This window comes from Citrifermentans bremense (assembly GCF_014218275.1).
Lineage (GTDB): Bacteria > Desulfobacterota > Desulfuromonadia > Geobacterales > Geobacteraceae > Geomonas > Geomonas pelophila.
The window spans coordinates 3,145,963-3,260,621 of sequence record NZ_AP023213.1 but is presented as its reverse complement, the minus strand read 5'-3'; the positions used below and the strand labels follow the sequence as shown (position 1 = coordinate 3,260,621).

General features: G+C 60.7%; 98 protein-coding genes and 1 riboswitch (1 of these 99 running past the window's edge). Of the genes, 55 read left to right on the top strand and 43 right to left on the bottom strand.

Annotated elements, in window-relative coordinates; all coding sequences use genetic code 11:
* Positions 1-16: 16 nt before the first annotated feature.
* The 8 genes from GEOBRER4_RS14240 (at position 17) to GEOBRER4_RS14205 (ending at position 7,969) form a co-directional block, all read left to right on the top strand.
* The gene (locus GEOBRER4_RS14240; protein WP_085812034.1) at positions 17-625 is read left to right on the top strand and encodes an L-threonylcarbamoyladenylate synthase; all 609 of its coding nucleotides are present in this window, start codon (positions 17-19) and stop codon (positions 623-625) included.
* A gap of 30 nt (positions 626-655) precedes the next feature.
* A complete protein-coding gene (locus GEOBRER4_RS14235) occupies positions 656-1,009 on the top strand; it encodes a hypothetical protein (protein ID WP_185242870.1) in 354 nt (117 codons plus the stop codon).
* Between the two features lie 138 nt (positions 1,010-1,147).
* Positions 1,148-1,516 (top strand): 6-carboxytetrahydropterin synthase QueD, encoded by a 369-nt coding sequence (gene queD / locus GEOBRER4_RS14230; protein WP_185242869.1) that lies wholly within the window; start codon positions 1,148-1,150, stop codon positions 1,514-1,516.
* Positions 1,509-2,264 (top strand): 7-carboxy-7-deazaguanine synthase QueE, encoded by a 756-nt coding sequence (locus GEOBRER4_RS14225; protein WP_185242868.1) that lies wholly within the window; start codon positions 1,509-1,511, stop codon positions 2,262-2,264. The genes queD and GEOBRER4_RS14225 overlap by 8 nt, the downstream gene beginning before the upstream one ends.
* A gap of 151 nt (positions 2,265-2,415) precedes the next feature.
* Positions 2,416-3,333, top strand: a complete 918-nt coding sequence (locus GEOBRER4_RS14220) for an AAA family ATPase (RefSeq protein ID WP_185245338.1) — start codon at positions 2,416-2,418, stop codon at positions 3,331-3,333.
* Between the two features lie 101 nt (positions 3,334-3,434).
* Positions 3,435-4,205, top strand: coding sequence for a DUF58 domain-containing protein (locus tag GEOBRER4_RS14215; protein ID WP_226377791.1), 771 nt, complete (start codon positions 3,435-3,437; stop codon positions 4,203-4,205).
* Entirely contained in the window at positions 4,186-6,084 is a 1,899-nt protein-coding gene (locus GEOBRER4_RS14210) for a transglutaminase family protein (protein WP_185242867.1), read from the top strand. The genes GEOBRER4_RS14215 and GEOBRER4_RS14210 overlap by 20 nt, the downstream gene beginning before the upstream one ends.
* A 61-nt stretch (positions 6,085-6,145) precedes the next feature.
* The gene (locus GEOBRER4_RS14205; protein ID WP_185242866.1) at positions 6,146-7,969 is read left to right on the top strand and encodes a tetratricopeptide repeat protein; all 1,824 of its coding nucleotides are present in this window, start codon (positions 6,146-6,148) and stop codon (positions 7,967-7,969) included.
* Between the two features lie 6 nt (positions 7,970-7,975).
* On the opposite strand, the gene GEOBRER4_RS14200 is transcribed toward GEOBRER4_RS14205, so the two are convergent.
* Positions 7,976-8,713, bottom strand: a complete 738-nt coding sequence (locus GEOBRER4_RS14200; protein WP_185242865.1) for an energy transducer TonB — start codon at positions 8,711-8,713, stop codon at positions 7,976-7,978.
* A gap of 188 nt (positions 8,714-8,901) precedes the next feature.
* Complete coding sequence (locus tag GEOBRER4_RS14195) at positions 8,902-11,151, bottom strand: NADP-dependent malic enzyme (protein WP_185242864.1); 2,250 nt, start codon at positions 11,149-11,151, stop codon at positions 8,902-8,904.
* Between the two features lie 320 nt (positions 11,152-11,471).
* Between GEOBRER4_RS14195 and GEOBRER4_RS14190 the strand changes: the two genes are divergently transcribed.
* The 3 genes from GEOBRER4_RS14190 to GEOBRER4_RS14180 all read left to right on the top strand — a co-directional run bounded on the left by GEOBRER4_RS14190 (position 11,472) and on the right by GEOBRER4_RS14180 (position 13,668).
* Positions 11,472-11,954 carry an HIT family protein gene (locus GEOBRER4_RS14190; RefSeq protein WP_085812044.1) on the top strand — a complete coding sequence of 161 codons (483 nt, stop codon included), beginning with the start codon at positions 11,472-11,474 and terminating at the stop codon, positions 11,952-11,954.
* Positions 11,954-12,874, top strand: a complete 921-nt coding sequence (locus GEOBRER4_RS14185; RefSeq protein WP_185242863.1) for an ROK family protein — start codon at positions 11,954-11,956, stop codon at positions 12,872-12,874. The genes GEOBRER4_RS14190 and GEOBRER4_RS14185 overlap by 1 nt, the downstream gene beginning before the upstream one ends.
* 65 nt (positions 12,875-12,939) lie before the next feature.
* The gene (locus GEOBRER4_RS14180) at positions 12,940-13,668 is read left to right on the top strand and encodes a DsbC family protein (RefSeq protein WP_185242862.1); all 729 of its coding nucleotides are present in this window, start codon (positions 12,940-12,942) and stop codon (positions 13,666-13,668) included.
* Between the two features lie 2 nt (positions 13,669-13,670).
* Here the strand turns inward: GEOBRER4_RS14180 and GEOBRER4_RS14175 are convergent, their stop codons facing one another.
* Together GEOBRER4_RS14175 and GEOBRER4_RS14170 are read right to left on the bottom strand one after the other, a co-directional pair.
* Complete coding sequence (locus GEOBRER4_RS14175) at positions 13,671-14,900, bottom strand: endonuclease Q family protein (protein WP_185242861.1); 1,230 nt, start codon at positions 14,898-14,900, stop codon at positions 13,671-13,673.
* Between the two features lie 124 nt (positions 14,901-15,024).
* Complete coding sequence (locus tag GEOBRER4_RS14170; RefSeq protein ID WP_185242860.1) at positions 15,025-15,453, bottom strand: MerR family transcriptional regulator; 429 nt, start codon at positions 15,451-15,453, stop codon at positions 15,025-15,027.
* A gap of 609 nt (positions 15,454-16,062) precedes the next feature.
* Between GEOBRER4_RS14170 and GEOBRER4_RS14165 the strand changes: the two genes are divergently transcribed.
* The 8 genes from GEOBRER4_RS14165 (at position 16,063) to GEOBRER4_RS14130 (ending at position 21,539) form a co-directional block, all read left to right on the top strand.
* Positions 16,063-16,944: a pseudouridine synthase gene (locus tag GEOBRER4_RS14165; RefSeq protein ID WP_185242859.1), complete on the top strand. Its 882-nt coding sequence runs from the start codon at positions 16,063-16,065 to the stop codon at positions 16,942-16,944.
* 53 nt (positions 16,945-16,997) lie between these two features.
* On the top strand, positions 16,998-17,273 hold the full coding sequence (locus GEOBRER4_RS14160; protein WP_085812050.1) for a hypothetical protein: 276 nt from the start codon (positions 16,998-17,000) through the stop codon (positions 17,271-17,273).
* 82 nt (positions 17,274-17,355) lie between these two features.
* Positions 17,356-17,514, top strand: a complete 159-nt coding sequence (locus tag GEOBRER4_RS14155) for a hypothetical protein (protein ID WP_162843111.1) — start codon at positions 17,356-17,358, stop codon at positions 17,512-17,514.
* A gap of 128 nt (positions 17,515-17,642) precedes the next feature.
* A complete protein-coding gene (locus tag GEOBRER4_RS14150; protein WP_185242858.1) occupies positions 17,643-18,563 on the top strand; it encodes a diguanylate cyclase in 921 nt (306 codons plus the stop codon).
* 112 nt (positions 18,564-18,675) lie between these two features.
* Positions 18,676-18,882 carry a hypothetical protein gene (locus GEOBRER4_RS14145; RefSeq protein ID WP_085812052.1) on the top strand — a complete coding sequence of 69 codons (207 nt, stop codon included), beginning with the start codon at positions 18,676-18,678 and terminating at the stop codon, positions 18,880-18,882.
* A 254-nt stretch (positions 18,883-19,136) separates the two neighbouring features.
* Complete coding sequence (locus GEOBRER4_RS14140) at positions 19,137-19,913, top strand: electron transfer flavoprotein subunit beta/FixA family protein (RefSeq protein ID WP_185242857.1); 777 nt, start codon at positions 19,137-19,139, stop codon at positions 19,911-19,913.
* A 9-nt stretch (positions 19,914-19,922) separates the two neighbouring features.
* Positions 19,923-20,834, top strand: a complete 912-nt coding sequence (locus GEOBRER4_RS14135) for an electron transfer flavoprotein subunit alpha/FixB family protein (RefSeq protein ID WP_185242856.1) — start codon at positions 19,923-19,925, stop codon at positions 20,832-20,834.
* A gap of 21 nt (positions 20,835-20,855) precedes the next feature.
* The gene (locus GEOBRER4_RS14130) at positions 20,856-21,539 is read left to right on the top strand and encodes a four helix bundle suffix domain-containing protein (protein ID WP_185242855.1); all 684 of its coding nucleotides are present in this window, start codon (positions 20,856-20,858) and stop codon (positions 21,537-21,539) included.
* Positions 21,540-21,543: 4 nt separating this feature from the next.
* Here GEOBRER4_RS14130 and ligA read toward each other — a convergent pair whose 3' ends face one another.
* Positions 21,544-23,550, bottom strand: coding sequence for an NAD-dependent DNA ligase LigA (gene ligA / locus GEOBRER4_RS14125; RefSeq protein WP_185242854.1), 2,007 nt, complete (start codon positions 23,548-23,550; stop codon positions 21,544-21,546).
* A gap of 281 nt (positions 23,551-23,831) precedes the next feature.
* Between ligA and GEOBRER4_RS14120 the strand changes: the two genes are divergently transcribed.
* On the top strand, positions 23,832-25,868 hold the full coding sequence (locus GEOBRER4_RS14120) for an ATP-dependent helicase (protein ID WP_185242853.1): 2,037 nt from the start codon (positions 23,832-23,834) through the stop codon (positions 25,866-25,868).
* 115 nt (positions 25,869-25,983) lie between these two features.
* Here GEOBRER4_RS14120 and GEOBRER4_RS14115 read toward each other — a convergent pair whose 3' ends face one another.
* Positions 25,984-26,616 (bottom strand): peroxiredoxin, encoded by a 633-nt coding sequence (locus GEOBRER4_RS14115; protein WP_185242852.1) that lies wholly within the window; start codon positions 26,614-26,616, stop codon positions 25,984-25,986.
* Between the two features lie 194 nt (positions 26,617-26,810).
* Here GEOBRER4_RS14115 and GEOBRER4_RS14110 point away from each other — a divergent pair, with 194 nt between their 5' ends.
* Entirely contained in the window at positions 26,811-27,329 is a 519-nt protein-coding gene (locus GEOBRER4_RS14110) for a peptidylprolyl isomerase (RefSeq protein WP_185242851.1), read from the top strand.
* Between the two features lie 63 nt (positions 27,330-27,392).
* Here the strand turns inward: GEOBRER4_RS14110 and GEOBRER4_RS14105 are convergent, their stop codons facing one another.
* Positions 27,393-27,899 (bottom strand): hypothetical protein, encoded by a 507-nt coding sequence (locus GEOBRER4_RS14105; RefSeq protein WP_185242850.1) that lies wholly within the window; start codon positions 27,897-27,899, stop codon positions 27,393-27,395.
* Between the two features lie 297 nt (positions 27,900-28,196).
* On the opposite strand from GEOBRER4_RS14105, the gene metK reads away from it, so the two are divergent.
* Positions 28,197-29,366, top strand: a complete 1,170-nt coding sequence (gene metK / locus GEOBRER4_RS14100) for a methionine adenosyltransferase (RefSeq protein ID WP_085812058.1) — start codon at positions 28,197-28,199, stop codon at positions 29,364-29,366.
* A gap of 166 nt (positions 29,367-29,532) precedes the next feature.
* On the opposite strand, the gene GEOBRER4_RS14095 is transcribed toward metK, so the two are convergent.
* Both GEOBRER4_RS14095 and GEOBRER4_RS14090 read right to left on the bottom strand, forming a co-directional pair.
* A complete protein-coding gene (locus GEOBRER4_RS14095; RefSeq protein ID WP_185242849.1) occupies positions 29,533-30,237 on the bottom strand; it encodes a response regulator transcription factor in 705 nt (234 codons plus the stop codon).
* A 4-nt stretch (positions 30,238-30,241) separates the two neighbouring features.
* The gene (locus tag GEOBRER4_RS14090; RefSeq protein ID WP_185242848.1) at positions 30,242-31,198 is read right to left on the bottom strand and encodes a sensor histidine kinase; all 957 of its coding nucleotides are present in this window, start codon (positions 31,196-31,198) and stop codon (positions 30,242-30,244) included.
* Positions 31,199-31,342: 144 nt separating this feature from the next.
* Here GEOBRER4_RS14090 and GEOBRER4_RS14085 point away from each other — a divergent pair, with 144 nt between their 5' ends.
* The 3 genes from GEOBRER4_RS14085 to ahcY all read left to right on the top strand — a co-directional run bounded on the left by GEOBRER4_RS14085 (position 31,343) and on the right by ahcY (position 35,150).
* Positions 31,343-32,434 carry an NAD(P)H-dependent flavin oxidoreductase gene (locus GEOBRER4_RS14085; RefSeq protein ID WP_185242847.1) on the top strand — a complete coding sequence of 364 codons (1,092 nt, stop codon included), beginning with the start codon at positions 31,343-31,345 and terminating at the stop codon, positions 32,432-32,434.
* A 230-nt stretch (positions 32,435-32,664) separates the two neighbouring features.
* Positions 32,665-33,594 carry an ArsR/SmtB family transcription factor gene (locus GEOBRER4_RS14080; RefSeq protein WP_185242846.1) on the top strand — a complete coding sequence of 310 codons (930 nt, stop codon included), beginning with the start codon at positions 32,665-32,667 and terminating at the stop codon, positions 33,592-33,594.
* Between the two features lie 158 nt (positions 33,595-33,752).
* Positions 33,753-35,150, top strand: coding sequence for an adenosylhomocysteinase (gene ahcY, locus GEOBRER4_RS14075; protein ID WP_185242845.1), 1,398 nt, complete (start codon positions 33,753-33,755; stop codon positions 35,148-35,150).
* Between the two features lie 367 nt (positions 35,151-35,517).
* Here ahcY and moaC read toward each other — a convergent pair whose 3' ends face one another.
* The 6 genes from moaC to GEOBRER4_RS14045 form a co-directional block, all read right to left on the bottom strand.
* Positions 35,518-35,994, bottom strand: a complete 477-nt coding sequence (moaC, locus tag GEOBRER4_RS14070) for a cyclic pyranopterin monophosphate synthase MoaC (RefSeq protein WP_185242844.1) — start codon at positions 35,992-35,994, stop codon at positions 35,518-35,520.
* A gap of 23 nt (positions 35,995-36,017) precedes the next feature.
* A complete protein-coding gene (locus GEOBRER4_RS14065; RefSeq protein ID WP_185242843.1) occupies positions 36,018-37,241 on the bottom strand; it encodes a molybdopterin molybdotransferase MoeA in 1,224 nt (407 codons plus the stop codon).
* Between the two features lie 77 nt (positions 37,242-37,318).
* Positions 37,319-38,173, bottom strand: a complete 855-nt coding sequence (locus tag GEOBRER4_RS14060; protein WP_185242842.1) for a HesA/MoeB/ThiF family protein — start codon at positions 38,171-38,173, stop codon at positions 37,319-37,321.
* Between the two features lies 1 nt (position 38,174).
* Complete coding sequence (locus GEOBRER4_RS14055) at positions 38,175-38,399, bottom strand: MoaD/ThiS family protein (RefSeq protein WP_185242841.1); 225 nt, start codon at positions 38,397-38,399, stop codon at positions 38,175-38,177.
* A 76-nt stretch (positions 38,400-38,475) separates the two neighbouring features.
* Positions 38,476-40,206, bottom strand: a complete 1,731-nt coding sequence (locus GEOBRER4_RS14050; protein ID WP_185242840.1) for an aldehyde ferredoxin oxidoreductase family protein — start codon at positions 40,204-40,206, stop codon at positions 38,476-38,478.
* A 30-nt stretch (positions 40,207-40,236) separates the two neighbouring features.
* Positions 40,237-40,358: riboswitch (molybdenum cofactor riboswitch) on the bottom strand.
* 45 nt (positions 40,359-40,403) lie between these two features.
* On the bottom strand, positions 40,404-41,567 hold the full coding sequence (locus GEOBRER4_RS14045; protein ID WP_185242839.1) for an iron-containing alcohol dehydrogenase: 1,164 nt from the start codon (positions 41,565-41,567) through the stop codon (positions 40,404-40,406).
* A gap of 554 nt (positions 41,568-42,121) precedes the next feature.
* On the opposite strand from GEOBRER4_RS14045, the gene moaA reads away from it, so the two are divergent.
* The 7 genes from moaA to GEOBRER4_RS14010 all read left to right on the top strand — a co-directional run bounded on the left by moaA (position 42,122) and on the right by GEOBRER4_RS14010 (position 49,589).
* Positions 42,122-43,102, top strand: a complete 981-nt coding sequence (moaA, locus tag GEOBRER4_RS14040) for a GTP 3',8-cyclase MoaA (RefSeq protein ID WP_185242838.1) — start codon at positions 42,122-42,124, stop codon at positions 43,100-43,102.
* Between the two features lie 91 nt (positions 43,103-43,193).
* Positions 43,194-43,625, top strand: coding sequence for an MOSC domain-containing protein (locus GEOBRER4_RS14035; RefSeq protein WP_185242837.1), 432 nt, complete (start codon positions 43,194-43,196; stop codon positions 43,623-43,625).
* A 46-nt stretch (positions 43,626-43,671) separates the two neighbouring features.
* Positions 43,672-43,860 carry a hypothetical protein gene (locus tag GEOBRER4_RS14030; RefSeq protein ID WP_185242836.1) on the top strand — a complete coding sequence of 63 codons (189 nt, stop codon included), beginning with the start codon at positions 43,672-43,674 and terminating at the stop codon, positions 43,858-43,860.
* 50 nt (positions 43,861-43,910) lie between these two features.
* On the top strand, positions 43,911-44,723 hold the full coding sequence (locus tag GEOBRER4_RS14025; RefSeq protein WP_085812072.1) for an electron transfer flavoprotein subunit beta/FixA family protein: 813 nt from the start codon (positions 43,911-43,913) through the stop codon (positions 44,721-44,723).
* 80 nt (positions 44,724-44,803) lie between these two features.
* Positions 44,804-46,162, top strand: a complete 1,359-nt coding sequence (locus GEOBRER4_RS14020) for an electron transfer flavoprotein subunit alpha (RefSeq protein ID WP_185242835.1) — start codon at positions 44,804-44,806, stop codon at positions 46,160-46,162.
* A 74-nt stretch (positions 46,163-46,236) separates the two neighbouring features.
* Positions 46,237-48,213, top strand: coding sequence for a (Fe-S)-binding protein (locus GEOBRER4_RS14015; protein WP_185242834.1), 1,977 nt, complete (start codon positions 46,237-46,239; stop codon positions 48,211-48,213).
* A gap of 38 nt (positions 48,214-48,251) precedes the next feature.
* Positions 48,252-49,589, top strand: coding sequence for a radical SAM/SPASM family putative metalloenzyme maturase (locus tag GEOBRER4_RS14010; RefSeq protein ID WP_185245336.1), 1,338 nt, complete (start codon positions 48,252-48,254; stop codon positions 49,587-49,589).
* A gap of 79 nt (positions 49,590-49,668) precedes the next feature.
* Here GEOBRER4_RS14010 and GEOBRER4_RS14005 read toward each other — a convergent pair whose 3' ends face one another.
* Genes GEOBRER4_RS14005 through GEOBRER4_RS13995 form a run of 3 tightly spaced genes read right to left on the bottom strand, consistent with a single transcriptional unit; the run spans position 49,669 to position 52,318 of the window.
* The gene (locus GEOBRER4_RS14005) at positions 49,669-50,076 is read right to left on the bottom strand and encodes a hypothetical protein (RefSeq protein ID WP_185242833.1); all 408 of its coding nucleotides are present in this window, start codon (positions 50,074-50,076) and stop codon (positions 49,669-49,671) included.
* 3 nt (positions 50,077-50,079) lie between these two features.
* Complete coding sequence (locus tag GEOBRER4_RS14000) at positions 50,080-51,252, bottom strand: vWA domain-containing protein (RefSeq protein ID WP_185242832.1); 1,173 nt, start codon at positions 51,250-51,252, stop codon at positions 50,080-50,082.
* Between the two features lie 4 nt (positions 51,253-51,256).
* Positions 51,257-52,318, bottom strand: coding sequence for a hypothetical protein (locus GEOBRER4_RS13995; protein ID WP_185242831.1), 1,062 nt, complete (start codon positions 52,316-52,318; stop codon positions 51,257-51,259).
* A gap of 351 nt (positions 52,319-52,669) precedes the next feature.
* On the opposite strand from GEOBRER4_RS13995, the gene GEOBRER4_RS13990 reads away from it, so the two are divergent.
* The 3 genes from GEOBRER4_RS13990 to GEOBRER4_RS13980 all read left to right on the top strand — a co-directional run bounded on the left by GEOBRER4_RS13990 (position 52,670) and on the right by GEOBRER4_RS13980 (position 53,506).
* Positions 52,670-53,014, top strand: a complete 345-nt coding sequence (locus tag GEOBRER4_RS13990; protein WP_185242830.1) for a YtxH domain-containing protein — start codon at positions 52,670-52,672, stop codon at positions 53,012-53,014.
* A 42-nt stretch (positions 53,015-53,056) separates the two neighbouring features.
* Complete coding sequence (locus GEOBRER4_RS13985) at positions 53,057-53,248, top strand: ferredoxin (protein ID WP_185242829.1); 192 nt, start codon at positions 53,057-53,059, stop codon at positions 53,246-53,248.
* Between the two features lie 63 nt (positions 53,249-53,311).
* Positions 53,312-53,506 carry a hypothetical protein gene (locus GEOBRER4_RS13980; RefSeq protein WP_185242828.1) on the top strand — a complete coding sequence of 65 codons (195 nt, stop codon included), beginning with the start codon at positions 53,312-53,314 and terminating at the stop codon, positions 53,504-53,506.
* Positions 53,507-53,630: 124 nt separating this feature from the next.
* Here GEOBRER4_RS13980 and GEOBRER4_RS13975 read toward each other — a convergent pair whose 3' ends face one another.
* The 3 genes from GEOBRER4_RS13975 to GEOBRER4_RS13965 all read right to left on the bottom strand — a co-directional run bounded on the left by GEOBRER4_RS13975 (position 53,631) and on the right by GEOBRER4_RS13965 (position 57,869).
* Positions 53,631-54,803, bottom strand: a complete 1,173-nt coding sequence (locus GEOBRER4_RS13975) for a cytochrome b/b6 domain-containing protein (RefSeq protein ID WP_185242827.1) — start codon at positions 54,801-54,803, stop codon at positions 53,631-53,633.
* Positions 54,800-56,515: a nickel-dependent hydrogenase large subunit gene (locus GEOBRER4_RS13970; RefSeq protein ID WP_185242826.1), complete on the bottom strand. Its 1,716-nt coding sequence runs from the start codon at positions 56,513-56,515 to the stop codon at positions 54,800-54,802. The genes GEOBRER4_RS13975 and GEOBRER4_RS13970 overlap by 4 nt, the downstream gene beginning before the upstream one ends.
* A 163-nt stretch (positions 56,516-56,678) precedes the next feature.
* Positions 56,679-57,869 (bottom strand): hydrogenase small subunit, encoded by a 1,191-nt coding sequence (locus GEOBRER4_RS13965; protein ID WP_185242825.1) that lies wholly within the window; start codon positions 57,867-57,869, stop codon positions 56,679-56,681.
* 262 nt (positions 57,870-58,131) lie between these two features.
* Between GEOBRER4_RS13965 and GEOBRER4_RS13960 the strand changes: the two genes are divergently transcribed.
* From GEOBRER4_RS13960 to GEOBRER4_RS13940, 5 genes are all read left to right on the top strand, one after another.
* Positions 58,132-62,634 carry a pilus assembly protein gene (locus tag GEOBRER4_RS13960; RefSeq protein ID WP_185242824.1) on the top strand — a complete coding sequence of 1,501 codons (4,503 nt, stop codon included), beginning with the start codon at positions 58,132-58,134 and terminating at the stop codon, positions 62,632-62,634.
* A gap of 24 nt (positions 62,635-62,658) precedes the next feature.
* A complete protein-coding gene (locus GEOBRER4_RS13955) occupies positions 62,659-67,941 on the top strand; it encodes an MBG domain-containing protein (protein ID WP_185242823.1) in 5,283 nt (1,760 codons plus the stop codon).
* A 96-nt stretch (positions 67,942-68,037) separates the two neighbouring features.
* Positions 68,038-69,558, top strand: a complete 1,521-nt coding sequence (locus tag GEOBRER4_RS13950; protein WP_185242822.1) for a M15 family metallopeptidase — start codon at positions 68,038-68,040, stop codon at positions 69,556-69,558.
* Positions 69,559-69,914: 356 nt separating this feature from the next.
* Complete coding sequence (locus GEOBRER4_RS13945) at positions 69,915-70,676, top strand: substrate-binding domain-containing protein (RefSeq protein WP_185242821.1); 762 nt, start codon at positions 69,915-69,917, stop codon at positions 70,674-70,676.
* 36 nt (positions 70,677-70,712) lie between these two features.
* The gene (locus GEOBRER4_RS13940) at positions 70,713-73,214 is read left to right on the top strand and encodes a methyl-accepting chemotaxis protein (protein WP_185242820.1); all 2,502 of its coding nucleotides are present in this window, start codon (positions 70,713-70,715) and stop codon (positions 73,212-73,214) included.
* Positions 73,215-73,294: 80 nt separating this feature from the next.
* Here GEOBRER4_RS13940 and flgM read toward each other — a convergent pair whose 3' ends face one another.
* Positions 73,295-73,567, bottom strand: coding sequence for a flagellar biosynthesis anti-sigma factor FlgM (flgM, locus tag GEOBRER4_RS13935; RefSeq protein WP_185242819.1), 273 nt, complete (start codon positions 73,565-73,567; stop codon positions 73,295-73,297).
* A 707-nt stretch (positions 73,568-74,274) separates the two neighbouring features.
* On the opposite strand from flgM, the gene GEOBRER4_RS13930 reads away from it, so the two are divergent.
* The 5 genes from GEOBRER4_RS13930 to GEOBRER4_RS13910 all read left to right on the top strand — a co-directional run bounded on the left by GEOBRER4_RS13930 (position 74,275) and on the right by GEOBRER4_RS13910 (position 81,014).
* The gene (locus GEOBRER4_RS13930) at positions 74,275-74,643 is read left to right on the top strand and encodes a rhodanese-like domain-containing protein (protein ID WP_185242818.1); all 369 of its coding nucleotides are present in this window, start codon (positions 74,275-74,277) and stop codon (positions 74,641-74,643) included.
* 243 nt (positions 74,644-74,886) lie between these two features.
* Entirely contained in the window at positions 74,887-76,293 is a 1,407-nt protein-coding gene (locus GEOBRER4_RS13925; protein WP_185242817.1) for an OmpA family protein, read from the top strand.
* A 364-nt stretch (positions 76,294-76,657) separates the two neighbouring features.
* The gene (locus GEOBRER4_RS13920; RefSeq protein ID WP_085812092.1) at positions 76,658-77,653 is read left to right on the top strand and encodes an aldo/keto reductase; all 996 of its coding nucleotides are present in this window, start codon (positions 76,658-76,660) and stop codon (positions 77,651-77,653) included.
* A gap of 105 nt (positions 77,654-77,758) precedes the next feature.
* Complete coding sequence (gene tkt, locus GEOBRER4_RS13915) at positions 77,759-79,894, top strand: transketolase (RefSeq protein ID WP_185242816.1); 2,136 nt, start codon at positions 77,759-77,761, stop codon at positions 79,892-79,894.
* 10 nt (positions 79,895-79,904) lie between these two features.
* Positions 79,905-81,014: a transaldolase family protein gene (locus GEOBRER4_RS13910; RefSeq protein ID WP_185242815.1), complete on the top strand. Its 1,110-nt coding sequence runs from the start codon at positions 79,905-79,907 to the stop codon at positions 81,012-81,014.
* Positions 81,015-81,025: 11 nt separating this feature from the next.
* Here GEOBRER4_RS13910 and GEOBRER4_RS13905 read toward each other — a convergent pair whose 3' ends face one another.
* Complete coding sequence (locus GEOBRER4_RS13905) at positions 81,026-81,874, bottom strand: hypothetical protein (protein ID WP_185242814.1); 849 nt, start codon at positions 81,872-81,874, stop codon at positions 81,026-81,028.
* A 492-nt stretch (positions 81,875-82,366) separates the two neighbouring features.
* Here GEOBRER4_RS13905 and GEOBRER4_RS13900 point away from each other — a divergent pair, with 492 nt between their 5' ends.
* On the top strand, positions 82,367-82,918 hold the full coding sequence (locus tag GEOBRER4_RS13900; RefSeq protein ID WP_185242813.1) for a hypothetical protein: 552 nt from the start codon (positions 82,367-82,369) through the stop codon (positions 82,916-82,918).
* Here GEOBRER4_RS13900 and GEOBRER4_RS13895 read toward each other — a convergent pair.
* Entirely contained in the window at positions 82,896-83,492 is a 597-nt protein-coding gene (locus GEOBRER4_RS13895; protein WP_185242812.1) for a chemotaxis protein CheD, read from the bottom strand. The two genes, GEOBRER4_RS13900 and GEOBRER4_RS13895, sit on opposite strands and share 23 nt — an antisense overlap.
* Before the next feature lie 37 nt (positions 83,493-83,529).
* Positions 83,530-86,073, bottom strand: a complete 2,544-nt coding sequence (locus GEOBRER4_RS13890) for a hybrid sensor histidine kinase/response regulator (RefSeq protein WP_226377790.1) — start codon at positions 86,071-86,073, stop codon at positions 83,530-83,532.
* A 263-nt stretch (positions 86,074-86,336) separates the two neighbouring features.
* Here GEOBRER4_RS13890 and GEOBRER4_RS13885 point away from each other — a divergent pair, with 263 nt between their 5' ends.
* Genes GEOBRER4_RS13885 through GEOBRER4_RS13875 form a run of 3 tightly spaced genes read left to right on the top strand, consistent with a single transcriptional unit; the run spans position 86,337 to position 87,620 of the window.
* On the top strand, positions 86,337-86,783 hold the full coding sequence (locus tag GEOBRER4_RS13885; protein WP_185242810.1) for a phage holin family protein: 447 nt from the start codon (positions 86,337-86,339) through the stop codon (positions 86,781-86,783).
* Positions 86,702-87,301 carry a DUF3618 domain-containing protein gene (locus GEOBRER4_RS13880; protein ID WP_185242809.1) on the top strand — a complete coding sequence of 200 codons (600 nt, stop codon included), beginning with the start codon at positions 86,702-86,704 and terminating at the stop codon, positions 87,299-87,301. Before GEOBRER4_RS13885 ends, GEOBRER4_RS13880 begins: the two co-directional genes overlap by 82 nt.
* 46 nt (positions 87,302-87,347) lie before the next feature.
* Positions 87,348-87,620: a YtxH domain-containing protein gene (locus GEOBRER4_RS13875; protein ID WP_185242808.1), complete on the top strand. Its 273-nt coding sequence runs from the start codon at positions 87,348-87,350 to the stop codon at positions 87,618-87,620.
* A gap of 76 nt (positions 87,621-87,696) precedes the next feature.
* On the opposite strand, the gene GEOBRER4_RS13870 is transcribed toward GEOBRER4_RS13875, so the two are convergent.
* From GEOBRER4_RS13870 to GEOBRER4_RS13860, 3 genes are read right to left on the bottom strand one after another with little or no spacing between them, the layout of a single operon-like run.
* On the bottom strand, positions 87,697-88,605 hold the full coding sequence (locus GEOBRER4_RS13870; protein ID WP_185242807.1) for an AEC family transporter: 909 nt from the start codon (positions 88,603-88,605) through the stop codon (positions 87,697-87,699).
* Positions 88,606-88,622: 17 nt separating this feature from the next.
* Entirely contained in the window at positions 88,623-88,934 is a 312-nt protein-coding gene (locus tag GEOBRER4_RS13865) for an AzlD family protein (protein ID WP_185242806.1), read from the bottom strand.
* Complete coding sequence (locus tag GEOBRER4_RS13860; protein ID WP_185242805.1) at positions 88,918-89,631, bottom strand: AzlC family ABC transporter permease; 714 nt, start codon at positions 89,629-89,631, stop codon at positions 88,918-88,920. Before GEOBRER4_RS13860 ends, GEOBRER4_RS13865 begins: the two co-directional genes overlap by 17 nt.
* Before the next feature lie 597 nt (positions 89,632-90,228).
* Here GEOBRER4_RS13860 and GEOBRER4_RS13855 point away from each other — a divergent pair.
* Both GEOBRER4_RS13855 and GEOBRER4_RS13850 read left to right on the top strand, forming a co-directional pair.
* Positions 90,229-90,363, top strand: coding sequence for an entericidin A/B family lipoprotein (locus GEOBRER4_RS13855; protein ID WP_085812104.1), 135 nt, complete (start codon positions 90,229-90,231; stop codon positions 90,361-90,363).
* Positions 90,364-90,551: 188 nt separating this feature from the next.
* The gene (locus GEOBRER4_RS13850) at positions 90,552-91,649 is read left to right on the top strand and encodes a GTP pyrophosphokinase (protein ID WP_185242804.1); all 1,098 of its coding nucleotides are present in this window, start codon (positions 90,552-90,554) and stop codon (positions 91,647-91,649) included.
* Positions 91,650-91,718: 69 nt separating this feature from the next.
* Here the strand turns inward: GEOBRER4_RS13850 and GEOBRER4_RS13845 are convergent, their stop codons facing one another.
* The 10 genes from GEOBRER4_RS13845 to GEOBRER4_RS13800 all read right to left on the bottom strand — a co-directional run bounded on the left by GEOBRER4_RS13845 (position 91,719) and on the right by GEOBRER4_RS13800 (position 103,424).
* Positions 91,719-92,282 (bottom strand): PEP-CTERM sorting domain-containing protein, encoded by a 564-nt coding sequence (locus GEOBRER4_RS13845; protein ID WP_085812106.1) that lies wholly within the window; start codon positions 92,280-92,282, stop codon positions 91,719-91,721.
* A 249-nt stretch (positions 92,283-92,531) separates the two neighbouring features.
* Positions 92,532-93,503: a tRNA 5-methoxyuridine(34)/uridine 5-oxyacetic acid(34) synthase CmoB gene (cmoB, locus tag GEOBRER4_RS13840; protein WP_185242803.1), complete on the bottom strand. Its 972-nt coding sequence runs from the start codon at positions 93,501-93,503 to the stop codon at positions 92,532-92,534.
* Positions 93,500-94,189 (bottom strand): carboxy-S-adenosyl-L-methionine synthase CmoA, encoded by a 690-nt coding sequence (gene cmoA / locus GEOBRER4_RS13835; RefSeq protein ID WP_264177086.1) that lies wholly within the window; start codon positions 94,187-94,189, stop codon positions 93,500-93,502. The genes cmoB and cmoA overlap by 4 nt, the downstream gene beginning before the upstream one ends.
* Before the next feature lie 402 nt (positions 94,190-94,591).
* Positions 94,592-95,326, bottom strand: coding sequence for a DUF4197 domain-containing protein (locus GEOBRER4_RS13830; RefSeq protein WP_185242801.1), 735 nt, complete (start codon positions 95,324-95,326; stop codon positions 94,592-94,594).
* Positions 95,327-95,441: 115 nt separating this feature from the next.
* Positions 95,442-98,507 (bottom strand): hybrid sensor histidine kinase/response regulator, encoded by a 3,066-nt coding sequence (locus GEOBRER4_RS13825; protein WP_185242800.1) that lies wholly within the window; start codon positions 98,505-98,507, stop codon positions 95,442-95,444.
* A 318-nt stretch (positions 98,508-98,825) separates the two neighbouring features.
* On the bottom strand, positions 98,826-99,686 hold the full coding sequence (locus tag GEOBRER4_RS13820) for an AraC family transcriptional regulator (protein ID WP_185242799.1): 861 nt from the start codon (positions 99,684-99,686) through the stop codon (positions 98,826-98,828).
* Positions 99,687-99,865: 179 nt separating this feature from the next.
* Complete coding sequence (locus GEOBRER4_RS13815; protein WP_185242798.1) at positions 99,866-100,780, bottom strand: FtsZ/tubulin family protein; 915 nt, start codon at positions 100,778-100,780, stop codon at positions 99,866-99,868.
* A 124-nt stretch (positions 100,781-100,904) separates the two neighbouring features.
* Entirely contained in the window at positions 100,905-102,074 is a 1,170-nt protein-coding gene (locus GEOBRER4_RS13810) for a hypothetical protein (RefSeq protein ID WP_185242797.1), read from the bottom strand.
* Between the two features lie 25 nt (positions 102,075-102,099).
* Complete coding sequence (locus GEOBRER4_RS13805) at positions 102,100-102,321, bottom strand: hypothetical protein (RefSeq protein WP_185242796.1); 222 nt, start codon at positions 102,319-102,321, stop codon at positions 102,100-102,102.
* Between the two features lie 416 nt (positions 102,322-102,737).
* Positions 102,738-103,424, bottom strand: a complete 687-nt coding sequence (locus GEOBRER4_RS13800; protein ID WP_185242795.1) for an N-acetylmuramoyl-L-alanine amidase — start codon at positions 103,422-103,424, stop codon at positions 102,738-102,740.
* Between the two features lie 211 nt (positions 103,425-103,635).
* On the opposite strand from GEOBRER4_RS13800, the gene GEOBRER4_RS13795 reads away from it, so the two are divergent.
* A complete protein-coding gene (locus tag GEOBRER4_RS13795; RefSeq protein WP_185242794.1) occupies positions 103,636-104,010 on the top strand; it encodes a type II toxin-antitoxin system MqsA family antitoxin in 375 nt (124 codons plus the stop codon).
* Between the two features lie 16 nt (positions 104,011-104,026).
* On the opposite strand, the gene GEOBRER4_RS13790 is transcribed toward GEOBRER4_RS13795, so the two are convergent.
* The 3 genes from GEOBRER4_RS13790 to GEOBRER4_RS13780 are packed head-to-tail and all read right to left on the bottom strand — an operon-like array spanning position 104,027 to position 108,124.
* On the bottom strand, positions 104,027-104,533 hold the full coding sequence (locus GEOBRER4_RS13790) for a GNAT family N-acetyltransferase (protein ID WP_185242793.1): 507 nt from the start codon (positions 104,531-104,533) through the stop codon (positions 104,027-104,029).
* Positions 104,530-107,190, bottom strand: a complete 2,661-nt coding sequence (locus GEOBRER4_RS13785) for a response regulator (RefSeq protein WP_185242792.1) — start codon at positions 107,188-107,190, stop codon at positions 104,530-104,532. The genes GEOBRER4_RS13790 and GEOBRER4_RS13785 overlap by 4 nt, the downstream gene beginning before the upstream one ends.
* 7 nt (positions 107,191-107,197) lie before the next feature.
* Complete coding sequence (locus tag GEOBRER4_RS13780) at positions 107,198-108,124, bottom strand: substrate-binding domain-containing protein (RefSeq protein ID WP_185242791.1); 927 nt, start codon at positions 108,122-108,124, stop codon at positions 107,198-107,200.
* A 387-nt stretch (positions 108,125-108,511) separates the two neighbouring features.
* Between GEOBRER4_RS13780 and GEOBRER4_RS13775 the strand changes: the two genes are divergently transcribed.
* The 3 genes from GEOBRER4_RS13775 (at position 108,512) to GEOBRER4_RS13765 (ending at position 111,019) form a co-directional block, all read left to right on the top strand.
* Entirely contained in the window at positions 108,512-108,829 is a 318-nt protein-coding gene (locus GEOBRER4_RS13775) for a hypothetical protein (RefSeq protein WP_185242790.1), read from the top strand.
* Between the two features lie 1,036 nt (positions 108,830-109,865).
* A complete protein-coding gene (locus GEOBRER4_RS13770) occupies positions 109,866-110,258 on the top strand; it encodes a hypothetical protein (RefSeq protein WP_185242789.1) in 393 nt (130 codons plus the stop codon).
* Complete coding sequence (locus GEOBRER4_RS13765) at positions 110,255-111,019, top strand: DnaA ATPase domain-containing protein (protein ID WP_185242788.1); 765 nt, start codon at positions 110,255-110,257, stop codon at positions 111,017-111,019. Before GEOBRER4_RS13770 ends, GEOBRER4_RS13765 begins: the two co-directional genes overlap by 4 nt.
* A 62-nt stretch (positions 111,020-111,081) precedes the next feature.
* Here GEOBRER4_RS13765 and GEOBRER4_RS13760 read toward each other — a convergent pair whose 3' ends face one another.
* Positions 111,082-113,256, bottom strand: a complete 2,175-nt coding sequence (locus GEOBRER4_RS13760) for an AAA family ATPase (protein WP_185242787.1) — start codon at positions 113,254-113,256, stop codon at positions 111,082-111,084.
* 99 nt (positions 113,257-113,355) lie between these two features.
* On the bottom strand, positions 113,356-114,659 hold the 3' portion of the coding sequence (locus tag GEOBRER4_RS13755; protein ID WP_185242786.1) for a hypothetical protein. The gene runs 178 nt beyond the window's last position; the window shows 1,304 of its 1,482 coding nt (coding positions 179-1,482); its start codon lies off the right edge, out of view; it ends in the stop codon at positions 113,356-113,358.

Genomic DNA, 114,659 nt, shown 5'->3' with positions numbered 1-114,659 from the left:
AACCCGGTGACTAGACATGCTCCTGGAAATAAATCCCGACAACCCGCAGCCGCGGCTGGTAGCCAAGGTGGTGGAGATACTGAAAAACGGAGGGGTGGTCGCCTACCCGACCGACACCACCTACGGCATCGGCTGCAGCATCTTCAGCAAGAAGGGAATCGAGCGCATCTACCAGGTCAAGCAGCGCGACCGCAAGAAGCCCTTCTCCTTCATCTGCTCGGACATATCCGAGATCTCGCGCTACGCCAGGGTCTCCAACTACGCCTTCAAGCAGCTGCGCCGGCTGCTTCCCGGCCCGTACACCTTCGTCCTGGAGGCGAACAGCGTGGTGCCGGACCTGGTAACGACCAAGCAGAGGACGGTTGGCATCCGCATGCCCGACAACAACATCTGTCTCGCCATCGTGAAGGAGCTGGGCCACCCCATCGTCACCACCAGCGCCAACCTCTCCGGCGAGGACCCCATCGGCAATCCCTGGCAGGTCGAACACGAGCTGGGCAAACTCCTGGATCTCGTGGTCGACGGCGGCGACCTCTCCGCCGACGTGAGCTCCGTGGTGAGCCTCATAGGCGACTCCCCCGAAATCCTCCGGAAGGGGGTAGGGGACGTGAGCTGGTGCGAATGATGCGCCCGTCGGTAACGAGGTCAGCACTCCATGCGTAAAAGAACCGTCCGCAGCGGGATCCGCGCCATCTCCGCCGCCATCATCTCCCTCATGGTTGCCACCTTCTTCCATGGCAGCCTCGCCGAGTTCTTCCTGCTCGGGCTGGACGGAGAGGCTCGGCTGGTGTTCTTCGGCTTTTTCCTGGCCGGCGTGCTGGGAGGGTTCGGGGTCCTGGTTGCCGCCATCGGGCTCCTGCAGAGCGAGACACCCCACCCGAAGGCACGTCTTTCATCGAGCATCCTGCTTCTTTTTTCCCTGATTTTCCTCTTCTTAGTCCTCACCTACACCTCGTTCACCAACCCGCCGCCATCGAGGCTCGCACCGGGTGAGAGCATAAACATCTGAGACAAGTTCCCAGGCCCCGCCACACGCGTCATCCCCGCCTCCAATTAAATCCGCTCCCCCTCAACCTTAACCTTAACCTTAGCCTCCCTTTTATGATATATTGGGCCGGTTGTTAATAATGAGAACCCGGAGGGTGGCATGTTTCGTCTCACCATTCACACTGCCTTCGCTGCAGCCCACAACCTGATCAACTACCAGGGGGACTGCGAGAACCTGCATGGCCACAACTGGAAGGTCGAAGTCTCGGTAACGACCAACGAGCTGGACAAGGCCGGCCTCGGCATCGACTTCAAGATCCTCAAGCGGGAGACCAACGCCCTCTTGAAGACCCTGGACCACAAGTACCTGAACGAGCTTCCCCCATTCTCGGAGGTATCTCCCTCTTCCGAGAACATCGCGCGCTACCTTTATCATGAGCTGATCAAGATCCTTGGCAGCGACAAGGTCAAGGTGGAGATGGTCACCGTGTGGGAGTCGGATTTCGCCGCCGCGAGCTACTATGAGTAAGGCTCTTTGCGCCCCCCTGGTGGAGTGCTTTTCCTCGATCCAGGGGGAGGGGGTCCTGGTCGGCCTGCGCCAGGTATTCTTGAGGCTTGCCGGCTGCAACCTGAACTGCTCCTTTTGCGATACCCCCGGCATGAGCGAAACGCCCGACGAGTGCCTGCTGGAGCTCACCCCGGGGCGACGCGACTTCTTCAAGGTGCCGAACCCGGTAGGCCTTGAGCGGGTTGCGACGCTCCTGGAGAGCTGGACCGCGGGGTGGCCTGGCATCCACCACTCCATCAGCGTCACCGGCGGGGAGCCGCTGCTTTACGCCGCAGAACTCAAGGAGTGGCTCCCGGTGCTGAGAGGCCTGCTTCCGGTTTATCTTGAGACCAACGGGTCCCTTCCCGACGCGCTCGCTCCGCTCATGCCGTACCTCGACTACATCGGGATGGACTTCAAGCTGCCGTCCACCTCCGGCTGCGCCGATCTCTGGGACGCGCACCGCACCTTCCTGGAGACGGCGGCCGAGACCAGCGTCTTCGTGAAGATCGTCGTCGACCAGAGCACCGAGGATTGGGAGATCGAACGCTCCTGCCGGATGATCCTGGACGTGAACCCCGCCATTCCCCTCATCCTGCAGCCGATGACGCTGGGAAACGGCACCGTCGCGCTCCCCGCGCTGAGGATGCTGGAGCTTCAGGAACTCTGCTCGGGGCTGAACGAGGTCCGGGTCATTCCCCAGACGCACAAGTTCATGGGGCAGCTGTAGATCGGGGATCCAGGCTGGAGAAAGGGCTGGGGTAGGGTCAAGGGGGCGTAGGCGGGCCCCCTGTTTCATTTTCCGGGGCTGCCGGTATAATGAGTGGCTGGCATCTGGCCGGGGAGGTAAAGGGTTGAACGGACTTCCAAGGGTAGACGAAATGAACAGGGTGCTGGAGGAGCTTTCCAGCCAGCACCTGAAGGGGAAGGTCAGGGCGCTGAGGCTGAGCCTGATGGCGCTTCTGACTGGCGGTCACATCCTTTTGGAGGACATCCCTGGGCTCGGGAAGACCACCATGGCGCTCGCCTTCGCCGGGTCACTCGGCCTTTCCTTTGGCCGGGTTCAGTGCACCAGCGACCTGCTTCCCTCGGACATCACAGGGCTCTCGGTCTTCGACAGGGAGAGCGGGCGTTTCAACTTCATCAAGGGCCCCGTCTTCAACAACATCGTGCTGGTGGACGAGATCAACCGTGCCATGCCCAAGACGCAGAGCGCGCTTCTGGAGGCGATGGAGGAGCGCCGGGTGACGGTGGAAGGGGTGACCTACCAGCTCCCCGAACCGTTCCTGGTCCTCGCCACCCAGAATCCGGTGGAGCAGGTCGGCACCTACCCCCTTCCCGAATCGCAGATGGACCGCTTCCTGATCAAGACCGGCATCGGCTACCCCCCCGAGGAGATCGAGAAGGGGATCCTGAGGCAGGGGAGCATCAGGGACGATATCCTCCATATCCCCTCCCTGGTGACGCACGAGGAACTGGTCGAGGCTATACGCGCGGTCAAAGAGCGCGTCTACGTAGGTGAGAAGGTGACCGACTACGTCTACGCCATCATCAAGGCGACCCGCAATCATCCCCTGATCCAGGCCGGCCTCTCCACCCGCGGCGGCATCGGGATGGTCGACGCAGCCAAGGCAGCGGCCTACCTTAACGGCCGGGACTTCGTGGCGCCGGAGGATGTACGGGACGTGGCGCACGCGGTATGCCCGCACCGCCTCATTTTCCGCCCCGAGCATGAAGGGGTGGACAAGGAGCAGATATTAAACGCCATCCTGAAAGAGATACCGCTCCCCCTCACATAAAGCTCACCAAGGGGGGAGGGCTGTACATCGCCGCCACGCTGCTTCTGGGGGTCTCCGCAGTCAACACCGGAAACAACCTGCTCTTTCTCATCGTGGCCGCCATGCTCGGCTTCATGGCGGTGACCGGTGTCCTGGGGTGGCTGAACCTCCGGGGGCTCTCCGCGCAGGTCCAGCTTCCCGACGAGGTCTACGCCGGCACCACCACCGCCGTCTCGGTGCGCCTGGAGAACCGCAAGAAAATCCTTCCCTCCTTCCTCATAGACGTCGCGCTCTCGTCCGGCTCGGTCTGGTTTCTCATGCTCCCGCCGCGCCGTCCAGAGTCGGAGTCGCTTTTTCTCACCTTTTCCTCCCGCGGCAAAAGAAGCCTCCCCTGTGCCACGATCAGCTCCCGTTTCCCGGTCAATTTCTTCATCCGCTACACCCGACTCGACCTTCCCGCGACCTTCACCGTCTTCCCTGCGCCGCGACCTCTCGGGCTTTTCTTGCAGGGTGGGAAGCCGGACACGGGGGAGGCGGTCGCCGCTGCTGCCCCCGGCTACGAGGGGGATCTCGCCAAGATCTCGGACTACCGGGGAGGGGAACCGCTCAAACTGATCCACTGGCGCCTCTCCGCCAAGCACGAGGTGTTCAAGGTGAAGGAGCTTTCGGCGACGGCGGGGGAGCCGCTCACACTGGACTTGGAGCGCGTTCCCGGCCGCGACCTGGAGCAGCGCCTCAGCGCCTGCTCCTACCTGGTGAACCGCCTGGTGAAGGGGGGGCGCCAGGTAGGGCTCAGGCTGGGGGAGAAGGTGATCGCGCCGGCTGCCCCTACCCGCGCGCACCGGCTCAAACTCCTGGGAGAACTTGCCCTTTATGGCCAAGCTGAAGATTGAAAAGCTGCTGAACCTCCTTGCCGGCTGCATCGCGCTTCTGGGGTACCTGCCGCTGCAGCCGTACCTTGACCCGCTGCCGAGCTACTTCTTCCCGGCATCGCTCATGATCGCCTTTTACCTGCAGCGAAGCGGCCGAGCGCTGCCGGCGCGCCTGCTCACCCCGCTCTCCATCGCGCTCTTTCTCTACTACGCCGTCGGATTCAGCATGGACCGCCTGGTCCCGGTGACCGGGGACCTCCTGGTGCTCTTTCTCGCCGTCAGGCTTTTGGGGGAGAGAAGCGGCAGGCATTACCTGCAGGCCTTCGCGCTGTCGCTCTTTTGCCTGGCCGCCTCGTCGCTCTACGAGATTTCCGCCATCTTCTTGCTGTACCTGCTGCTTCTGCTGCTCCTTTTGGCCGTGTCGCTCGTGCTCCTCACCTTCCACGCCCAGGACCCCGCCATCTCCCTTACCCCCGAGCAGGGGAAAAGGGTGCTTTCCGTATCGCTCTTTATCCCCGTGGCGTCGCTTCCCATCCTGCTCGTGCTCTTCGTGCTCTTGCCGAGGACCCAGTACCCCCTTTGGCACTTCCTGAACGGCGCGGCAGGGAAGAAGACCGGTCTCTCCGACAGCGTACAACCGGGGGAGACGGCGAGCGTGACCGAAGTGAAAGGAGCAGTGCTGAGGGCGGTCACCGGGAAACTTCCGGAGGAGAAGCTCTACTGGCGCGGCATCGTGCTGAACGGTTTTCGCGGCAACTCCTGGGTGAGGCTACCGGTCCCCGAGGAGCTACCCCCGGTCCAGCGCGGGAGCGCGGTGGTGCAGGAGATCTACCCGGAACGTTCGCAAAACTCCTACCTCCTCGCCCTGAACACCCCCCGCAGCATCACCGGGGTGCGCCACGACGAGGCCAACGACGCCGTCTTCATCTCCCGCCGACCTCTGGACCGGAAGGTGAAGTACGTCGCGGCCTCGGTTTTGGGGGGCGCCCTGGAGGTGAAGAGAGGGATCGACCGCGACTTCTACCTGCAGCTTCCGGCGACGCTCCCAGAGCGCATGCTCGCCAAAGGGCGGGAGCTTGCCCGCGCCGGGCTCGACCCCCGGGAGCGGATGAGGCTTTTGGAGGGGTTCTTCCGCAACCAGAGGATCACCTATGCGAACACGGACCTCCCGGTCGGGCCCCAGCCGCTGGACTCCTTCCTCTTCGATAAAAGGCGGGGCAACTGTGAATACTTCGCCTCCTCCTACGCCACGCTGCTGAGACTTGCAGGCATCCCGTCGCGGCTGGTGGGGGGGTATCGAGGCGGCAGCTACAACGACATGGGGGGGTACTACCTGGTCACCGAGGACATGGCGCACGTCTGGGTCGAGGCTTACCTCGACGGGGCAGGGTGGCAGACGGTCGATCCCAGCGCCTGGGCGGTAGGTGCTGCAAGGCGCGGCGCCGCTGCCAGGGGGCTGTCGATGTACGTCGACGCGGTGAGCTTCTACTGGGACAAGGCGGTGGTAAGCTACGACCTCGACAAGCAGATCGCGCTGGTCAGGCGGGCGGGGAACAAGGCACGCGACCTGCGGCTTCCCGACGGCTTCGTGCGCGGGGCGATGGCCCTGCTGTTCCTGGCGCTGCCGGCCGCGGGGATCGGTTACTGGCTCAGGAAACGGCCGGCAAGCCGTGAGGAGAGGGTGCTGAGGAGCATGCTGAGGGCCGCGCGGAAGCGCTACCCCGGGGAGGTGAGCGGGGAGGAGGGGCTCTTCGAGCTGTCGGCGCGGCTGGGCGATCCCAGGATCCGGGAGTTCACAGCCATCTATGGCGCCGCCGTCTACCGCGACCGCCCGCTGCGCAGGGAAGAGCTCGCACGGTTGAAGGAAATCGTGCGGGAACTGCGTCAGCATGATCCTTGACACCGGACGTAGTTTGTTCTAATTTTAGAAGCTCGCATCTTTCGGCTTCATGAGGCTTTAAGTGGCTACGAAAAAAGAAAAAATCCTCGAAAGCGCCCAGCGCTTCGTTCTTAAAGGACAAATCGACAAGGCGATTAAGGATTACCAGCAAGTGGTGGCCCTGGATCCCTCCGATGTCCGTTACCGCCAACGGCTGGCCGAGCTCCTGGTGCGGGATCGCCGCAAGGAAGAGGCGATCCAACAGTATGAGGTTATCGGCAAGCACTACGCCGATAATTCCTATTTCCTTAAAGCCATTGCCATCTACAAGCAGATCCAGCGTCTCTCTCCCGGCGACACCGCGGTGACGCTCACAATAGCCTCCTTGAACCACCAACAGGGGCTGGTGGGGAATGCGCTCGCCGAATACGGCCAGGTCGCGGCGCAATACGAAAAGGAAGGCGCCCTCAAAGAGGCGCTCCAGGTGGTGGAAAAGATGCTGGACGTGGATGCCGAGCACTGCGCCACCCGCCTCAAACACGCCGAGCTCCTCTTCGCTACCGGCGCCAAGGAAGAGTCCTGCCAGTCCCTGGAGCAGCTCGCCGCCTCGCTGCGCGCACGCGGTCACGCAGCGGATGCCGAGGTGGTGGGGTTCCGCCTGCAGCAGCTTTTCCCGGACAGGGGAAGGGAAGTCACCTCCACCGGACATGAACATCGCGACGACACAGCTCCGGGCGCCATCGAGTCGTTGGAATCCCACGACATCCCCGGCACGGATGCGGATGCCCCCGCCCCCTGGGAGAGCGAGGGCGAGCCGGAAGCGATCGAAGAACTCCCGGATCCTTTCAATCAGCCCCTGCCGGCAGCCGAACTGGAGCAGTCCCCCCCGGTAGGCTCCTGGGAGCCGGAGCCGGATCTCGCCGCCGCACCTGCCGAGGAAGCTCCCGCGCTCGCCTCCTGGGAAGAGGAGATCGAGCTCGACCTGGACGACGATCTCCCGCTGGCGCCCGCCCCGGAGGCGAGTTCCCCGGACCTTGAGGCCGCGTCTCCGGCGATAACCTCCGCCCCTGAACTGGTGCAGCCTGAGGCGCCGGAGGGCGTCGACCTGCAGCTCGATTTTTCCCTGGAACTCGATTTCGACGAGGTGGTGCAGTCGCTGGAGGAGGAGCCGCTGGAGCAGGAAGCTGCCCCGGTGGTCGAGCTGGATGCCGAGGCGGTGCCTGAACTCGCCCTGCCGCAGGAGCTGGGCGTGGCTCTCCCCTGGGAGGAACTGCCGGAGTCGGACGCGCTTGCCGAATCGGAGGAGCTGCCCGAGTTGGAAGACCTCCCTGAACCGGACAACCTGCCCCCGGCGGCAGAGCCGTGGCTTTCGGAGACGCAGGATTGGGACGCCCCGCTGGAGGCGGTGCAGGATGAGGTGCCCGTCCTCTCGCAGCGGCAGCGCGGATGGGAGGAGATCTATCCGGAGAGCGAGGATGTCCCGGAGGCTGAGCTGGACATCCAGGAGCTTGAGTCGCACTACGATCTGGGGATCGGCTACAAAGAGATGGGGATGTACGGCGGAGCCATCAAGGAGTTCGATATCGCCGCGCGCAACCCCCAACGGCGGCTGGACTGCCTTACGCTTCAGGCCATCTGCTATCGCGAGAAGGGGGAGCCCGACCGGGCCGAGGACCTTTTGCGCCGCGGCCTGGCCCTGGAGGTGATCTCCCAGCCCGAGCGGCTCTGCATCTCCTACGAGCTGGCCGTACTGCTGGAGCATTCGGGCGCGACGGACGAGGCGATAGAGTTGTACCGGGAGGTAATCGGCGCTGACCCCGGGTATCACGACGCCTCCCGGAGGCTCTCCGCCCTTTCCGGCGAAGAGCACCTGGACATCATCGAACTGGAAATGGAAGAGGGGTAGCGGCGTCTACCAGGCCAACAGGTTCAGCGGTGGGACCAGGCGGATGGGGGCGTTGAATACCTCGCCATGGAAGGTTGCGGGAAGCGGCGGCAGGGGACCCGAGGCCTCCAGGGTTTTCTGCACCATCCGGTCGTAGACCATGTTCCCCGAACTCTGCAGGATGAAGCTCCCCACGATTTCGCCGTTTCTCGCCACGCTTATGTTGACCACGATGGTCCGCACCTTCTGATCCTTCTGCTCCAGCCACCACTTGTTGTTGACTCCCTGCAAAACCTCCTGGTAGTACGCCTTAACATCGGGGCGCAGCGAATCGCCGTCGCTTAAGCTCTTGAAGTACCCCTTGGTGAGTCCCATCCCGAAAGTGGTCGCGGACCTCTCTTCGGCGGGGGCCGGTTGCGGGGGGGCAGGCTGGGCCTCCGGCTGCTTTTCCTCGACCTGCTGCGGCGGTGCGGGGGGCGTCTCGGGGACCGGTATCGGCTCGGCCTTGGCGGGATCGGGTTCGGGGAGTTCCGGTTCGGCGGCAGCCGGCTTTGCCGCGGGAGCAGCCGGGCGCGGTGTCGCAATGGAGTTCAGGTCGACGTAGGTGACCTGCGGACGGGGTTGTTCCCCCCCTCCGGGAAGGCCCACGAGGATGACGGCACAGACAAGGTGCAGTGCCAGAGAGACCGCGAGGCCGGTGATAAACTGCCGGTTCGGCTTTATCGGCTGGTCCGCTTCGTCAAGCGGCGCTAATACTTCATCCATGGGTACGGCCCATCCTTCTCGCCTGGTTACCTGCTGACACAGCGTTTATCTATATCAAATAAGCGGCGAGCATGGCAATGAAAACAAGAGTTACGCCCACGAAGAAAGGGGATCCGAATAACGGGTCCCCTTTCCTATTACTTCCCCCTCCCTGACCCTACCCCTCCGGGGGCGGGAACAGCCGCCGGTTACTGGTTCTGTGCGTCTACCACGGCAATCGCGGCCATGTTGACAATAGTAGAGACGTCGTCGCCTCTTTGCAGCACGTGGACCGGCTTCTTCATCCCCATCAAAAGCGGCCCGATCGCCTCGGCCCCCCCCAGCCGGTGCAAAAGCTTGTAGCTTATGTTCCCGGAGTTGAGATCGGGGAAGATCAGTATGTTGGCCGGCCCGGTCAGGGTGGAGAAGGTGTAGTTTTCCAAAAGCTCCGGCGTCACCGCGGTGTCCGCCTGCATCTCTCCGTCGATCTCAAGCTCCGGCGCCTTCTGCTTGACGATTTCCACCGCCCTTTTCACCTTGACGGTGAGCGCGTGGTTCACCGATCCGAAGTTGGCGAAGGAGAGCATGGCGATGCGGGGGACGATGTCCAGAAGCCTCACCTTTTCCGCCGCGAGGAGTGCAGTTTCGGCCAGCTCCTCCGCAGTAGGTTCGATCTCCACCGTGGTGTCGGCGAGGAAGTAGATCCCCTTCTTGAACACCATCATGTACATGCCGTGAACGCCGGAGAGCTGAGGCTGCCTCCCGATCACCTCCAGGGCCGGCCTGATGGTGTCGGGGTAGTGCGAGTCGATGCCGGAGAGAAGCGTGTCCGCGTCTCCCATGTGCACCATCATCGAGCCGAAGTGGTTCCTGGACTTGCGGCGCATGATGCGGCGCGCCTCCGAAAGGGTCACCCCCTTTCTCTGGCGTTTCCTGTAGAGCTCCTCGGCGTAACCTTCGGTCAACTCCGAGGTCTCCGGGTCTACGATCGTGGCGTTTAGCTCCATCCCCAGCTCGGCGATCTTCTCCTTCACCTTTGCCTTGTTCCCGATCAGGATCGGGTGCGCGATCCCCTCCTCCACCAGCGCGTAGGCGGCCCTGAGGATCTTCTCGTTGTCACCCTCCGGGAAGACGATCTTCTTCGGGTCGCACTTGGCCTTGTTGATGATCTGGCGCATGGTCTCCTTGGCGCGTCCCTGCAGCGCCTCCAGCCACTCGGTGTACCTGGCCATCTCCTCGATAGGCATCCGGGCGACCCCCGAATCCATGGCCGCCTGGGCCACCGCCGGGGCGATGCGCAAAAGCGCCCGCGGGTCGAACGGCTTGGGGATGATGTAGTTTCTACCGAAGGTGAAGTTCTCGTTGCCGTAGGCGCGGCACACCGAGTCGGGGCAATCCTCGCGTGCGAGCTCCGCCAGGGCGAAAACCGCCGCCTTCTTCATCTCCTCGTTGATGGTGCTGGCCCTGACGTCGAGCGCACCCCGGAAGATGAAGGGGAAGCCGAGCACGTTGTTCACCTGGTTCGGGTAGTCAGACCTCCCGGTCGCCATGATGACGTCGGAGCGGACCGAGAGCGCCTCCTCCGGGGTGATCTCCGGGTCGGGGTTTGCCATGGCCATGATGATGGGGTCTTTCGCCATCTCGCGCACCATCTGCTGGGTGACCGCCCCCTTGGCGGAGACCCCGATGAAGACGTCGGCCCCGCGCATCGCCTCTTCGAGCGTGCGCAGCGGCGTGTCGTTCGCCAGGCGCTCCTTGTACGGGTTCATCCCCTCGACCCTCCCCTTGTAGATCACCCCCTTGGTGTCGCACATGTAGAGGTTCTCCGCTCTCGCCCCCAGCGAGAGGACGAGGTTGGCGCAGGCGATTCCGGCGGCGCCGGCGCCGTTGACCACGATCCTTGTCTTTTCGATTTTCTTGCCGACCAGTTGCAGCGCGTTGATGAGCGCCGCCGAACAGATGATGGCGGTGCCGTGCTGGTCGTCGTGGAAGACCGGGATGTTCATGCTCTTCTTCAGTTCCTCCTCGATGTAGAAGCACTCCGGGGCCTTGATGTCCTCGAGGTTTATGCCGCCGAAGGTAGGCTCCAGAAGCTGCACCACCTTGATCACGTCGTCCGGGTTCTCCGACTTCACCTCCAGGTCGAAGACGTCCAGGTCGGCGAAGCGCTTGAAAAGAACACCTTTCCCCTCCATGACCGGCTTGCCTGCCATGGCTCCTATGTTGCCGAGCCCAAGGACCGCCGTGCCGTTGGAGACGACGGCGACCAGGTTCCCCTTCGCCGTGTAGAGGTAGGCAAGTTCCGGGTCCTTCTCGATGGCGAGACAGGGCTCGGCCACCCCCGGGGTGTAGGCAAGCGAGAGATCGCGGGATGTAAGGCAGGGCTTGGAGGAGATGACCTCGATCTTCCCCTTGCGGCCGCCGGCATGGTATTCGAGTGCGTCCATATTCTTTGCCATTGCTACCTCCTCAAGATGAACTACCCGTCAGAGCTATCAGCTCGTTGACCAAACAACTACTGTCTGTCATTGTTCCGGTCCGGATTGCTGAAGGATGAGGCGCAGGGCCGAAAGGCAAAATTATAGCACGGTGCAGGGGTGCTACAATGTCGGCCTGCTTGCCGCATTTTGAGTGTTTCGGGCACTAAACGAGCTTCAAGCCGCCGGGAATGAGCGCGCTTTCTTGTCAATGGCAGGCGGTCGTTGTACATTGGTTCTGTCGCGGCGTTGACTGCCGCTCTTCTATCAGGCCCTCAGACAGCGGGCAGCGGAGGGGTGCAATGGACAATCTTTGGGCACCATGGCGGGTAGAGTATCTGACACAACCGGCGGACACGGAATGCATCTTCTGTGCGGAGGGAGACGACCGGGAACTCCTGATCCTGCGGCGCACGAGGCTTTCGCGCGTGATGCTGAACCGCTATCCCTACTCCAACGGCCATCTCATGATCTCGCTCAGGCGCCACAGCGCCGACCTGGGGGAACTTACCGGGGACGAACTGCTGGAGCTGATGCGCGAGGTGGCGCTTTGCCGGGACATCCTGGCCCGCTCCAGCGGGGCCCACGGCTTCAACATCGGCATCAACCTGGGCAAGGCCGCGGGCGCCGGCATCGAGGACCACCTGCACCTGCACGTGGTGCCGCGCTGGTTTGGGGACAGCAACTTCATGACCGTAGTGGCGGACGTAAGGGTGATTCCGGAGGCGCTTTTGGCGACCTACGACCGGCTGCTCCCGTTCTTCAGCGCGGCGGGGGAGCTGTGATGGAAGGGGTCTGTATCGGGGTGGACGTAGGGGGGACCAACCTCCGTTTCGCCCTGGTGGACAAAAGCGGAGCGGTGCTTTGCAGGGAGAGCGAGCCGACGGAGAAGGTTGTGGCGTCGGCGCCGTTTGTGGCCCGGCTGCAGGGGGCGCTGCGGCGGCTGCAAGGGGAGGCCGTCGCCGGGGGGGTGAGGGTCGCAGGGGTCGGGATCGGCGTCCCCGGCCTCGTCTCGGCTGAGGGGGTGGTGCTATCCAGCGTCAACCTCCCGGCGCTCAAGGGGGTGGACCTGGGCTCGGAGCTTGCGCGCGCCCTGGGGGTGCCGGTACTGGTCCTAAACGACGCCAACGCCTGCGCCCTCGGCGAGCAGCGCTTCGGCGCCGGCAGGAGGTACCGCTCCTGGCTCATGCTCACCATCGGCACCGGGGTGGGAGCGGGGCTGATTCTGGACGGGCGGCTTTGGACCGGGGCCAACGGGCTGGCCGGCGAGCTGGGGCACCTGACGGTGGAACCGGACGGCCGCCCCTGCGGCTGCGGCAACCGGGGGTGCCTGGAGCAGTACACCTTCGCCACCGCCATCTCTTCGGGAAACGACAGCGCCGCCGCCGTCGCCCGGCGCGCGGCGAGCGGGGATGCCGCGGCTGTCGCCCGCTTCGAGGAGGCCGGACGCTACCTGGGGATCGCAGCGGCCGGGGTGCTAAACCTTTTGAACCTGGAGGCGGTGATCCTGGGAGGTGGGGTGTCCGAGAGTTTCGAGCTCCTGGCCCCGGCGATGCGCCGGGAGATACGCTCCCGCACCCTGGCGCTTCCCGGTGCGGCCGCCTGCGTGGTGAAAGGCGCCTTAGGCCCGGACGCTGGAGTCCTTGGCGCCGCGCAAGCCGCTTTCGATGCCGAAAAAAACTCCTCGCGCTCTCACCTTTCCTGAAACATATGCTATAGTTGCCGCTGGCTCGGCTAAGCGATTTTTATTTCATTAAATGGAGGCGCTTTATGTGGTTCACTAGGAGATTCCTGGCAGTATTTTTCTCCACAGCGGTGCTGCTTCTTCTGGCAGGCGTGTCTTTCGCCGCCCCGGTCTCCCCTGAAAACGCCTTTCGCAGCGCGTTCCCCCAGGTTCCCTTCGACAACATCTCCCCCAGCGAGATAAATGGGGTCTACGAGGTCATCTCCGGGCCCAACATCTTCTACTACTACCCGGAGAAGGACCTAATCATCACCGGCGAGATAGTGGGGAAGGACTTGAAGAGCCGGACGGCGGAGCGCAGGCAGGTGCTCAGCTCCCAGATGGCTGCCAAGGCGGCGGAGGCGGTCAAGGACCTGCCGCTCGACAAGGCGGTCAAGGTGGGGGACGGCAAGAAGAAGGTGATCGAGTTCACCGACCCCGACTGCCCTTACTGCAGGAAGGCCTCCGAATACTTCACCAAGAGAAGCGACGTGACCAGGTACGTCTTCTTCGCGCCGCTGGCACACCCGGCGGCCATCAAGAAGATCGAGTACATCCTTTCCGCCGAGAATAAGGCCGAGGCCTACGACGCCATGATGATGGGCGAGGAGATCCCCCCTCTCGCGAAGCCGGCGAGCGAAGAGGTGAAGAAGCTGGCCCAGGAGCACCTGGCGCTGGCGAGGAAGGTGGGGATCCAGGGGACTCCGACCTTCTTCGTGAAAGGCGAGCAGGTGATCGGCGCCGACACGAAGAAGCTGGATGAGCTTTTGAAATAGACCTAAGGGGAGATGGAGACGGTGCCGAACTTGCCGTCGTAGCCGGGATCGATCTCCACCTCCCCGAGTCGCATCTTGCCGATGCCGCGCGCCAGCGCGGCGCCGGAAACCTCCTCTATCAACTCGACCGGCGCCTCCCTGAGGATGTGGAACTCGTTGCCGATCCGCTCCAGCATGTGGAAGTAAAGTCCCTGCGCCTTTTTCGTCCCCGTCCCCACCTTGAGAGCCCCCCCGATCAGATCCAGAAGCGGTATCAGCGACTGGAAGGGGGGGGCGTTTTTGCGTCTCGCCCCTTCCGGCCGGTCCGCCAGCCGCTCCAGCCTGTGCAGCACCCCGACCGTCACCTTCGCGCCGCAAGCCGGGCAGCGGTAGCCGTTTCGTATCGTCTCTTCGGGGGTGAGGCGCACCCCGCAACAGCGGTGGCCGTCGGCGTGGTATTTCCCCTGCTCGGGGAAAAACTCGATGGTCGAGGCCACCCCGTTTCCCTCAACTATCCCCCGCTGGATCCCACGGTAGGAGAATTCCGTCTGGAACACCGTCGCCTCCCGCCCGAGCTTCGCCCCCGAGTGTGCGTCCGAGTTCGAGACAAGCGTGATGCCGTCCAGGGCTGAGATGCGCCAGTTCATGGCAGGGTCGGAGGAAAGTCCGGTCTCGATGGCGTGCACGTGAGGGGTGAGCTCCTCGAAGCATTCGGCAAGCGAGTCGAAACCGGAGCCCGAGCCGAAGACCGAGAAATGCGGCGTCCAGGCGTGCGCCGGGATCAGCAGCGCATCGGGAGCCGCTTGAAGCACCATCTGCAGCAGTTCCTTGGCGTCGAGTTTCAGGATCGGCCTGCCGTCCGAGCCCAGGTTGCCGATGCGGCAAAGCTGCAGGTTCAGCCGGTGCGCGGCCTGCAGGTCCGGGAGCAGGACCAGGCAGTGCACCTTCCTGGTGCGCCCCCCCTTGCGGTAAATGCAGCTGATCTCAGCCGTAGGCATGAACAGTACCTCGGCGCGGCAACTGGGGGGGACCAGTTGCTGCGCCGGGGCGTGGCACAACCGGAACAGACCCGACTCCGTCTGCACCAGGTCCCTTTCCAGCTCGGCGAGCCACGCCGGATGGGTGCAGTCTCCGGTGCCGACGACGCTGATACCCTTGAGCTGTCCCCAGCGCCAGAGGGAGGCCAAGTCGAGGTCGCGGCTGGTAGCGATGGAAAAGCGGGAATGGATGTGCAGGTCGGCTATGAATGTCACGGCAGTTCCTCGGTAAGGCTTGGAGCAGGCGGTGCGGGTGCTAGATGGAACGAGGGGGGAGCGGGGGGGGGCGGAAAAGAGAGGGGCATCGCCGCCGGGCGATGCCCCGGGGAAACAGCGGGCGTTACGCGTCACTTTTGTTGCCGTCGCCGTCGCGGCTGGCGCCGAACTTGGTGGCGATCTTCTGGCGGTAAGAGACGATGTCCTTTCTAAGGGACGCCAGCTTCGCCATCTTCTCGTCTATCTTCTCGATGTGCTCGTCCAGTATCTCCACCAGCCGCGGAACCATGCGCTCGGTCTGCTTCGCCTCGCCGTAGGCCACGTAAAGATCCTGCATCTCCTTGATGGTGAGGCCCAGTTCCTTGAGCTTGATGATGAACTTGATGCGGCGCACGTAGTAGGGGGTGAAGCCGCGCGTGGCGCCGTCGCTTCTTTGCACGCTTTCGATGATGCCGACTTCCTCCCAGTACCGGATGGTCCTGGTGGTGAGCCCGAGCGATATGGCAAGATCCCCGATCGGGGTTATTTCTTCGCCATCCTTGATGTCGTCCATTGGAGTCCTCTTGGGGAAAAAGTTGAAGATAATCTAGTGCATGGCGCCCCGACTGTCAATTTCTTTCGGCCCGCTGCTGCAAGGTATACGGCGCTTCTTTACTCCAAGGTCGACCGCCAGGCGCGGTGAGCTCCGACTCTTCTTGCGGCGAATTGAAGCAGAACATCCGCTGGCGGTGAAAAACTGGCATTTACAAAACATTGTTTTTAGTGTATTCAAATAGAATAAGGCTATAGAAGGTCGTTGAATTTTGGGATTTTACAACCTGCACCGTGACGCCGGATAGTGTGATTTGGTTTAGGCTGATATCGATAAAATAAAACATTTGCTCATTCTTGCGCCGTCCCGGGGTTTTACCTGGAGATTTTCCGGATCCGTGGAGTGAGCCATGCTGACAATTCAGGTTTGTGATCGGTCCTTTCTGCCGGGCCGTCCAGTACTGGGGCAATCGACGGGTTGCCCCTTTTTTTGCCCGAAAAAGGACATGACACTTTAATCGAAAAAAAAAGCTGCCTGTCCCCTTTTCCTTCCGTACGTGCTATGCTGCGCCCGTTCTTCTAACTGCCGGCAGCGATTCCGGCACGGCACCGCCACGAAAGGAGAGGCAGCATGGGGATCTCCCCGTATCGCGCCAAGGTCACCATGCCACTTATGGAAAAGCCCTACCCGTCGGTACTCGACTTTCTGGTCGGGCGTTTCCCGCGGGTGGGGCGCAGTTGCTGGGAGCGGCGCATAGCCCAGGGAAAGGTTCTGGGTGAGGATGGTACCCCCATCACCAGCACGACCAGTTATGCGCCGCAAAAAAGGATCTTCTACTTCAGGGAGCTCGATGACGAGAAGGTGATCCCTTTCGCAGAGGAGATCCTGTTCCAAAACGACGAGCTCCTCGTGGCGTGCAAACCCCATTTCCTGCCGGTGACGCCGGGAGGCGCCTACCTGGACCAAAGCCTTTTGCACCGGCTGAGAAACTCGACCGGAATCCACGACTTGGTCCCGCTGCACCGGATCGACCGGGAAACGGCCGGGATCGTGCTTTTCTCAGTCAACCCCAAGACTCGCGGCCGCTACGGCGGAGTGTTCCGGGAAGGGAGCATCGAAAAGAGCTACGAGGCGCTGTCGGCAGCTCCCGCGGAGCCGGGGCGGGGCGAGTGGCTGGTGGAAAACAGGCTGGTGCATGGGGAGCCCTGGTTCACCATGCGCACGGAGGAAGGCGCCCCCAACGCCCGGTCCCTTATCCGGCTGGTGGAGCAAAAAGATGGGCTGGCGCGCTTCGAACTCACCCCCGAGACCGGCAAGACCCACCAACTTCGGGTCCACATGAGCGGGCTCGGGATGCCGATCCTGCACGACCGCCTTTACCCGGAGCTTCAAGCCATGAGACCCGACGATTTCGAGCGGCCGTTGCAACTGCTCGCAAGGCGGGTGCGCTTTAGGGACCCGGTCACAGGGAGGCTCATGGAGTTTGAAACCCGACGCAGGCTTTTGTGGTAATCTAAATCTGGCCCGAAGGGGGGGCGGTATAACAGCGGTTACCGGAGGTGGCGATGCGCAGGAACGTGCTTTTGCTGGTCGATTACGGCGTCAACAACGCGATTCACGTGGGGCTGTTCAAGAAGCATTTGAAAGACGCCGGGTGGAGGGAAGGGCTCATAGAGGGCTCCTTCGAGAAGCCGCTCGATCTTTCCGATTCCGAGATCGAGAAAGCGGTGCAGGAGGAGGTAGACGGTGCAGCCGACAAGGCCGACTTCAAGAAAACCTGCTGCGAGTTGTTCGTCACCGAGGATGAACTGAAGTTCTGCTGGGACTGGAATACTCCTTAAAAGAGGCAGCCTTCACTGCCGCGTCGACCCCAACAGATTAAACACTGGACAAGTCCGAGGCATATTGGTTAGTATCCCCGCCATGACTAAAGCTGCTGCACTTTTCATCATCATGTTCACCCTGGCCGTCATTGGATTTGGCACCTGGCAGCTCTATGCCGGCAATCTCGTAGCGGCTTTTTCTTCTTTTCCCTTCCTGCTGATAATCTATGTCTTTATTAAACCTTTCCGCAGACCATGACGATATGTACTTCGTCGCAATCCCAGTCCGTGTACTAGATGGATTCTCGCAGCAAGCCGGCATCAAGATGCGGAGCTGCACCTGTCGTTGATCAGTCAAAGTTAGCTGAAGCCATTTTGGGAGATTTCATGTCCAGCTGTGTGCTCGTCATCGATGACTCTGCTGCCATTCGGGAGCAGGTTGTGCGGACGCTCAAGGATGTAGGACTTTTCGAGGAATACCTGGAGGCCAGGGATGGGCTTGAAGGGTTCAAGACCCTGATCGAGTCGAGGCCCGACCTGGTGATCTGCGATGTCGACATGCCGCGCATGGACGGCTACAAGTTCCTGCAGCTCGTCGCCTCGAGGCCTGAGCTGCTGGGGCTTCCCATCATCATGCTGACCGGCATGATGGACTTCAACTCCAAGATCAAGGGGCTCGAACAGGGGGCGAGCGACTATCTCACCAAGCCCTTCGACGCGGGCGAACTCGTGGCGCGGGTCAAGGTGCAGCTGAAGATTAAGTCGCTGCAGGACGAGCTGAAAAAGGCAAACGAGCAGTTAAAGAGACTGACCAACATCGACCACCTGACCAACCTCTTCAACCGGCGCTACCTCTCCGAGATTCTCGAGTCGGAGTTCTTCCGCGCCCGGCGCAACCGGGAGAACCTCTCGATGGTCATCATCGACATCGACTATTTCAAGAACGTGAACGACACCTACGGCCATCAAAACGGCGACGTGGTTCTTGCTTCCGTGGCCGGGCTCGCACAGCAGATGTTGCGTGCCTACGACAGCGCCGCCCGCTATGGCGGCGAAGAGTTTGTCCTGATACTGCCGGGGACCCCGCTGCAAGGTGGGGAGATGGTCGCCGAGCGACTGAGACAGTCGGTGCTGGAATTCGCTTTCCCTCACCCGATGGAAGATCTGACCCTCACCATCAGCGCCGGCGTGGCGGCCTATCCCTCTCCCCTTGTGGAAAACATCGACTCCCTTTTCCGCCAGGCCGACGAGGCGTTGTACCGGGCGAAGCAAGCCGGGCGCAACCGGGTTGAGCGCATGAATGTCTGACTTTGTGGGTTGGATAACGCTAATAAAATTATCTTGAGTTTGTTTTAATTTAAAGGTACACATATCCGGGTGCGCGACAGAGCGCCTATACCGACCCGGAGGATGTGCACCCATGGACAGTTTCGATGAAGCGTACGCCAGGTATCTGAAGTTCCTGGCGCTTTTGGATAGGACAGACGATATCGGCGAGAAGAACCTCCTTTTCCGCCAGTTGACCCAGCTACTTGCCGACCTCGAACGCCGGCTGAACGGCAGCGATACCTCCCCTGTATCCGACGAGCTTTACTGCGAGGAAGCTAACTTCAACTACACGAGCTAGGTATCTCATCGATTACGGCCGCTGCCGGTTCCGGCCTGCGGCCCCCTTCCCACCACCCTTTCCCATTGCCATCCCCCCGAAGCGCGCTTTTGAAATCCTGCGTTTTTTCTGCGGACCCCAGGGTTGATGATCCCTTAGTCTTTCATGAGGCTATTTGACAGCGGTACTTCGTCCTATATCCTCTCCTGTGTTGCGTTCGCGGACCTTGTGGCTTTAGTCCCGCAGCGGCAGCAAATGGTTTGGAGGAGGTAATCATGAAAATCCTGGTGTGCATCAAGCAGGTCCCCGACATGGAATCCAGGTTCCGGCCCGATGCTTCCGGCGTCTGGTACTCGGAGATAGACATGGCTTTCCGCGTCAACGAGTATGACGAATTTGCCATCGAAGAGGCGGTCAGACTGAAGGAAAAACTGGGCGGAGAGCCTGAATTGACCGTGCTGTCGTTGGGGCCCGACCGGGTTGTGGAGGGGATCAAGAAGGCGTTGGCCATGGGGTGCGACCGGGGGATACATGTGCAGGACAGCTCCTCCCATCTTAAGGACCCCTGGCAGGTCGCTTCGGCGATAGCGGCCTGCGCCAGAGGGGAAAATTACGACCTCATCTTCACCGGGTTGCAGTCCCAGGACCGCGGCTCAGCCCAGGTGGGAGTCATGCTGGCCGAACTGCTGGATTACCCCTGCGCCACAACCGCGATCGGGTTCGAATGCGGGCAAGGCACGGTCACTGTCAAGCGGGAGCTGGAAGGGGGATTGCGAGCAGTGGTTAGGCTTAAGACCCCGGCACTGGTCACCTGCCAGCTGGGCCTGAACCAGCCTCGCTACCCGACCCTTCCCAACATCATGAAGGCTAAGAAAAAGGAGATCCGGGCCGTTCCGGTCTCCGAAATGTTGCACGAGGAACCGCGAACGGTGATGGCGGGGTTCTATTCCCCTCCCAAGAAGGGGAGCGGCATCGTGCTGGAAGGGGACGTCCCAGATCAGGTAGACAAGTTGATCGGGATACTGAAGGACAAGACGGGGCTCTTGCGCTAGGGGGGAGATATGAAAGCGTTGCTGATAGCCGAGTGCAGGGACGGAAAGTTTCTCGATTACAGCTATGAGCTCTTTGGGTTCGCGGCGCAGCTTGGAGCGGACACCACCATGCTGCTGGTGGGGAAAGAGGGAGAGCTTCCTGAATGCGGCGGGACCGTGTATCTCGCCGACGCCGGCAGGTACGGAGAACAGAACCCGGATCTTCACAAGCGGCTCGTACTCGCCGCCGTCGAGCGGGAAAGGCCCGACTACGTGGTGTTGATGCACAGCTCCTACGGATGGGACCTCGCGCCGCGGGTGGCGGCTGGGCTGAAGGTGGCGCAGCTCTCGGAGGTCGTCTCCGTCGCCGATGACGGTTTCGAGCTCCCCTGCTGCAGCCAGAAGATGCGGCGCAAGGCGAAGCCGGTCGGCTCTCCCGTGGTGCTCACCCTGCAGTTGGGAGCGTTCCCCGCGGTCAAGCCGGGAGGTGTGCCGGCGCTGCAACGGATCGATGCGGAAGGGGAGGGGAAGCTGGAATTCCTCGGCTATGAGCCCCCCCCTCCCAAAGGTGTAGATCTGGGTAGGGCCGAGGTGATCGTGAGCGCCGGGCGCGGTATCGGCAAGAAGGAGAACATCGAGGCCATCGCCGCGCTTGCGCGCGCCTTGGGAGGCGAGGTCGGCGCGAGCCGCCCCGTGGTCGACAGCGGCTGGATCGAAGCCGGGCACCAGGTAGGCACCACCGGGCAGACTGTGAGCCCCAAGCTCTACGTCGCCTGCGGGATCAGCGGAGCGATACAGCACCTGGCGGGGATGAAGAAGTCAGGTTTCATCGTAGCCGTCAACAAGGACAAAGAGGCCCCGATCGGTGAGGTGGCCGACGTGCTGGTAGTGGCCGATGTGATGCAGTTCGTCCCGGCGTTGACGGCGAAGCTCGCCAAGTGAGGGAAACTACGGGGAGCCGATATGGACCAGGCTTGCGAGCTCATACTGCCTCATGGAGGCTTCCGGAAGCTGCGCAGTTTCGCGGTAGCGTTGGCGGCCTATGACGGGACCGTGCTTTTTTGCGACCGGTTTGTGCAGAAGCGCTCGCGCACCCACGACCAGATGGTGCAGGCCGCCCGCAGCGGGGTCCAGAACATAGCCGAAGGTTCGCTGGCCTCGGGGACTTCGAAGAAGACTGAGCTGAAGCTGACCGGCGTAGCCCGGGCCAGCCTGGGCGAGCTGATCCGGGACTACGAAGACTACCTGCGGCAGAACCGGCTTGAGATTTGGGACAAGGATTCGGCGCGCGTGCGCGCCATGCGGGCCAGGCTGGCAGGGAAGCTGAAAAGGGGAGCAGGGTTGTCTGACCAGTCAGACCACTCAGACAGGTCAGACAGGTCAGACAGGTCAGACAGGTCAGACAGGTCAGACAGGTCAGACAGGTCAGACAGGTCAGACAGGTCAGAGTTTTTCGACGAACCGCTGCTGTCTGCGCTGCATGTGCTGCAAACCGCCAGCGCCGAAATGAGCGCCAATATCATGCTCTGCTTGACGCACCAGGCAAGCTATCTGCTCAAGCACCAGATGGACCGGCTGGCGAGCGACTTCGCCGAAAAGGGGGGCTTCACCGAGAGGCTCTACCGCTACCGCAAAGAACACCGCTGACACGCTACCGCATCAACTCCAGAAATTCATCCTCGCTCAACACCCGCACGCCCAACTGCTGCGCCTTCTCGAGTTTGCTCCCGGCTTCGGCGCCGGCGACGACGTAGTCGGTCTTCTTGGACACGGAGCCAGCGGCATGCCCCCCCTCCAATTCCACCCTCTTCTTCGCCTCGTCGCGGGTGAACTTCTCCAGTGCGCCGGTGAAGACGAAGGTCTTACCGGTGAACCTGCCGCCCACCCGCTTCTCTTCCGCCTTGGGATTCACCCCGTGCTCCTTCAACTCCCTGAGCACCTCCAGGTTTTCCTCGCTCTTGAAGAAATCCGCGATGCTCGCCGCCACCTGGGGGCCGACTTCGCGGATGGAGGTCAACTCCTCCTCGCTTGCCGCCGCCAGGTTTTCGAGGCTCCCGAAGGCGCTGGCTAAAAGCTTCGCAGTGTGCTCCCCGACGTGCCGTACCCCGAGCGCGAAGATCAGACGGGAAAGCTCCCGCTCCTTGCTTGCAGCGATCGAATTCAACAGGTTCTCGGCCAGCTTCTTCCCCATGCGCTCGAACTGCATGAAGTCGTCTTCCGTCAGCCGGTAGATGTCGGCGACGTTCCGTATCAGCTTGAGGTTCAGAAGCTGCTCGATGAACTTCTCCCCCAGCCCGTCTATGTCCATGGCGCGGCGGGCGGCAAAATGCTTCACACGCTCCAACAGCTGAGCGGGACAGTTGAGGCCGACGCAGCGCACTGCCACCTCGCCCGGGATCCTGACCACCTCGCCGCCGCAGACAGGACATGCTTCCGGCACCGGGAGCAGGGTCTCGCGTCCCTGCCTTTTCTCGACCAGCACCTGCACCACGGCGGGAATGACGTCTCCGGCGCGCTCCACGACTACGGTGTCGCCCCTGCGGATGTCCTTGCGCTCCATCTCCTCCCAGTTGTGCAGCGTTGCGCGGGACACCATCACGCCAGAGACGTTCACCGGCTCAAGGTGCGCGACAGGCGTGATGACGCCGGTACGTCCCACCTGGGGGACGATGTCGTTGACCACCGTGGTCGCCTGGCGCGGAGGGAACTTCCAGGCGATGGCCCAGCGCGGAGAACGGCTCTTCTCTCCCAGGTCGCGCTGCAGGGAGAACTGGTCCACCTTCACCACAACCCCGTCGATCTCGTAGGGGAGGTCGTCTCGTTGCTCCATCATCTCGTGGTAGTAATCGAGCACCCCCTGGACGCCCGGGACGAGGCGGGTCAGCGGGTTCACCGGTATGCGCCAGGCGGGTATGGTGCCGAGGAAATGGCTCTGCGATTCAAAGGCTACTCCGTCCACCTCGCCCGGGGCGTAGCAGAAAATGCTGAGCGGCCGCTTCGCGGTGATCTTCGAGTCGAGTTGGCGCAGGGACCCTGCCGCCGCGTTCCTCGGGTTGGCGAAGGGGGGCTCCCCCGCCTCCTCGCGCTCCTGGTTGAACTTGCGGAAAGGTTCCAGCGGCAGGTATACCTCGCCCCGAACCGTCAAGAGTTCCGGAGGCTCTTCCGTCTGCAGTCTAAGCGGTATGTCCTTGATGGTTTTCAGGTTCTGGGTCACCTCCTCGCCCACCAGCCCGTCGCCGCGGGTGGAGCCGATGGCCAAGAGACCGTCCCGGTACACCAGCTCCACTGCGACTCCGTCCATCTTCGGCTCGCAGACATATCCGATTTCTGCTGTGCTGGAAAGCCCCAGGAAGCGTTTCACCCTGTCGTCGAATTCGACGATGTCCTGCTCCGAGAAAGCGTTCTCCAGCGAGAGCATCGGAGTTGTGTGGCGCACCTGGGCGAATTTGGCCACCGGGCGTCCGCCTACCCTGCCGGTCGGCGAATCGGGGAGGGCGAGGTCGGGATAGGAGGCTTCAAGTTCCTTCAGCTCGCGGAAGAGCGCATCGTACTCGGCATCGGTTATCTCCGGCATGTCCTGTTCGTAGTAGAGCCGGTTGTGGCGCTCGATCTCGGAAGCAAGCCACTTGATCCTTTCAGCTGCGGCAGTTTTATCCATTTCCGTGAACCTCTTTCGGTCTTTGATCTCTTTGCTGTGCGGGCGACCCATACCGGCCCCTTATTCGAGGGGGCGGGGAGGGGAGTTCCTGCGCTGAAGGAAGCTTTATAGCACAGCGCGGCGGCGATTGAAACCGGGACGGATATAGCGGCTTGCATTGGGCCTGCCGTTCTGGTAACTATGTTGGGCCGCGCCTTCCTGGTCGCGGCTCTTTTTTCGTCCGCTCCGCGGGAGCACCAGCCGCCTTGCCTGCGGAAGTACTCGCTTTTGAAGAGGATTCAATGCTCGACCTGTCACGATTGAACCCCGAACAGCTGGCCGCCGTAAAGCACACGGAGGGGCCCCTGCTGGTCCTCGCAGGCGCCGGCTCCGGCAAGACCGGGGTCATCACCTACCGGATCGCGCACCTCATCCTGGACAAGAAAGTGCCCCCCGACCAGATCCTCGCCGTCACCTTCACCAACAAGGCCGCGAAAGAGATGAAGGAGCGGGTGGAGCAACTCGTGGGGCGCAAGCAGTCCAAGGGGATCGTTCTATCCACCTTCCATTCGCTCGGCGTGCGGGTGCTGAAACGGGACATAGAGCGTCTTGGCTACAAAAAGAACTTCTCCATCTATTCCACCGCGGACCAGGTGGGGCTCGTGCGCCAGATCGTTCGCGAGGTCAATACCGACAGCAAGAAGTACGACGCCGAAAGCATCATCTGGCGTATCTCCGGCGCGAAGAACAAGCTGATCCCGCCGGACAGGTTCACCCCCAACCCGACCGACGACATCGACATGATGGCGGGGCTCGTCTACCCGCGCTACCAGTCCGCCCTGAAGGCGTTCAACGCCATCGACTTCGACGACATCATCATGCTGACGGCGGAGCTTCTGGAGCGGCATCCACCGGTCCTCAAGCACTGGCAGGAGCGTTTCCGCTACATCATGGTGGACGAGTACCAGGACACCAACTCCTCCCAATACCTCCTGGTGAACCTTCTGGCCGCCGGGTGCGGCAACCTCTGCGTCGTCGGCGACGATGACCAGTCCATCTACGGCTGGCGCGGCGCGGACGTCGGCAACATCCTCGACTTCGAGAAGGACTTCAAGGGGTGCCGGACCATCAAGCTGGAGCAGAACTACCGCTCCACCGGCAATATCCTGGAAGCCGCCAACAGCGTGATCGGCAACAACAAGGTGCGCAAGGTGAAGAGGCTTTGGACCGCATCTGGGGAAGGGCCCCTCATCGATCTCTGCATCGTGCAGGACGACGAGGAGGAGGCGACGAGCGTCGTGGAGCGGATCCAGCTGGAGCGCTACAAAAAGGACGTCCCATACAGCCAGTTCGCCATCCTTTATCGCACCAACGCCCAGAGCCGCGCCTTTGAGGAGCAGCTCCGCTTCGAGGACATCCCGTACGTCCTGGTGGGGGGGACCCAGTTCTTCGAGCGCAAGGAGGTGAAGGATTCGCTCTCCTACCTGAAGGTGATCGCGAACCCGCTGGACGAGGTCGCGCTTTTGCGCATCGTCAACTTCCCCAAGCGCGGCATCGGCGACAGCACCGTGATCCGCATCAACCAGTGGTCGCTGGAAAAGGAGATCCCTCTATTCGAGGCCTTCAGCAGGGTGGGGGAGGTCGAGGGGATTTCCGACGTGATCAAGGATAAGGTGCGCGCCTTCCACCACACGCTATTGGACGCCGCCGAAGCGTTCAGGGCGGAGGGGGGGCTTGCCGAGAAGGGGAAGGCCCTTTTCGAGAAGCTGAAGATAGAAGAGGAGATCTTCCGCACCATAGACGACGCGAAGGCCGCCCGTCGCAAGGTGGAGAACGTGGAGCAGATCATCAACTCCATGGCGGCCTACGAGGAACGGGTGCCCGAGGCGACCCTGGGTGGGTTCATCGAGAAGGTGTCGCTGATGGACGAGGACCGCTTCTCCGGAAAAGACAAGAAGGAGCACGGCAAGGACGCGGTCACGCTCATGTCGCTGCATTCCAGCAAGGGGCTGGAGTTCCCCTTCGTGTTCCTGGTCGGCATGGAGGACGAGATCCTGCCGCACAAGCGGGCGATCTACGAGGACGACAGCATCGACGAGGAGCGGCGCCTTTGTTACGTGGGGATCACGCGGGCGCGGCAGCAGCTCGTGATGACCCGGACGCTGTTCAGGAAGAAGTACGGCAAGCTCGAGGAGCGCGTGCCGTCGCGCTTTCTCGAAGAGATACCGGGTGGAGTCTTGAACGTGCAGCAAAGCGGCGTGGTGAAGGAAGTAACCCCCGAGGAGGCCGAGAAGAGCGCGGAAGATTTCTTCGCCAAGATGAAGGCGATGATGGGGTGAGGGCGGACGCCCTCAGAGGCAAAATCCCCCCTGTCCCCCCTCCGCAAAGGGGGGAACGTCAGGCCTGGCGCAGCGCTTCGCGGGCAATTACGTCTCCTTGCCCACGGTTTTGGTTTTAAGGTTTTCCCAGGGTTTTCTGACCGGGTTTCCACCCCAGCGGGCAGAGCGAGCCGGTCTGCAGCGCTTCCAGCACGCGCAGCGTCTCATCCACGCTCCTCCCGACATCCAGGTTGTGCACCACCTGGTACTGCAGCACCCCCTGCGGGTCGATGATGTAGAGCGCGCGCAGCGCGACCCCGTCCTTTTCATCGAGGCAGCCGTACTTCCGTGCGGTCTCCTTCTTGATGTCCGAGAGCAACGGATACCCAAGGGCCCCCAGGTCGCCGCGCTTCACCCAGGCGAGGTGCGAGAACTTGCTGTCGGTAGAGGCGCCCAAGACCACGGCGTCCAGCTTCTCGAACTGTGCCAGGGCGTCGTTGAATCCCTTGATCTCGGTGGGGCAAACGAAGGTGAAGTCCATGGGATAGAAGAAGAGCACGACCCACTTGCCACGCAGTTCCTTCAGGCTGATCTGCTTGAATTCCTTGTCCGGGGCGGTCCCTACCCAGGCTTCCAGCGTGAAATCGGGAGCGGGTTCTCCCACCTTGGCCACCTGTTGCGTCTGCAGCTCCGCCGCAGCCGAAGGGAAAGGGGTCGTGACGATTGAGATAGCTAGTGCCGCCAACAACATGAAACTGGTTAATCGCATCAATTTCTCCTGTTAAAATGGGCTGACTGCTGCCGTTTCGTTTCGGTCTGTTACACTCGTGGTCGCTACATATTACCGTCAAGCTTCAGCGCGTCAACTTTGAGGAAAAAGTTTCCACCGGCCGTGGTTGTATGGTATTGAAGACTGCAACTGCAATGACTGGTCATAAATCAAAATAAAAAGGAGTAATAGCAATGACTGAAGAAAAGAATCCCGTGGTCCTCATGGAGACCTCGATGGGCAACGTCAAGATCGAACTCTTCAAGGACAAGGCACCCATTTCTGTTCGCAACTTCCTCTCCTACGTCAAGGACTCCTACTACGACGGCACCATCTTCCACCGCGTGATCAAGAACTTCATGGTGCAGGGGGGCGGTCTGGACGAGAGCATGCAGCCGAAGAAGACCAAGTTCGCCATCAAGAACGAAGCCACCAACGGTCTCAAGAACGTCCGCGGCACCCTCGCCATGGCCAGGACCTCGGTTGTGGACAGCGCTACCTCGCAGTTCTTCATCAACGTAGTGGACAACGCGTTCCTCGACCACGCCGGCAAGACCCCGGACCGTTTCGGCTACGCGGTTTTCGCCCAGGTGATCGAAGGGATGGACGTGGTCGACGCCATTCGTGAGGTCAAGACCGGCAATAAGGCGGGGCACCAGGATGTGCCGGTCGAGCCGGTGTTCATCAACTCCATCAGGCTTATCGAAGAGTAGCGAGGGCGGCAGGCTCTCTTGCAGCGGCAAACGTGAGCGGCTGGCGGTTTTTCCGTCAGCCGCTCATTGCGTTTTAAGGGCGAGGTGGGGGACGATGCCGGCGATGGGAGCGCCGTTTGAGTCCCGCGCGGAAAAGCCGGAGAGGACGATTTCCGAGGAGGCGACCCCGGCGCCGGGAGCAAGGGTACAGTTCAGCGTGGCCAGGGGGCCGACGGTGAATCCGCCGTGGCGGGAGATATTGACCAGCAGCACTTGTCCCGGTTGCGCGCCTGCGTCTACCAAGCCTGCTCCGGCGAAACTGCCGCCAAGCGCCGGTTGCAGCACGCCGGGCGACAGCAGCTCGCCGGCTGTGCCGGGGACTGTCAACACCCTGGGAAGGGCCAGCGTGAACTGCGCCGCATAGAGCACCGTGTCGGGGGCGGGACCGCTGGTGCTGATCACAACCTGGACCGGGGCGGGTGTTGGCTGTGGCACAAGGACGTTTCCATCTGTGCCGTTTCCTCCCGTTGAGCCTGAGGAACCGCAGCCGGCGATGAGTGCGCAAAGAAGCAGCAAAACCAATACTCTCATCATTCCCCCTCTCCCTTGGTCTCCCGCTGTCAAAACTTTAAGAGGAGTCTGGCAGCAGGAGCACGTAGTGTCGATTTGCGTCAGTTGAAATCGCCCTGTATGCGGTAAGGGACTAGATAACGGCAGATTGTATCCTATTAATTCTTTGAATCAATTAATAAACTTTTTCCCTCTGCCTTTCGGCTCCAAAGGGTTGAAATTTGCCCTATTTAATTATTGACAAAGAGAATTGACAACTATACAATTCCCCAGTTTTAGGCTACCTGCTGCACATATCGTAAGGGGGGTTTTTACTGCATGGAAATGAAGGATTTTATTTTTACCTCCGAGTCTGTCTCTGAAGGTCATCCGGATAAGGTCGCGGACCAGGTATCCGACGCCATTCTGGATGCCATCCTCACACAGGACCCCAAGTCACGGGTAGCCTGCGAAACGATGGTAACGACAGGCATGGCGGTCATTGCCGGCGAGATCACTACCAACGCCATAATTGACTACCCCAAGATCGTCCGCGAGACCATCCGCGAGATAGGCTACAACGACTCGGCAATGGGCTTCGATTGGGAAACCTGTGCCGTTCTCACTTCTATCGATAAGCAGTCCCCGGACATCGCACAGGGTGTCACCGAGGGCGAGGGGATGTTCAAGGAGCAAGGAGCAGGGGACCAGGGCCTCATGTTCGGTTTCGCCTGCAACGAGACTCCCGAGCTGATGCCGATGTCGATCCTTTTGGCCCACAAGCTGGTGGCGCGTCTTGCCGACGTCCGCAAGACCGGCGTCCTCGATTTCCTGCGTCCCGACTCCAAGTCCCAGGTTTCCATCCAGTACATCGACGACAAGCCGGTGCACGTCGACACGGTGGTCATCTCCTCGCAGCACTCCCCTGAGGTCTCCTACGAGATGATCAAGGAAGGGATCATCGAGGAAGTCGTGAAGAAGATCATCCCGGCCAACCTGATGGACGCCAACACCAAGTTCCTGATCAACCCGACCGGCCGTTTCGTCATTGGCGGCCCGATGGGCGACTGCGGCCTCACCGGCCGCAAGATCATCGTGGACAGCTACGGCGGGCACGGCGCTCACGGCGGCGGCGCGTTCTCCGGCAAGGACCCCAGCAAGGTGGACCGTTCCGCCGCGTACATGGGGCGTTACGTCGCGAAGAACCTGGTGGCATCGGGCGTCTGCGAAAGGTGCGAGGTCCAGGTTGCCTACGCCATCGGCGTCGCCGACCCGGTCTCCGTCATGGTCGATTGCAACGGCACCGGGAAGATCCCGTCCAAGCGCATCTCCGAGATCGTGCGCGAGGTGTTCGACATGCGTCCGCGCGCCATCATCGAGCAGCTCGACCTGCTGCGCCCGATCTACAGGAAGACCGCAGCCTACGGCCATTTCGGCCGCGAACTCCCCGAGTTCACCTGGGAGCGCACCGACAAGGCTGCCATCATCAGGGAAAAAGCCGGACTGTAACAGCTGCGGCGGCTATAACCAAAAAGGGCCCTCCGGTTTTCCGGAGGGCCCTTTTGCGTTTTCCTCATAACGGCGGCTTTCCTTTGTCTTTCCCCCACCCCGACCCTCCCCCTCCTGGGGAGGGAGATTGCTGGCGACGCTCCCCCTTTGGTGGGGATTGCTGGCGCTAAGGGTTCCTGCTGAACCGGTAGCCTACCCCGCGCACGGTCTGGAAGAAGATGGGGCGGGATGGCTCAGGCTCGAAATACTTCCGCAGCCTCACGATGAAGTTGTCGAGCGTCCTGGTCTCGGCGTCGGTCGAGTAGCCCCAGACGTTCTCCAGGATCACCCCGCGCGGGATCGCCTCCCCCTCCCGGTGAAAGAACAGGGAGAGCATGCGCACCTCCAGGTCGGTCAGGTCGATCTCCCCCTGCCGGGTCCGCGCCCGGTAGGAGAGGAGGAAGACCTCGTTGTCGCCGAAGCGGTAACCTTCCTCCACCGGCTCCGGGCGATACCAGGCCGAGCGCCTCAGCATCCCCGATACTCTCAGCAGGAACTCCTTCAGGTTGAAGGGCTTGATGAGGTAGTCGTCGGCGCCGGCCGCCAGGCCGTAGATGCGGTCGCTTTCGGCGGAACGCGCGGTCAGCATCAGCACCGGCACCCTGGAGTCCAGCGCCCGTATTTTCTCGCATACCTCAAACCCGCCGATCCCCGGGAGCATGACGTCCAGGATAATGAGGTCGAATTTCTCGACCTTCACTTTCTCCAGCGCCTCTTCGCCGCTTTCCACGTGGCTTACCAGGTAACCTTCCTGCTCCAGGTTGAAGGTGATGCCCCGCGCCAGGTGCATCTCGTCCTCGACCAGGAGTATTTGTGGCTTCTCTCCCGCCATGCCGCTAACCTCGTTGCTGCTGACCGCCGGAAAGCGGCAGCGCGATGTGGAAGGTGCACCCCTTGCCGAGTCCCTCGCTGCTGACGGCGATCTTGCCGCCGTGGGCGTTCACCACCGACTTCACGATGTAGAGGCCAAGACCCGTCCCGCGTATGTTTTCCCCGGGGGTGCGCACCCGGTAGAACATCTCGAAGATCTTGTTCAGCTCGCTCTTTTTGAGCCCCTTGCCGTTGTCCTGGAAGTCGAGCAGGCACTGCTTCCCGCTGCGCCGCAGCGAAACACGTATCTCGGGGGATACCGGCGAGTAGAGCAGGGCATTTTCCAACAGGTTTCGAAGCGCCATCTCCATCCCCTCGACGTCGATGACCGCCGAGATCCCCGGTTCCACCTCCAGGGTGAGGCGTCCTCCTTCCGGCAGTTCCGCCCGCTTACCCTCCAGGTATTCGGTGACGAACGCTGAAAAATCAGTCTTTTGGGCCTTTTCTCCCAGCTGGCGAAACTCGATCCTGGTCGCCATCAGCAGGTTGCTGATGAGCACGTTGAGTCGGTCCGTGTCCGAGAGCATGGTGTCGATGAAGCCGTCCAGCTTCTCCTTGGGGAGGTCCCTCAGTTTCACCGTCTCCAGGTGCAGCTGGATCGAGGCGAGCGGCGACTTGAGCTCGTGGGTGAGCTGCGAGATGTAATTGCGCTGCTGCAGGTAGAGCTTCGCCTGGCGTCGCCAGTACAGGAAGATGACGTAGACGCCGACGAGAACGGCGACCAGCATCAAGAGTCCTTCGACCAGTACCAGCCACTCCACCCCTTGGGCCACGAGCTCGGGCTTGTAGCGCAACGCCAGCTGCCGGAACTCCTTGTTGCGGCCCACGAACCAGTAGACCCAGGAGATCACCATGACCACCCAGATCAACTGGATTCCTATCAGTGCAATCAACGGGTTGGAGAGTTTTCTTTGAGATTTCATGCACCCACCTGTAGCATCGCAGGTCCGTTTTTGCAAGGGGTATCTCATTGGCGGTGAGGGGCTTCGTTTTACATTACTATTACAAAAGCAAACACCGTTCTCTGGTAATGTGTAAACGTGCTGGTCCAGATCAGGAGGGAAGACATGTTTAAACCGTTACGCATAGGAAAACACGAGGCACGCTACCCGCTCATCCAGGGCGGCATGGGAGTGCGCATTTCGGCAGGATCTCTCGCGGGGCACGTAGCCAAGTGCGGAGGGGTTGGCCTGGTCGCTTCACCCGGCATCGTCCTGAACAGCGAGTTTTTCAACGGTTCGAACTACCTCAAGAACAGTTCCCTCGCTCTCAAGGAGGAGCTGCGCAAGGCCTACGAGATCGCACCCGACGGCATCATCGGCGTCAACGTGATGGTCGCCCTCACCGATTTCGAGGAACTGGTCGTCGCAGCCGTCGAGGGTGGCGCCAAGGTGCTGGTATGCGGCGCCGGACTCCCTCTGACCCTGCCGGGACTTACCGCTCACGCTCCCGACGTGGCGCTGATCCCGATCGTCTCCTCGGTGCGCGCCGCGCAACTGATCGCCAAGAAATGGGACAAGGCCTACAACCGCCTCCCGGACGCCGTGGTCGTTGAGGACCCCGACACCGCCGGCGGTCACCTGGGCGAAAAGATAGAAAACATCGGTAACGGTGATTATGACCAGTACGAAACCGTGCGCGGCGTCAAGGAGTTCTTCCGCACCGAGTACAACCTCGACATCCCGATTATCGCCGCCGGCGGGATCTGGGACCGCGCCGACGTGCTGCATGCCCTGGCCGAAGGGGCGGACGGGGTGCAGATGGCGAGCCGCTTCGTCACCACCGTGGAGTGCGACGCCGACGACGCCTTCAAGCAGGCCTACCTGGACTGCAAGAAGGAGGACATCGGTCTCATCATGAGCCCGGCGGGCCTTCCCGGGCGCGCCATTCTGACCAACCAGCAGGGGATCATCGACTACGATCGGGACCGCGCCTCCTCCTGCAGCCACGGCTGCCTGAAGAAGTGTTCCTACAAGGAAAGCGGCGAGCGTTTCTGCATTGTTAGGTCCCTTGACCGTGCGCAGCGCGGCGAGGTCGACAGCGGCCTGATTTTCTGCGGTACCAACGCCTACAAAGCGAATCGAATCGAGACCGTGCAGGAGATTTTCGATGAGCTTTTCGCCGAAACGGCTGTGGTCTCCCACGAGGAAGCCGCCTAACACGCACCGAGTAGCAGCGGCATTTCTGCCGCGATAACAGACGTTACTGCCAAGATCCCCCTGTCGCCAAAGAGCAGCAGGGGGATTTTTTGTCGTTAACATCCCTCCCGCCGCCCCGGGTTAAGGTGCGAAGGTTGGAGTTAAATAATTCAGCTTTTGCCTTGCTACCGGCTGTCGCTCGTGATATATCAAGAAAACTTGATTTAATAGAACCGCGAAGGTTGATGGATATGATCGATCTACTAAAAGCACTGGCTGACCCTTGTCGCCTACGCCTGGTGGGGGTGCTTCTGCGCGCCGAACTCACGGTGCAGGAGTTGACACAAATCCTCGGCATGGGTCAGTCGCGCATCTCGCGGCACCTTAAGATCCTCACCGAAGCGGGAGTCCTGTCGGTCAAGCGCCAGGGGACCTGGAGCTACTACCGGGCGGGGGAGGAAAACGCCTTCTTCTGCGCCATCCGTCCGGAATTCGAGCGGGAGCTGGAAAAGCTCCCGGAGCGAAACGACGATCTTGCTGCGGTGGCGCTCGCCCTGGAGGCAAGGCGCAGGCGCAGCCTTGAATTTTTCGATCGGCATGCCGCGCAGTGGGATGTCCTGTCCCGCACGCTGCTGCCGGTTCCGCACTACCTGGACCGCCTGCTGGGGCTGATACCGCCCGTGGATACGCTGCTCGAGATCGGCGTTGGCACCGGCGCCCTCTTGCCCGAACTATGCCTGCGGGCAGCGAAGGTGATCGGCGTGGATCATTCGCCGGCCATGCTTGAAGAGGCGCGCCGGCGCATCAGCAGCGACGGGAACCATAACACCGAGTTGCGGTTGGGCGAGATGACGCATCTTCCCTTGGCCGACGGCGGGGCGGGATGTGTGATCGCCAACATGGTGCTGCATCACGCCGCCGACCCGCTTACCGTATTGGGCGAGATCCACCGGGTGCTTAAGCCCGGGGGGGCACTGGTGCTGGCAGACCTGGCGCGCCATGAGCGGGAATGGGCCCGCGAGCAGTTGGCGGACCAGTGGCTGGGGTTCGACGAGGATGAACTGAAGGGTTGGATCGCGGGAGCCGGTTTCGGCACGGTAGAGATAGAGCGGGTAGGCGCCGGGGTTGGGCAAGAGGCCGTCCTGCTGATAAAGGCGGTAAAAGCAGGGGCTAGAGACTAGGGACTAGCAATCAAGGCTAATCAGCGGCTAGGGGATAGGAATCAGAGACTAGGGAGCAGGCTAAGAGGAAGGTGGAGCAGCCAATGCCTTTTAGCCCCCAGCCCCTAGCCCCTAGCCCCGCTTTTAGATTTTTTACACCACCAAAAGGAGAAGCATCGATGAAAGAAAACGATTACAAGGTAAAGGACATGTCGCTCGCGGCGTGGGGCCGCAAAGAGATGATCATCGCCGAGACCGAAATGCCGGGTCTCATGGCTATCCGTGAGGAGTACGCCGCCAGCCAGCCGCTCAAAGGGGCGCGCATCGCAGGTTCGCTGCACATGACCATCCAGACCGCCATGCTGATCGAGACCCTTACCGCTCTCGGCGCCGAGGTCCGCTGGGCTTCCTGTAACATCTTCTCTACCCAGGATCACGCGGCTGCGGCCATTGCGGCTGCAGGCGTCCCGGTCTTCGCGCACAAGGGCGAGACGCTGGCCGAGTACTGGGATTACACCCACAAGATCTTCGAATGGCACGACGGCGGCGCCCCCAACATGATCCTCGACGACGGCGGCGACGCCACCTTGCTGCTGCACCTGGGAAGCGACGCGGAGAAGAACCCCTCCGTCATCGCCAACCCCACCTGCGAGGAGGAGCAGTTCCTCTTCGCCGCCATCAAGAAGCGCCTGGAGACCGAACCCGGCTGGTACTCCAAGACCGCGGCCTGCATCAAGGGAGTCACCGAAGAGACCACCACCGGCGTGCACCGCCTCTACCAGATGCACGAGAAAGGGAAGCTCAAGTTCCCCGCCATCAACGTGAACGACTCGGTGACCAAGTCCAAGTTCGACAACATCTACGGTTGCCGCGAGTCTCTCATGGACGGCATCAAGCGCGCAACCGACGTCATGGTGGCGGGGAAGGTCGCGGTCATTTGCGGCTACGGCGACGTGGGCAAGGGGTGCGCCCAGGCAATGCGCGGGCTGCAGGCCCAGGTATGGGTGACCGAGGTCGACCCGATCTGCGCGCTTCAGGCGGCTATGGAAGGGTACAAGGTTGTCACCATGGAGTGGGCCGCCGACAAGGCCGACATCTTCGTGACCACCACCGGCAACATCGACGTCATCACGCATGACCACATGAAGGCGATGAAGCACAATGCCATCGTCTGCAACATCGGCCACTTCGACAACGAGATCGAGGTCGCGAAGCTGAAGCAGTACCAGTGGGAGAACATCAAGCCCCAGGTGGATCACGTCATCTTCCCGGACGGCAAGCGCATCATCCTGCTGGCGGAAGGTCGCCTGGTGAACCTTGGCTGTGCCACCGGTCACCCCTCCTACGTCATGTCCTCCTCGTTCGCCAACCAGACCCTGGCGCAGATGGAGATCTTCTGCAACCCCGGCAAGTACCCGGTCGGCGTCTACACCCTTCCGAAGGAACTGGACGAGAAGGTGGCGCGCCTGCAGCTGAAGACCTTGGGCGCCATGCTGACCGAGCTCACCGACGCGCAGGCAGACTACATCGGAGTGAAGAAGGAAGGCCCGTACAAGTCGGAGCACTACAGGTACTAAGAAGCGGCGACAGGTCCCCTCACACTAACCCTCTCCCTGGAGGAGAGGGGATTGTGGCCGTATGTAGCAGCAGATCAAGCATCATCACGAAAAAGGAAAGGGCGCCTGGTTTCAACCGGCGCCCTTTCTCATTTTTTTACTGCTCTTTCTTCTCTTTCTCCCCCCGGTCCCCGGGGGCGCACGATGGCGACATTCAAGTCTGGACCCCAAGCTTGGGGAGGATGTAGCGCTGCAGCACTACCCAGAAAATAAAGAAGCCGACCAGCATCAATAGTTCGTTCATGTCGGGTTCACCTCCTGAGATGCAGGCACTATATCGCATATTCAGTAAAAGGTATATAGCAAATGAGACATGAATCCACGCCGGTTACGGCTCGCCGCGGCGGTAGGTACCGCTTTTGCCCCCTTCCTTGAACATCAGCACCACCTCTGCTATCGCTATCGACTTGTCGCTCCCCTTGCACATGTCGTACACGGTGAGCGCCGCGACCGAGGCGGCGGTCATCGCTTCCATCTCGACGCCGGTCCGCTCGAACGCCCGCACCGTCGCCTCTATCATCAGCTCGCCGGTGACCGGGTCGGGCCGGAACTCAACGGCGGCGTGGTGGATTGCCAAGGGGTGGGAGAGGGGAATCAGGTCGGGGGTCTTCTTGGCGGCGGCGATGCCGGCCAGCCGGGCCACGCCCAGGACGTCCCCCTTGGCGACCGATCCTTCCAGGATGGCGGCCAAGGTCGCCGGTTTCAGCAGTACCCGGGCCTGGGCGGTCGCGGTCCTCAGCGTGCACTGCTTTCCGCTCACGTCTACCATGATGGCCTGCCCCTGCTCGTCGAAGTGGTTGAACATGGTTTCTCCTTTTATGCCTGCGGCTAAGAAGTCGTTTCCGGCACCAGTTCCACGTCCCTCAGGAGGACCAGGTCGACCTCGCTTCCCGCCGCGACGAAGGTGGCCCCGGAGGGGAGGGCGGCGAGCGCGTCGCACCTGGTCATGGTGCTCAGTATCGCGGTGTGCTGGTCCCCGGCGCAGTAGGCGACGTAGCGCCCATGCCTTTTCTTGACGGTGACCCGGATAAAGTGGGTCTTCCCTTGCTTCTTGTGTGCATCCTCCGCGAGGATCCCCTTCACGAAGGGGCGCACCACTTTCCGGTACCCCATCATCTTCAAGAGCGCCGGTTTTACCAGGAGCTCGAAGGTGACCATGGTGGAGACGGGGTTGCCCGGGAGCGAGAAGACGGGCCTTCCGTCCTTCAGGGCGAACGCGGTCGGGCCGCCCGGCTTCATGGCGACCTTCCAGAACTGCTCCTGCGCCCCCAGCTCCGCCAGAACTTCCCGTACCAGGTCACGGTCTCCAGCCGATACCCCGGCGGAGGTGATCAGGGCGTCGCACAAAAATCCCTGCTCTATCTTCTCCCGATGGCTTTCGATGTCGTCTTTGGCGATGCCGAGAAGCACCGGCTCGGCTCCCGCCTCGCGCACGGCAGCGGCAAGCGAGAGGGCGTTGGTGTTGATCACCCGCCCGGGGGCAGGGGGCTCGCCTAGTTCAACAAGCTCGTCGCCGGTGGAAAGGATCGCCACGCGGGCCTTGCGGTACACCGGGACCAGAGCCTGTCCCATGGCCGCCAGCATGCCGATCTCTGCCGGGCGCACCGTGGTTCCTGCCTCGATGATGGGTGCTCCAGCCGCGACGTCAGAGCCTTGGTGCCGGACATGCTGCCGCGGCTGCACTTTCTGCCGGATCACCACCTGGTCGCCGTTTTCTTCGGTTTCCTCGATAGGGACGACGGCGTTGCATCCCGGGGGAATGGGGGCGCCGGTCATGATCCGCACTGCGCACCCAGGCTCCGCAGCGGCCGGCCCGTCAGCGCCTGCCGGCAGGAAACCGGTGACGCAAAGCTCCGCTGGAACCTGGCTGCAATCGGCCGCGCGCACGGCGAAGCCGTCCATGGCAGAGTTGTCGAACTGGGGCAGGTCCCAGGGGGCGATTACGTCCCGTCTCACCACCCGGCCCACGGCCTCCAGGAGGGGAACCATCTCCTCTCCCAACTGGTGCACGTTGGCCAGTATGATATCGCGTGCTTCTTCAAAGCTTGGCATGTTACACCTCGCAGTTTCTACGATGGACTCGGCGCCTTGCAACCGCGGCTAGAACGCCCGCCCTACGCAGTACACCATTATGCAGCGACGACCAATTCGACGGAAGGCACCTTGGGGTATGAGATCTCGTGGAACTCCATCTCGAGAAGGTCGATGCTCAGCTTGCGGTCGCGCAAAAGCTCTCCCTTGCCGAGGAGGATCTTGCATGCCTCAGCCACCTCCAGGCTTGCCACTACGGCCGGGGTGAATGCGGGGTTTCCCAGTTGCTGCTCGATCCCTTTTCCCGCCACCCAGTGGCGGTAGATGCTCTGCACGGTGGTGTCGCCGGGGAGCTGCGTTGCCACGTGGCCATACCAGCCGCCGATGGCGCCGTGGACCATCGGTATCCCCGCCAAGGTGCAAAACTCGGCCAGCTCCAGCCGGTACGATATGCTGTCCAGGGCGTCGATCGCCACCAGCGAGCCGGCGAGCTGTTCGAACCCGTTGGCGAGGCAGAAATAATCTTGAACGGGGGTAACGGTGACGGCGGGGTTGATCTCCGCCACACGGTCTACGGCGGCATCGACCTTGGCCTTGCCAAGCGTCGCCGGCGTGGAGAGGATCTGGCGGTTCAGGTTGTGCTCCTCGAAGACGTCGGGGTCTATGGCAACGATGTGGCCGACGCCTATGCGCGCCAGCTCCTCGATGACGTACCCGCCGAGCCCCCCGCAGCCGATCACTGCCACGCGGCTGCGGAACAGCTTCAACTGCTCCTCGATCGAGATCATGTTCCGGTTGCGCTGGTAGCGCGCGGGGAAGATCCCGTTTTCCAGGGCCAGTGCTTCGACTTCGTGGTACCTCAACCCGAACTGGGCCGCGGCTTGGCTCTGCGCGTTCCAGGAGAGCATACCCGCTTGGGCGGAATCCTTGAGAAAGGTAAGTGCTTTCAGCATTTCAGCCTCCTCCTACCAGCGGGAACAGGGACAGGGTGTCCTGGTCGGCGAGCTTGGAGTCGAGTTCCCCGTGCCTGCCGTTCAGCATGACGATACCGATCTCCTCTTCGGTAAGCCCAAGGCTCAGCACCACGGCCCGCACCTCGGTCCCATCCGGGAGTTCCTGCTCGGCCACCTTGAACCTGCCGTTTCTAAATGTCGCGAAAAGCTTGAGCGTGATTCTCATGTGGCACCTGCGAATTCGTGGGTAGAAACGAAAAAGCCCGGCGTGACTTGCGTCACGCCGGGGAGTGGCGCGTTTTTTAGAAGTTCCAGAACTCGTCGAGTTCCGCGTCGGTGAAGTCCCATACCGCGTTGTGCGGCGCCACCGGCTCGGTTTTGAAGAAGTCCGGCAGGCGGTCGTGCACGTTGGTGAGCCCCGCTTCCTGGTTGAACTTGCGCTCGAGCTTCAGGACATGCTTGCCCAGGTTGGTGACGTCGTCGCCGGTAAGGGCGATGTCGAAGCGGGCGTTGATCATGTCGATCAGGGCCGGGAGGCACTCCGGGATGTCCAGGGCCGGGAAGGCCACGAAGATGCACATGCCGGTGGAGTCGACCGCAGCGGTCGCGATCTGCAGGTTGCGGGAAAGCTCGACCTGGCCGTCCTTCTTGAGCGGATCGACGTAGCCGCCGACGTTCAGGATGTTGGTGGCGATGGTGTAGCCGGAGGTGTGGTCGGCGCCCATGGTGCTGGTCGCGTAGGTGACGCCGATACCCTTGACGGAGCGCGGGTCGTAGGCCGGGATTCCCTGGTTCTTCACGACCGGTACGCGGGTGACGCCGTAGGTGCGGCCGACGGAGCCGGCGCCGCCACCCAGGATGCGGCCCAGGGCGGTCCCTTTGCCGATCTCTTCGGTCAGAAGGCGCAGCATTTCCTTGGAGTCGCCCCAGTTGAGGATGCCGGCTTCCATGGCGACGCCGAACATGACGGCGGTCTCGATGGAGTCGATCCCGATGTCGTCCATCAGGTTGTCGGCACGGGCGATGTCGTCCAGGTTGTCGATGCAGCAGTCGGCACCAAGGCCCCAGATGGTCTCGTACTCGAAACCGGAGGTGACGTACTTGCCGTCCTTGTCGTTGTAGACCTGGGAGCACTGGATGATGCACCCTGCGTGGCAGCCGTGCTTCACCTTACCGCCGCGTGCCGCGATGGTGTCGTGCATGGTCTCGCCGGAAATCTTGTCGTGCCCTTCGAACTGGCCGACGGTGAAGTTCCTGGTCGGCAGGCCGCCTGCTTCGTTCAGGATGTTGACGAGGACGTTGGTGCCGTAGGTCGGCAGGCCTTCGCCGGAAACCGGGTGGTCGAGAAGCGCCTTGGAGAAGGCCCTTGCCGCGGTCTTGAATTTCTCCGGATCGGCGATGGTCACGGGTTTCGCGCCCTCACCGTCGATGGAGATGAATTTGATCTGCTTGGAGCCCATGACTGCGCCCAGGCCGCCACGGCCGTGGCTGCGGATCTTGCTGTCCGGGTCCTTCACGGAGATGTTAGCCGCGGTCATCTTAAGCTCGCCGGCGATGCCGATGGTGAGGACGCCGGTCTTCTTGCCCAGGCGCTGCTCAACTGCATCGATGACGGCGAAGTTGCCGGCGCCGAGAAGTTCTTTCTCCTCGTTGATGGTGACGCCGTTGATCCCCACGGCGAGGTTGTACCAGGTGCCGGATTTCGGCGCGCCTTCGATGATGAGGGCCTTGATGCCGAGTTTAGCCAACATCTGTGCCGCGGTGCCGCCGGCGTTGGACTCCTTGATGCCGCCGGTAAGGGGGCTCTTGGCGCCTGCGGAGAGGCGGCCGGAGTTAGCTGCAGCGGTGCCGGTCAGAAGGCCCGGCGCGAAGCAAAGAACGTTCTGCGCGGAAAGCGCATGGCAGGTCGGCGGCACTTCAGCGGCCACGATGGTGGAGGTAAGCGCGCGGCCGCCAAGGCCTGCCCAGGCTGCCGGAACTTCTTCGATCTTGGTGGTGAGGTCGGTCATGTTGACGCGAAATATCTTATCCATGCTTTTCAAGCTCCCTATTAATTAGTTTCCGGCATCGGTGCCGGCGCTCCTTTCCAAGAGGGAGGCTCCGCCGTTTCCAGCGAAACCCGTTGGCCTGGCTCCGTGAGGGTGATCCCTTTTAGGCTGCGCATGGCTCGGAGGATAATGACCCCTCCCCGGTGAAGGGGAGGGGAGGTTTGCTGCGATGCTGCTGTCTCTTACATTGCGTCCTTGAAGATCTGGACAACCTGCTCGAGGGTTGCCTTGCGCGGGTTGGTGAACTGGCAGGCGTCTTTCTTCGCGTTCTCAGCCATGATGGTCAGGTCCTCTTCCTTGACGTTGAGGGCCTTGAGGCCGGTTGGGATGCCGATGGAAGCGGAGAGGGTGCGGATCCTGTCGATTGCCTTCTGGCCTGCTTCGGTCACGGAGAGGCCGTCGACGTTCTCGCCGAGTGCCTTCGCGATGTCAGCGAAACGCTTCGGGCAGGCGATCAGGTTGTACTGGCTGACGGCCGGGAGCAGGATCGCGTTGCAGACGCCGTGCGGCAGGTTGTAGAAGCCGCCCAGCTGGTGAGCCATGGAGTGAACGTAGCCAAGCGATGCGTTGTTGAACGCCATGCCTGCCAGGTACTCGGCGTAAGCCATCTTGTCGCGCGCCTCGAGGTCTTCGCCGTTGGCGACTGCCTTGGAGAGGTACTCAGCGATCAGCTCGATTGCCTTGATGGCGCAAGCGTCGGTGATCGGGGTGGCGATGGTGGACACGTACGCCTCGACGGCGTGGGTCAGTGCGTCCATGCCGGTTGCCGCGGTCAGTGCTGCCGGCTTGCCGACCATGAGCAGCGGGTCGTTGATCGCGACGTTCGGGGTGCAGCGCCAGTCGACGATCGCCATCTTAACGTGGGTGTCGGTGTTGGTGATGATGCAGAAACGGGTCATTTCGGACGCGGTGCCTGCGGTGGTGTTGATTGCCACGAATGCCGGCATGGGCTTGGTGGTTTTGTTCACGCCTTCGAGGTCGCGGATGTGGCCGCCGTTGCCGATGACCATGCCGATGCCCTTGGCGCAGTCGTGGGAGGAACCGCCGCCCAGGGAGATGATCGCGTCGCAGCCGTTGTCCTGGTACACCTTGACGCCGTCATGCACGTTGAGGTCGGTCGGGTTGGGCTCTGCGCCGTCGAAGATGACTGCGGAAACACCAGCTTCTTCAACCTGGGACTTGATCTTGTCGGCAACGCCCATGGCCGAGAGGCCCTTGTCGGTAACGATCAGCGCCTTGGATGCGCCCAGCGCCTTGATCTGGCCACCGGTCTCTTTAGCGGAACCAATACCCATCAGTGATACTGTCGGAATGTAGAAACCGTACGTCTGCTCTCCTAATGCCATTTGTCTTTCCCCCTGTTGTTGTGTCCGGATTTCAAGCCCGGTTGTTTAACCATTGAGTAGGTCCATGTTGCATACACTGTCCTAAAACGGTTTTCTAGGTTATCGCAAACCCCATACCAGAATTTGCCAGAGCCGCATTTTTTTCGGCATCTGTTATTTTTTTGCCAGATACCGTATACTTAACCCGCACCATGTTTACACCACTTCTACCCCCGGTTTTCCGGCTCGCTCTGAAAAGTAACAGATGTCGTGTTCCATTATGGAGCGATTGCTCCGTTGTGGCACGGTTGTTTTGGTCAGTGATACATCATCTCATCACCGCCTCGAAAGCTCCCCCGCAGCAGCTTCAAAAATGCTTGTTCCTCATGTATTCACTATGTTAGTCCCCCCTCTCTCCTTCCTTTCGCTTTTTTGTGTGACGTTTTGCAGCAGTTGGTACCGATATTGCCTTTGTATACAAACAGGCAGTTCACGAGGCGGATCCCTTTATTCAAAAAAAATCCCCCCCAACCTCCCTTCGCAAAGGGGGGAGATTAAGAAATGGGAGTGGCGGCATGGCACTGATCGATACCTATGGCAGGCGCATAAACTACTTGAGACTCTCGGTCACGGACCGCTGCAACATGCGCTGCAGCTACTGCATGCCGGCGCAGGGCGTGGAGAAGCTTGAGCATAAAGAGATGCTGAGCTACGAGGAGCTCTATCGCGTGGCGGGCGCCTGCATAGCGCAGGGCATAGAGAAGATCAGGGTGACCGGCGGGGAGCCGCTGGTGAGAAAGGGGATCGTGCCCTTCCTGGAGCGCCTGGCGCGGGTGCCCGGCTTGAAGGAGCTGGTGCTGACCACCAACGGGCTGCAACTGGAGGAGATGGCGCTGCCGCTCAAGCGCGCCGGGGTGGCGCGGCTCAACATCAGCCTCGATTCGCTCAAGCCCGAAGTCTTCGCCCGCATCACCCGCGGCGCCGACCTGAAGCGGGTGCTCTCGGGTATCGAGGCAGCGGAGCGGACGGGTTTCAGCAACCTGAAGATAAACATGGTGGTGATGCGCGGGGTGAACGACGCCGAGATCCTGGACTTCGCCGCCCTCAGCGTCACCAAGCCGTACACGGTGCGCTTCATAGAGTACATGCCGACCCTGCTGGACGAGGGATGGAACGCGCAGAGCATGCCCGGGAGCGAGATCCTCGCGCGGATCGCGGAGCGCTACCCGCTGCTCCCCATGGTCGGCGCGGAGATGGCGGGCCCGGCCCGCAACTTCAAGATTGAGGGGGCGGCCGGAGCCATCGGCATCATCACCCCGGTTTCCGGCCACTTCTGCGAGAGCTGCAACAGGATCAGGGTCACCGCCGCCGGCAGGATGCGCGGCTGCCTCTTCTCCGACCAGGGGGTGGACTTGAAACCGCTTTTGCAGAGCCTCGACCCATACCGGCTCCAGGAAGAGATCCGGCGCATCGTGACCCACAAGCCGGGACGGCATCACATAGCCGAGCCCGAGGCGGAGAAGATAACGGTCAACATGTCCCGCATCGGCGGGTGAAGCAGGGGCTAGGGGCTGGGGACTGGGGGCTGGCAACAGCACCAGAAGGATCGGAACTGGGACCAGCATCGGGAGCAGGGAGGAAAGAGATATGTCGGGTTCAATAGTCGCGGTAAGCATGAGCAAGAGTAAAGGGGAGAAGAAGACGCCGGTGGAGTCGGTGCATCTCAGGGAAAACTTCGGCATCATCGGCGACGCCCATGCCGGCGACTGGCACCGTCAGGTAAGCCTTCTGGCCCAGGAGAGCATCGACAAGATGGTTTCGCTGGGGCTCTCCGTGGGGCCCGGCGACTTCGCCGAGAACATCACCACCCGCGGGGTTGACCTGGTCAACCTCCCCATAGGCTCCCGGCTGGCCATAGGCCCCGTGCTGCTGGAGATTTCCCAGATCGGGAAGGTCTGCCATACCCGCTGCGCCATCTTCTACCAGGCGGGCGATTGCGTCATGCCCAAGGAAGGGGTGTTCGCCACGGTGGTGAGCGGCGGCGTGGTAAGGCCCTCAGACGAGATCGAGCTGCTGTAACAGGGCAGCATTAAAAAAAAAGGACGTAGCAACCAAGGGGGAGTGTATGAAGGACCGGAGCCAGAAGAAAGCCAACATCATCTCGATCCGCATGAGCGACGAGGAGAGGGACGCCATTCAGCAGCTTATGGACAGCAAGGGGAAGAAAGCTTCTTCCATCATGCGGGAGGCTTTCGCCCTGTTCAAGGAGCAGTGGGAGCTTTCCAAGCGTATGGAAGCGCCGCTGGAGCAGTAGCCAAGCCTAAGCCTCAAAGTCTGAAAAATCTGCAATAGGGAGTTCTTTCCATGTACGTGGTTGCTTGCATTAAACAGGTTCCGGACACCACCCAGGTGCAGATCGACCCGGTGACCAACACGCTGGTGCGCGACGGTATCCCCTTCATCATCAACCCCTACGACACGCACGCGCTGGAGGAGAGCCTGCGCATGAAGGCGCGCTACGGTTTCAAGGCCGCGGCCCTCTCCATGGGTCCCCCCAACGCCGAGGCGGCCCTGAGAAAGGCGCTCGCACTAGGGGTGGATGACGCCATCCTCCTCTCCGACCGCGCCTTCGGCGGCGCCGATACCCTTTCCACGAGCAACGTCCTCGCTGCCGCCATCAGCAAGCTGGCGCAGGACGACGAAGTGGGGATCGTGTTCTGCGGCAAGCAGACCATCGACGGCGATACCGCGCAGGTCGGCCCGGGCATAGCAATCAGGCTCGGCTTTTCGCAGCTTACCCTGGTGGACCGCATCGAGCACTTGGATTTCCTGGCCAAGAAGATCAGGGTCAGGCGCAAGCTTGAGGGACGCTACGAGATCGTGGAGGCGAAACTCCCAGCCATGATCACCGTGGTGCGCGAGCTGAACCGCCCCCGCTACCCAACGGTGCCGATGCGTCTCAAGGCCGCCAAGGGCGAGGTACGGGTCTGGGACAACAGCGAGTTGAAACTCGATCCCAACAGCATCGGGCTCAAGGGGTCGCCTACCTGGGTGAGCAGGATCTTCTCTCCTGAGCGCAGCAAGGGGGAAATGCTCGGAGACGGCCTGAACGACCCGAAAGGGACGGCCCGCCTGCTGGTGGAGCGGCTTCTGGCCAGGGACATGCTGGCGGTTTAGTCACTAAAAAAACCTTATGGACTGAATGGACGCCATGGACTTGGTGGACGTGATGGACGTGACCGAAAGTGGGGAGAAAGATGAGTGAGGCAAAACCTAAACTGAAAAAGCCGCGCGGGAAGGTTCGGCTCTTAGAAGGTAAATGCATCGCCTGCGGCGCGCGCTGCCAGAGCAGCTGCCCGGTGGACGGGATACAGATGAGTGATGCGGGGGAGCCGCAAATAGAGCTCTCAAAATGCATCGGCTGCCTTAAGTGCGTGAAGGCATGCCCGGGCTCAGCCCTGGAGATCTTCTACAGCAAGGAAGAGCTGGAGATCCTCGCGGCCCTTGCCGGCCAACAGGACCTCGCCGAGGAAGAGGCGGACCCCGAGGAGCTGGCACGGCGCGAGTACGTCTCCGGATTCCGCGGCGTCTGGGTCTTCGTCGAGCAGACCGAAGGCGAGGCCGCCCGCGTCTCCTGGGAACTGATGGGGAAGGGGAAGGAACTTGCCGCGAAGCTCGGCGTCGAGCTTTGCGCAGTGGTGATGGGGCACAAGGTGGAGCACCTCTGCCACGAGGCGTTCAGCTACGGCGCCGACAAGGCCTACCTCATGGACCAGGCCGTGCTGGAGTATTACCGCACCTACCCGTACCTCGACGTGCTTTGCCACCTGATCGACCGCTACAAGCCGGAGATCGTGCTCATGGGCGCGACCGGCATGGGACGCGACCTGGCAGGCGCCGTGGCGACCCGGGTAAAGACGGGCCTCACCGCCGACTGTACCGGCCTCGACATCGATGCAAAGCGCAACCTGATGCAGACCCGCCCGGCCTTTGGCGGCAACATCATGGCGACCATCATGTGCGACCGTTTCCGTCCGCAGATGGCTACGGTGCGCTCCCACGTGATGCCGATGCCGGCGCAGACCGCAGGCCGCAGCGGCAAGATCGTCCACGCTTCATTCCCCTTGAGCGAGTCCGACGTCTTCACCAAGGTGCTGAAGGTGATCCGCGACAGCAAGGCGGGGCAGGTCGACATAGCGGGGGCTGAGTTCATCGTCTCCGGCGGCCGCGGCATGATGGCCAAGGAGAACTTCGCCATACTGCAGGAGCTGGCCGACGAGCTGGGGGGCGTGGTCGGGGCATCCCGCAGCGCGGTCGACGCGGGGTGGATGCCCGGCGACCGTCAGGTGGGACAGACCGGCAAGACGGTGCGGCCGAAGATCTACATCGCCTGCGGCATCTCAGGCGCCATTCAGCACCTGGTGGGGATGCAGGACTCCGACCTGATCATCGCCATCAACCGGGACAAGGAAGCCCCCATCTTCGAAGTGGCGAGCTACGGCATCGTGGGGGATTTGTTCGAGATCGTCCCCGCCATCACCGCCACGCTGCGCGAGCTTAAGGCCGCGAAGAACCCGGGCGGTCAGGCGGCGGATCGGGACGTAGAGGCGGCGTAAGCCCTCCCTCACCCTAACCCTCTCCCAGGGGGAGATGGAACCTTGTTACAGCACTATCGAGAAGGGATATTACTATGCAACCTGATCCTGTTATCTTCACGCCGCTATTGGCTGCGGCCTGCACCATCTTCCTTTGGAGCTGCTACCGCCGCTTCAGCCTGGTCACCGTAGGCACTGCCGAGGACCGTTTCTCCAGCACCATGGAACGGCTGCAGGGGATGTTCGTCTACGCCTTCCTGCAAAAAAGGGTGGTGAAGCGTCCCTTCGGCGTCAACCACGTGTTCATCTTCTGGTCCTTCCTTGTCCTGGCCGTGGCCAACACGGAATTCCTCGTCTCCGGCGTCTTCCCGGCGGCGAAGCTTAGCCTGCTGCTCCCGGCGGCGCTCTACCAGCCGCTTCTAATCGCGTTCGACCTGGTTTCGCTCTTCGCCCTAGTGGCCGTCGCCATCGCCCTGGTCCGGAGAGCCGTCGCACCTCCCTACAAGGGGGCGCGGACCGGCGAGGCGTTCGCCATCCTCTCCATGATCGGTACCCTGATGCTGGCCTACTTCTGCTTCCATGCGGCCGAAATTGCCATGGGGCACGAGGCCGCGGCTCACGCCATGCCGCTTTCCTCGGCGCTTGCCGCCGCTCTCTCCGGCTTGAGCTCGGAAACCCTCGGCACCTTGGGCGTGGTCTCCTGGTGGCTCCATGCCGGTGTGCTCCTTTTCTTCCTCAACTACCTCCCATACAGCAAGCACATGCACATCCTCGCCGCCATCCCCAACTGTTATTTCAAGGGGCTGGGGACGCCGAATACACAGGAGCGCGAGGAGTTCGCCGAAGGAAACGTCTACGGCGCAGGGAGCATCGAGAATTTCACCTGGAAGGATCTCTTCGATTCCTTCTCCTGCACCGAATGCGGGCGCTGCGAAAACGCCTGCCCCGCGGCCGCTACCGGCAAGCCGCTCAACCCGCGCCGCGTCATGCACGACATCAAGGTGAACCTCCTGGCCAATGGCGCCCAGCTGCAGCGCGGCGGCGTGGCAACGGTCCCGGTGATCGGTGAAGGGGAGGGGAGCGTGGAAGCCGACGCCCTCTGGTCCTGCACCACCTGCGGCGCCTGCCTCAACGCCTGCCCGGTCTTCATCGAACAGATGCCCAAGATAAACAAGATGCGCCGGCACCTGGTCCAGATGGAGGCAGATTTCCCCGAGGAGCTTTTGAACCTCTTCGAGAACATGGAGCAGCGCTCCAACCCGTGGGGTATCGCACCGGGCGACCGCGGCAAGTGGGTCGGCGGCCACGAAGTAAAACCGTTCGAGGCGGGCAAGACCGAGTACCTCTTCTACGTAGGCTGCGCCGGGTCCTTCGACTCCCGCGCCAAGCAGGTCACCCTTTCCATGGCGCGGATCCTCGATGCCGCCGGCGTTTCCTGGGGGATCCTCGGCAAGGAAGAGAAGTGCTGCGGCGACAGCGTGCGCAGGCTGGGGAACGAATATGTCTTCGACAAGATGGCGCGCGAGAATGTGGCCATGTTCCAGGAGAAGAAGGTCACCAAGGTGATCACCCAGTGCCCGCACTGCTTCAGCACCCTGAAAAACGACTACCGGCAGTACGGGCTGGAACTGGAGGTGATCCCGCACGCCGAACTGATCGAGCGGCTGCTGGGGGAAGGGAAATTGAAGCTGGATATGCACGAGGCGAAGGGTGGCAACATCGTGTTCCACGACTCCTGCTACCTCGGGCGTCATAACGGCATCTACGAGGCGCCGCGCAAAGTCATCGCCCAGGCGACCGGCACGGCTCCCGCGGAAATGCCGAGAAACCGTGAGAACTCCTTTTGCTGCGGCGCCGGCGGCGGCCGCATGTGGCTCGAAGAGCACCTGGGGGAGAGGATCAACCTGAACCGGGTGAACGAGGCGCTTTCGGGATCCCCCGGCACCATCTGCGTCACCTGCCCGTACTGCATGACCATGATGGAAGACGGCCTCAAGGACCGCGCCAGCGGCGAAACCAAGGTGAAGGACATCGCGGAAATCGTTGCAGAGGGATTGAGAGGGACCGCTTAGCCGTCTTTCCGAAGCGATCGAAACAGAGGAAGACCATGATGCAACAATGTGCCGCTGCCGCGCTTTCCCAATTTCAGGCCACAGAGCCCGCCTTCCTGGAGTACCCCTCCAAGTTGTTCGTGGAGACGACCAGCCGCTGCAACCTGAACTGCGTCATGTGCATGAAGCAGAATTCCGGCGGCAGCATGCGGGACGGCGATCTCGCCCCGGAGCTATTCCAGGCGCTGGAGCCGGCGTTCGCGAACCTCGACGCCCTGGTGCTGAACGGGGTCGGGGAGCCGCTGATAAATACCCGGCTGGAGCAGTACATAAGCCACGCCCGGAGCCGCATGCCCAGAGGGAGCTGGATCGGGTTCCAGTCCAACGGCCTGCTTCTCTCGAACCTGCGCGCCATTTCGCTTCTTGACGCGGGGATCGACAAGATCTGCCTCTCCATGGACGGGGTCGACGCCTCGACCTTCAGCGCCATCCGCGCCGGAAGCGAGCTCGCCGACCTGGAGCACGCATGCAAGGCGCTATTGTCCGCCAAGCTCGCCTGCCGCCGCCCGGAGATGGAGATCGGCGTGGAATTCGTGGTCATGCGCGACAACCTGGCGCAACTTCCGGCGGCGCTCTGCTGGGCCGCCGAGCGCGGCGTCAGCTTCGCCATCGTTTCGCACCTGCACCCCTTCGACGAACCGCACCTGGAAAGCTGCAGCTACGACCTGTGCAGCGACGAGGCGATCACCCTGTTCCAGAGCTGGAAGAGCAAGGCGGAGCTGAAGGGGGTGGAGATAGGGCGCTACTTCGAGATCCTCTGGAACTACAAGAAGTCGCCCGAGGAACGGCGCATCATCGATTTCGTGGCGGCCATGAAGGCGGACGCGCAGCAGCGCGGCGTCACCCTCGACCTGAAAAGGCTCTTCGCCATGAACACTTCCCGCATCGAGCAGAGCCAGGGGATATTCGAGGAGGCGGCATTCGTGGCGCGCAAGCACGGCATCGACTTGAGGCTTCCGGAGATAGCGCGCAGGGAGAAGCGCGGCTGCGGTTTCATCGAGCAGGGGAGCGCCTTCATTTCCTGGGACGGCGGGATGCATCCCTGCTACCACCTCTGGCACCCCTGCCGCTCCTTCGCCAACGGCTGGGAGCATGCCGTGCAGCCCCGCGTCTTCGGAAGCATCGCCGAACGCGGCGTGATGGAGATCTGGAATTCCGAGGAATTCATTCGTTACCGGCAAAACGTGCTGCGCCACGACTACCCTTCCTGCGCCGAATGCAACACCTCTCCCTGCGACCTGGTTCAGGCCGAGCGCTTCGAGCAGGACTGCTACGTGAACTCCGAGCCGTGCGGCAGCTGCCTCTGGAGTTCCGGGGTGTTCCGCTGCCTGGACTGACCACCGTTACAAAAAAGGGGACAGCTTTACTTTCTGATCGAAGTAAGCTGTCCCCTTTAGCCATCCACGAAGCTATCCTCTAAAGATCCCCCGTCATCTCCTGCAGGAGATACAGCTTCACGTTCACCTTCTTCACGCAGTCGATCACTTCGCGCAGCTTTTCCTCGTCGAGTTCGCATTCCTCATCGATACCCTGGAAGTAGGGGTAACCCTTGGGGAGCGGGGTCAGGGCGCCATCGCGCAGCAGCATGACGTCGACCAGGTCGTTAACCCGTCCCTCCGCCTCCCACGGGTCGCGGTAGTTGAACTGCCGCGCCACCACGTGGAGCCCCATGCCGTTTTCGAACAGCGCCTTCACCTCGAAGGAGAATTCCCTGGGGGCGCTGTAGCTGTCACTTCTGCCGGACCTCACCATCACCTCGGCGCCCGCTTCCTTCAAAAGTTCCCCAACCGATTCGGCGGTCATCGGCTGTGCTGTATCTTCCATCGGTCAAACCTCCAGTCTCAATTCGACGCCCCAGGGCGCCGGTTTTTCTCCCTCCGCCGTCAGCACCCAGAGGGTCGGCAGTTCCATCTGCTCGGGGACAGGTCCGATGCCGTCGGTCAGGTAGATCACCGCCGCGGGAGCGGGGTGCAGCGTCTTCGCATAGGCGAAAACGGGCCTCAAATCTGTGAAGCCGCCGCCGTCGTAGCGTTCGGGGGCGAAGGCGCTCCCCTTGAACGCCTCCACCCTCTGTATCTTGCTGTTGGCGTAAAGGACGGTGATGGAGGCGTCGCGTCCCCGCGCTATCTGGACCAGCTCCCTGGCGAACGCCTCGCGCAGCTCCACCGCGTTGGTGGAGTCGCTCACGTCGATGCCGACCAGCAGGTTGAGGCGGTGGCGCTTCCGGGTTCCGGGGGTCACGTGCGCGAAGCGGCGGTGCTCCCTCATCCAGGTCCCCTGTCTCCCCAGCCGCCCTGCGGTGGCGACGAACTGCCGCAGCACCTGGCGCCAGGGGATGGGGGAGGGGCGCAGCAGCCCTTCGACTACCTCCCTGATCTCGTCGGGGGCTTCCCCGTCGCTTGCGCGCAGGCTGTCCCGGGTCAGCGACGCCAGCATCTCCTGCGCCAGGGGAAGCGGCGTGCTGTCGGCGTCGCTCCAGAGGGCGTGGTCGTCGAGGGTCGAGGCGGAGCGGTCCCCCTTCCCGGCACCCGCCGCGCCTTGCCGTTCCTTTTCCGCGTCTCCGAAGCCGCTTCCTTCCAGGTTGCCGATGTCGAAGGGGGGGACCAGCTGCTGGTAGTACTCCTCCGCGGCAAGCCCCTCCGGCATCTTGTACTGGGAGGGGTAGAGCGCATCGGCGGGGAGCCCCTCGCTTCCTGGATTGATGGCCAGGTCGCAGGCGATGTCCCAGTCGTGGGCGTTGCGCCCTTTGCCGCGCAGCATGTGCAGGTGCAGAAGGTGCTTCACCAGGTGCTCCAAAAGCGCCTGCTGCTCGATCGCCGAGTATTCAGCGAAAGAGGCCGGGTCGACGGCGATGGTAGGGGTGCCGTTACGGATGGTGACCCCGGCGGGCTTTCCCCGAAGCTCCCGCTCCTCGCGGCGCAGGTTCAGGATGAAGTGCCCGTAAAAAGGGCGCTCGCGCAATAGCCTCACCACCGCGTTTTCGAGGACCCCTGCGGACACCTTGTCACCCCGCCTGCTGGTTTATGGCGTGGATCGCGTCGTAGATCACGTGGTCGTGCTTGTCGTGGACCAGTCGGAGGGCGACCTCGGGGATCTTCAGGAGCGTCTTCACGAATCCGAAGCGAAGGTCCCGCGGCAGCAGCGCGATGTAGGCCACCAGGTTTTCCTCCTGCTCGTCGCTCAGCTCCGGGAAGACCTGCAGTGTCGCGGTCAGGTCGTTGATAGTGGCAGCCTGCACGTCGTCGCGCTGCGCCCCGGCCCGCTTTGCCACGGCCGGCCAGTCGTTGAGGACTTCCTGCGCGGTGATGGGGCGCCCCTGGCGATCGGAGAGCCAGCGCATGAAGGTTATTGCCGCCTCCCTCCCCACGACCCCGGCGTAGACCTCCATCTCCAGTTCCGCCGGGAAACTGCAGTTTTTCTTCAGGGTGCTCACCATCTCCCACGCCCGCTCACTCGGCTCGACCTGCAGGTCCATAGGCATCCCCTGCTTGGCCAGGAGGTTCTGGTTCCCACCCAGGAATTGCCGTACCTCGCCGGAGAGGTCGCGCCTTTGCGCATAGCGGGCCCAGCACTGGTAATCGGTCTCCACGTAAAGCATCACCATGCGGTCCACCAGGGCGCGGTCGAGCGTCGCCACCTGGTAGCTCCCGTCGGGAGGGTTTATGCTCACCACCACCTTGTGGCGGCGGGATAGCTTGTGGGTATGGATGGCGCGGAGCATCCCCTCGGCGGGGGGTTCCACGAACTGGAATATCGCCTGCAGGGTGTCCTCCTGCTGGGCCCGGTTCAATTCGTCGCAGTGGATCACGGTCGGGGGCTCGTCGTCCCCCGGCATCCAGCTTGGGCGCGACCACTGCATCACGTCGCCGCTGCGAAAGGGGATCCCCACCAGGTCGCCCACCTCCATCTGCCCCAGGCGCAGCGAAACGTAGCGCCGCTCCAGTTCGCGGCAGCTCTGGATGATCCCGGCGCTTTTGCCCACGCCGCGGTGGCCCACGATGCAGGGGGTTAGATCGGTCTTGGAGAGGATCTCCTTCACGACGATCTTCATTTGTTCGACGTTCATGGCAGCTTTCCTTCCTGTGTCCTTATTAGAGGGGAAACGATATCTTACACATAAGCTGCTCGTCATAAAAGAGGTAAAACCGTGAAACTGTTGGCCACAGAGAAAAATCTGAGAGAACCGAAGCAGCCGAAGGCTTGAATTGAAAACATTGGCAAAGACAAAATCTGAGGAAACCGAGCGGGGAGAGTCTTGCAAAAAAAACCAACAACAAAGGTACTTTGGGGAAAATGAGGGGGGGACGCGGGAGGGAAAAACTATCGATCCTGAGATTATCCTTTACGTTTGACGAGTTTAATTTTGTGGTAGTATTACCGCTGTAATTAAAACCACCCCGGATGGAGGAGAAAACTCATGGGACATAAAGAAAGCTGCACGGGAGGGGATGCCGTCTTCCTGCTGGTCGGCGGCTTGATTGGGGCCGGACTGGCGCTCCTGATGGCTCCGCAGGCGGGAAAGAAAACTCGGAAGTACCTCTGTTCGTTGGCCGAAGAGGTGAGCGGAAAGGCTAATGAGGCAGTTTCCGATTTCGCCGAAACCATCTCCGATTTCGTCGATACCGCGACCAGCCGCGCCACCGAATTCGTGGAGGAGAGGGCGAACCTCAGCAAGGACTCCAAGAAGATGCTGCTGTCCGCACTCGACAAGGCACTGGAAAAACTGGAAGAGCAGAGGAAGAAGCTCGAGAAGAGCATATAGGTGCAAGTAGCAAAACCAATCCAAAACGCGGGAGGTATTACCATGGCAAGAGAGCCTTGGGTCGATCAGGATGTCTGCATCAGTTGCGGTCTTTGCACGGACAACGTGCCGGAAGTGTTCAGGTTCGCCGACAACGGCAAAGCCGAGTGCTATGATCCGACCGGCGCCTCGGAAGAGGAGATTCAAAGCGACGCCATCGACGTCTGCCCGGTCTCCTGCATCCACTGGCGCTGATCTTTGGTGAACGGCAGGGACGCTCCGTCCCTGCCGCTGTCCGCAGACGGGGAGGTAAGCACCATGACGCACATCGAAACCTCGCGGGTCAACGAAATGATCGGGATCAACATCGGCAAGGTCCAGCAAGTGGCGCAGAGGCTGAATACGACAATGGAGCTGGAAGAGCTGGAGTCGCAGATCTCGGAGCTGGAAAAGACGATCTCGGAACTGAAGGAGAGCCTCATGGCGCTACCCTATCGAAGAGTCCTCGCCTGACCTTTCCCTGCTTAACTTCGGCAAAAAAAGGCCGCTTCCGTCATGGATGCGGCCTTTCGCTTGTCCTCTCTCCCACTGAAGCCTAGGAAGGGGGCCTGCCGCCTTCCCATCGCCAGCTCCCCTGCTAGGCGTCCTCGAACTTGGTCCCTTTCCGACACCAGCGGCCGCCGCTGACGATGGAGGAAAGGGCCCCCTCGCGCTCCACGGTATCGGCGCGGATGGAGAGATAGACGTGGATCGGGATGAAGGCGAGGAATATCCACATGATCAGCTGGTGGACAAGGCGCAGGTACTGTACTCCGATCAGGTCATCGAACCAGACGAAGTAACGCAAAAGCCAATGGTCCGGTGCGTACAGGGCGTAGAGGGCGAAGCCGGTGAAAAGGGCGGCCAGGCCGACGCCGAAGATGGCGGTGTAGGCGATCTGCTGCAACGGGTTGTGCCCGATGTAGTGGGGGGGGCGCTCGAAACGGCAGAAGAGGTAGTTCTTTGCTACCTGGACCAGGTTGTTCAGGTCGCGCTTTTTCACCGGGAAGAGGGCGTACCAGCGCTGGAAGCGATTGGAGGCGAGAAAGAGCCCGGCTATGCGCAGGATGGCGGCGCAGAGAAGAAACCATCCCGCGACGAAGTGGGTGAGCCTGAGCCAGCTCAGGTAGTTGGAGTACCCTTGCGATACGCCGTAGATGAAACGGCTGCTCCCCATCAAAAGGCCGGTCAGCGACAGCACCAGGATCAGGAAGACCGAAAGCCAGTGCAGGACGCGCAGCTGCCAGTCCCAGACGGTGACGTAGTTGAAGTCCGCGGGCTCTTCGCTGCGGGTACTCTTATGCCGCGTGGCCCGGATCGGAATGTACCCCATGAAGGTCCAGTTTTCCTCCCCCTCCGGACCCGGCTTGGCCTTGGCGATGCCGAGCGCCCGGTAGCCGCGGGTCATCCTCATCTCGGCCTGCAACTCCGCCCGGAAGCGGGTCGCCTCGTCGGCGCGGCAAAGATAGAGGATGGCGTCGACCTCGCCGCGGGCGATCAGCTCTTCCTCTTTCTCTCCCACCCGTCGCACCCGCGCGATGCTTCGCGCGAGCTGCGGCTCCAGCGGCGTGAAAGCGGTCTGCTCGAAGTGCCGCAGGTCGTCCTTACGGGAGGCGGCGCTCAGAAGAGCCAGGTCCACTGGGTCCCGGGTGCCGACCGGCGCGCCTAACGCCGCCAGAAGCATCAGCTCGCTCCTTTTGCCGCCGCCGAAGGGAGCCGGATCAGCCAGCTCGATGCGGAGTTCGTCCTCGGGGATGTCGAAGATCTTCATCGCACTTTCACCTCGAGCCCCGAACCGTCCGGTAGCAGCATGTGCACGGCGCAGGACAGGCACGGGTCAAAGGAGTGTATGGTCCGCAACACCTCGACCGGGCGCTTGGGGTCTACCAGCGGATGCTTCTTGTCTCCGGCCAGCGCCTGTTCGTAAGGTCCCATCAGGCCGTTGGGGTCGCGTCCCGAGCTGTTCCAGGTGCTCGGCACCACGCACTGGTAGCGGGAGATGCGGCCGTTCTCTATCTCCACCCAGTGCGACAGCGTCCCGCGCGCGGCCTCCAGGTATCCCATCCCCTGCGCCTGCTTGGGCCAGCTCTCCGGCTCCCAGAAGTCCGCGTTGAATGTGGAGACGTCACCCGACCGGACCCGCTCATTCAGGGCGGCGAACCACTCTTCCATCCGTTTGGCGAGGATGACCGATTCGAGCGCCCGGCAGTAGGTGCGCCCTAGCGTGGAATTGAGCGCCTCCACCCCGGCTTTGAGCTGACCCAGGTCGCGGTTCGCCAGCTGTACGGTTTCAGGGTGCCCCTGCGCATAGGCCAGCATGATCCTCGCGTTGGGGCCGACCTGCACGGGGCGTCCGTCGTAGCGGGGCGCCTTGCACCAGGTGTACTTCTCCTGGTCGGACAGCTGACGGTAGGGGGGCTTCGGACCAGTGTAGTTCGGGTCCGTCCTTCCCTGCCACGGGTGCAGCCCCTGCCGGTCCCCCTCGGGGTAGAGGTACCAGGCTGAGGAGACGAATTCGGCTACCATCCTCGGATTGAAGGGGCGTGGCGTGCGGTAATCGCCGTCCATGAGGAGCCCGGCTGCGACCGGCTTCCCCGCCGGCGTGCCGGAACAGGAAAAGGCGCTCTCCCCGACCGCCATCATGGTGGGGGAGGAAACGCCGATGGAGGCGTATTCGGGGTAGAAGCCGGCGATGGCCATTACGTCAGGGTAGTACACCTCGTCCACGAAGCGGCGCGCCTCCCTGATCAGCTCCCCCAACTGGTCCAGCCGCACCTTGTTGATGGTGAGCTGATTGTCCAGATTTATCGAGGTCGCCATCCCCCCCACCAGGTAGTTGGGATGCGGATTTTTCCCCGCGAAGATTGTGTGGAGCTGGATGATCTCGCGCTGCCACTTGAGCGCCTCCAGGTAGTGGGCGACCGCCATCAGGTTCGCCTCGGGAGGGAGCCGGTAGGCCGGGTGCCCCCAGTAGCCGGAAGCGAAGATCCCGAGCCCGCCTTTGGCCGAAGTCGCGACCCGCTGCTGCACCTCCTTGAACCAGGTGGCGGAGTTGTTGGGCCAGGGGGAGATGGTTGCGGCCAGGCGTGAGGTTGCGGCGGGATCGGCGGACAGGGCGCTCATCACGTCCACCCAGTCCAGCGCGTGCAGGTGGTAGAAGTGCATCACGTGGTCCTGCAGGGTCGCCATCCCCGAGACCAGGTTCCGGATCAGTTCGGCCGACTCGGGAATACGGCATTTGATGGCGTCCTCGACCGCCCTGATCGAGGCGATGGCGTGGACGCCAGTGCAGACGCCGCAGATGCGCTGCGCGAAGGCCCAGGCGTCGCGCGGGTCCCGCCCTTCGAGGATCTTTTCGATGCCGCGAAACTGGGTGGCGCAGGCCCAGGCGTTGCTGATCCTGCCATCCGCGGCCTCAAGCTCTATCCTCAGGTGCCCCTCGATCCTGGTTATCGGGTCAATGACGATTCGCTCTGTTGCCATCGGTTTTCTCCTTGCCGTGGTTCCGTTGTTGCCGCCAGCTGAAAATCCTTTCCTGCCACGCTTTGCTGAGGTTCATCCGGGAATTCCGGGGAATGACACACACGAAGCGCTGCGCCAGCCCTGACTGTCCCCCCTTTGCGAAGGGGGGACAGGGGGGATTTGCTTAGGAATCCTTCTCCTTTTCCTTCTGCTTAACGCCTGGTTCTTCCCGGTCCCCCAGTACCGCCAGCGGCAGGCTTTCGGGTTCGGCCCGGCGGGCCCGGTGCTTGGCTATCACGGTTGCCGCGGAGTGGACCGCGACCGCGGCGACCGAGGCTGCGACGGCCGCAACGCCGATGGTGTTGGCGGTGGCCTCCACGCCGAGCCCCGGGACGGTAATGCCGGGGAGGCGCCGGTAGAACGGGGTCATGCGGTCGTAGAAGTGGCGCTCGGTGCAGCCAAGGCAGGGGTGTCCGGCCTTGATGGGGAAACTCACCCCATCGTTCCATTCGATGGTGGCGCAGGGGGCGAAGGTGGCGGGGCCCTTGCACCCCAGCTTGTAGAGGCAGTGCCCCAGGCGGGCGTTCTGGTCGTCGAAGCGCTCGGCGAACTGCCCTGCGTCGAAGCTTGCGCGCCGCGGGCACTTGTCGTGGATGCGCTGGCCGTATGCGAAAAGCGGGCGCCCTAGCCCGTCGAGCGGAGGGGTGTGGCCATAGGCGAGGAAATAGGTGAGGGTGGCGCTGATGGTCTCGGCGATGGGGGGACAGCCGCTGATGTTCACCACGGGGCGGTCCCTGATCACGTCCGCTACTCCCACCGCGCCGGTGGGGTTGGGGGAGGCTGCCTGGACGCAGCCGTACTCGGCGCAGGCACCGATGGCGACGACCGCTGTGGCGTTGGCCGCGGCACGCTCCAATACGTCGCGCGCGGAGCGGCCGCCGATGGTGCAGTAGACGCCACCGTCTTTAAGCGGCACCGAGCCGTTCACCAAGAGGAGGTGCGGCTTTGTCTGCGCTGAGGCGAGCGCCTGTTCGGCCGCCTCTCCCGAGGGAGCCATCAGGAGCTCGTTGTAGTCGAGCGAGATCTGTTCCAGGACCAGTTCCTCGACCGGGGTGCTCGCCGAGCGGAGCAGGCTCTCGACGCAGCCGGTGCACTCCTGCAACTGCAGGTAGACCACGCTCGGGCGCCGTGCCGCCTCAAGCCTCCCCGCGAGCTCCTGCGCAAATGCGGTCTTGCTTCCCCCGAAGACCCCGCCGACGCCGATGAGCGCCGCCATCTTGCCGCAGAAGGTGAGAAATTCTCGCCGTGTCACCCCCCGCCGTTTCAGCAAATCTCCGAAACTGTCGCCGTCGCGCCACTGCTGAAGATCTTTCATGTCCCAGCTCCATCCGGCCTTGGACCGGTTCTATGAACGGAGACGATCTGCGGTGGGGTGGCTCGCGAGGCAGAAGGTTTCCGGCTCGATAATCCAGCTAGTTGTATGTTAACCCGCTCAGGTGGCGTGTCAAATTAGAGTTGCTGCAACTTTTTTTTCCGATTATGGCTGTTATGCTTAGAAAATTATAATTTAAGGTCCGGCCGACTCTGTTCCTAATGGGAACCGCCGGGCCGGTAGCGTCCTGATAAGAGGGAGCGTCATGAGAAAAGGTAGAGTGCCCAGCGCGTTGCCGCGCATCCTTTTTTGGCTCTGCATCCTGAATCTCTGCCTGCTGGCGGCCGCGGGGAAACTCCTTGCGGCCGAAGCTTTTCCGGGACTGCCCTGGTGCAGCGTCCCCCCTTCGGCGGGAGCCGGGGTAAAGCCCAACCTGCTGCTCATGCTGGACAATTCCGGGAGCCTCTACGATCTCGCATATACGGACCCCAGCGCCTACTGCATCGACGACACCTACTCCAACGCCAACTCCTACCCCGGATACTTCGAGGAAGGTACTGTCTACAGCTACGACTTCATTTCCGGCAGCTTCAAGGCATCCGCCGGCACGCTGCCGGCGGGGTGCGACACGGTGGACAACGGCTACCTCTGTGTCGGTATGGCGCCTGCCGTTGCTCCGGCAAAAAATCGCACCGTGAACCGCTTCCTCGCCAGCGGCAGGTTCCTCAACTGGCTGACCATGTCCAAGCTGGACCTGGAAAAAAAGGTGCTGACCGGCGGGAAATATCTGGCGGCCGCAGGCTCCGGGATGCTTCTGGCTGAAAGCCGCGGCTGCCGGGGGGAGAAGTACATGAAGATTACCTCGGATGCCCCCCAGGTCACCTTCGCGGTGCGTGGCCCTGCCGCCACCGATCCTGACTATCTGGACGCTGAGCATGCTGGCGGACTGACCAGGATCGAGGTCTATGACAAGCAGTACAACGTGAAGGAGTGCGCCAAGGCGGTGAGCGATTTCCAGGCAGGGAACAAGAATCTGCTCCGCAAGGGAGGGGCGAACTGCCTGGGAGAAAGCAACTGGTGGGAGGGAAAAAGTCAAGATGGCAAAGACATTCCCAGCGCCTATAAGACCTACAACGACGCCATGGCCAACTGTTTTCTCGACCCCACCAAGGTCTTCAACCCCGTCATCGCGGGCGACTGCAACCTCAGGATCTACAACATCTATCACCAGCAACCTGAAAGAATAAGCCTGATTCCCGGGGCCTATGACCGTATCTGCGGCAGAAATATCAAGCATCCGCGTTACCTAGACGAATCGGGCTACCTGGGTGAGTTCTGGGACGGGCACGGCATAAGCGGCGGAGTGGGGGCGGAAAACGAGGCACGCGAGTTCTGCCGTGAGGCGATAAAAAAGGCGCCCGCCACCGATCCGCTGGACAGCGCGAGTATGTCGGGAAACATGGAAGTCCCCGCATACCTCCTGGAGTTGGGGCTTTTGAACCTGGGGGCGGTGACGGCGACGCTGCAGGCACGGGTCGTGGTCCCTTCGGCGCCGTCCGGGGTGATCCAGGAATTTGCCTCCGCCATCAACTTCGGAGCCATGATCTTTAACGACAGCGGTGCCGCTTCCGAGTGCAAGGCGGAGGAGGTCCCCTTTGGGGCGATCCCCTGCCGAAAGGTCAAGCACTGCCTGAAGTCGGGAGTGGACTCTGGAAGCACGTGTGTTAGCTCCGCCGATTGCGACCCGGGGTACGGCTGCGTTGAACTTCCTGCGGGAAGCGACGGGGGGAGGATCGCCGCCGCCGTCGACTCCAACGTAGGGGATCACAGCTCCGGGCTGATCGCGACCCTCGACCGGATCAGGGCCGATGCCTGGACCCCTCTTGCTGAATCCTTTTACAACGCAATGGGCTACTTCTCTGGCCGCACCGACATGCGCCTGCAAAGTGGGGATTTCAGGACGAGCCCCTCCAACTACAGCTGCCAAAAGAACAACGTCCTCATCCTCACCGACGGGACCTCTTCAGCCGATCGCCATAAGGCGGTGAACGATTTCGTCGCCGACGCGGTGACGCGCTGGGGGAACGGAGGAGGGATGCCCGACTCGAAGACGACTGTCTCCGGCGATCCACTTCCCCTGTTCCAGGGGAGCTACAACCTGGATGACCTCGCCTGGATTGCCAGGAACAGGAGCCTTGCCGACTTCTCGCAGGTGCCGGCATCCAACAAGGACTACATCTCCACCTACGTGGTCTATACCGGCCCCCCCTGCGCGTCCCGGGACAAAACCGGCGTGTGCCTGGGCGATGAGAGCGTGGCTGAGAAAATGATGCAGCTCACCGCCCTCAACGGTGGGGGGAAGATCGCCAACGCCCAGGACCTGGAGACGTTGGAAAAGGCGCTGCGCGGGATGATGCAGGACATAGCGGGAGGCTCCGGCACCTCGCCCGCCATGCTCTCTACCGGCGAGCGCAACGGTGCCCTTTATCTGCAGGACGAGTTTCACCCGTTGAAGAGCTTCGACGGTGGGAAGACGTCCGCTGCCTGGATCGGCGAGATGCAGGCGCTTTGGTACTACATCGATCCGCTGCTCGGGAGCATGACCGGGGAGGGGAGCACCGTCAGGGAGGACACACCGGAGCAAAAGACGCTGAAGCTCAAGGAAAACCTGGTGGTGAACTTCGTTTTCGACAGCTCCAGAAACGAAAGCCATGCCTATCTCCTCAAGGACAGCAACGGCGACGGCATCGGCGACAGTAACCCCGCACACGAGGACAGATTCATCACCGACCAGCCTGCCGAGGTCTCGCCGGACGACCTGCGCAGCCTTTGGCGGGCCGGGCGGAGCCTTTGGCTTAGGAGCTCGTCGCATCGCACCATATACACCCAGCTCTCGGGGGAACTCGTCGATTTCACCAGCACAGGCCTCGACACATCCTCGAACCGTGCCGGGATCAACGATCTTTTGCAGGCATCCGGTGAGCAGGAAGCAAACAACATAATCAACTACGTCAGGGGAGCAAATATCCCCGGGTACAGAAGCCGCAGCGTGGTCGTGCCGGGGGTGAACCAGGATCATGCCTCGGTCTGGAAGCTGGGTGACATCATCTCCTCTTCCCCGCAGATGCAGTCCGCGGTGCCGCTGGGGAGCTATCACCTGCCGGTGCCCAGGGGGTACGGCGACACAACCTACGGTGAATTCATAGGCACCGAGTCCTATAAAGATCGCGGCATGGTGTACGTGGGGGCCAACGACGGGATGCTGCACGCGTTCCGGCTGGGGACGCTCGCTCCCAACGTCACCGGGGACACCGTGGCTCGTCTTGAGGGGGATAGCCTGGGCCGGGAGGAGTGGGCTTTCGTCCCCAAGAACGCGCTTCCCTACCTCAAGTACCTGGGCCATCCCAACTACCGCCACCTCTACTACGTCGACGGCGGCCTCACCCTTGCCGATGTCCGGATCGGCAGCGGTGCTGGTATCGACAGTTGGCGTACCGTTCTCATCGGGGGGATGGGGCTTGGGGGGGCGAGTTGCGCCAGTGGTAAAGACTGCGTTACCTTGCCCTCCGCCACCGCCTCCGACAAGGTAGGATATTCCTCCTACTTCGCCCTGGATGTCACCGACCCGGAAGCTCCGAAGCTGCTCTGGGAGTTCAGCGATCCGCGGCTTGGCTTCGCCACGGCCGGCAGCGCCATCCTTCGCTCTGGCGACAAGTGGTTCGCTGTGTTGGGCTCAGGGCCGACCGGTCCGATCGACACAGCTTCGCAGCAGTTTCTCGGGCACTCCAGCCAGCCCCTCAGGTTCTTCGTCCTTGATCTTGCCACCGGAACCCCTTTGCGGACCATCGATACCGGGATTGCGGAGGCCTTTGCCGGCTCCTTGAGCGGGGGAGGGATCGACGCAGACAAATGGCACCCGTTCTCACCCACCACCAACCCCGGCAACTACCAGGACGACGCCCTCTACGTAGGCTACACCAAGAGGCTCGGGACCAAGGAGCTTTGGAGCGACGGGGGGGTGGGGCGGATTGCCACCAAGGAGAGTTCCAATCCAGCCGACTGGGTCTGGAACCCGCTCATGGACGGCATCGGCCCGGTAACCAGCGGTATAGCCCGGCTTCAGGACCGCAGTAAGCAGAACCTATGGCTTTTCTTCGGGGGGGGGAGGTACTTCTTCAAGGAAGACGACCTAAAGGCGCCGGAGAACCGGAGGCTCGCCCTGTACGGGGTGAAGGAACCCTGTTATCCGAAGGTGGAGGGAACCTCGAAACAGGACAGGTTCGACGCAACCTGCCTTACCCAGCCGGGAGAGAAGACAAAAGTTCTTGCCTCCGCGCTGGTGGACCAAAGTGACGGGACCCTGGAGAAGAAGGTTAAACCGGAGGATCCGGGATGGCGCATCGCCCTGGATGGCGGTTCAGGCGAGCTGGGGGACGAGAGGCTCCTTACCACCGCGACTGCCAGCACCAGCGGGGCCGTCTTCTTCAGCACCTTTAAGCCCAGCTACAACCCCTGCCAGTTCGGCGCCTCCTCGCTCTGGCGCGTCACCTACAACACCGGTCTTGAGGTGCCGAATGGCCTCGTAAAGGGGAGAGCGCTGGTGCGAGTGGCGACAGGCGCCCTCCAGCCTATGGACCTGGGAGGAGGGTTCACGCAGAAGGACAACAGGCGCACCGGCGGAGTGGACGGCAAGCCCGGCGGCATCAAGCTTGTGACCAACAGCGGGCTGCGTCCGCTGAAGAAGATCATCCACATTCAGGAACGCTGACCCTTGGAAAACGGAGACAACAAGATGAAGCCAAGGCCGCTTTTGATCCTGCTGCTTTTACTCTTTATCTCGCTTTGCCCCGGTCGCGCCCAGGCCGCCGTCTCGTCGTTGCGCGACGGCTTCGACATTTACAGCAGCGTCAAGATAAGCGGCGCCGGGATCCGGTCGATCGCGGTGCAGCCCTGGGACGGCAAGGTGATCATCGGCGGCTCCTTCACCCTGACCGGCGGCACTCCCGAGACCACCAGGGTGAACCTGGCCCGGTTGAACACCGACGGCACTCTTGACCCATCCCTCAATCACAACCCGCAGGGGAGCGTGAACGCCATCGCCATCCAGTGGAACCAGGCCGATGCCGCCCAGAGCTCCATCGTGATCGGGGGAGCGTTCCAGAAGATCGCGACACCGGAGGGGGACGTGGATCGCAACGCCATGGCCCGCATCAGAAGCGGCGACGGTACTCTGGAGAGCTTCGACCCGCTCACCTCGCCCGCGGCAGTGGTGAACGCGCTGGTCCTGCCCCCCGGCTCCAGCGACATCATCGTGGGCGGGAGCTTCAGCGAGGTCTCCCATACCTCCCCCTGCGGCAACATCGCCACTATCTCGCTCGACGACGGGAGTCTCAAATCCGGCTTTTCGGGCGGGGTGAGCGGCGGCGAAGTTTTCACCATCGCCCTGCAAAACGGGAAGCTGGTCGCGGGTGGAAGTTTCACCGGGTATCTGGCCCGTTTCACCAGTACCGGTCTGCCGGATCCCGGCTTCTACGCCTATCCAAACGGGGCGGTCCGGGCGCTGGCGGTGCAGGTGGACGGCCGGCTGGTGATAGGGGGGGAGTTCACCGGCATCGCGATCGGCGCTGCGAAGATATTCCACCCCCGCGAGCACCTGGCGCGCACCAGCGACAACGGGACCATAGACGACCTCGACCCCGCTCCCGACGGCAGCGTCGCCGCCGTCGCGCTGCAGCCCGACGGCAAGATCGTCATCGGGGGGGAATTCACCAAGATCGCGAAACCGGAGTTGGCCGGCGGCGTGTTCACCCCGGCCCTTCCTGCTCCCGCCCGCAACCACGCGGCCCGGCTCAATATGGACGGCTCCCTGGATCCCGGCTTCGACCCGAACGCGGACCTCAAGGTGCATGCGGCCCTGGTGCAGTTGGATGGCAAGATCCTCATCGCCGGCGACTTCCACAACGCCGCCGGCAGGCCCCGCACGAAACTGGCGCGCTTCTACCCGGAGGGGGGCCTGGACGACGACGCCATCGCGATCGGCACCACGATAGTCTCGCTCTTCGGAACGGAGGATTTAGGCGCCGATATTCTCACCTTCTACGCCCACCAGGACGGCAGCATCGACATCGGCGGGCTCTTCAGCAACATAGGGGACGAGTTGAGGGCACGCTTTGCCAGGCTGAAAACGGACTGGAGCCTCGATAGCTCCCCGCCGGGGGACCTCAACCTGGGTAACGGCGTGCTGGTGATAGCTCCCTATCTAAACGGAGACCTCCTCGTCACCGGACAGTTCGGCGACATAGACGGGGTGCTGCAAAGATCGGTGCTCCGCCTTAAATCCGATGGCTCTCTAGATGCCGATTTCAACTCGAGGATAAACCTGCTGACCGAGGGGGGCGGGAGACCCGGTCTGTGGGTGACCCGTGCAGTCGGGATGATGCCGACGGGGAACACGCTCCCGGACCAAACGCCGGAGATGGTCCATTTCATCGCCGGCGGCAGCTCCGATCCCGAGTGGGACTGGGAGAACGAGATCGAGCTGATCCCCCGTTTTTTCCTGGCGAAGCTGAACCATGCAGGCGATCTGGACGCCACCTTTGCGGCCAACGTCTACGCCTTGCCGCTTTCCCTGATCGGCGGGCAGATCACCGCTCTCATGGTGCAGGGGGATAAGATCCTGGTGGGAACCACCCAGGGGGTGGTGCTGCGCCTGAACGCCGACGGGACCAAAGACGACTCCTTCACCGAGCTGCAGCTTGGTTATGGCATGGTCAACACCATTCAGCAGACGGCCGGCGGCAAACTGATGATAGCCGGAACCTTCACCTCCACCTATACCAGCGACGACGGGAAGAGCTGGAACAGGCACATTATCCGGGTCGATGACAGCGGCGTCATAGACGACACCTTCAACGTCGAGACTATCTACGAAACGCCCGACGGATGGGGGATAGACGGTTCCTTCTATGCGATCGCCGTGCAGACCGACGGCAACATGTTGGTATCCGGGACGTTCAACAGGATCAAAGACGGCAAGGAAACCACGGCTACGAGATGGCACATCGCCCGGCTTAGCCCGGAGGGGGTGCTCGACCCCGACTTCGACTACGGTTTCCTCAAAGGCACCAGCGACGAGTACAACCTCAACATGGTGAACGCGGTCGGCAAGCAGCTGGACGGGAAACTGGTGCTGGCGGGCGCCTTCCGCAGCTTGGACGGCGATCCCCAGAAACGGTTGTTGGAGCGATTCAGCGACGGATGGGCGCCGCAGGAGGTGGTGGTGCAGCCTGACGGAAAGGCGGTGCGGTGGGAGCGGCGCGGTGCGGGGCCGGAGTTCGCCCGCGTCACCTTCGAGCATTCTACGAACGGGGTGACCTGGGAGAGCCTGGGGCCGGTAGAGAGGGTCCCGGGGACGGCGAACTGGGAACTCACCGGCAACGGCCTCGACCTGACAGCTTCCGGCACGCTTACCAACCGCTTCCTGCGTGCCAGGGGGTACATAACGAACCACAGGGGCGGGGCCGGCCCCATGGTCGAGACTATCCGCGTCTTCTACCTGACCCCGACTGCGGCCAAGCAGCCACAGACCATCGATCCGGGTGACATCACCGACAAGACCTACGGCGACCTGGACTTCTTCCCCGGCGGATACGCCACCAGCGGGCTGCCGGTCACCTATGCCAGTTCCGATCCCGCTGTCGCCGTCGCGGCGGGAGACGAGATCCGGATCGTCGGCGCAGGGACCGCCACCATTACCGTCTCGCAGGAGGGGGACGACAACTACGAACCGGCGGAAGACGTGAAGGTCTCCTTCACCGTAGCGAAGGCGCCGCTCAGGGTGATAGCCGACGACCAGTATCGCGCCTACCTGACCCCGAACCCGGCGCTCACCGCGAGCCATAAGGGGTTCGTCAAGGGGGAGGGGACTTCCGTCCTGTCGGGTAGCCCCTCGCTCTCAACCGGCGCCACCCTCGATAGCGGCGTCGGGACCTACCCTATCGTCGTAGCGGTCAACACCCTCTCCGCCCGCAACTACCGCTTCGTGCCGGTCGACGGCAGCCTGCACGTGTCCAAGTCCGGCCAATCGATCATCTTCTCCCCGATTGCGGAACGTACCTACGGCGACCCGGACTTCAGCCTCGGTTGGAGTTCCACGAGCGGTCTGCCGCTGACCTATGCCAGTTCAGCCCCGGAGGTCGCCGTCGTCGTGGGGAACCAGATCCGCATTGTCGGTGCCGGGACCACCACCATCAGCGCCTGGCAGGTGGGGGACGGCAACTACGATCCAGCGGCAGCCGTCAGCGTCCCCTTCACCGTTGCCAGGGCCCCTCTCAAGGTCATAGCCGACGATCAGGCCCGGGCTTACCTGACTCCGAACCCAGCGCTCACCGCCAGCTACGACGGGTTCGTCAAGGGGGAGGGGACCTCCGTCCTGTCGGGGAGTCCCTCGCTCTCCACCGCCGCCACCCTCGATAGCGGCATCGGGGAGTACCCCATCGCGGCAACCGCCGGCACGCTGTCGGCGCACAACTACCGCTTCCTCCCGGTCAACGGGACACTGCGGATCTTCAAATCCTGCCAGGAGATCTACTTCCCTGCCATTCCGGAACGGACCTTCGGCGACCCGCCCTTCGAGATCGTCGCCTCCGCGTGCAGCGGGCTCGCCTTGACCCTCGTGAGTTCGAACCCCGAGGTGGCGCAGGTGAACGGGCAGGTGATCACTATAACCGGTGCCGGGAGCGCGGTGATCACGGCGTCGCAGCTGGGAACGGGGGACCTCGAGGGGGCGCCGGAGAGATCGCAGACCCTTGTAGTGCACAAGAGCGGGCAGGGGGTGGTCTTTTCCTCGCTGGCCCAGAAGGTGGTCGGGGATCCTCCCTTCACCCTGGCGGCAACCGCCACCAGCGGCCTGCCCGTGAGCTATGCGAGCTCTGACCCAAGCGTAGCCGCCGTTTCGGGGAACCTGGTCACCATCGTCGGTGCCGGTACCTGCGTCATCACCGCCCTGCAGAGCGGCGACAACGACTTCGAGGCCGCTTTACCGGTCTCACAGTCGCTCATGGTGGCCAGCGAGGGTGAGCCGCCGGCGCTCTCCCTGTCGACGCTTTCCGGTGGCGCCGTCACCGCGAACCCGGTGCTCAACCTCATGGGACAAGCAAGCGATCCCTCCGGCATCGCCTCCCTCACGGTGAACGGGGAGGACCTGACCGCCGAGGCAGCGTCTTTCAGCTCCGCGCTCCCTCTCGCTGTCGGGGCGAACACGGTAACTCTCTCCGCCCTCGACGGGGCAGGTAATCGGACCACCCGGACCCTTAGCATAACCCTTGATCCCCTGGCGCCGGAGCTCTCGGTGCCAATACCTCCGGACAACAGTGTCACCGATCTCCCCACCTGCACCCTGAAGGGGAGCGTCACACCGGGGAGCACTGTCACCCTCTGGGTGAACGGCTCCTCCTCGCAGCTCCTTGCCGTGCAAGAAGGGAGCTTCACCGGCAGCGCCTACCTCGTCGAGGGAGTCAACACCATCGAGCTCGCGGCGGAGCTCTCCGGGCGGAGCTCCCGGGTGAAGCGGAGCGTCACCCTTGCGCCAGGAGGAGCCGCCCTCGCGATCACGGAGCCGGCACAGGACCTGCGCACTGAGCTGCAGTCGCTCACCATCCGCGGCTCCACCAATCTGCAGCAGCCTGGAAGCGTCAGGCTCGAGGTGGATGGCGCACAGTTCATCCCCGAGATCTCGGGCGGCAGCTTTGAGCAGCAGGTTACGCTTGCGCATACCGGCGAGATCCGCATCAGAGCGAGGACTGCAGGCGGCTCTGGAGAGCAGGTCCTGGCGCAGAGGAACCTGATCCGGTTTGAGCGCATACCGGGCGACCTGGACGGCAACGGCAGCATCGACATCCAGGACGCCTCCCTGCTGCTCAGGGTGTCGCTCGGGCTCATACCGGTCGACTTCGAGCTGCTCGCGCATGGCGACCTGGCCCCGCTGGTGAACGGCCGGCCGCAGCCCGATGGCGTCATCGACGTCGGCGACATCCTGGTGCTGCTGCGCAGGATAGTCGGTCTGGCCGACTTCTAGCTCCCGCGCCTGGTTCGCTGCAAAGGCGAAGTTTTGCTTGCCTTTATGGGCGACTTCGTATAGACGATTCTAATGTCTGTGCGGAAGGAGCCACCGATGAGACCTTTGTGCGCCGTTTTCGGGATTTTTGCAGTCGCCGCCCTTTACCTTTCCGCTGGGTGCGCCAGCCCGGGTGAACTGCCGCGCCGGATCCGGCAGGACCTGGATGCGGCCTCCCTGGGGAAGACTCAGCAACTGCTCTTCGTCGACACCGGCAGCGCCTCTTCAACGCAAGCGACCCTTTACCCGCTGGAGCGGAGCCTTCTGGGATGGAAGCTCGCCTTGCCGCCGGTTCTGGTGAACTTGGGTAGAAGCGGCGTGGCACCCCCTTTCGAGAAGCGCGAGGGAGACGGGCGCACCCCCTCTGGGCTGTTCCCGTTGCGCCAGGGGTTCGGCTACCGAGGTGACTTCCAGGGGAGGATTCCCTATCAGCGCGTTGACAGCCAGGACCTCTGGGTCGATGACGTGCACTCTCCCGATTACAACCGCTGGGTCTGGCGCGGCCAGACCAGGGCCTCCTCCTACGAGGAACTGCTCCGTTCCGACCCCCTTTACGAACACGCGCTGGTGCCGGGGTACAACGAGGCACCGGTGGTGCGGGATCTGGGGAGTGCCATCTTCATCCACGTGGAAGGGGAAAGGAGGAAAGAAACCTCTGGGTGCATCTCGCTGCCGGAAAAGAAGCTGGTTCAGGTGATGCAGTGGCTCGACACGGCTCAGGAGCCGCAACTGCTGGTGGCGACGGCGCCTGCGTTGGAACTGGCAACCCGCGGCATCAAGAGCCAGCTTCCGGACGAGCTTCCCCCGGAGATGGCCCGGCGCCTGGAGGACGCCCCGCGCCTGCTGGCATTGCGCAGGGGGAGCGGTTTCTTTGCCGCCGCGTCAATGCTACCCCCGCAGGTGAGGGAGCGGATGGTTGAAAAGGGGTCCTGGCGCCCGGAGTGCCCGGTACCCATGGAGCAGCTGGCTTACCTGGTCACCTCGTACTGGGGCTTCGACGGCCGACCGCACTACGGCGAACTGGTGGTTCATGCCTCCGTTTCAGCCTTCGTCATCGACTCCCTGCACCACGCTTTCAACGGCCGCTTCCCCATAGAGCGGATGGAGCTGGTGGAGGCATTCGACGACGACTCCCTTTCGATGGCGGCCAACAACACCTCCGCCTTCAACTGCCGCGAGGTCCCCGGACGTCCCGGCGTCTTCTCCAAGCACAGCTACGGCGCCGCCATCGACGTAAACCCCTTGCAGAACCCCCACCTGGAGGTGAACCGGGAGGGGCAACAGGCTTTGCCCCGGGACGTTTCCTGGGGCGGCGCGGGGGAGGCGGCCGCGGCCGCGGCGGATTTTTGCCGGAGTGCCGCGTCTTTGTGCCGGATACAACCAGCCGCTTCGGCTCCCTTCCTGGACCGGCGGAACCTGCGGACGGGCATGCTGCAGACCGGAGACCCGCTTTTATCCAGCTTCGGGCAGCGCGGCTTTTACTGGGGCGGCGCCTGGCGCCTCCCGGACTACCAGCACCTCGAATACGACATCCGCAAGCTGGAAGGGGGAACCGAGGCGAAAGCCTCCACCTTGTAGTCAGGCCGGCACTGCTTAGGGTGCCGCCTCTCTTGTATATTATTTTTAATTAATGTTTAGCCTTCGCGCAGCGTCGGTTTTTCCTCCGCCATCACGCCTTATCGCTTTAAGGACCGTTTCACATCAGCGGTCCGCCACTCCCTGTTTTATTAGATAACAATTCATAATTAAAGAAGATATGCGTTGCAGGCCCCTCGCTGCGGCATGGCGCTTTCTTGCCCGGACTACGCGAATCGGCGATTTATCGCCTCGCTTACCCGAGCGCGGTTCGCCCCTCGTGGGGGGGCACGGGAAAAAAAGGGGGTAAGGTTTTGAAAACTCCCACCGAATAGTCGAAAAAAATCCCGGAGGTACTCATGAAAAAGGCAGCAACTACGGTTCGTCTTCTTTGCGGTTTTCTATTGCTCGGCACGGCGGCAGCCTATGGCGAGGAGATCAAGGTCGGCGGCGGCGGCGCCTCCATCAGCGCCATCTTTACACCGGTGAAGGCTCCCTACGAGAAGGCCACAGGGGACACGCTCTTCATCCTGCAGTCCTCTCCCAAGGACGGCCTGGTCGACCTGTTGAAAGGGAAGGTGGACTTGGCGACCGGAGCCGTGCCTGTTGATTCCATGATCGCCGGCGCGGAGAAGGATGGGGTTAAAGTGGACAAGGGGAGCCTCGTGGTACAGCAGGTAGGGTCCAACCGCACCGCCGTCTTCGTCCACCCCTCCAATAAGGTCTCCGCCCTCTCGAAGGAACAGCTCAAAGGTCTCTTCACCGGCAAGATCGTGAACTGGAAAGAGGTGGGTGGCGATGACAAGGACGTCATCGTGGTCTGGGGGAAGGGGACGCCGGGGCAGAACGCGCAGTTCCTGAAAGAGGTGCTGGATGGCGAACCGGTGACCAAAGACATCCTCGACACCACCAACTACGCGAAGATCAAGGAGAGCGTATCGGCTACCCCTGAGGCGATCGGCATCGACCCCTTCGGCCTCGCCGATGCCACCGTGAAGGTCGTGGAAAGCCCGGTCCTTACCAGCCCCATCCTGGCCATAACCCAGGGGAAACCTTCCGCGCGGGTGCAGAAGGTGCTGGACTACATCAAGGGCGACGGCAGCAAGTACGTCAAGAAGTAGCCTTTCTCCCCAAGCTTAAAGTGAACAGGGTGCCAAATGACCATTAAAAAGAAGCTTATTTTCAATGCCCTTCTCACCCTGACGGGGATCGCCATCATCGGCGGGGTGAGCCTGCTGGGGATGAAGTTCGTCCAAGGGAAGCTCTACGTCCTCACCGAGCGCTCCACCCCGTTCCAGTTGAAGACCATCGAAATGCAGCGCTCGCTCCAGGAACACACGGCAAACCTGCTTGAGGTCGCCTTCTCCGCAACGGCCGGCGACCTCAAGGCCGCCCGCGGCAACGCGGAGCGGACCCTGGCCGACCTGCAGCGGGTGGGAAAGGAGCTTGCCGCGCTCAAGGCGGGAGAGAGCGGGGAGGGTGGAGGGAACCAGGCGGAGCGCTTGGAGCAGTTGACCAGCGAGATGTTCAGCACCACCCAGGCGAGGATCGCCGCCGAGGAGGCCGGGCGGGTGGCCGACCAGGCGATGAAAGCGGAACTGCAGGAGATCACCAGGAAGCTCTCCGAGCTGGACAACTCCATCCAGAAGCGGCAGAAGTCGTCCGCACGGCAGCTCTCGGCCTCCAGCGGCTCGGCCAGCGAAATCACCCAGAAGCTCATGAGCCTCACCACCGCCCGCGATTTTCTCAAGGATGCCAATTTCGCCCTCTCCGAACTGCTGAAGGCCAGCGGCAAGAGAGGGGTGATCATCGCCAGGGGGAAACTGGACGCCGCGCTCAACGAGTTCTCCAAGAACCGGCTGGTGCAGGCATCGGACCCGAGCGTGAAGGTACCCGCCGAGTTGGTGGCCGAGGTAAGGAAACTGGTAAACGGCCCCAAGGGGCTTCTGGATCTGAAGGGGGCAGCGCTCGCCAAGCCGGCGGGGGAGGCGCCCCCCGCCGAGTACGACCAACTCGCCCAAAGCGTCGGTAGCAAGCTCGCCAGCGCCGTCATCGAGATCGAGCAGTCGGTAACGCTTGCCACCGGCAGGTACAACCAGGAAAGCCGCAGCCACGACGACTCGCTGAAGGGTTCCAACGCGGCAGGCGACGTGCTCGGCATGAACGGGACGCTGATCTCTCTGGGGCTGGACATTAAGAGCAGCATCAGGGAACTCTTCGCGGCCAGAACCGTAGAGGAGCTGACGCGCCTCTCGGGGGAGCTTGCCAGCAGGTTCTCAGCCGCCGACGCGGTCCAAAAACGGATGGCCGCCTCGCTTTCGGGCGGCAAAAGCAGTGTTGAGCTGGGGGTGCTGCACGGAGTGGCCGGGCGGCTGAACACCCTCAGGACCCAGCTTCTGGGTACAAATGGGGTAGCTGGCAAACTGCGGCAGGTTATCGAGGTGCGGGCGAAGGCAGGAGCCCTGAACCTGAAGCTGAAGGAGCTTGTGGCCGAGCAGAACGAGCAGGGAAAACGTGGCGTAACGGCGGCGCAGTCCGAGCAGGAGAAGGCGGTCGGGTCGGTGAACCAGATGGTACGCAGCTTCGTCATCGTCGTGTCGCTCCTGGGGCTCGGCATGATGGTGTTCGGGCTGGTGACGAGCCTGCTTCTCGCCCGTTCCATCACCAGACCGGTACAGCAACTGGGGGTGCTTGCCGCGGCTTTCGGCAACGGCGATTTCAGCGGCAAGCTGGACGCCGCGCGCAAGGACGAGTTCGGCGAATTGGCGCACCATTTCAACCACGCCACCGACCGGCTCGGCGAGATAACCGGCGGGCTCACCCGGGCCATCGCCAACCTAGCCGACCATGCGCGCCGGCTCTCGGTAACCGCCGAGGAGCTGTCACAGGGAGCGCGCGAGCAGGCCATGGCTACGGAGCAGTCCGCCTCCGCCATGACCCAGATCTCCCAGAGCATAAACGAGGTGGCCGGCAGCGCCGCCCATGCCGCGGACTCTTCGCAGCAGGCCCTGGAAACGGCGGGGCGCGGCGGCGAAATCGTGACCAGCACCGCCCAGGGGATGGAGAGCATCGCCTCGTCCGTGCGCGAGGCGGCGGTGCTCGTGCAAAACCTCGGGGAGCGTTCGGAGCAGGTAGGCTCCATCATCGGCATCATCAACGACATCGCCGACCAGACCAGCCTGCTGGCGCTCAACGCTTCCATAGAGGCCGCTCGTGCCGGCGAGATGGGAATGGGGTTTGCGGTCGTGGCCGACGAGGTAAGAAAGCTCGCCGCCCGCACCACCGAGGCGACCTCCGAAATCACCGCCATGATCCGTGATATCCAGGAGGGGACCTCCCGTTCGGTGCAAGCCATGAGGGCCGGGGACGAGAATGTGGCGATGGGGGTGCGTCTGGCCAGGGAGGCGAATCTCTCTTTGCAGGAGGTACTCGAAGTGTGCAACCGCGGCGCCGAGATGGCCGAGCGCATCGCGGCAGCTGCCGAAGAGCAGTCGACCGCGGTGGTGCAGATATCTGCCAGCATGGACGACATGGCGCAGATCACGCGCCGTTCGGAGAGTTCGACTCAGGAGGTGAGGGCGTGCTCTGCGGATCTGCAGCAGATAGCCGACGAACTCTCCGGCATGGCCTCGTGGTTTCGGCAGCAGGCGGTAGCATAGCCGGTCGCCACTGAATCAAAAACAAAAGGGCGCGTCACATAGTTGAGTGACGCGCCCTTTTGCCTTGCAAACTTTTGCTGTTAGATCGAGTCTCCTGAAAGCATCTTCTGCGCCACCAGCCTGGAATCAACCTGGTAGCTGCCTGCCTGGAGCTGCGATTTGATCGACGCTATCCGCTGCTCCTGCAGCTGTTCCAACTGCACGGTGTTCTGCTGCTCCAGCGCCGACGAGATCTCGACCACGTCTACTCCCTGGCGGTGCACAGCCGTACTACCCTTGGCCGCTGCTGACTTTGCTTCCTTTTCCTGTACCTGCTGCAGCGGCGTGAGCCCTGTTTGATCGACAATGTTCATGCTGGTTCTCTCTTTTCCATGGTTAAAAGGCGATTCTCTGGAAATCGTATGCCTTTTGCCGTTAAAATCCCACTGTTTTTTCTTTCATGATATTTCCGCCACTTTTCCTCCACCGGCTTCTTCCTGCGCGGCTGTTGTGCCTTCTAGACCCTCCTTGACTCCTGCCACTCTACACCAGGCCTCCCCGCTGCCGACAGGACTGGCTGCAAGTAATACCCGTTGCTGCCTCAGCTTGTCTAACTGCGGGAAGTGACTTGCCAACCAGCCGCGGAGGATATGGCTTTCCGGCTTGACATTAAATTTCTTTAAGCTATTTTTGTTGGGTGTCTGCGACTGGAGGCAGGGAAGTAACAGGCATTTCAGTCACAGCACTTTCTACCAACACTGCATCGCTCCCTTCACATTTTGGCAGAGACAATGGCGCTTGGTGCGCCGACGGCAACAGCCAGAGGGCGGAGCAGCAGTATCTGTCAAGGAGGCCGGCGATGCCAGAGACCCAGGCACAACCGCAGACACAGACCCAGACGCAGACACAACCACCGGTTCATGTTGTGAAGCAGCATTCTTTTGGAACTTTCGCTCTGAGTCTCACCTTGTTCATCATCCTGGCCATCTTCTGTGTCGTTTATCTCAATATCAGGCGCAAAAGAGGACCCAGACACGTGGACGAAAAAGCGGGAGACGAGGGAGAGGATTAGGAGGGAAGGATGAATCGCGATCTGGCTGTGAGCGCGGAGTGGCTCCGGGAGCGGATCAAGGCGGGCGAAGCGCTGTTCCTGATTGAACTACGGCGAGCTGGCGACGTCGACCTCACCTTGTTCAAGGTACGGGAAGCCCTGCAGTTGACCGACGACGAGGCACGCAGGCATCCCCCCGAGGTGCCTGAGGGGCGCACCGTGGTGGTCTGCAGCGCGGCGCCTGGAGACGAGCCCGCGCTGGAACTGGCTCGGGCCCTAACTGAGCGCGGCCTTGAAGCCCACGTTCTGTCGGGCGGGAAGAATGCCTACCTTGCGGCTGGGCTTCCGGTCGACGAGATCGAGCAGGGGCGGGAGATGACCCGGTCGCGCGGCCTTTAGTAATGAACGGGGACCTTAGTCGTTGCTCATGTAGGGGTTGACACCTCAAGGAATGAGGATATATTGGTAAACGTTAATTTTCTCGGGCCTATCTTTTTGCCGTAAGCCCCGGAACTCTTTCAGGTAATTGTCAGCTGCCGGTCCGCAAGGGGCGGAAAAACGAAACCGGGTCCGTCGTTTTGGCGGAGCTCAAAAATTACCGGGAGGATCATGAGATCCTTCCTAAACCAAGGAGGAAACAGGATGAAAAAAATTACCAGCTGTATCTGCATGATGGTCCTGGCCGTGATGGCGCTGGCCAGCACCGCGCAGGCCGGGGAAAGGGCGGGGGCATTTTCCATATCCCCCTTTGTCGGCGGCTACGTCTTCGATGACAACGACCAGGCCTGGTTCCGGCAGAATCGCCCCCTGGGCGGCTTGCGGTTGGGTTATGACTTCACCGATCATTTCGCGGCGGAGTTGGTGGGTACTTACATGAAAGGGGAATACAAGGCGACGGAGCACAACGTCGGCGTCTACTCCTACCGTCTCGACCTCCTCTACAACATCCTGGCCGACTCTCCCATCGTCCCCTACCTTGCTTTCGGCGGCGGCGGAACCACCATCAGGCAAAGGGGCCCCAACTCCCATGACGGCACCGTCGACGCGGGGGGCGGCGTGAAGTTCTTCATGACTGACGATTTCGCCCTGAGGGCGGATGCCCGTCATATCGTCGACTTTCAAAGCAACCACCTAAGCCGCGACCATGCCCGTAACTGGGAATATTCTCTCGGTCTTAGCTGGCTCTTCGGCGGCAGGGAACGCGCTGCGGCTCCCGCCAAGGCCGCTGCCGCTCCGGCCGAGCAACCGGCTGCGGTCACTCCCGCCCCTGCCCCCGAGCCCCCGCTCGAGGTACCGGCAGCCGAGCCGATGCCGGGCCACTACAAGTACTGCATCACCCTGCAGGGTGAGTTCGACATCGACAAGGCGGTTATCCGTCCCGAGTATAAGGACGAGATCGCCCAGGTCGGCAACTTCATGAAGAAGTACCCGACCACCACCGCCGTCATCGAAGGGCACACCGACAACGTCGGCTCCTACAACCACAACATGGACCTCTCCCAGCGCCGCGCCGAAGCGGTGGTGAACTACCTGGTCGAGCAGTACGGGATCGAGCGCTCCCGCCTCTCCGCCAAAGGGTACGGTTTCACCCGCCCGATCGCTGACAACGCGACCGATGAGGGGAAACAGAAAAACCGTCGCATCGAGGCAGTCATCGACTGCGCCTTCGACGTGCAGCAGGTGACTCCTCCGGAAAGGCTCTGCATGTCGCTCGTGCTCGATTTCGACCCCGGCAAGGCCGAGGTGAAGCCGCAGTACCGCAATGAGATCGCCAAAGTGGCCGATTACATGAAACGCTACAACACCACCACCGCCGTGATCGAGGGGCATACCGACAACACCGGGTCCCCGGACCAGAACATGAAGCTTTCGCAGCAGCGCGCCCAGAACGTGGTCAACTACCTGGTGGACAACTTCGGCATCGAGCGCAGCCGGCTTTCCGCCAAGGGGTACGGCGCGACCCGCCGCATCAGCTACAACAACACGCCTGAAGGTCGCCAGAAAAACCGCAGGATCAACGCCGTCATCGACTGCGTCGTCACGAAGTAGCCACAAGGCCAAGTGCAACCGGGTACTCCGCAGCACTCTGGCCCCTGGCAACGGTAACCACGGTGCCACGAAGATAGCCCATAGACGTTTATGGGCTATCTTCGTTGGCACCGTGTCCTTAACCGGAGGTAGCGATGAAAAAAGCCAGGTTGACCCTGCCGCAGCTTTCCGCCATTGCGGCGACCAGGGTGGTGCTGGGAGGGGGGGCTCGGGCTGCTTTTCGCCGACAGGTTCAGCCCCAGGGAGCGCAGGGCGCTCGGGTGGGGGCTGTTCCTGGCCGGGGCCGCCAGCACCATCCCGCTCATGAGGCTTGTGTTTGACAAGAGGTGCTAGTACCAGGGACAGCTTTGGTCAGGAGGCGGTTATGCACAAACGGAAACTGGGGCAGCAGGGGCTGGAAGTTCCGGCGCTGGGGCTTGGCTGCATGGGGATGTCCTACGACTACGGCCACAGGGACGACGCCGCATCGATCAAGGTCCTGCGCAGGGCGGTGGAGCTCGGCATCACCTTCTGGGACACCGCCGAGGTCTACGGTCCTTTCTGCAACGAGCAGCTTTTGGGGCGCGTGCTGAAGGAGGTGCCGCGCCAGAGGCTCGTTCTGGCCACCAAGTTCGCCTGGAGGTTCGGCCCCCACGGCCGGCAGATCGGCCTGGACAGCAGCCCCGCCCAGGTGCGCCGCGCCATCGACGGGTCGCTCAAGAGGCTCGGCACCGACTACATCGACCTCTACTACCAGCACCGGCTCGATCCCGCCGTTCCCATAGAGGAGACGGTAGGTGCCCTGGCTGAACTGGTCAAGCAGGGAAAGGTCCGTTACATAGGCCTTTCCGAGGTGGGCCCTGGGATCGTGCGCCGGGCGCACGCGGTGCATCCTTTGAGCGCGGTCCAGTCCGAGTTCTCGCTTTGGGAGCGGGGGGTGGAGGATAAGCTCCTGCCGGTCCTGCGGGAGCTAGGCATCGGCTTCGTCGCCTACAGCCCGATGGGGCGCGGTTTTCTCGCCGGCAAGATAAGGACTCCCGACGACCTCGAGCCCTGCGACTGGCGCCGCAAGAACCCGCGTTTTCTGGCGGAAAACCTGAGCCACAACTTCAGGCTGGTCTCCATGGTGAACGACATAGCGCGCGCCCACGACGCCACCCCGGCCCAGGTGGCGCTCGCTTGGATACTGCGTCGCGGCGCCGACCTGGTCCCCATACCGGGGACGAAGCATCTGCGCTACCTGGAGGAAAACGCCCAGGCTGTGGGGCTGAAGCTCTCCGAGGAGGTCTGGGCGGACCTCGACCGCTCGGTCAACTGCTTCAAGGTGGCGGGGGAGCGCTACCAGGAAGAGGCGCTGCGCTTCATCGACAGCACCGAGTAGTCCAAGATATCTTTCACCTTTGCTCCATCACTTTGCTATAGTGTCCCAGGCGGCGGTCCAGGGATGAAGCTGGCCGCCTCAGACCTCATGTGAAGGAGCAGCGACATGAACACCGACCTCGATCCGGCCCGCGCCGCAAACCTGGACCAGCTCTGCATCAACACCCTGCGCTTCCTGGCGGTCGACGCCATACAGGAAGCCAACAGCGGCCACCCCGGCATGCCGATGGGGGCAGCCCCCATGGCCTACCTGCTCTGGACCCGTTTCCTGAGGCACAACCCCGCCTCACCGCAGTGGTTTGACCGCGACCGCTTCGTCCTATCCGCGGGGCACGGCTCGATGCTGCTCTACTCGTTGCTGCACCTTACCGGCTATGACCTCCCCCTGTCGGAGCTCAAACGCTTCCGGCAGTGGGGAAGCCTTACCCCCGGGCACCCGGAGCGTGGGGTCACCCCGGGGGTGGAGCTGACCACTGGCCCCTTGGGACAGGGCTTTGGCAACGCCGTCGGCATGGCGATCGCGGAATCCCATCTTGCCGCGCGCTACAACCGGCCGGGGTTCGAGCTCGTTGACCACTTCACCTACGTACTTGCCGGGGACGGCGACCTCATGGAGGGAGTTGCCGCCGAGGCGGCCTCGCTTGCCGGTCACCTGCGCCTCGGGAAGCTTATCTGCCTCTACGACGACAACCGCATCACGCTCGCCGCATCAACCGATCTTAGCTTCACCGAGGACCGCGGCGCGCGCTTCAGAGCCTGCGGATGGCAGGTGCTCGAGGTGTCTGACGGAAACGACCTGGAGGCGCTCGGCCGGGCACTGGAGGAGGCGCGAGGGGACAAAGAGCGCCCCTCGCTGGTCATGGTGCGCACCCGGATCGGCTTCGGCTCACCGCAGAAACAGGACAGCTTCGAGGCGCACGGGGCGCCCCTCGGGGTGGAGGAGGTTCGACGCACCAAGGACGCGCTCGGTTGGCCGCAGGAGCCGCGCTTCCACGTGCCGCCCGAGGCGCTGGCGCGGTTTCGGGAAGCGGTTGAGGCTGGCGCCGCCAAGGAGCGGGCCTGGGAGTCGCTTATGGCAGGTTACGCCCGGGAGTACCCTGCTGAGAGCGCCGAACTGAAGCTGGTGCTGGCGGGGGAACTGCCGCAAGGGTGGCAGGAGGCGCTGCCGGTCTTCCCCGCCGACGCCAAGGGGATGGCGACGCGGGCAGCCTCGGCAAAGGTGCTGAACGCACTGGCCCAGAGGGTGCCACAGCTTATCGGCGGCTCCGCCGATCTAAACCCCTCGACGCTCACCGCGCTTGCCGGCAGGGGAGATTTCCAGAGCGAGGACTTTGAGCCAGGGGACCGACAGGGGGCGGTGGGAGGAACATGGGGGCGCGCCGGCGCCAACCTGCACTTCGGCGTCCGCGAGCACGCCATGGGGGCGATCCTGAACGGCATGGCCGCCCACGGCGGCACGCTCCCCTTCGGCGCCACCTTCCTCACCTTCTCCGATTACCTCCGTCCCGCCCTCAGGCTGGCGGCGCTGTCGCGGCTCAAGGTGATCCACATCTTCACCCACGACTCCATCGCTCTGGGGGAAGACGGCCCGACGCACCAGCCGGTGGAGCAGCTTGCGTCGCTGCGCGCCATACCGAACCTTGTGCTGCTTAGGCCGGGCGATGCCAACGAATGCGCGGCCGCCTGGCGCGCGGCGCTCCAGATCGAGGGGCGGCCGGTGGCATTGGTGCTCTCGCGCCAGGCAGTGCCGACCTTGGACCGTGAGGCGCTGGGCGGGGCGGCCGGGGTACTGCGGGGGGGGTACGTCCTTGCTGAGGCGCGAGGTGTTGCGCCGCGTCTGATACTCATCGCCACCGGGTCCGAGCTCTCGCTGGCCTTGGCTGCGCGAACTGCGCTGGAAGAGGGGGGCATACCGGTCAGGGTGGTCTCCCTCCCCAGTTGGGAGCTCTTCGACGAGCAGCCCGAGGAGTACCGTGACTTGGTGCTCCCGCCGCAGGTGACCGCGCGGCTGGCGATCGAGGCAGGCTCAAGCCAGGGATGGCATCGGTACGTAGGATCGGGGGGGGGCGTGCTGTCAGTGGACGGTTTCGGCGCTTCCGCCCCGGGAGACGTGGTATTGAAAGAGTACGGGTTCACGGTGGACCGGGTCTGCGACTTGGCACTCGGGCTCGTGCAGGGCGCAGCTCCTTGGGGGGGCGCGCCGCAGCAGGAAAGATCCGGCAGGAGTTCCCCCCCATCGTAGGAGAGAGAGCATGGAAAACACCCCCCTTGCCACACTGGTGCAGTGCGGGCAGAGCGTCTGGCTAGACGGCGTCGTCCGTCAGCTGCTGCTCTCAGGGGAGCTGATCTCGCTGGTTCAGGATGGGATCACCGGTGTCACCTCCAACCTGTCCCTGCTTGAGAGGAGCATCGCCGGCACTAGCGACTACGACGGCGCCATAGCCTTTTTGGCGCGGCAGGGGCAAAACGCCCAGAAGATCTACGAGACGCTGCTGACCGAGGATCTGCGGCTCGCCGCCGACCTGCTGCACCCTTTGTACCTGCGGCTACACGGCAGGGACGGCTTCGTAAGCCTCGGTGTCTCTCCCCATCTGGCGCACGACGGCGTCGGGATGCTGTCAGAGGCGAGACGGCTGTGGGAGCGGGTGGATCGCCCTAACCTCCTGGTCGGTATCCCCGGCACTCGGGAAGGGGTGGCGGCCCTGCGCCAGTTGGTGCGTGAGGGGATCAACGTCAACGCGACCCTCGTCTTTGCACTCCCCCGTTACCTTGCCGTGGCAAGGGCTTACCAGGACGGACTTTCCGAGCGCGCGGCCCGAGGGCTCGCGCTCGCGGGGGTCGCCTCGGCGGCCACCGTTGCCGTAGGCCGCATCGACGCTCTCGTGGATCCGATCCTCTGCAGTCTGGCGCAGAGAGAGGGTGGGGGTGAAAGGATGGCTGCGGCGCTCAAAGGGGAGGTGGGAATGGCTTGCGCGAAGGTTTTGCGTCAGGCAAACATCGAGGTGCACTCCGGTGGCCGGTACCTTGCGCTGGCCGCGCACGGCGCGAGGCAGCAGCGGCTGGTTTTCGGGGGGGATGCCGGCGGGGCGGGGAGAGCGGAAGCCCTTCTGGGTCCGGGGACGGTCGACGCCCTGCCGCTGGAGGCGATCGCCGCCTTGAGAGACCACGGAAGCCGGCCGGCCGGATGTCTCGACGAAGGGGTGCAGGAGGCTCTCGCCACGCTGGAGCGACTTCATGAGCTTGGTGTCGATCTGAGCCGGTTGGCTCAGCGGCTGGAGAACGAAGGGGTGGAGCGCGCAGCGCGCCTGTACGAAAGTCTTTTGCGCAACATCGAACTCAAGCGCCAGACCTTTCTCGGCTGATCCCCCGTAAGCTATTTCTCTGCGCTCTGCGGCGCGGTCATGGCCGCAAGCTTCCCATAACTGTCGTTCATTACCGACTTGCCCAGGTAGAGCGCCAGCGGGTTTATCCTGCAGTGCGCCGGCAGTGCCAGCAGCCGGCACCCTCTCGATATCTTGGAGCGGTCGAGGCTCTCCTTGCCGCTGGGAAACCCCCTGAAGAGCATGCGCGCGTCGCTGCGGCTCGCCTGCTCCCTTAGGACGTGCAGCATGAAGTCGGTGACTCTCAATTGCTGACTCAGGGAATCGGAGAAGAAGACGTCCTCGATGACGAGATCCTCGACCTGGTAGGAGATGTCCACGGCGCAGAGTCTGTCCTGCCGGTACCCTCCCGTAACCTTCACCTTCGGTGTGCTGAATATCGTCCTGGCCCACTGTGCAAAAATGCGCTCGGCGGTCCGCTCGCTCTTGTAGAAGTACTTGGTCCTGTCGTAGAAGGAGCGGTATACCGGGTACGCCTGCCTGACGAAGAGTTCCACGTCGGTCAACCGTTCGGCATGGAAATGCTCCATCGACTTGCGCACCGTCCACCGGGACTTTTTGTCCATCGACTCCAAGCTGTAGCCTGCGAGGTCCTCGTAGAGGAAGAGGTTCATGCTGCTGTTGGCCTGCATCCTTTCCGGGATCAGGTGCAGCACGCCACCCACGATCGAGGTAGCCGGGTAGTTCGCCAGCCCGGGGGCAACGCGGCTCAACGGGAAAAGGGGTCTGAAAAAGAAGGGGCGCGCTTCCACCCACCAGGTGCCTTTGATCTTCACTACGCGGTCGCCGCCATTGCGCTTGAAGGCGGCGTATTCCTCTATGCTCATCCGCTCCCAAGCCATGCTGGTATCTCCTTGCCGTTGCCGGTTGTGCGCGGTGTTTGCATCCGGGCATCAGTTTGATTAGTCGATGCCAATGTTACCATGGTTTCCCTCCCCCTCAACTCCGCTTTCCCGTTGGCCCTTTGTCCGGAAACGCCGCACCGGCTCCGTGGCCGTAGCAGCAGACGTCTTGTCTCGGCGTAAAAGATTAAAAATCGTCAATAAAGTGTCGCGACGTCGAAAACCGCCAAGAAAGTGCATAATTTTGCCGGCCTTAAGCTAGCTGCAAGCTCAACGCGGCTTCGCTATGCACAATTGGGTGGATAACTGTGTGGATAACTTTTGTCTGGTTTGCCATATCCCGCCATAGATCTTGCTTTTTTACCTTTTTGCATATTTATTGGGCAGCTTACCCTTCTACGATGGCCCCCCGGGCGAGGTCTAATTGCATCCGCAGGGAACTGTGCTAAAACGTTGTTCATCTTTTTGCCGTGCCGTCCGGGAGGATTAGCCATGGGATGGAACGTTGTGGTGACCGTGCAGGAAGGTGGCTATCAAGAGGCGCTCAAGGTGCTGAGGCAGTTCGGCGAGGTGGGAAGGACGGAGTATTTCAACGTGCTGACGCTGAGAGTCCCGGACTATCGGCAATTCATCGAGGAACTGCATGCGGAAGGGGAGCGCGATCCGCAGCTTGTCCATTGCCTAGCGGGGGTGGTGCCGGTGATCCAGACCTTCTCCTTCCAAACCCCGGCGGAGTTCGAGGAGAAGTCGCGGCAGGCGTCCTGCGCCTGGCTCCCGGTACTGGGCGGGAAGAGTTTCCACGTGCGGATGCACCGTCGGGGTTTCAAGGGGAAGCTGTCCAGCCTTGAGCAGGAGCAGCAGTTGGATCGCTATCTCATCGAGGCACTGGAACTGGCGGGGGAGGGGGGGAGGATCGGCTTCGATGATCCGGATGCCGTCATAGCCGTGGAGACCGTCGGCGGTCACGCCGGGCTCTCGCTTTGGAGCAGGCAGGACCTTAAGCGTTATCCGCTTCTGCATCTCACCAGAGGTCGATCTCGGTGAGCGCTGCCTGTTGCTGCTCGATCGCCTTCTGCCAGCAGTACCTGTCGCGCTTGGCCAGTTTGTCGCTGCGGCGTGAATCGACCTTTCTACGGTGCACGGCGAAATCCCCGTTGGAGAAATGAATTACCCGTCCGAAATCCCCACCCAGGTCCATGGCGTCCACCGGGATCGCCTCCTTCTCCAGGTACTGCAGGATGAACCTGCAGTTCACCTGTCCCACGCAGAAGAAGTTGTCTCGCGCGGCGTCCGGGTTCATGATGGTGGCGCCGCCGAAGACCTTGGCCCGCAACTCGTGGCGTGAGGTTCCCCTTTTCATCATGGCGTTGATCAGCAGATCCATGGCGTGGATACCGTAGCGTCCCGCCTCTGAGATGTTGATCGGCAGCTCCCGGGAGTAGCGCGGGTTGCTAAGCATGAAGTGGTTCATGCCGATCAGGCGACGGCTGCGGTCATAGAGGCAGACGGCGATGCAGGAGCCTAGCAGTGTGGAGATGACGCCGGGCTTCGACATCACGTAATATTCGCCCGGCGAGATGATCGCCCGCTCCCCATTTTGATACTTTTCTATCTTCACGATGCCCGCCCGGGCCTTTGCGCCCTGTTGTCCGCCGTTACTTTCCCGCCAGGACCTCGGCGATCTTCTCGCCCAGGCTCCGCATGTCCAGCGGTTTCGGAATGTACTGCACGCCCTGTTCCAGGATGCCGCGCTGCACCACGTGATCTGAGGTGTACCCGGACATGAAGAGCACCTTCTGCTCAGGGCGCTTCTCTCTGATCTTCTCCACCATCTCCCTGCCGTTCATCTCCGGCATCACCACGTCTGTCAGGATGAGGTCTATGTTGCGCCCCGGATCCTCGCAGATGGCGATGGCCTCGCGCGGCCCCTGCGCCTGGATCACGCTGAACCCCAGTTCCTCCAGAAGCTGTGTCGCCAGCCAGAGCAGCATCTCCTCGTCCTCTACGAGCAGTACCGTTCCCGACAGCGACGGCGCCGAGCTCTCCGGCGCGGCCCCCAAGGCGTTTGGGTCCGCCAGCCGCGGCAGGTGGATCCTGAACACGGACCCGTGGCCGGGTTCGCTGTACACGTTGATGAAACCCTTGTTTTGCTTGACGATGCCGTAAACGGTGGCAAGCCCGAGCCCCGTCCCCTTGCCCAGTTCCTTGGTGGTGAAAAAGGGCTCGAAGATGTGCTCCATGGTGGCCCTTTCCATACCCTCCCCGGTGTCGCTCACGGAAAGCTGCACGTAATCGCCTGGGTGCGCGTCGGGGTGGACGTGGCTGCAGCCGCTTAGCTGCAGGTTTCTGGTTTCGATGGTGAGCCTGCCGCCGTTGGGCATGGCGTCGCGGGCGTTCACCGCCAGATTCATCAGTATCTGGTCGACCTGGGAGGGGTCGATGGAGACGGCCCACAACCCTTGGTCGGGGCGGAAGACGAGCTCGACGTCCTCGCTGATCAGCCTGGCCAGGATCTTGTTGGACTCGCGGATCAACTGGTTCAGGTCCACCGGGCGGGGCGAGATCACCTCCTTGCGAGAAAAGGCCAAGAGCTGCCTGGTGATGTCGCTGGAGCGCTTGGCTGCGTTGGTGATCACCTCCAGATAAGGCTCTATCGGCTCGCCCTCCTCGAGCTTGCGCTTGCCAAGCTCCGCCGCCCCCACGATGACGCTCAACATATTGTTGAAATCGTGCGCGACCCCTCCGGCGAGCCGTCCCACCGACTCCATCTTCTGCGACTGGCGGTACTGCTCTTCCAGGCGCTTACGGTCGCTGATGTCGATGAAAGCAACTACGGCGCCTATCACCTTTCCCTCCTTAACCTGAGGATGGGACCAGTATTCGACCGGGAAACTACTCCCGTCCGCGCGCCAGAAGACCTCGTCGTTTACATGGCTTCCCTGCTCTTCCTGCAAGGTCTGGTGCACCATGCAGGCACTGCGGGGCATCGGCGTGCCGTCGGGGTAGGAGTGGTGGATGATGTCGTGCATGTTTTGCCCCAGGTACTGGTCCGGTGAATCTCCCCCGAGCATCCTGACGCAGGCCCTGTTGCAAAAGGTGCAGTTCCCGTCAAGGTCGATGCCGTAGATCGCCTCTCCCGTCGAATCGAGCAGCAGGCGCAGTCTTTCTTCGCTCGCCCTCAGGGCTTCTTCAGCCTGCCAACGTTCGTCGATCTGCTCCTCCAAAAGGACCGCTTGGTCCTGCAGGTGCTCCTGTGCCGCCTTGCGCTCCCTTACCTCCTGCTCCAGCGTTTTGGCCTGCTCCTTGAGAGCCTCCTCGACCCGCCTCCGCTCGTCCATCTCGCGCTTTAGGTTCCAAAGGGCATAGCCCAGTCCCACCACCAGCACCAGCGAGAGGAGTTTCAAAATGACCAGGCGCCACTCGCTGCCGGTCTCGTACCTGTCGATGCGCAGCGTGACCCCGCTGTCTTCTGGGGTAATACGTATCTCCTTGAATAGATTCTGGTCCAGGTCTTTTTCGGCGGGATAGGAGGCCAGGATCGACCCGCGCCCGTCCACCAGGCTCAGGTGGTACGAGCGCGGGCGAACCTGCCAGATAAGCTGTTGCAAAAGCTTGTCACAGGAGTAGACCCCGGCGAAGAGGCCGAGGAAGGTGTCGTCCCGGTAGACGGGGACCCAGATTTCGAAGGAAGTGACTCCTTGTATGGCCTGGAAGGGACGGGTATAGACCGGCAGACGCAGGTCTTTAGCCAGGAGGGAGGCCCGTTTGGGCTCCGGGAGGTCCACATGCAGCCCCAGGATCTGCTGGTTCTGGGCCAAGGGGGACACGTCCCTGATATACAGGTCTGCGTCTACCCAGGTGATATTGATCATTTCGGGGTGTTCGTGGATGTATCGGCTGGCCCGTTGTTGGAACAGGCTCTGGTTCAGTTTGCCTGTGGCCCGCTCCAGGGCGAGCAAGGTCAGGTAGCTCTCGTTCCCCTCCAGCGTGAGTTGTGCCGTCCCGCTTATTGTCTTCGCCCTTGCGCTCAGGTCACTCTGCTTGCTCTTCCGATCGTTCCCCTCGATGAACCAGACGATCAGGGCGAACACCAGCAGCAAAGCGCCCAGCATCAATAAGGGGCTCAGCCACAGGCCAAGCGAGCGCGATTTGCTCTGTGAGACGCCGCTTCTTTCCGAATCTGGAGCTCTCTGTGGCACTGTTTCCTCCAGAGCTGATTGCAAGCAGTTCAGATTTAATCGGCACATAGCTCAAAAAATTGAGCGCAGATGCGGGAATAGGTGCCGCCTGGACAACAGTGATAGTAGCATCAAAAACGGCGGCGACAAACTGCGCACGGGAATGGACTGAGCAGTCTCCCTGACAGTAAGCCTTGCAAAGCCAAGTGAAAAATTCTAACATTAGACTGTGTAAAGAAAAAAGCTGAGTGTTGTGGTGCTCAAGGTGACAAACGGAGGCAGCCATGCCAGAAAAGGGTGAAAAAACAATAGGCGAATTGATATCTGAGTTGACGCAGGAAGTGCGCATGCTGTTCAGGCAGGAGATGGAGCTTTTCACTGTCGAAATGAAGGGAAAAGCTATCCACGTTGCAAAGGACGCGGTCGCAATGGGCGTAGGCGGGGTTCTCCTTTATTCGGGATTGCTGGTGCTGCTGGCGGCGGTCGTGCTTGGCTTGGCGACGGTGATGCCCGCTTGGGGTGCGGCGCTTCTGGTCGCGGTGGCCTGCATTGCATCGGGTATAGCGCTGGTTCTTAAGGGACAGAAGGATCTCGTGCACCTAAAATTCACCCCTGAACAGACGGCGGAAAGCGTGAAGGAGACGGCAAAATGGGCGAAAACATTAAAATCAACGAGCAGTCATCGGCGGACAAGCTTCGGGAGCAGATCCGACATACGGAAAGCGATATAACGGAAACGGTGCAGAGTATAGAGCAGAGGCTCTCACCGGCCAATTTGCGACGGCAGGGGGTACGCAAGGCGAAAGCGGTGGCCTGGCGTGGCGCGGCGAGGGTAATGGAACTTATGCAGCAACGGCCGCTCCAATTGTCGCTCTTGGGAGCGACGACTGCAGCGACTGCAGCCGTGGTCGTGTTGAGAAGGAGCAGTAGGAGACACAAAGAAGAGCAGGTGAAGCATGCAGCCATGGAGAGCGCCGGAAGCGCCGCGAAGGCGCTGGGCGTGAGCGCGCTAGGCATGCTGTTGCGCAGGGTGCTGGCCAAGAGGGGGCTCATAGAGCAGAAGGAACGGCCGATAGGTGGGGTCGCCCTCGCGGCTACTGCCGCAAAGGCATTTTTAAACGGAGCCCGGAACTCGAGGAAAAGCGGCACCACCCGTCCGGGCAGGAAGCAGGCGTGGCGAAGCTTGGCCGACGCCATTGGCGCGGCCTTGGGCACGGGCTGGTACGGCCACAGGGAGCGCAGGGTTTAAGACCGGTAGCAGATGATCGGCGAGGGAGATCGCCGGGGAGGTAGCCATGAGAAGGCATCATACAAGCACGACGGCTGAGGTGGTCAGCTTTTCAGCCGGGGCGTTGGTGGGAGCAGGGCTAGCCCTCTTGTACGCACCCAAGACTGGGCAGGAGATGCGCGAGAAGGTGTCGGACGTCACCGGCGACGCCATCGCCAAAATGAAAGGCATGACCGCCGAGGCACAGGAGAAATTTAGCCAGAAAATGCAGAGAGGGCGTGAGTTCGCCGAGGAAAAAGCGGCCGAATTCTCTGAATCCAAAGAGGAGCTATACCACTAGCAGCTAAAGGCCAGCCGCTGACCGCAGGTAGCGGCAGATAAAAGGGGAGGGGCTGCCAGAAAGACAGCCCCTTTTTTTAGGCAAAAAGCCTCGTCAGCCAGTATATCGTCGGGATGGTGCCGAAAGAGAGGATGATACCGATCCCGATCATCGCCACGGCCAGGTCGGAATCCATACCGGCGACAACCGCCAAGGCGCCTGCAGTAACCATAGGAGGCATGGCGGATTCTAGTATCGAGACATCAACCACCATCCCATTCACCTCTAAGAAGCGGCAAACCAGCAAGGCGAGCAGGGGCGCGAGCAAAAGCTTTACGGTTAGCCCGAATGCAAGGGGGGTGAAGACCCTCGGTGGGAGCCTGAACCGGAGCTGCAGCCCGATCGCTGTCATGACCACAGGGACCAGCGTTGTGGCGACGCTCTGCAGGCACTGCACGAGTTTTTCCGGGTAGGGCCAGGAACGGGTGGCAAGGCCGACTATAAGGGCCAGGGTGGGCGGGAAAAGCACGGCTTTTCTTGCCACGGCGGAGAGGTTGAGTGCGCCCTGCTTGCCGTAGGTGGCAAGGATGAAGGAACCATAAGTCGCCATGATCACCATGGTGCCGATCTGGTCGTAGATGATCAGGTAGGGAAGCCCTGACGGTCCAAAGAAAGCCTGTATCATGGGTATACCGAGAAACGAAGTATTTCCCAGTGGCACGACCAGCAGCAGTACCCCGGTGACTGACCGCTCCCACCCCGAAAGGCGCGCCGCCAAAAGCACCAGCGCAGCGGAGAAGGCCAGCATTCCCCAAGGGATTGCCGCGGCAATGGCGACCTCGGGAGAAAAGACTATTTGCGGCACCTTGAGGAGTATCACCGCCGGCAATGATACATAAAGGGCGAAGATGTTGAACGCTTGTGCTGAATCCTTGGGAAAAGCAGGGAGGCGTCGAAAGAACATCCCCAAAACGACAAAGACTCCAATCAGCGCAAAATTCTCCATCAGCTCTCACCAACCCCTCACAGCGTAAGCCTGCGCGCCGCGAAGACCACCGCCATCCCCAGCAACATGGCAAAAAGCGTGTTGCGGCTCCTCAGCATGACCGCGGCAGTCAGGCCGGCAGCAACTATCCCCCATGTCCCCTCTGCGACAATCGAAGGGAACACCAGCGCGAACAAAAGCGACCCTGGCAACGCGTTCATCCCCTGGCGGAAGCGCCCCGTCCGCGGGAAGCGCGCCGAAAGAAGCAGACCGCCCAGGCGCAGCGAGTAGGTCACCAGGGCGGCCAACGCTATTGCCAGGACAACCTGCGTTTCAAGTCGCGGAAGCACGCGCGCCCTCCTTCAAATCCGGCGTCTCGTCCGGCGCTGCCAGCATGGCGGTGATGGCCCCTCCCACCCCTCCGATCACAATGTACCACTTGCCTGGGAGGAACTGGTGGGCCAGGAGCGCCAGTACACCGGCTACGAGCCAGGGAGGGATGTCCTTCTTCCCTTGGAACATACCTACGGCGAGCGCTGTGAATATGGCGGTGAAGGCGAAGTCGAGGGCGTAGTATTCCGGGCGGGAGACCAAGCCTCCCCCCATTAGTCCGGCCATGGTGCCGCCGCACCAGCAGAGGAAGACCATCACGCCGCCGCCGAAAAGAAACCACACGCTTGCTGTTCCCTTGCGCTGCTCCGACATGGTTACCGCCCAGTTTTCGTCCGCGACCAGGTGCATCAGTAAGACCTTGCACAGAAGGCTCCGCCCGCGGAAAAGGGGACCGAGCGAAGCACCCACCAAAAGGTAACGCAGGTTGATAACTAGGACTGCCAGTGCCATCTCGATGACCGGCAGGTGCTGCGACCACATGTCCACCATCACGAACTGCGCAGAACCAGCGAATACCGCTGAGTTCATGAACAGCAGGTCGAGCCAGGAAAGCCCCTTTTGAGCGGCAAGCATTCCCAGCACGCTGCCGTAAGCCGCAACGCTCGCCGCCATAGGGGCGTTGGCGGTGGCACCCCTGCAGAAATCGGCCTTCATGGACATTTTCTCCTGTTCACTGGCGGATCTTTTCAGCTTCCCAGACCGGTAAAGGATCTGAAACATACTATCCAGGGGGGCAGAATTCAAGAGATGATTCGCAGGACGTGAAAAAAATACAGCACACCCTTCTTGAAGACTCAGCGTTGCCTTCAACTTGTTAAGGGGGGCGAAGATCTACAGTTGAAGAGGGTGCAGCCAGGTCCACTCACCTTTAGTCCTACGTTGCTGGCGCTGCCATGGGTGATGCCGGGGCTTATCGTCGTGCCAGCGCTGACCTCGACGTTATACTTCCGTCGATACCGGTCCTCAATCATATGGGTGACGGTACCGCATGTAATCATGCAAGTGCTTATTTATGGATCCTCCTTGTTTGATCGAACGTAAAGAGATGAGAAATAAATAAAATTTACTACATTTCGAATCTATTCACGTTGAGACCAACTGGTGCAACTTAATGAATGGGTTCCCTGGCGGACCGTTGGGGGATAGCCGGCAAGCGTTGCAGCTTGATCCTTAATAATTGTATAATGCAAATAAGGTGAAACTAATAAGCTAGCCTGCGTTGGCAGCACGATACGCTAAAAGGAGAAAGGTATGAAACGCAAAATAGCTGGTGCAATCATTTTCGTGGCCTATATCGTTACCTTGTCAGCCTGCCATACTGTAAAAGGTGTCGGCGAGGACATGCAAAGCGGTGGGAGAGCGATAGAGAATTCTTCGGGTAGATAGTCATAGCTGCTGTCTAACAGGTTTTATCGACGCGGGGGAGGCCTGCTCTGCCGACAGGTTTTCCCCTTTTCGTCCAGAGAGGGAGGAGACCTCAGGGGCAAAACCGCTGGCAATTGGCTGGATAACAGGGTAAAGTATTTCGCTCTTCGGCGTGGAAAGCGCGGAGTTTGAAAATGAGGAAATGATACATGGCGTCACTTGATTTCGAGCAGGAAAAAATTCTCTTTAGGAAATACTACGAAAACAACCACGATCAGTTAATCGAAGCCAAGGACGCTTATGTCGGCATGATCAGGACGCTGATCAGTGAAAGCGGTGTCGGCGAGGCTACCAAGATAGAAGGGCGCGTCAAGGACAAAGAGGAATGCATCAAGAAGTTCCAGCGTAAGTACCAAGGTAAACTTGAGGCCGACGAACAACCTTACCAGATTCGAGACTTCATATCGGACCTCATAGGAGTAAGGATCGTCTGCCTGTATGAAGACGAGGTTCCCGTGGTGTCGGAATTGCTCCAGCGGCATTTCACGATACTGAACGTTACCGACAAGACCTCTGCGGTGGAGAGTACGGAGGACTCCTTCGGCTACAAAGGCCTGCACATGGATCTGACGGTTCATCCGGATATCGCTTACCACGCCAAATCCACGGCAATTCCCGAGATTTGCTTCGAGGTGCAGATCAGGTCCCTGATACAGGACGCCTGGAGCATGCTAGACCACAAGATCAAATACAAGAGATCGATACCGACAGATCTCAAGCGCAGGATAAATGTCCTTGCCGCGCTATTTGAACTGGCCGATAGGGAATTTAAGGAGATCAGGAACGCCACACTCGACCTTATGCAGCAGGCGACAGTGACCCAGATAGAGTCAGCCGATGGCGTCGTGGAAGCGTCAGGGCAGGCGGTGACATTCGGCGTTAAAACGATCAATGCCTTCAACTTCCTCCCAATAGCGGGGCATTTCTTCAGGGATTTTCCCTTTGACGACGAGAAAGTCGACGATTTCGTCCAAGATATACTGGAGCGGGACGCTACATTGCAAAAGGCCGATCTGCACCGGTGTCTGAACGAAAATCTGAAACTTGTGAGGGAATATAGCGAGCAGGTAAAGGCGGAGAACCCTAACCGCACGTTCACCGCCTATACCTCGATAAGACACTGTCTTTATCTCTACAACCAAGACAAGTTCGAGCGGATCCTGTCTAGAAGAAACAGGGAACGCTTTGCGGCATGGCTGAAAACAAACCAGGTGCAGCCTGTTACTGCAATTTCCTGCAACAAGTAAAAGAAAAGCCTCCCTGATCCAGGGAGGCTTTTCTTTTAACACATATTGAAAGATGTAAAAGGCCCTTCGCTAATGTGCGGACGTCTTACGCCTGCGTGTGAAGACCCCCGCCCCAAGCAGCCCTACCCCCAGCAGGAGAATGGTTGAGGGCTCGGGCACTGGCTCATAAGTCACCGTGAGGTCCGATTGCACTATGTAGAAGTCTCCCAGCAAGGAGGCGACGGTAACCTCGAATTCCCCATCCTTCAACGCTGAAACGTCCAGCCCATACTGGTAAAGACCTGTGTCGACGGCCCCGATATCCCATTGCCCATCTTCAGCGAATCCAATGCCCAACTCCCAGCTGAACGGATTGAGCAACCTGTCCACCTCGTCGTCATACAGGGCAAGCGTCAGTGTCCCTAGCATGATTTGCTCTGCAGGCGGAGCAAAGGTGAAAGAGTGTGTCCAGGTGACGAAGTCTCCGGTGCCGTCGAGTTTGTTGACGGTTCCTGTCCCGAATGCCTTAAGATCTTCAGTGGCAATGGTGCCGGTCGCCGTGAATTGCGTGGTGTCGGTAAGGGTGATTGGCACTGCGTACACGGTGCTGGCCAACGACAGCGCTGCAATAAGAGTGATAAAGAACGCTTTCATGGTGGCTCCTCCCTTTTCATTTAGTTGATAATGCTAGGATGCATACCTCGCGCCATGCTGATAACCTATGGAATTCACGAAGAACCGTCATACAGGATGCGTCTACTGTAAAGAATGGCGACAGTGGGCTCCCTGCGCTCAAAAGGCCGATAAGCGGAAAAGGTAGGTAAACATTGGAGGGGAGGCTGTGAGATGCATGTGTAAAAAAAACCGTCAGTGGTAAAAGGGGAGTAACTCTCGCTAAACCACCTAGAGCTTCCTTGCTGTAAAGATCGCTCTTAGCGGCGCAGGGTGTCCTTCGATCGTCTTTGCCGCATCATCCGGATCAAGAAAATCCGCCAGCGACTCAAAGCGCATCCACCCGGTCGAGCGCTGTTCTTGGCGGCTGGTGCGGTTGGTGTCGACGCATGCAATGTCGGTGAACCCGCAGCGCTTAAGCCACAAGGTCACCGCCGCACTCGAGGGTATGAACCACACGTTGCGCATCTTTGCGTAACGACCAGGCGGCATGAAGATGTGTTCCTGATCCCCTTCAACGATCAGCGTCTCCAGAATCAGCTCTCCCCCCGGGCGCAGGCACCCCTTGAGCTCGAAAAGATGATCCAAGGGGGAGCGGCGATGGTAGAGGACACCCATGGAGAAGACGCTGTCGAAACAGGCGAGATTTGGTGGGACCTCCTCTATGCCTATGGGGATGACATGATGCTGCGGATCGCTAAGGTAGCGTTGCATCACCTGGAACTGCTGCACCGAAAGCAGGAACGGTTCGATGCCGAGCACGAATTCGGCGCCGTTGCCGCGCATGCGCCAGCCGTGATAGCCGTTGCCGCAGCCGACATCTAGGACCCTGCGTCCCGCCAGGGGCTGAATGTGCGGCAAAAGGCGCTCCCACTTCCAGTCGGACCGCCATTCGGTATCAATGTCGATGCCGAAGAAATTGTAGGGGCCTTTGCGCCAGGGGTGAAATGCCTGGAGTAATGCGATCAACTCTTCGCTTTTGACTTCGCCTAGATCGTCGCTGTTGCCGATGGTGACGTTTTCTCGCAGCTCGACCCGGGACGGGCGTATCTCCGGCAGAGAGCTCATGGCGCTCAGCCAGCCCCCCATCTTGGCTGTGCTTTCCGGTGCCAGTTTCTCCGGCAGGGTGCCTTGCAACTGCTCTGCCCAGCGCTCCTGACCCATTGCTGCGAGTTGTGAATAGAGGGCGTCGTAGCTTTTCATTTAAATGCGACCATCGAGGCAAAGTTGAAGCATTGGAACCAAAGTTCTGAGGACGAAAATCCGCCTTCCTGCAGCCGCTCCTGGTGACACGCGACGGTCTCGGGGATCATCACGTTTTCAAGAGCCGAGCGCTTCTGACTGATTTCTAAATCGCTGTAGCCATTGGCCCGTTTGAAGTCGTGATGCAGTTCTACGTGGAAATGCTGCCGCTCCGGGTCGCTGTAGGCAATCTTTTCGGAGAGGATGAGGATGCCGCCGGGGTTGAGCCCTGCATGGATCCGTTTGATCAGCGCTAGGCGCTGCGCCGGGGGGATGAACTGCAGCGTGAAGTTGAGGACTACTACCGAGGCGTTGTCGATTGTGACGTCCTTGATGTCGGCACAAAGAAGCGTCACCGGAACGGTTGGCACGCAATCGCGCGCCAAGAGTTCTCGGCCGCGCTCGATCATGGCCGGGGAGTTATCGACGGCGATGATGTCGCACTCCGGCTGTTTGATCCGCTGGCGCATGGAGAGGGTGGCTGCGCCTAGGGAGCAGCCGAGATCGTAGCAGTGGCTCCCGGGCTGGGCGTACTTGGCGGCGAGGATGCCGATGTTGGATATGATCATCCCGTAGCCTGGGACTGAGCGCTGTATCATGTCAGGAAAGACTGCGACTACCCGTTCATCGAATTTGAAATCGATCATTTCCCGCAGGGGGGCAGCAAAGATATCATCGGTTTTCTTATGCACCTTCTCGTGATCCTTTTAAAATTGGGCGTTGGGGGGAAAAGAAAGTGGAAGATTAGCTGGTTTGGCGCGGAACATCAACCCCTTGTTGCGGCGGGACTTTATTTTACTCCCCCCTCTCAGCTTGAACAACTTCAACTCGGGCCCTCCCTGCCACTGCGGCAGCCTCGCGTCTGGCCCCTCGATCCTCACCAACGGAGGCTCGCGATCAGCCAGTTCATTGATCTTCGCCCAGAGCGTGATGTCCCCTCAGAACTGGCCGGTACTCTCTGCACACCCCCTCGCCGGTGAACTGCTGGATGAACCGGGCACGGGTCTCTAAAACGGCATCATCCGACCATCCCGGCTCGCGGGGGGGGGCTATTTCCCGAACACCTTCCGCAGCAATTCCGTTCCCCTGGCCGCCGGGTCGGTCCGTATCTTCTTCTCCTCTTCCCCAAGCATGGTAAATAGGCCGTCAACGGCCTTGCCGGTGACGTAGCTGTCGAGGTCCAGCGACTCGACCGCCGCGGAACCGAAGGGGACGGCCTGGAGTTTCTTGAGGACCAGCCCATAGCTGTTGGCGACACCGACATCCTGCATATTGGAGGTCACCACCGGCTTAAAGGCGGCGAAGATCTTGTCACCGGTCTTGCTTCGGAAGTATTCCGTGGCGGCGGTATTGCCGCCGTTCAGGATCTGGCGGGCATCGTCGAAAGTCATCTGCTTCAGCGCCGAAACGAAGTAGTCAGTGGCCATGGGAGCCGCCTTCTCAGCAGCGCGGTTCATTCGCAACTCGAGATCGTCCACCTGTTGCTGAAATCCGAACCTGCCTAAGAGGCTCGTGGCGGTGCGTAGTTTCTCGGGGACGAGAATCTTGATTGCCTCGTTGCCGAAGTAGCCGTCGCGCTGGGAGACCGATTTGACCGCCCTGGCGGTGCCGGTGGCGAGCGCCTCCTTGAGGCCCTTGACGATGGTGGAATCATCCAGGCCGCTCCCTGTGCCGCGGAACTTTTCTATTCCTTGGGTCAGTGTGTCCATGAAACCGGCGCAAGCGGATGCCGGGAGGGCAACAAGTGTCACAACTGCGAAGAGTGCATAAAATATATGCTTCATGACGCGCCTCCGAATTGGGGTCTTCCGGCTGCTTAATCTTGATGTGACCGAGTATATCTCATTTATTCAGAAACCCTGCTGCCTTTTGACAAAAATTGCGCATTGATGGATTGCGTTAATTCTGGAACAAACCGCTGATCACGCCTTTTAAGGTAGAGAGCTTGTACGGCTTCTGGATGAAGCCGGCCAGCCCCTTGCCGGCGAATCGCTGGGTCACCTCCTGCTCGTTGTAGCCGCTGGACATGATCACTTTCACCTCCGGGTCGAGCAGGCGCAGCTCCCGGAAGGTCTGCTCCCCGTCCAGGTGCGGCATGGTCAGATCGAGGAGGACAGCAACGATCCTCTCCTTCTGCTGTTTGAAGAGCTCCAGCCCCTCCCTGCCATCCAGCGCGGTGAGCACCTCAAAGCCCAGTTCCTTCAGCATCTCGCTCCCAATCCCGATCACCGTCTCCTCGTCGTCCACCAGGAGCACGGTCCCCTTTCCCTTCCAGCCGTCCTCGTTGTCGCCGTAAGCCTCAAGGAACTCCTTAACTCTCTCCCCGGCCGGGAGGAGCACCTTGAAGGACGTTCCCTGTCCAACTTCGCTGTACACCTTGATCGCCCCCTTGTGCCCCCTGACTATGCCAAGTACAGCCGCCATGCCGAGCCCTCGGCCGGTGAACTTGGTGGTGAAGAAAGGATCGAAGATCTTCGCCACCGTTTCCTTGTCCATGCCGCAGCCGGTGTCGGCGATCTCGAACCAGATGTAGAGCCCCTCCGGAATCTGCTCGTTGAGCCAGAAACTGTTCAGATACCTCCGGTCGCACTGCATGCACCCGGTGCTCACTGCGATGACGCCGCTTTTCTCCCCTATGGCCTCGGAGGCGTTGATCACCAGGTTCATTATGATCTGGCGCAGTTGCGTCGCGTCAGCGTCGATCATGGGAATCCTGGCGGCCAAGTTGAAACGCAGGACGCAGCGCTTAGAGATGGAGATCTCCAGCATCTTGGTCATCTCCTCGACCAGGCGGTTCAAATCGATTGGCTCAACGAGGAACTTTCCCCTTCCGGAATAGGCGAGCATCTGCTTGGCGAGATCTGCGGCGCGCGTTGCCGCCAGTTCGACCTGGTGCAGGTTCTCGCGCACCGGCGATTCGCGATTCAGCCGCAGCAAGGCGAGGTCCGTGTGCCCCATGATTGATGTCAACAGATTGTTGAAATCGTGGGCGATTCCCCCTGCCAAAACGCCCAGGCTCTCCAGCTTCTGGGCGTGCAAAAGCTGCTTCTCCAGGTTCAATCGCTCCTCTTCGCCCCGCTTGCGTTCGGTGATGTCCATGAAATCGACCACCAGCATCGCCGGACTGCTGCGGTACATCTGCACGCTATAGGTGCCACGGATTAAGTTGTCGTCGAAGCTCCTTTCAAACGATTGCTGCCCGAGTTCGCCCTTTGCCACCTTGCGGCAGAGCTCCGAAAAGTCGCTGGCCGCCAGAAGCGGGAATGCCTCCTCGAGTGTCTTGCCGATAAGGTCGCCATGGGAGATCCTGAACATCCTGTCCGCGCTCGGGTTGCCGCCGTTGAACACCAGTTCGCCAGACGCCGCCAGCTGGTAGAAATGCATAGCCAGCGGGGAGGACTCAACGATGCTGCGGAAGCTCTCCTCGCTTTGGCGCAGCGCCTCTTCCATCGCCTTGCGTTCCGAGATGTCGCGGGCGATGCCGCAGTTGCGCTCGACATCCCCGTGCCGCACGTAGTTGACGCTCACCTCCACCGGAATGAGCCTGCCATCCTTGGCACGGTGAGTGGATTCGAAACAGACCGTCCCAACCTGGCGCAGCTCCTGGAATTGCTGCTGCAACTCCTCCAGGCTCTCCCCCGGGTCGATCTCAGGAATGGTCATGCCGAGCAGTTCCTCGCGGGTGTAGCCAAGTTTGAGGCAGGCCGCCTCGTTCACATCGACCACGCGCCCGTCCGGTGCGGCCCAGAAGATGGCATCCGAGACGGCGTTCACCGTGACCCGGGTTAACTGCAGCATCTCCTCGGCCAGCACACGCTCCGTGACGTCCGACGCGGCCCCGTAGACAATCAACTCGTCCTGGCAACTCCCCAGCTCGCAGCGGCAGGTGTCTGAGATCCAGCGCACGCTCTGGTCTTTGGCGATGATCCGGAAGGTCAATTCCCTGGTCTCCCCGGGACGCAGGCTCTCCAGTTCTGCCGCCGTCGATTCCCTGTCCGCCGGGTGCACCAAAGGCATCCAGCAACCGAGTTGGTACATCTCCTCGATGTCGTAGCCGGATATGCTGCCGAGCGCCCCACCGATCCACTCGATCCGATAGGGAGCCCCCAGTTTACGCGAGCACCGGTGCACGTAGTCCGAGGTCAGCGCCGTGAACTGACGGTAATTCTCCTCGCTTGTGGCCAGTGCCTCCTGTATCGCCTTGCGCTCCTCTATCTCACCTTGCAGTGCCTCCGTCCCCTCCCGCACTTTCTGGCGCAGGTTTTGGTTGAACAGGTAGAGCAGGGCGAGGATGATGACGGCCGACAGCGAGAAGCTGGCGGCGACCAGCGCGGCCAGAAGGTCATCATCGATGGGGATCCGGATCGATTCGATGGCGCGAATGACACCCGCCTTCTCGTTAAATCCCCCTTCGCCCTGGTAGAGCGCCTGCAGTCCGCTCGGGGCGTCCTCACGCTTTCCGTGGCAGCGCAGGCAGGGCTGATTGGTTTCCAGGAAAGGCTTGGCGTAGATCAACTGCCTGTGGCCGTTGACGGTGACCACCTTGCTGTACTCCTTGAGGCTGCGGTTGGAGTTGAACAGCCTGATCAGCGCCTCTTCCTGCTCGTCGGCACGGCTCACGGGGTTGCGCGGGTTGTTGGAGGCGAGCTTGTAGTAGACGGGAGGGAGCCCCTCCTTGACCCGCGCCTCGTTGAAGAAATCGTGCATGACGCGTGTGATGTAAGAGGAGGAAAGGATCTCCGGTGCGTAGAAGTTCTGGTCTATCATCCCCTTGTCGCGCGCTTTATAGTAGGTCGGATGCATGACGCGCTGGATGTAGGCATGGAAGCCGCGGTGGGAGAGCATGATACTGCGGAGGTTCTCCTCGGCCTTTTGCACCACGTATTGGGAAACAGCAGTGTAGGTGAGGATGCAGATCAGCGATGCCAGTGCCAGGGCGAGAACAATCTGCCGGAAAAGTTTCATCAATCCTCCGCCTGGGATGCTATCGAATCGGAAACACAGTGGTGTTCCATGATTGGCGCATTCTACACCGGATTTTGTAGTAATCCAAGCAAATGCAGATCACTGCGTTTTAACTGACTGAAATAGCTGAATACGAGCCCGCGTTCATGCCTATCTGAAACGGATTGTGCCAAGGTTGAGGGAATGGACGTCTTTATTGCAGCAGGATAAAGGAGGCGGATGATGTATGACTATCACCAGCACATGGAACGGGGGAGCGACACAGATAGTGGGGGGATGCGCCCCCCCCACTATTGCAAGTACCGGCGGTAGGAGGTGCTACTTGAGCGGCAGGTAGATGTCGGTTATCAACTCGTGCTCGGCCACCTCGGGCATCAGGTTCTGGTAGTGGAAGAAGAGCGGGAAGTCCCGTAGCTCCTCGCCGCTTTTGGGGAACCAGTCGCGGTAGAGCGGATAAACGCTGTCACCGATCCGGTCGTGGGAGCCTAGGTGCCGCGCCACCGCGCACCGGCCGCCGGGGATCAGGCCGTTGAACACTCCTTGCGGGTTCTCCGGCACCTCCTGCAACACTTCACCGCAGATGTCAAAGCGGAACTCTTCCGGTTCGACAATCGCGGGATCGTCGTAGACCAGGCCGAAGGTGCGGCACTGCTTCACCGGTGAAAGCCCGCTTTGCTTGCGCCACTCGATGAATTTCAGCGCCGAATCGTCCAGCTTCTCCGGCGCGCCCCGGTGGGCTAATATCGCGATCCGCGTCTCCGGGAACTCCACAATTTTCACGTCCATGTCTCCTCTCCTTTCGATGGGCGGCAGCCGGAAGCGCTCCCTCCAGGGCTGCCATTTGGGTGATTTTCTGAATTGAGAGGGGGAATGACCGAACATCTGCTTGAAAGCGCGGGCAAACGCTTCCGGGCTGTGGAATCCGGCGTCGAGGGCAATGTCGATGATGCGCTCCTCCCGGCGGTAGGCAAGCCGGTATGAAGCATGCTTAAGCCGCAGCAGCCGGATATAGGCGAAGACCCCGATGCCGCTGTAGAGCGAGAATTGCCTGTGGTAGTGGAACTTCGAGAAATGCGCCACGCGGCTCAACCGCTCCACCGTCAACGGCTCGTCCAGGTGCCGCTCGATGTAGCGCAAGACCTTATCGAACCTTTCCGCGTATGCCTGTGCCTTGTCCATCTCATCTCCCCTCTCGATTCGTGGCACATCCTACCCCAATCTCAAGAGAGAATCCTGACCGAAATTGCTAATATGCATTCGTACTCTAGGGAGCGGGGATGCTGGTCACTAATCCAGTCTCTCTGTTGATTCCAATCACGAAATCTACAGGTGCTAATCCTGATCCCCTTTACCTCTACTTAAGTGACCGCCAAGATGGTTGCTTTGACGTTGCCTCCCATTGCTTCATCCATCACGAGGCTAATTATAAGATCCGCTTCGCTCGGTACCCATTCGTGTATGACCGCGGCTGCCCTGTCGAAATCATCCATAGTGATTGCGCTGGAACTGCGTACGCAGACAAGGAAACCGGAAGCTGTATCAATTCTGAATTCTTGCCCTTGCAAGCGCTTGAAAGCGCCAATTGCCGCAAGCGGCGCACTTTCAATGGGGGCCACCGCCACGCCCATTCTCCCCATGGAGCCCGCTGTCATGACGGATCTAACGTCGGCAAAATCCACGCAGATAAGTGAGTGATGCAGGATGATGTCGACGACTGTGGCGGGGAGATGTCTCATCGCATACCCGTTCCATCCGGTTGTTTTGCCGCCACCAGCGGGAGGGGTTGCGGCAAGAGCTTGGAACGAGACATTCCATAGGGACGACACCACCTTTGGGTCCGGTCGCAGGATCGTTGGATCCGGGACGATGCCTATGGTAAAAACATCACACTCGCGGGCGGAGGCACCCATGGCTTCGAAAACAGGCAGGCAGGCGGGGTCGTCGAAACAGGTGAGGAGGAACAGCAAGTCGCACGAACGTACCAGCGCGAGCAATTCTGCGAGAGCGCTTCCTTTTCCGGTCGAGTCGAAGACGACTTGATGGCATGAGATCTCTGGCGTGCCATGGGAGAGAATAGTGGTGATGCCTGCCGCAGTTGGGCCGATTCCTATTGCGACTATACGGGTACCCTCGCAATGGGCGGCAGCACCCAACGTGGGGAGCTGTGTTCCTCTTCCAACCTGCCGAATGAGCAGTTGGCCCATGAGACCTGGCATTATCGCAGCTGTGAGGAGCCCAGTCCCCATCTCCTGTAAAAACTCGCGACGTTTCATGACTCTTCCTCCTGCCCAAATGTAACAGGAGAAAGCGACACAATGTGTCGCTAAAGGATAGTGAGGGCCGTAACTCAACCAGCACCTACGTCCCCGCCAGTATTCGTCCGTCTTTCGGCGATGGCTAATCTTTTAGTTGCTCCACTATCGCCTCGATGCTCTTCACCTTTTGCAACTGAACCATCGGTAGGTTGTCTTCAACGTTCATGTTGTACTCGCCATCTACCAGTATCATTTCTGCGTAAGGACCGGCGATGGCATTGGGAACGTTGCCGCTTGGAGGGGTAAAGGTGAGAGAGCTCGGCGAACCTATCTTCTTCAATCTGACCTTGTCTAATCCTTGCTGCTTGTAGTTGTCCGACTTGAGTTCGTTGTAGGTCACCTTTAGCTTCCGGCCATCAGCAGCCTTATAGGTCAGCCTGACCTTGACGGGAACATTGTGCCCTCCGCGCGTAAGTTTCATGAACTGATAAATTGAGGAACTTCTGTACGAGGCGCTTGAAGGACTGGAGACTACGCCGCAGTATTCCGGAGTAAGGTCAGCCAGGGCGGACTTTTCGGTGAAACAGTAAAGCTGCTCGAACTGGCCGTTGGACGGCTCCTGCCTGAAACGTTTGTTGAGTGCGATGAGATCCTCAAAGTCGCTGGAAAACTTGGAAGTCTGCTTCATCGTCTGTATGAGCTCGCCGACGAAGTCGTGGTCCCAAGTTATTTTAAGCGGAATCCTGACCGTCGCAGTTTTGGTGGCGTCGCTCACAGATTCCAAGGACACCTCGCCGATGGAGATGCGGTAAGCCTGAGAGGGAAACTTCTTCACCACGTCGTCCAATAGGGCCTTGCCTGCCACGGATTCCTCGTTCTTGCTCCTGTCGGTATCGAGTTTTGACAAAGCCTTCGCGAAGAGACCTTCATCAACCGTCTTCGTGGCAATGTTGAGCTCGTTCAATTTACGGACCAGCTTCGTGCTGATGATAGTTGCTTGGAGCTGAACCGAGATTAAACCGTCATCTGTCTTATTTGTCGACAGGACCTTCGTTTCCTGTGCATAGCCCCCGCTGTGGCTCAGGATTTCATCCTTGATCAAAACGCTGTTGCTTACCGCGGTCTCGGACTTGATGTAGGTCCCGACGACTTGTTCTACAGCGTTGCGGACTGCGTTTTGCCGTGCCGCGTCGGCGGTCATCCCGACACCGGTCACAATTACCGTCTCAGTTTTTTCGGGGACGGGACCGGCTGCAGCAACCGACACAACCAGCAGCAACATGGTGATAAAGGCGGCAAGAGACTTAAGCATGTTTTCTCCCCCTGCAAATTGGAGTTTAGGATCTGGATCTGAAATAACTGATTGTGGCGGACGGAATGATGTCGGTGAATGGCAGTAATTCTTCAGTAAAGGCGAGTTTAGCTCCGTTGCCACACAACATCCTGACCAGGACTGCAGCGACCGGTGCCCAAGCAATGTCCCCGAGTTCGCCTGCACCAGGGACCGCATAAGTTCCCATACCTGCTAGATCAATAGCTATGCACAACAAGAGCTTCATGGCTTCTCCGTAAGTCTTATTTGCATCAGAAAGGTTGTGGCAACAGCACAGTAAGGGTATCGGCACCAAGGCATGGCCCTTGAGGTATTTGTTCGATTGATAGAGGGGATAGACCTGATTAGCACAAATAGGTGAGGGGGTAGGGGGGGTAATGGCGGAGCACATGGAAACGCAATGATTCGTGTAATTCGTTAGCCGGTCCATGGGCCTAAGTGGGATTTGACAAAGAGAGGGGATTTCCATGTAGATCCCAGGTACAAGGGCGCCACGAGGTATAGGTCAACGGAGTCGGTGGAAAAAGCTTTTTCTCCTATGTCGTACTCGGCTCCAAGTGTAAGATCCCTGAAGAGCGCGAAAGGCATTGGTCTCTGCCCCCTGCCATGCACGGTTTGATGGGGCAGGGCAGGGGGACCCAGCTACGCCTCGATTTGCAGCACTCCTCTGACTGGATCCCAGCGTACGTCGCTGTCGGCGTCTACCGTGCCGGACCACAGCAGTTCGCCGCCTTTCATGACCCTCAGTTGCCGCTCTTCTACGGGAGCGTCTATTGCCTCCAGCATCTCCTTCGCCTTGATCAGGACTTTTTCGGCGAAGTCTGCCTCCAAACCTCCGCCCACCAAGGGGACTCCTCGGTCGCTGGGATTGGAGGTCTTGTATTTGTGCCCTACGCTGAATCCTATGGTTCCTCCGTCCTGGAAGAAACGTTGGATGCTTTCGCACAGGATTCGGGCCAGCCGCTCTTGCCCGCTTTCGGAGCGGATAAGCTCGGCCTGATGCGGGTTGCTGGCGAACAGCGGTTCGAGCAGGATGGCGGGCATTTTGGTGTATCGGAGGTTGCCGTCTCCCCTGCCGTCATAGCCTCCAACCTTGATGCCGTTATCCCCTCCCACATGGGAGTTGAATTCGCGTGCCACCGCCGCCGCATACCAGCGCCCCCAGTTTTTGCTGGTGGGGGATGCGTTGGAGCCGGTTACCACCACACTGTAGTCGTCTGTGCCCGTGTAGCTGTTGAAATGCTGCTCTACGTAAGCGACGCAATTGTCGCTGTTGGCCTGACGCTGTCTCTCGATGTAGTCGCCACGGTAGAATTTCACTTTGTACATGAGCAACCTCCTTTTGGGGCGATGCCTCCGCGATCCACCGGCTCTTCTTTGTCTTTCCGGCCTACTTTTTCGGCGAGGCGAAGTACTTGCGCCGTTTGGATTTGTAGCTGGCGGTATCGAAGTGTGAGGGGAGCCAGTCGCGGGTATCCGCCTTGAGATAGCCGGCTTGTCGTTACGGAATTTCTGCTGCTGTCGTTCAAGGAGAAGGTTCATGAGTAACCCTGTCTGTCCCGAAACAGGGGTGCCGATGTACCGGGACGCGCGCCCCATGACCCTCACCTATAAGGGGGAATCGGTGACCTTCGACATGCCGGGGTGGTACTGTGATGAGTCGGAGGAGAGTGTTCATACCGGGGAGGATTTGGAGGTTTCCGACCGCATGTTGAACCACCTCAAGGCCCTCTATGAGGGACTCCTTCTGCCGGAGGAAATCCGCCGCATCAGAAAGAAGCTGCATCTTACCCAGGAGGCCGCGGGGCTTTTGATCGGTGGAGGTCCCAGGGCCTTTCAGAAATTAGGGAGATCTGCTTTCCAGTCGAGCGATCTGGCACTATCGGTACTTACCCCCCCCAGAAAGGCTGCCTGAACGAAGCATTTTCCTCTCACTCCTGAGCGTTGAACGCTTTGTCATAAGAAACGGTTCCGCAGGGGAGGGGCGGCCTGAAGACGAGCGCCTGGAAGTATTCCGGCGGGACGTCGGGGAGGACCAGATTCGGCTCGGCACGGAAGCCGAAGCGTCCATAGTATTCGGGCTCGCCGAGCAGCACGCATCCTGCGGCTCCTTCCTCTTCAAGCACCCTCAAAGCTTCCTGCATAAGAGCTGAACCGATCCCGCGCCCCTGCCATTCCGGGAGAACGGAAATAGGTCCCAAGCCAAACCAGCCGGTTGTCCGATCCGAAACAGAGACCGGTGATACGGCGACATGACCCACGATTTCACCGCCTTCTTCTGCGACTAAAGAGACGGTGAGTTTGCCGGCTTTGCGTAGCGCGTTGACGATGAACTGCTCGGTGTGGCTCGTGTACGGGGTGTTTAGAAAGGCGGCAATGGTGACCGCCTCAATGGCGGCTACATCGGCGGGAGCTTCTTTTCTGATGGCAAGGCTCACTTCATCTCCTTTATGACGTCTCTGAGCGTGGAGAGGTTGTAAGGTTTTTGCAGGAAACCGGCGAGCCCCGTCCCCCCTAGACGCTGGTTGATCTCCTGCTCGTTGTAGCCGCTGGACATGACCACCTTGACGTCGGGCTTTAGCTGTCTCATCTGCCGATAGGTCTGCTCGCCGTCCAGGCGCGGCATGGTCAGGTCGAGAATGATGAAGGAAAATCTCTCTACGTCCTGTTTGAAGAGCTCCAGCGCCTCGCTGCCGTCCATCGCCGTCACGACCTCGAATCCCAGTTCCTTCAGCATCTCGCCGCCTATATCGAGGACCGTCTGTTCATCGTCGACGAGCAGCACTGTTCCCTTGCCTCTCCAACCCGCCTCATCGCGATTTCCACCGTTTGCGGGGTCCTTTGGCTTGCCGCCGGCAGGGAGGAAAACCCTGAAGGCGGCGCCGCGGCCCGGTTCGCTTTTGACCGTGATCGCCCCTTTGTGGCCGCGGATGATGCCGAGCACCGCGGCCATGCCGAGTCCCCGGCCTGTGAACTTGGTGGTGAAGAAGGGATCGAACATTTTCCCTACCGTTTCAGCGTCCATTCCGCAACCGGTGTCGGTTATCTCAAGCCAGACGTAGAGCCCCTCGGCAAGCTGCTCGTGCATCCAGATGCTGTTCAAGTAGTTCCTGTCGCACTGCATGCTGCCGGTAGCTATCGAGATGACCCCGCTCTCCGTGTCGATGGCTTCGGAGGCGTTGATGATCAGGTTCATGATGATCTGGTGCAACTGCGTGGCATCCGCCTCGATGGTCGGCAGCGGGTCGGTAAGTTTGAAGTTGAGGACGGCCTTCTTGGTGATGGAAACTTCCAGCATGTGCGTCATTTCCCTGATCAGCCGGTTCAGATCGATTGTTTCTATCACGAACCTCCCTTTGCCGGAGTACGCTAGCATCTGCTTGGAAAGATCCGCCGCACGGCCGGCTGCCTGCTCGATGCGTTGCAGGTTGTCCCGTACCGGTGACTCCGGGGCGAGGCGCATCAAGGCTAAATCTGTGTTGCCGACGATGGCGGTCAGCAGGTTGTTGAAGTCATGGGCGATCCCCCCAGCCAGTACCCCCAGGCTCTCAAGCTTCTGGGCGTGGAGCAGTTGCTGTTCGAGTTTCAGCCGGTCCTGCTCGGCAAGCCTCCTTTCCGTGATGTCGCGGGCAAGCACGATGAATTGGGTCTGCGGGTGATCCGGCCTTCCCATCGCTGCCAACGAGAGTTCGTACCACCGCTCTCCTTGGGGGAGGGGGAGCGAATAGATCGCGCCGCGATGGCTTCCCTTGGCGACGGCCTCGCCAAGGGCGGTCATTATGACGGCTGCAGCCTCAGGTGGCAGTACCTCTGTCAGCCGCCTGCCTAGGAAGAGCTCCGGCGCGAGGTAGAGCTGGTTCGCGCTGGAATAGCGGGCTTCGTAGATGTGACCTTCCCGGTCGATCCTGAACAGGAGATCGGGCAGTGCGTTGATAGTGGCGTCCAAGTGCTCTTTCGACGCTCTCAACTCCTTCTCGACCTGCTTCAGGGCACTGATGTCCTCGAAGACGACGAAGACCTCGTTGTCGATCAAAAGCCCAAAAATGAGGATCGTCTTCTGCGTGCCGTCCTTGCAGGTGACCTGGTATTCCCGGCGCTCGATGTACCCGTTTTCGGCGGCGGCTTTTTTCATGAGTGCCGTCCACTGGCCGGTCACCTGCTTGCGGTACTCGGGATCGGGGAATGCCTTGAGCCACCACTCTTTGATGTGGGGGATGTCCTGAGGCTGGTAACCGAAGGTCTGCACGGCGTAGTCGTTTATGTACTCTATGGCGCCGTCCGGGTTGACAAGGGCCATGGATAAGGGGCTTTGCTGGATGATTTTCCTCAACCTGTTTTCGCTTTCGGCCAGCAGTTGCTTCTCCTGAACCAGCGATGCCCTGGACTCCTTCATAGCGTCGAGCATGCCGTTGAAATCCTCGGCGAGGCCTCCGATCTCATCCCTGGAGCGCACCGCAACCCTGCTGTCGATGTCGCCCGCTTTGACCTTCAGCGAGGCGGACCTGATCAGGAATATGGGGCTTACAATCCACCTGTCGATGAACAGTAACAGCAGCAAAGACGAGAAGAAAAACAGGGCGGCGAAGCTTATGAGGGACATGATGATCTCGTTGATGTCCTTTTGTATCGGAGCGAGGGACATTCCGACATGCAGCCTGCCCAGGTGTCCGTCGAGGATCGGTTCGGATATCTGTATTATGTCCCCTTCCGTCGTCTGGAGCCTTGTGATGTCGTTGGCCTCCTTCCCGGCCCGCCGGCTCAACTCCTTCAGCGCCACCGGGAAGGTACGGCCGAAGGAGTGGGCGATGACCTCGCCTTCAGCTGTGGTGACATAGATGTAGGAGACGTCGTTTTCGGAGTTGGCGTACTCGCGTAAAAACAGGTCCAGTTGCAGGAAATCCCTGGAGAGGACCGGAGTTATGCACTGGTAAGAGATGGCGTGGGCTATCGACTGGCCGCGCTTTTCAAGCTTCGCTTCCAGAAGCGGCTTGATGAACAGCAGGGCGATCACGATCATGCCGGTTATGGTCACCAGGGAGATGGCCAGGAATATGGCGAGTATCTTCGATCTCAGGTTGAGGGCCGGCTTTCGCATGTCTTGGCTACCGTTCCTTTTGCCGACCCGACACCCATTTCTTCATGTCGCGAACCGAATCGTAGTCCCTGTCTTCAACCGCCACATAGCGTTCGGTCATCATCTTTTCCAGGATTTCTCTCCCCTTAGGGGTGGTGTGGGCGGTGAGCAGGATGGTGCGGAGCTTTTCCTTGACTGAGGGATTCATCGCCGGGTGGGCCACGAAGGGCGGGGTGGTGTAAGGCTCGGACCTGAGGATGATCCGCGTCTTCGCCGTCATTTCGGGCTTGGTCCTGGCGAGGTATTCCCAGATGAGGCTGTCCACGGCAGCTCCGTCGACCAGCGCGCCGGCCACGGCCTGTATCGACTTGTCGTGAGAGCCCGAATAGACGGTCTTGCTGAAAAAGGTGCTTGAGCTGTACCCCTTCTTCGCGAGGAGGTACTCAGGCACCAGCTTTCCGCTGTTGGAGAGGGGATCCGTGAAAGCGAACGTCTTCCCTTTCAGGTCGTCCAGGGCCTTCGCGGAGCTCTCTTTCGGAACGATGATGTAGGAATAATAAACGGCAGCGCCAAAGGCTTTGGGTGCGGCCAAAAGTTCCAGGCCGAACTTCTTGTGACCGTCGACATAGGGGCCGCTGCAGACGATGGCGGCATCGATGTTCCGGTTCTCCAGCATCTTGTTGGTTTCCTCGTAGCTCGGGATGTCCACGTATTCCACGGGCTTGCCGAGTTCGTCGCCAATGTAGTCGAGGAATTCGCGGTAGTAGGCGAGCCCCTCCTTGGGAGTTATCATACCGCCTACCGCGATCCGGATCACCCCAGTTTTCGCTCTGTCAGCGTTCTTCAGGACTTCCCTTTTGCCCAGGTCGATTTTCTTAGGCTCTTCTTTGCTGCATCCTGGAGCAACAAGGAAAGCCAGAGCCATCAGCAACGATATGAACCGGCTGGTCAGCATGATTGGGTCCTCCTGAGATGGGGATGCCCGAGACAGGCTGTAATCTTCTGCATATAGCTTCGGATATTTTCAGGAGAACTTGAAACACTCCTCACTGACAGATGTGACCTGCATAGCTGCAGTTGCATTATATTGAGTACAGGCCCCGATGCAAACTTTCTTCTAATACTCTTAACGGCTTTTCGCTGTGTCAGTAACGTGTGAAAGCAATCAGAAGCGAAATCTTCCTGATAAAGCCAAAGGAGACTCAGGGCGTTGCTGTTTTCCCGATGCAAGGCGGGTATTGAGGGGGGATGTGGCTTAAACTGGGCGTGGGCCGGTCCGGGGAGAAAGGCTACTTCCTTGATGAGGTCTACACGCTTTTGCACGTTCGGCGCAGGCTCCCACTTGGTAATCAGCACCACGGAGGAGGCGAGCTTCGGGCTGCCGGGGACGCGCACGCCGCAAGAAACCAAGGCATTGGGACCTATGCCGATGGCGTCGGGAGTCTCCAGTACTTTCTTTCTTTCTCATCTCCTCGGCGGCGACAGGGGCGAAACTGGACACGACGCGCTCGCCCTGGAGGATTTCCTTGATGAAGAGCTCGTTCTTTCCCTCAGACGCCGGGGACCAGACGACGATGCGCCGGTTGGGGCCGCCGACTTTTCCCAGTTTGGTGATCTTGCCGGTGAAGATAGCCTTCAGCTGCTTCTTGGTCCCTTCTAGATCTTGATGTCGTTGAGAAAGATGACCGTCTGATTCCTGCCGATGGGGACCTCCCGGAAAAGCCCCCCGGCCGGTGCCGGTCCGGTCTCAGCCACGCGCTGGACAGTCGTTCCAGGCTCACGGTGACGACGGCATCGAGGGAGCCGTTTCCCAGATTCGCGAGCTCCGTTCCGGGCCTGCTCTGCACCGTAACCAGGCGCAGCGACGGGGTTTCCTCCTCGAACGTCTCCTTCCCCGGAGCGATCACCTCGGTCAATGCAGCGTCGCCACCGCCAATCCGGATCGTCACCGCATCGTTGGGCGTCTTCTGTGCCGTAGTCCCGCCACAAAGCACAAGGCGACCATCATCATGCCGAACGGAAATGGTAGTTTCATGTACTGAGAGGCCTCTTGACCGCACCCTTGTGAATAAAAAAACCCGCCAATTTGGCGGGTTTAGCAATACCTTGAAATGGTTTGAAATGGTTAATGGCGGAAGCACATGGGAATCGAACCCACCAAGCCGCTTTCTTAATCATCATGTGATTTAGTGGTTTTATGCTGTATAAATAGGTTGTTAGCCGCACTTCTCCAGTCTGTTGGAGTCCGCAGCGGACCGGGGAGAGTCACTACAATTCGCGGTTTTTGGTGAAAGTTTGGTGAAAGTTTGGTGAAAGTTTGGTGAAAGTTTGGTGAAAGTTTGGTGAAAGCCTGTACCCCTCTCATCAGATTCTTTTAGAGAGCACCTTGGCAGAAAAATAACCAATGTTCTCGGAAAGAAATACGTGCGTCCCTACTCCGACCTCATGGTCTTGGCGCCAACCGACGGATGGAGCCCGAGATGCCACGTTGAGGACGGCAAAGTCTGGGAAATTTATGACGCCGCGGCTTGGCAGGAAGTGAAGGGGTAGAGCAGGGGGAATTGTAATTTGTCAGTTTCGCGATGCGACGCGTTTTGTCGTACCCATAGTATATTGAATCACTGTATGGAGTTACGAAAAGGATAAATCGCGATGTCGAAAAAGAAGGTGAGGCATACACACTCGGGGAGTTCGAGGTGGAGACGTTGCTGAATGAGATGCATAACCGGGTGGCAAAGATTGATGCTAATCTCCACCGATGGAAAGTTTTTATTGCGGTTGCCACTGTGATAAACCCTGGGCTGTGCCGAGATGCCTTCAAAATAAGGCCCTGCCGGAGAAGGTTACGCTATATTGGGCATGACGCCTGGGCGGAGCCACTGAGATCACAATTGAACGTCGAAGAAGATAGTTTCTTCAAGTGTGGCAGCATCTACTTTTCCGTTGATTTCAACGGGGCAACTTATTCAATTGAAGGTTACCTCGAAGGATCCCGGCGGAAACGAATCGGGTTGACGTATTTTGAATGGTTGCCCGACGAGGCTGAAACTGCTGAGATAGACCTTCCCTCTCCACCGGAGAGTTCATGACATTGCGTATTACAAGAGGGGCAGGGGGCGCCCGTTACATGAAATCAACAGGCCTTAATCCAATGCAAACGTTCAACGCATTCCTGTGTGGCGCGGGCAATAGTTTTGCCTGCTCTGCTGCGCGGGATGTCGCCGCTGGGGTGTTGGGAAGCTGCCATCCCCTCCTAATATACGGCGGCGTTGGCGTTGGTAAGACCCATCTGCTGCACGCGGTTGGCAACGAAAGGATCAGGATCAATCCTCTTGCTCTCATACTTAACTTCTCAAGTGAACAGTTCATGAACGAGATGATTCAGGCCTTGCGTGGCAATAAAATGGATCGATTCCGCAACAGCATTCGTACGGTCGACCTCCTTCTGGTCGACGATATCCAGTTCATGGCAGGGAAAGAGGCTACCCAGGAGGAGTTTTTCAATTCCATCGAGGCATTGCAGAGAGCGGGGAGGCAGGTCGTGGCGACTTGCCGCACCATGCGTGACCGGGGGGCTGTAATTGATGAGGCATTGTTGTCCCGGTTGTGTGGTGGGGTGATTGTGAGAATTGAAGCACCGGATCAGGAAACCAGGCTCTTGTTTCTAAGGAAAAAAGCTATTGAACACGGTCTCGATTTATCGGAAGAGGTAGCTCTGCATTTTGCAACTGTCACAACCGGCGACCTGCGCAGGGTGGAGGGGAACCTCGTTACGTTAAAGGCGTTCGCGGCCGGTAGCCAGTTGGAGATTACTGTTGACCTCCTCCGGTCCTTACTGCGATTGGAGTAGGGGGCGGCTACTGCAGCAACAATCGTCTGGAGGGTTGCCACTCAACTGCCCCCTTTCACGGCTCACCCGGTTGTTTCAAAACCAATCCTGTGCATTCTGCCCCGTTTTGCCTCACACTCTTTTAACAAAGTACAATAAAGATCGTCTGCAGTAACTGCTATACCCAGGATATCAAATTGGCGAGCCGCCACTGCGAAGTCGCCAGGAGTAAGGGCTTCAAGGCAGCGCACCTTTTGCTCGAAGCCGCATGCCTCATCTCCAGATCCGGCGAGCCTTAATAACTCCCACTGAAACATGGACCAGCGTTGGTCTGGAGTCAAAGGGTCGAAGCGTACCTTAAAGGCGAAGCGCCTCAGGCTCGCTGGATCAAGCTTCTCCATCAGGTTTGTTGTGCAGATGAAGATCCCGTCGAAGGCTTCCATCTGGGTGAGTAGTTCATTCACCTGCGTCACCTCCCAGCTCCTGTGGGCACCGCGCCTGTCGGCAAGAAAGCTGTCGGCCTCGTCCAAGACGAGTACCGCATCTTGCTGGCGGGCCCGATCGAACATTTCAGCAATATTCTGCTCAGCAACCCCTACATAAGGGCTCAGGATGTCTGAGGCGCGCTGCACCAACAACGGCCTCCCCGCCTGGTCGGCAAGATAACGGGCAAGTTCGCTTTTGCCAGTGCCGGCGGCGCCATAAAAGCAGAAGGTTCCTCTTGGACGAAGCCTTGCTCCCTCGGCCAGTGATGCTACAGGGACATCAGTATTCAGCCACTCCAGACTGTAACCCGTCCGGAGAATATTTCTATTTGGTGTGCGTCTTTGACCAAGAAGAGACGTGCTTCGAAGTAGCACGTTTTCCACCAGATTCAGGGCCAGCTTGTTGTCTCCTTTGCTGCCGATGAGACCCACTTTAGCGGCCTTTTGAAATTGTCCAGGAGTGATCTCATCGTTGGACGCCAGTTGTTCGATCCACGAATCAGGCGGATTGAACTGATCCAGATGATACTTAGCCATGGAAACTCGTACGCCCAACGGCGGGGTCGGAAAGTGGACGGAGTAGTCGAAACGTCTGAGGTACGCCTTGTCGATCTGGTTTACACGGTTGCTTATCCAAATCGAGGGAATGGGGTTACCTTCCAGGGTACGGTTGATCCAAGCCTTGCCATTACCATCAGAGCGTTCTTCATCGCCCATTAGCATGCTGAAGAAGTTATGCCCCCCCTGGAATACGTCCTCAACCTCGTCAAACAGCAGCATGCTCCCCGGGGCGCGGGCTAAGAAGCGCTGGCAAAGGGCGTAGGCACGTAAGCGACTCTCGCCCTTCACGGGATTGCCATCGTTGTCCGAGTAGGATACTTCGTACAGCTTTACCTTCAGCTCGGCTGCAAGAGCCTGTACATACTGGTTTTTACCCACTCCTGGCCTTCCATGGATGAGAATGTTGACCCCCTGCGTCTTGGCGTCCAAGGCGCTAGATAGGTAGCCCGCTAAAAGGTTGCTGTCCCGACGCAGGTGGGGGAAATCTGCCAACGTAAGAGAAGGCTCATCCACTGGCCGTAGGAAACACTCCATAACCTCTGCTGAGTCCCTGTGATCCAGAAGCAGAATGTCCTCCAATCCGTTGATGCATGCGATCTTCTCTTCGAGGTAGCACACACTCCGATTGACTTTCACCAAGCCCGTAGTTACCAGCGGGCCGTCCGGCGAGAGAGCTGAAAGAAGATCCTGTTCTGGCAACCCAGTGATGCGCGCAAGAATCTTGCAAAAAGAAGTGGTCGAGACTTTTTCTCCACGCGGGCTGATCGCACCGTCAAGTTGGGGAAATACCTTCAACCCCGCAGCAAAGGTCAGCGCGGCTTTGTCGGCATCATTTAAATCTAGTAACTCAGCAAGAAAATTAATATTTTTGAACATCGGTAACTGAGAACATAGTTTCTTCCTGATAAGTAGTGCGCGGTGCCTGTGCAGCAACTTTCGGCAGCGCGAAACGGTGATGGTGCCAATGGGTTCTTCATCGTTATCCTCCTCATCATCAGTGGCCGAAGTAGAATTAACCGACTCCATCCCCGTCATCAGGCAAAAATCGGCATCATCAAAGATTTCGGGCCACCTTCTTGGCGAAGTTGGTCTATGCCACCCACAGATGATGGTTAGGTCTATAAGCCATATTCCGAAAAGCGGAAGGTACCTGCTCATTTCCTTGTCAAGTTTCTTCACTAAGGGCTGCCGTCTCAAAGGCCATCGCGCCATACTACACCTCCTGGAATCAAGTCTTTGGAGAAGTATGCGCTCCCGAAGCGACAAGTGCTGTCACATGATTAGGTGTCCCAACTGAGAAAAGAAGGAAAATTAAAAACCCGTCTGCTTAGGCAAGGAGGTTTGGGACAGGTAGTCACGGTATTTGCCGTCCATAACAGAGAGAGTCAGTGCTGTGGCGATGATTTCGGTGGGGGAATGTTTTGAGAGGGCAGTGAGGTTGGAACAAAGAGAAGCAAATGAGGAGTATAGTGCTTCTTCCGCCCGCACCAGGAAGCCATCGAGGCATCCGGAGAGATAGCTTTCAATGTCTGCTTCCTCGGGGATTAGGCTTATGGCTCGGGCAGCCTCCTCTAGAAGCGTCTCCAAAGGGGTCCGTATTTCACGCAAGCTTGGTTCAAAGTAATTTGACCACCAGGCGCTTAGCGGATGGCCTGAGGGGAGGGGACGAGTTGCCGGGAAAAAAGCAGGTACCGCGTCAGCCACTCCGAGTTGTTCCAGCCATGTCTTCATGACCTTCTTTGCTCTCTCCTCAGGACTAAGCTCCAGAAGCATTGTCCTGTTGAGACGTGCCAGGTACCTTCCATCCCGTTTAACTTTTATCAGGGTTGCCCGTGCACGCTCTACGGCAGTACCGACTTCAGAAAAATACCCATTGACCTCCCATTCCGGTGGCCATTCACAGATCAATCTTTCCCAAATGTTCCCGTCCCGCCGCGGGGGACGGTTGATCCCGCACCAGAAGTTTTCTCTGAAGAGTTCTTTTTCGGCTGAGGACATGGCTTCAAAATCCACAGCTTCTACCACAAGTACAAAATCTCCCTCATCCATGTTCTTGCTGCTAAGTACCCTGGTAAGCAATTCTCTTGCGCGTTTCTGTTCCCTGGCGACAATACGCTCACGGTCCACCGAAGGGCAGCTAGTGATGAGGTAATACAGCACTGCGGGGAAACTGGAAAATGAAGCGTCACAAAAACGCTCCAGGAGTTCTTGGTTGAGCGCCGAGTCGAGACGACAGGCATTCGCCACATATACTGCTGCAAGGTTCCACTCCCCCATCAGGTCTTCCTGCGGGTTTTCCTCCATTCTGCTCTCCCCAGAGTTCCAGCCCGGCATATCAACGAGGGAGAATCGGAGAGGTTCCTCGCTGTCAAGGTAGTCCTCTCCTGGAGGCAATATCACGCGGGATTCCAGGCCTGGGACCTCAAGCCTAAGGCGGTGAGTCCCACGCTGAAACCTAGTCAGCTGCTCCTGTCGATTTGGAAAGGCACAGAGTTCGGCGATCTCACGCGAAGGGGAGTCATCAGTGGGCCTTTCCAGCACCGTAAGCCTCACCCTGGGGCCGTAGGTAACCTCGAGTGGTAGAAATGTCTCGCGTTCCATAGCGCTGTGGGGGA

Coding starts and splice junctions, on each gene's coding strand:
- GEOBRER4_RS14240 (WP_085812034.1), top strand. CDS start 17: ATGCTCCTGGAAATAAATCCCGACAACCCGCAGCCGCGGCTGGTAGCC.
- GEOBRER4_RS14235 (WP_185242870.1), top strand. CDS start 656: ATGCGTAAAAGAACCGTCCGCAGCGGGATCCGCGCCATCTCCGCCGCC.
- queD (WP_185242869.1), top strand. CDS start 1,148: ATGTTTCGTCTCACCATTCACACTGCCTTCGCTGCAGCCCACAACCTG.
- GEOBRER4_RS14225 (WP_185242868.1), top strand. CDS start 1,509: ATGAGTAAGGCTCTTTGCGCCCCCCTGGTGGAGTGCTTTTCCTCGATC.
- GEOBRER4_RS14220 (WP_185245338.1), top strand. CDS start 2,416: ATGAACAGGGTGCTGGAGGAGCTTTCCAGCCAGCACCTGAAGGGGAAG.
- GEOBRER4_RS14215 (WP_226377791.1), top strand. CDS start 3,435: ATGCTCGGCTTCATGGCGGTGACCGGTGTCCTGGGGTGGCTGAACCTC.
- GEOBRER4_RS14210 (WP_185242867.1), top strand. CDS start 4,186: ATGGCCAAGCTGAAGATTGAAAAGCTGCTGAACCTCCTTGCCGGCTGC.
- GEOBRER4_RS14200 (WP_185242865.1), bottom strand. CDS start 8,713: ATGGATGAAGTATTAGCGCCGCTTGACGAAGCGGACCAGCCGATAAAG.
- GEOBRER4_RS14195 (WP_185242864.1), bottom strand. CDS start 11,151: ATGGCAAAGAATATGGACGCACTCGAATACCATGCCGGCGGCCGCAAG.
- GEOBRER4_RS14190 (WP_085812044.1), top strand. CDS start 11,472: ATGGACAATCTTTGGGCACCATGGCGGGTAGAGTATCTGACACAACCG.
- GEOBRER4_RS14185 (WP_185242863.1), top strand. CDS start 11,954: ATGGAAGGGGTCTGTATCGGGGTGGACGTAGGGGGGACCAACCTCCGT.
- GEOBRER4_RS14180 (WP_185242862.1), top strand. CDS start 12,940: ATGTGGTTCACTAGGAGATTCCTGGCAGTATTTTTCTCCACAGCGGTG.
- GEOBRER4_RS14170 (WP_185242860.1), bottom strand. CDS start 15,453: ATGGACGACATCAAGGATGGCGAAGAAATAACCCCGATCGGGGATCTT.
- GEOBRER4_RS14165 (WP_185242859.1), top strand. CDS start 16,063: ATGGGGATCTCCCCGTATCGCGCCAAGGTCACCATGCCACTTATGGAA.
- GEOBRER4_RS14160 (WP_085812050.1), top strand. CDS start 16,998: ATGCGCAGGAACGTGCTTTTGCTGGTCGATTACGGCGTCAACAACGCG.
- GEOBRER4_RS14155 (WP_162843111.1), top strand. CDS start 17,356: ATGACTAAAGCTGCTGCACTTTTCATCATCATGTTCACCCTGGCCGTC.
- GEOBRER4_RS14150 (WP_185242858.1), top strand. CDS start 17,643: ATGTCCAGCTGTGTGCTCGTCATCGATGACTCTGCTGCCATTCGGGAG.
- GEOBRER4_RS14145 (WP_085812052.1), top strand. CDS start 18,676: ATGGACAGTTTCGATGAAGCGTACGCCAGGTATCTGAAGTTCCTGGCG.
- GEOBRER4_RS14140 (WP_185242857.1), top strand. CDS start 19,137: ATGAAAATCCTGGTGTGCATCAAGCAGGTCCCCGACATGGAATCCAGG.
- GEOBRER4_RS14135 (WP_185242856.1), top strand. CDS start 19,923: ATGAAAGCGTTGCTGATAGCCGAGTGCAGGGACGGAAAGTTTCTCGAT.
- GEOBRER4_RS14130 (WP_185242855.1), top strand. CDS start 20,856: ATGGACCAGGCTTGCGAGCTCATACTGCCTCATGGAGGCTTCCGGAAG.
- ligA (WP_185242854.1), bottom strand. CDS start 23,550: ATGGATAAAACTGCCGCAGCTGAAAGGATCAAGTGGCTTGCTTCCGAG.
- GEOBRER4_RS14120 (WP_185242853.1), top strand. CDS start 23,832: ATGCTCGACCTGTCACGATTGAACCCCGAACAGCTGGCCGCCGTAAAG.
- GEOBRER4_RS14115 (WP_185242852.1), bottom strand. CDS start 26,616: ATGCGATTAACCAGTTTCATGTTGTTGGCGGCACTAGCTATCTCAATC.
- GEOBRER4_RS14110 (WP_185242851.1), top strand. CDS start 26,811: ATGACTGAAGAAAAGAATCCCGTGGTCCTCATGGAGACCTCGATGGGC.
- GEOBRER4_RS14105 (WP_185242850.1), bottom strand. CDS start 27,899: ATGAGAGTATTGGTTTTGCTGCTTCTTTGCGCACTCATCGCCGGCTGC.
- metK (WP_085812058.1), top strand. CDS start 28,197: ATGGAAATGAAGGATTTTATTTTTACCTCCGAGTCTGTCTCTGAAGGT.
- GEOBRER4_RS14095 (WP_185242849.1), bottom strand. CDS start 30,237: ATGGCGGGAGAGAAGCCACAAATACTCCTGGTCGAGGACGAGATGCAC.
- GEOBRER4_RS14090 (WP_185242848.1), bottom strand. CDS start 31,198: ATGAAATCTCAAAGAAAACTCTCCAACCCGTTGATTGCACTGATAGGA.
- GEOBRER4_RS14085 (WP_185242847.1), top strand. CDS start 31,343: ATGTTTAAACCGTTACGCATAGGAAAACACGAGGCACGCTACCCGCTC.
- GEOBRER4_RS14080 (WP_185242846.1), top strand. CDS start 32,665: ATGATCGATCTACTAAAAGCACTGGCTGACCCTTGTCGCCTACGCCTG.
- ahcY (WP_185242845.1), top strand. CDS start 33,753: ATGAAAGAAAACGATTACAAGGTAAAGGACATGTCGCTCGCGGCGTGG.
- moaC (WP_185242844.1), bottom strand. CDS start 35,994: ATGTTCAACCACTTCGACGAGCAGGGGCAGGCCATCATGGTAGACGTG.
- GEOBRER4_RS14065 (WP_185242843.1), bottom strand. CDS start 37,241: ATGCCAAGCTTTGAAGAAGCACGCGATATCATACTGGCCAACGTGCAC.
- GEOBRER4_RS14060 (WP_185242842.1), bottom strand. CDS start 38,173: ATGCTGAAAGCACTTACCTTTCTCAAGGATTCCGCCCAAGCGGGTATG.
- GEOBRER4_RS14055 (WP_185242841.1), bottom strand. CDS start 38,399: ATGAGAATCACGCTCAAGCTTTTCGCGACATTTAGAAACGGCAGGTTC.
- GEOBRER4_RS14050 (WP_185242840.1), bottom strand. CDS start 40,206: ATGGATAAGATATTTCGCGTCAACATGACCGACCTCACCACCAAGATC.
- GEOBRER4_RS14045 (WP_185242839.1), bottom strand. CDS start 41,567: ATGGCATTAGGAGAGCAGACGTACGGTTTCTACATTCCGACAGTATCA.
- moaA (WP_185242838.1), top strand. CDS start 42,122: ATGGCACTGATCGATACCTATGGCAGGCGCATAAACTACTTGAGACTC.
- GEOBRER4_RS14035 (WP_185242837.1), top strand. CDS start 43,194: ATGTCGGGTTCAATAGTCGCGGTAAGCATGAGCAAGAGTAAAGGGGAG.
- GEOBRER4_RS14030 (WP_185242836.1), top strand. CDS start 43,672: ATGAAGGACCGGAGCCAGAAGAAAGCCAACATCATCTCGATCCGCATG.
- GEOBRER4_RS14025 (WP_085812072.1), top strand. CDS start 43,911: ATGTACGTGGTTGCTTGCATTAAACAGGTTCCGGACACCACCCAGGTG.
- GEOBRER4_RS14020 (WP_185242835.1), top strand. CDS start 44,804: ATGAGTGAGGCAAAACCTAAACTGAAAAAGCCGCGCGGGAAGGTTCGG.
- GEOBRER4_RS14015 (WP_185242834.1), top strand. CDS start 46,237: ATGCAACCTGATCCTGTTATCTTCACGCCGCTATTGGCTGCGGCCTGC.
- GEOBRER4_RS14010 (WP_185245336.1), top strand. CDS start 48,252: ATGCAACAATGTGCCGCTGCCGCGCTTTCCCAATTTCAGGCCACAGAG.
- GEOBRER4_RS14005 (WP_185242833.1), bottom strand. CDS start 50,076: ATGGAAGATACAGCACAGCCGATGACCGCCGAATCGGTTGGGGAACTT.
- GEOBRER4_RS13995 (WP_185242831.1), bottom strand. CDS start 52,318: ATGAACGTCGAACAAATGAAGATCGTCGTGAAGGAGATCCTCTCCAAG.
- GEOBRER4_RS13990 (WP_185242830.1), top strand. CDS start 52,670: ATGGGACATAAAGAAAGCTGCACGGGAGGGGATGCCGTCTTCCTGCTG.
- GEOBRER4_RS13985 (WP_185242829.1), top strand. CDS start 53,057: ATGGCAAGAGAGCCTTGGGTCGATCAGGATGTCTGCATCAGTTGCGGT.
- GEOBRER4_RS13980 (WP_185242828.1), top strand. CDS start 53,312: ATGACGCACATCGAAACCTCGCGGGTCAACGAAATGATCGGGATCAAC.
- GEOBRER4_RS13975 (WP_185242827.1), bottom strand. CDS start 54,803: ATGAAGATCTTCGACATCCCCGAGGACGAACTCCGCATCGAGCTGGCT.
- GEOBRER4_RS13970 (WP_185242826.1), bottom strand. CDS start 56,515: ATGGCAACAGAGCGAATCGTCATTGACCCGATAACCAGGATCGAGGGG.
- GEOBRER4_RS13965 (WP_185242825.1), bottom strand. CDS start 57,869: ATGAAAGATCTTCAGCAGTGGCGCGACGGCGACAGTTTCGGAGATTTG.
- GEOBRER4_RS13960 (WP_185242824.1), top strand. CDS start 58,132: ATGAGAAAAGGTAGAGTGCCCAGCGCGTTGCCGCGCATCCTTTTTTGG.
- GEOBRER4_RS13955 (WP_185242823.1), top strand. CDS start 62,659: ATGAAGCCAAGGCCGCTTTTGATCCTGCTGCTTTTACTCTTTATCTCG.
- GEOBRER4_RS13950 (WP_185242822.1), top strand. CDS start 68,038: ATGAGACCTTTGTGCGCCGTTTTCGGGATTTTTGCAGTCGCCGCCCTT.
- GEOBRER4_RS13945 (WP_185242821.1), top strand. CDS start 69,915: ATGAAAAAGGCAGCAACTACGGTTCGTCTTCTTTGCGGTTTTCTATTG.
- GEOBRER4_RS13940 (WP_185242820.1), top strand. CDS start 70,713: ATGACCATTAAAAAGAAGCTTATTTTCAATGCCCTTCTCACCCTGACG.
- flgM (WP_185242819.1), bottom strand. CDS start 73,567: ATGAACATTGTCGATCAAACAGGGCTCACGCCGCTGCAGCAGGTACAG.
- GEOBRER4_RS13930 (WP_185242818.1), top strand. CDS start 74,275: ATGAATCGCGATCTGGCTGTGAGCGCGGAGTGGCTCCGGGAGCGGATC.
- GEOBRER4_RS13925 (WP_185242817.1), top strand. CDS start 74,887: ATGAAAAAAATTACCAGCTGTATCTGCATGATGGTCCTGGCCGTGATG.
- GEOBRER4_RS13920 (WP_085812092.1), top strand. CDS start 76,658: ATGCACAAACGGAAACTGGGGCAGCAGGGGCTGGAAGTTCCGGCGCTG.
- tkt (WP_185242816.1), top strand. CDS start 77,759: ATGAACACCGACCTCGATCCGGCCCGCGCCGCAAACCTGGACCAGCTC.
- GEOBRER4_RS13910 (WP_185242815.1), top strand. CDS start 79,905: ATGGAAAACACCCCCCTTGCCACACTGGTGCAGTGCGGGCAGAGCGTC.
- GEOBRER4_RS13905 (WP_185242814.1), bottom strand. CDS start 81,874: ATGGCTTGGGAGCGGATGAGCATAGAGGAATACGCCGCCTTCAAGCGC.
- GEOBRER4_RS13900 (WP_185242813.1), top strand. CDS start 82,367: ATGGGATGGAACGTTGTGGTGACCGTGCAGGAAGGTGGCTATCAAGAG.
- GEOBRER4_RS13885 (WP_185242810.1), top strand. CDS start 86,337: ATGCCAGAAAAGGGTGAAAAAACAATAGGCGAATTGATATCTGAGTTG.
- GEOBRER4_RS13880 (WP_185242809.1), top strand. CDS start 86,702: ATGGGCGAAAACATTAAAATCAACGAGCAGTCATCGGCGGACAAGCTT.
- GEOBRER4_RS13875 (WP_185242808.1), top strand. CDS start 87,348: ATGAGAAGGCATCATACAAGCACGACGGCTGAGGTGGTCAGCTTTTCA.
- GEOBRER4_RS13870 (WP_185242807.1), bottom strand. CDS start 88,605: ATGGAGAATTTTGCGCTGATTGGAGTCTTTGTCGTTTTGGGGATGTTC.
- GEOBRER4_RS13860 (WP_185242805.1), bottom strand. CDS start 89,631: ATGAAGGCCGATTTCTGCAGGGGTGCCACCGCCAACGCCCCTATGGCG.
- GEOBRER4_RS13855 (WP_085812104.1), top strand. CDS start 90,229: ATGAAACGCAAAATAGCTGGTGCAATCATTTTCGTGGCCTATATCGTT.
- GEOBRER4_RS13850 (WP_185242804.1), top strand. CDS start 90,552: ATGGCGTCACTTGATTTCGAGCAGGAAAAAATTCTCTTTAGGAAATAC.
- GEOBRER4_RS13845 (WP_085812106.1), bottom strand. CDS start 92,282: ATGAAAGCGTTCTTTATCACTCTTATTGCAGCGCTGTCGTTGGCCAGC.
- cmoB (WP_185242803.1), bottom strand. CDS start 93,503: ATGAAAAGCTACGACGCCCTCTATTCACAACTCGCAGCAATGGGTCAG.
- cmoA (WP_264177086.1), bottom strand. CDS start 94,189: ATGATCGATTTCAAATTCGATGAACGGGTAGTCGCAGTCTTTCCTGAC.
- GEOBRER4_RS13830 (WP_185242801.1), bottom strand. CDS start 95,326: ATGAAGCATATATTTTATGCACTCTTCGCAGTTGTGACACTTGTTGCC.
- GEOBRER4_RS13825 (WP_185242800.1), bottom strand. CDS start 98,507: ATGAAACTTTTCCGGCAGATTGTTCTCGCCCTGGCACTGGCATCGCTG.
- GEOBRER4_RS13820 (WP_185242799.1), bottom strand. CDS start 99,686: ATGGACAAGGCACAGGCATACGCGGAAAGGTTCGATAAGGTCTTGCGC.
- GEOBRER4_RS13815 (WP_185242798.1), bottom strand. CDS start 100,780: ATGAAACGTCGCGAGTTTTTACAGGAGATGGGGACTGGGCTCCTCACA.
- GEOBRER4_RS13810 (WP_185242797.1), bottom strand. CDS start 102,074: ATGCTTAAGTCTCTTGCCGCCTTTATCACCATGTTGCTGCTGGTTGTG.
- GEOBRER4_RS13805 (WP_185242796.1), bottom strand. CDS start 102,321: ATGAAGCTCTTGTTGTGCATAGCTATTGATCTAGCAGGTATGGGAACT.
- GEOBRER4_RS13800 (WP_185242795.1), bottom strand. CDS start 103,424: ATGTACAAAGTGAAATTCTACCGTGGCGACTACATCGAGAGACAGCGT.
- GEOBRER4_RS13795 (WP_185242794.1), top strand. CDS start 103,636: ATGAGTAACCCTGTCTGTCCCGAAACAGGGGTGCCGATGTACCGGGAC.
- GEOBRER4_RS13785 (WP_185242792.1), bottom strand. CDS start 107,190: ATGCGAAAGCCGGCCCTCAACCTGAGATCGAAGATACTCGCCATATTC.
- GEOBRER4_RS13780 (WP_185242791.1), bottom strand. CDS start 108,124: ATGCTGACCAGCCGGTTCATATCGTTGCTGATGGCTCTGGCTTTCCTT.
- GEOBRER4_RS13765 (WP_185242788.1), top strand. CDS start 110,255: ATGACATTGCGTATTACAAGAGGGGCAGGGGGCGCCCGTTACATGAAA.
- GEOBRER4_RS13760 (WP_185242787.1), bottom strand. CDS start 113,256: ATGGCGCGATGGCCTTTGAGACGGCAGCCCTTAGTGAAGAAACTTGAC.